At 52.0% G+C, this 114,821-nt stretch carries 113 protein-coding genes, 1 tRNA gene, 1 other RNA gene and 1 pseudogene (1 of these 116 running past the window's edge); 37 read left to right on the top strand and 79 right to left on the bottom strand.

Annotation, left to right across the window (positions count from 1 at the left end):
- Nucleotides 1–402, bottom strand: partial view of an LLM class flavin-dependent oxidoreductase gene (locus tag LX59_RS10540; protein WP_144571823.1) — the start only. It extends 693 nt beyond the left edge of the window; the window shows 402 of its 1,095 coding nt (coding positions 1–402); the start codon lies at nt 400–402; its stop codon lies beyond the left edge, outside the window.
- A gap of 251 nt (nt 403–653) precedes the next feature.
- Entirely contained in the window at nt 654–1,775 is a 1,122-nt protein-coding gene (locus LX59_RS10535; protein ID WP_144571822.1) for an RNA-guided endonuclease InsQ/TnpB family protein, read from the bottom strand.
- A 126-nt stretch (nt 1,776–1,901) separates the two neighbouring features.
- Here LX59_RS10535 and LX59_RS10530 point away from each other — a divergent pair, with 126 nt between their 5' ends.
- Nucleotides 1,902–2,603, top strand: coding sequence for a glutathione S-transferase N-terminal domain-containing protein (locus tag LX59_RS10530; RefSeq protein ID WP_144571902.1), 702 nt, complete (start codon nt 1,902–1,904; stop codon nt 2,601–2,603).
- A 2-nt stretch (nt 2,604–2,605) separates the two neighbouring features.
- Nucleotides 2,606–3,310, top strand: coding sequence for a glutathione S-transferase family protein (locus LX59_RS10525; protein WP_144571821.1), 705 nt, complete (start codon nt 2,606–2,608; stop codon nt 3,308–3,310).
- Nucleotides 3,311–3,374: 64 nt separating this feature from the next.
- Here the strand turns inward: LX59_RS10525 and LX59_RS10520 are convergent, their stop codons facing one another.
- From LX59_RS10520 to LX59_RS10510, 3 genes are all read right to left on the bottom strand, one after another.
- Nucleotides 3,375–4,583 carry an MFS transporter gene (locus tag LX59_RS10520; protein ID WP_144571820.1) on the bottom strand — a complete coding sequence of 403 codons (1,209 nt, stop codon included), beginning with the start codon at nt 4,581–4,583 and terminating at the stop codon, nt 3,375–3,377.
- Nucleotides 4,584–4,798: 215 nt separating this feature from the next.
- A complete protein-coding gene (locus LX59_RS10515) occupies nt 4,799–5,203 on the bottom strand; it encodes a cyclophilin-like fold protein (RefSeq protein ID WP_144571819.1) in 405 nt (134 codons plus the stop codon).
- A gap of 118 nt (nt 5,204–5,321) precedes the next feature.
- Complete coding sequence (locus LX59_RS10510) at nt 5,322–6,557, bottom strand: NAD(P)-dependent alcohol dehydrogenase (RefSeq protein ID WP_144571818.1); 1,236 nt, start codon at nt 6,555–6,557, stop codon at nt 5,322–5,324.
- Between the two features lie 167 nt (nt 6,558–6,724).
- Between LX59_RS10510 and LX59_RS10505 the strand changes: the two genes are divergently transcribed.
- Nucleotides 6,725–7,657, top strand: coding sequence for a LysR family transcriptional regulator (locus LX59_RS10505; RefSeq protein WP_144571817.1), 933 nt, complete (start codon nt 6,725–6,727; stop codon nt 7,655–7,657).
- On the opposite strand, the gene LX59_RS10500 is transcribed toward LX59_RS10505, so the two are convergent.
- Entirely contained in the window at nt 7,654–8,616 is a 963-nt protein-coding gene (locus LX59_RS10500; protein ID WP_211354842.1) for a LysR family transcriptional regulator, read from the bottom strand. The genes LX59_RS10505 and LX59_RS10500 overlap by 4 nt on opposite strands.
- Before the next feature lie 130 nt (nt 8,617–8,746).
- On the opposite strand from LX59_RS10500, the gene LX59_RS10495 reads away from it, so the two are divergent.
- The gene (locus LX59_RS10495; protein ID WP_211354841.1) at nt 8,747–9,895 is read left to right on the top strand and encodes an iron-containing alcohol dehydrogenase; all 1,149 of its coding nucleotides are present in this window, start codon (nt 8,747–8,749) and stop codon (nt 9,893–9,895) included.
- A gap of 72 nt (nt 9,896–9,967) precedes the next feature.
- Here LX59_RS10495 and LX59_RS10490 read toward each other — a convergent pair.
- The 17 genes and pseudogenes from LX59_RS10490 to LX59_RS10410 all read right to left on the bottom strand — a co-directional run.
- Nucleotides 9,968–10,164: pseudogene (locus LX59_RS10490) on the bottom strand (helix-turn-helix domain-containing protein); the annotation flags it as partial.
- A gap of 97 nt (nt 10,165–10,261) precedes the next feature.
- Nucleotides 10,262–10,337 (bottom strand) — tRNA-Lys (locus LX59_RS10485).
- Between the two features lie 60 nt (nt 10,338–10,397).
- A complete protein-coding gene (gene queC / locus LX59_RS10480) occupies nt 10,398–11,072 on the bottom strand; it encodes a 7-cyano-7-deazaguanine synthase QueC (RefSeq protein ID WP_144571815.1) in 675 nt (224 codons plus the stop codon).
- Between the two features lie 25 nt (nt 11,073–11,097).
- A complete protein-coding gene (gene queE / locus LX59_RS10475) occupies nt 11,098–11,745 on the bottom strand; it encodes a 7-carboxy-7-deazaguanine synthase QueE (protein WP_144571900.1) in 648 nt (215 codons plus the stop codon).
- Nucleotides 11,746–11,865: 120 nt separating this feature from the next.
- A complete protein-coding gene (ybgF, locus tag LX59_RS10470) occupies nt 11,866–12,639 on the bottom strand; it encodes a tol-pal system protein YbgF (RefSeq protein WP_144571814.1) in 774 nt (257 codons plus the stop codon).
- Between the two features lie 25 nt (nt 12,640–12,664).
- On the bottom strand, nt 12,665–13,216 hold the full coding sequence (gene pal, locus LX59_RS10465) for a peptidoglycan-associated lipoprotein Pal (RefSeq protein WP_144571813.1): 552 nt from the start codon (nt 13,214–13,216) through the stop codon (nt 12,665–12,667).
- Between the two features lie 53 nt (nt 13,217–13,269).
- The gene (gene tolB, locus LX59_RS10460; RefSeq protein ID WP_144571899.1) at nt 13,270–14,544 is read right to left on the bottom strand and encodes a Tol-Pal system beta propeller repeat protein TolB; all 1,275 of its coding nucleotides are present in this window, start codon (nt 14,542–14,544) and stop codon (nt 13,270–13,272) included.
- A gap of 23 nt (nt 14,545–14,567) precedes the next feature.
- Entirely contained in the window at nt 14,568–16,004 is a 1,437-nt protein-coding gene (gene tolA / locus LX59_RS10455) for a cell envelope integrity protein TolA (protein WP_144571812.1), read from the bottom strand.
- On the bottom strand, nt 16,004–16,456 hold the full coding sequence (gene tolR, locus LX59_RS10450) for a protein TolR (RefSeq protein WP_144571811.1): 453 nt from the start codon (nt 16,454–16,456) through the stop codon (nt 16,004–16,006). The genes tolA and tolR overlap by 1 nt, the downstream gene beginning before the upstream one ends.
- A gap of 11 nt (nt 16,457–16,467) precedes the next feature.
- The gene (gene tolQ / locus LX59_RS10445) at nt 16,468–17,160 is read right to left on the bottom strand and encodes a protein TolQ (protein ID WP_144571810.1); all 693 of its coding nucleotides are present in this window, start codon (nt 17,158–17,160) and stop codon (nt 16,468–16,470) included.
- Nucleotides 17,161–17,162: 2 nt separating this feature from the next.
- On the bottom strand, nt 17,163–17,609 hold the full coding sequence (gene ybgC / locus LX59_RS10440) for a tol-pal system-associated acyl-CoA thioesterase (protein ID WP_144571809.1): 447 nt from the start codon (nt 17,607–17,609) through the stop codon (nt 17,163–17,165).
- 80 nt (nt 17,610–17,689) lie between these two features.
- Entirely contained in the window at nt 17,690–18,709 is a 1,020-nt protein-coding gene (gene ruvB / locus LX59_RS10435) for a Holliday junction branch migration DNA helicase RuvB (protein WP_144571808.1), read from the bottom strand.
- On the bottom strand, nt 18,706–19,317 hold the full coding sequence (ruvA, locus tag LX59_RS10430) for a Holliday junction branch migration protein RuvA (protein WP_144571807.1): 612 nt from the start codon (nt 19,315–19,317) through the stop codon (nt 18,706–18,708). The genes ruvB and ruvA overlap by 4 nt, the downstream gene beginning before the upstream one ends.
- Before the next feature lie 18 nt (nt 19,318–19,335).
- Nucleotides 19,336–19,860 (bottom strand): crossover junction endodeoxyribonuclease RuvC, encoded by a 525-nt coding sequence (ruvC, locus tag LX59_RS10425; protein WP_144571806.1) that lies wholly within the window; start codon nt 19,858–19,860, stop codon nt 19,336–19,338.
- A 22-nt stretch (nt 19,861–19,882) separates the two neighbouring features.
- Nucleotides 19,883–20,626 (bottom strand): YebC/PmpR family DNA-binding transcriptional regulator, encoded by a 744-nt coding sequence (locus LX59_RS10420; RefSeq protein ID WP_144571805.1) that lies wholly within the window; start codon nt 20,624–20,626, stop codon nt 19,883–19,885.
- Between the two features lie 89 nt (nt 20,627–20,715).
- Nucleotides 20,716–22,491: an aspartate--tRNA ligase gene (gene aspS, locus LX59_RS10415; RefSeq protein ID WP_144571804.1), complete on the bottom strand. Its 1,776-nt coding sequence runs from the start codon at nt 22,489–22,491 to the stop codon at nt 20,716–20,718.
- A gap of 37 nt (nt 22,492–22,528) precedes the next feature.
- The gene (locus tag LX59_RS10410; protein ID WP_144571803.1) at nt 22,529–22,798 is read right to left on the bottom strand and encodes an FmdB family zinc ribbon protein; all 270 of its coding nucleotides are present in this window, start codon (nt 22,796–22,798) and stop codon (nt 22,529–22,531) included.
- A gap of 188 nt (nt 22,799–22,986) precedes the next feature.
- Here LX59_RS10410 and LX59_RS10405 point away from each other — a divergent pair, with 188 nt between their 5' ends.
- Entirely contained in the window at nt 22,987–23,457 is a 471-nt protein-coding gene (locus LX59_RS10405) for a Dps family protein (protein ID WP_144571802.1), read from the top strand.
- 49 nt (nt 23,458–23,506) lie between these two features.
- On the opposite strand, the gene LX59_RS10400 is transcribed toward LX59_RS10405, so the two are convergent.
- Both LX59_RS10400 and LX59_RS10395 read right to left on the bottom strand, forming a co-directional pair.
- Nucleotides 23,507–23,719 (bottom strand): SlyX family protein, encoded by a 213-nt coding sequence (locus LX59_RS10400; protein ID WP_144571801.1) that lies wholly within the window; start codon nt 23,717–23,719, stop codon nt 23,507–23,509.
- The gene (locus LX59_RS10395) at nt 23,716–24,141 is read right to left on the bottom strand and encodes an HIT family protein (RefSeq protein WP_144571800.1); all 426 of its coding nucleotides are present in this window, start codon (nt 24,139–24,141) and stop codon (nt 23,716–23,718) included. The genes LX59_RS10400 and LX59_RS10395 overlap by 4 nt, the downstream gene beginning before the upstream one ends.
- Before the next feature lie 163 nt (nt 24,142–24,304).
- On the opposite strand from LX59_RS10395, the gene LX59_RS10390 reads away from it, so the two are divergent.
- Nucleotides 24,305–26,023: a proline--tRNA ligase gene (locus LX59_RS10390; protein ID WP_144571799.1), complete on the top strand. Its 1,719-nt coding sequence runs from the start codon at nt 24,305–24,307 to the stop codon at nt 26,021–26,023.
- Between the two features lie 630 nt (nt 26,024–26,653).
- Nucleotides 26,654–27,235 (top strand): lytic transglycosylase domain-containing protein, encoded by a 582-nt coding sequence (locus LX59_RS10380; protein ID WP_144571797.1) that lies wholly within the window; start codon nt 26,654–26,656, stop codon nt 27,233–27,235.
- 4 nt (nt 27,236–27,239) lie between these two features.
- On the opposite strand, the gene hda is transcribed toward LX59_RS10380, so the two are convergent.
- From hda to LX59_RS10365, 3 genes are read right to left on the bottom strand one after another with little or no spacing between them, the layout of a single operon-like run.
- On the bottom strand, nt 27,240–27,944 hold the full coding sequence (gene hda, locus LX59_RS10375) for a DnaA regulatory inactivator Hda (RefSeq protein ID WP_144571796.1): 705 nt from the start codon (nt 27,942–27,944) through the stop codon (nt 27,240–27,242).
- A 13-nt stretch (nt 27,945–27,957) separates the two neighbouring features.
- On the bottom strand, nt 27,958–29,034 hold the full coding sequence (locus tag LX59_RS10370) for an AI-2E family transporter (protein ID WP_144571795.1): 1,077 nt from the start codon (nt 29,032–29,034) through the stop codon (nt 27,958–27,960).
- Between the two features lie 28 nt (nt 29,035–29,062).
- Nucleotides 29,063–30,067: a DUF2066 domain-containing protein gene (locus tag LX59_RS10365; RefSeq protein ID WP_144571794.1), complete on the bottom strand. Its 1,005-nt coding sequence runs from the start codon at nt 30,065–30,067 to the stop codon at nt 29,063–29,065.
- A 251-nt stretch (nt 30,068–30,318) separates the two neighbouring features.
- Here LX59_RS10365 and purM point away from each other — a divergent pair, with 251 nt between their 5' ends.
- Genes purM through LX59_RS10345 form a run of 4 tightly spaced genes read left to right on the top strand, consistent with a single transcriptional unit; the run spans nt 30,319 to nt 33,443 of the window.
- Nucleotides 30,319–31,371: a phosphoribosylformylglycinamidine cyclo-ligase gene (purM, locus tag LX59_RS10360; RefSeq protein WP_144571793.1), complete on the top strand. Its 1,053-nt coding sequence runs from the start codon at nt 30,319–30,321 to the stop codon at nt 31,369–31,371.
- Nucleotides 31,372–31,376: 5 nt separating this feature from the next.
- Entirely contained in the window at nt 31,377–32,024 is a 648-nt protein-coding gene (gene purN, locus LX59_RS10355; protein WP_144571792.1) for a phosphoribosylglycinamide formyltransferase, read from the top strand.
- Nucleotides 32,025–32,033: 9 nt separating this feature from the next.
- On the top strand, nt 32,034–32,744 hold the full coding sequence (locus tag LX59_RS10350) for a DUF3108 domain-containing protein (protein ID WP_144571791.1): 711 nt from the start codon (nt 32,034–32,036) through the stop codon (nt 32,742–32,744).
- A 3-nt stretch (nt 32,745–32,747) separates the two neighbouring features.
- Complete coding sequence (locus LX59_RS10345; RefSeq protein WP_144571790.1) at nt 32,748–33,443, top strand: hypothetical protein; 696 nt, start codon at nt 32,748–32,750, stop codon at nt 33,441–33,443.
- A gap of 40 nt (nt 33,444–33,483) precedes the next feature.
- Here LX59_RS10345 and LX59_RS10340 read toward each other — a convergent pair whose 3' ends face one another.
- From LX59_RS10340 to LX59_RS10310, 7 genes are all read right to left on the bottom strand, one after another.
- The gene (locus LX59_RS10340) at nt 33,484–33,816 is read right to left on the bottom strand and encodes a Na+/H+ antiporter subunit G (protein ID WP_144571789.1); all 333 of its coding nucleotides are present in this window, start codon (nt 33,814–33,816) and stop codon (nt 33,484–33,486) included.
- 12 nt (nt 33,817–33,828) lie between these two features.
- The gene (locus tag LX59_RS10335) at nt 33,829–34,098 is read right to left on the bottom strand and encodes a K+/H+ antiporter subunit F (protein ID WP_144571788.1); all 270 of its coding nucleotides are present in this window, start codon (nt 34,096–34,098) and stop codon (nt 33,829–33,831) included.
- A complete protein-coding gene (locus tag LX59_RS10330) occupies nt 34,083–34,580 on the bottom strand; it encodes a Na+/H+ antiporter subunit E (protein ID WP_144571787.1) in 498 nt (165 codons plus the stop codon). Before LX59_RS10330 ends, LX59_RS10335 begins: the two co-directional genes overlap by 16 nt.
- Nucleotides 34,580–36,085 (bottom strand): monovalent cation/H+ antiporter subunit D, encoded by a 1,506-nt coding sequence (locus LX59_RS10325; RefSeq protein WP_144571786.1) that lies wholly within the window; start codon nt 36,083–36,085, stop codon nt 34,580–34,582. The genes LX59_RS10330 and LX59_RS10325 overlap by 1 nt, the downstream gene beginning before the upstream one ends.
- Nucleotides 36,082–36,411, bottom strand: a complete 330-nt coding sequence (locus LX59_RS10320; protein ID WP_144571785.1) for a Na+/H+ antiporter subunit C — start codon at nt 36,409–36,411, stop codon at nt 36,082–36,084. Before LX59_RS10320 ends, LX59_RS10325 begins: the two co-directional genes overlap by 4 nt.
- Nucleotides 36,411–39,200: a monovalent cation/H+ antiporter subunit A gene (locus LX59_RS10315; protein WP_144571784.1), complete on the bottom strand. Its 2,790-nt coding sequence runs from the start codon at nt 39,198–39,200 to the stop codon at nt 36,411–36,413. The genes LX59_RS10320 and LX59_RS10315 overlap by 1 nt, the downstream gene beginning before the upstream one ends.
- Nucleotides 39,201–39,355: 155 nt before the next feature.
- On the bottom strand, nt 39,356–39,817 hold the full coding sequence (locus LX59_RS10310; protein WP_144571898.1) for an outer membrane lipoprotein: 462 nt from the start codon (nt 39,815–39,817) through the stop codon (nt 39,356–39,358).
- 77 nt (nt 39,818–39,894) lie between these two features.
- Between LX59_RS10310 and LX59_RS10305 the strand changes: the two genes are divergently transcribed.
- Nucleotides 39,895–40,152, top strand: a complete 258-nt coding sequence (locus LX59_RS10305; protein WP_144571783.1) for a hypothetical protein — start codon at nt 39,895–39,897, stop codon at nt 40,150–40,152.
- 1 nt (nt 40,153) lies between these two features.
- On the opposite strand, the gene pdxH is transcribed toward LX59_RS10305, so the two are convergent.
- The 8 genes from pdxH to ispF form a co-directional block, all read right to left on the bottom strand.
- Nucleotides 40,154–40,807, bottom strand: coding sequence for a pyridoxamine 5'-phosphate oxidase (gene pdxH, locus LX59_RS10300; RefSeq protein ID WP_144571782.1), 654 nt, complete (start codon nt 40,805–40,807; stop codon nt 40,154–40,156).
- A 117-nt stretch (nt 40,808–40,924) separates the two neighbouring features.
- A complete protein-coding gene (gene rpoS, locus LX59_RS10295) occupies nt 40,925–41,935 on the bottom strand; it encodes an RNA polymerase sigma factor RpoS (protein ID WP_144571781.1) in 1,011 nt (336 codons plus the stop codon).
- A gap of 102 nt (nt 41,936–42,037) precedes the next feature.
- Entirely contained in the window at nt 42,038–42,856 is an 819-nt protein-coding gene (locus tag LX59_RS10290; protein ID WP_144571780.1) for a peptidoglycan DD-metalloendopeptidase family protein, read from the bottom strand.
- A gap of 60 nt (nt 42,857–42,916) precedes the next feature.
- Nucleotides 42,917–43,834, bottom strand: a complete 918-nt coding sequence (locus LX59_RS10285; protein ID WP_144571779.1) for a polyprenyl-phosphate transporter — start codon at nt 43,832–43,834, stop codon at nt 42,917–42,919.
- A 14-nt stretch (nt 43,835–43,848) separates the two neighbouring features.
- Entirely contained in the window at nt 43,849–44,529 is a 681-nt protein-coding gene (locus tag LX59_RS10280) for a protein-L-isoaspartate(D-aspartate) O-methyltransferase (RefSeq protein ID WP_144571778.1), read from the bottom strand.
- Nucleotides 44,529–45,278 carry a 5'/3'-nucleotidase SurE gene (gene surE, locus LX59_RS10275; protein ID WP_144571777.1) on the bottom strand — a complete coding sequence of 250 codons (750 nt, stop codon included), beginning with the start codon at nt 45,276–45,278 and terminating at the stop codon, nt 44,529–44,531. Before surE ends, LX59_RS10280 begins: the two co-directional genes overlap by 1 nt.
- Nucleotides 45,266–46,321 (bottom strand): tRNA pseudouridine(13) synthase TruD, encoded by a 1,056-nt coding sequence (gene truD, locus LX59_RS10270; RefSeq protein WP_144571776.1) that lies wholly within the window; start codon nt 46,319–46,321, stop codon nt 45,266–45,268. The genes surE and truD overlap by 13 nt, the downstream gene beginning before the upstream one ends.
- Nucleotides 46,318–46,791, bottom strand: a complete 474-nt coding sequence (ispF, locus tag LX59_RS10265; protein WP_144571775.1) for a 2-C-methyl-D-erythritol 2,4-cyclodiphosphate synthase — start codon at nt 46,789–46,791, stop codon at nt 46,318–46,320. Before ispF ends, truD begins: the two co-directional genes overlap by 4 nt.
- Nucleotides 46,792–46,955: 164 nt before the next feature.
- Between ispF and LX59_RS10260 the strand changes: the two genes are divergently transcribed.
- A complete protein-coding gene (locus LX59_RS10260) occupies nt 46,956–48,008 on the top strand; it encodes an alkene reductase (RefSeq protein ID WP_144571774.1) in 1,053 nt (350 codons plus the stop codon).
- Here the strand turns inward: LX59_RS10260 and fghA are convergent.
- The 8 genes from fghA to tilS all read right to left on the bottom strand — a co-directional run bounded on the left by fghA (nt 48,005) and on the right by tilS (nt 56,448).
- The gene (gene fghA / locus LX59_RS10255) at nt 48,005–48,853 is read right to left on the bottom strand and encodes an S-formylglutathione hydrolase (protein WP_144571773.1); all 849 of its coding nucleotides are present in this window, start codon (nt 48,851–48,853) and stop codon (nt 48,005–48,007) included. The genes LX59_RS10260 and fghA overlap by 4 nt on opposite strands.
- 95 nt (nt 48,854–48,948) lie before the next feature.
- Nucleotides 48,949–50,064, bottom strand: coding sequence for an S-(hydroxymethyl)glutathione dehydrogenase/class III alcohol dehydrogenase (locus LX59_RS10250; RefSeq protein ID WP_144571772.1), 1,116 nt, complete (start codon nt 50,062–50,064; stop codon nt 48,949–48,951).
- Nucleotides 50,065–50,131: 67 nt separating this feature from the next.
- A complete protein-coding gene (gene ispD / locus LX59_RS10245; protein WP_211354846.1) occupies nt 50,132–50,845 on the bottom strand; it encodes a 2-C-methyl-D-erythritol 4-phosphate cytidylyltransferase in 714 nt (237 codons plus the stop codon).
- A 5-nt stretch (nt 50,846–50,850) separates the two neighbouring features.
- On the bottom strand, nt 50,851–51,129 hold the full coding sequence (locus LX59_RS10240; RefSeq protein WP_144571897.1) for a septum formation initiator family protein: 279 nt from the start codon (nt 51,127–51,129) through the stop codon (nt 50,851–50,853).
- An 82-nt stretch (nt 51,130–51,211) separates the two neighbouring features.
- Complete coding sequence (gene eno / locus LX59_RS10235) at nt 51,212–52,501, bottom strand: phosphopyruvate hydratase (RefSeq protein ID WP_144571770.1); 1,290 nt, start codon at nt 52,499–52,501, stop codon at nt 51,212–51,214.
- 38 nt (nt 52,502–52,539) lie between these two features.
- Nucleotides 52,540–53,385 (bottom strand): 3-deoxy-8-phosphooctulonate synthase, encoded by an 846-nt coding sequence (gene kdsA / locus LX59_RS10230; protein WP_144571769.1) that lies wholly within the window; start codon nt 53,383–53,385, stop codon nt 52,540–52,542.
- A complete protein-coding gene (locus tag LX59_RS10225) occupies nt 53,382–55,013 on the bottom strand; it encodes a CTP synthase (protein WP_144571768.1) in 1,632 nt (543 codons plus the stop codon). Before LX59_RS10225 ends, kdsA begins: the two co-directional genes overlap by 4 nt.
- 145 nt (nt 55,014–55,158) lie before the next feature.
- A complete protein-coding gene (gene tilS, locus LX59_RS10220; protein ID WP_144571767.1) occupies nt 55,159–56,448 on the bottom strand; it encodes a tRNA lysidine(34) synthetase TilS in 1,290 nt (429 codons plus the stop codon).
- Nucleotides 56,449–56,546: 98 nt separating this feature from the next.
- On the opposite strand from tilS, the gene ihfB reads away from it, so the two are divergent.
- Together ihfB and ffs are read left to right on the top strand one after the other, a co-directional pair.
- Entirely contained in the window at nt 56,547–56,825 is a 279-nt protein-coding gene (gene ihfB / locus LX59_RS10215) for an integration host factor subunit beta (protein ID WP_144571766.1), read from the top strand.
- Nucleotides 56,826–56,928: 103 nt separating this feature from the next.
- An RNA gene (ffs, locus tag LX59_RS10210) (signal recognition particle sRNA small type) lies at nt 56,929–57,025 on the top strand.
- 59 nt (nt 57,026–57,084) lie between these two features.
- On the opposite strand, the gene ppnP is transcribed toward ffs, so the two are convergent.
- Nucleotides 57,085–57,366 carry a pyrimidine/purine nucleoside phosphorylase gene (gene ppnP, locus LX59_RS10205; RefSeq protein WP_144571765.1) on the bottom strand — a complete coding sequence of 94 codons (282 nt, stop codon included), beginning with the start codon at nt 57,364–57,366 and terminating at the stop codon, nt 57,085–57,087.
- 133 nt (nt 57,367–57,499) lie between these two features.
- Between ppnP and LX59_RS10200 the strand changes: the two genes are divergently transcribed.
- Nucleotides 57,500–57,751, top strand: a complete 252-nt coding sequence (locus LX59_RS10200; RefSeq protein WP_144571764.1) for a YkgJ family cysteine cluster protein — start codon at nt 57,500–57,502, stop codon at nt 57,749–57,751.
- A gap of 20 nt (nt 57,752–57,771) precedes the next feature.
- Here LX59_RS10200 and LX59_RS10195 read toward each other — a convergent pair whose 3' ends face one another.
- The gene (locus LX59_RS10195; protein WP_144571763.1) at nt 57,772–58,086 is read right to left on the bottom strand and encodes an SCP2 sterol-binding domain-containing protein; all 315 of its coding nucleotides are present in this window, start codon (nt 58,084–58,086) and stop codon (nt 57,772–57,774) included.
- Nucleotides 58,087–58,204: 118 nt separating this feature from the next.
- Here LX59_RS10195 and dnaE point away from each other — a divergent pair, with 118 nt between their 5' ends.
- Both dnaE and LX59_RS10185 read left to right on the top strand, forming a co-directional pair.
- Nucleotides 58,205–61,726: a DNA polymerase III subunit alpha gene (gene dnaE / locus LX59_RS10190; protein WP_144571762.1), complete on the top strand. Its 3,522-nt coding sequence runs from the start codon at nt 58,205–58,207 to the stop codon at nt 61,724–61,726.
- Between the two features lie 82 nt (nt 61,727–61,808).
- A complete protein-coding gene (locus LX59_RS10185; RefSeq protein WP_144571761.1) occupies nt 61,809–62,759 on the top strand; it encodes an acetyl-CoA carboxylase carboxyltransferase subunit alpha in 951 nt (316 codons plus the stop codon).
- Nucleotides 62,760–62,814: 55 nt separating this feature from the next.
- On the opposite strand, the gene rnhB is transcribed toward LX59_RS10185, so the two are convergent.
- The 15 genes from rnhB to rpsB all read right to left on the bottom strand — a co-directional run bounded on the left by rnhB (nt 62,815) and on the right by rpsB (nt 77,419).
- Nucleotides 62,815–63,417, bottom strand: coding sequence for a ribonuclease HII (gene rnhB, locus LX59_RS10180; protein WP_144571760.1), 603 nt, complete (start codon nt 63,415–63,417; stop codon nt 62,815–62,817).
- Nucleotides 63,414–64,562 (bottom strand): lipid-A-disaccharide synthase, encoded by a 1,149-nt coding sequence (gene lpxB / locus LX59_RS10175; protein ID WP_246118734.1) that lies wholly within the window; start codon nt 64,560–64,562, stop codon nt 63,414–63,416. The genes rnhB and lpxB overlap by 4 nt, the downstream gene beginning before the upstream one ends.
- Nucleotides 64,546–65,322: an acyl-ACP--UDP-N-acetylglucosamine O-acyltransferase gene (lpxA, locus tag LX59_RS10170; RefSeq protein WP_144571758.1), complete on the bottom strand. Its 777-nt coding sequence runs from the start codon at nt 65,320–65,322 to the stop codon at nt 64,546–64,548. Before lpxA ends, lpxB begins: the two co-directional genes overlap by 17 nt.
- Entirely contained in the window at nt 65,319–65,759 is a 441-nt protein-coding gene (gene fabZ, locus LX59_RS10165) for a 3-hydroxyacyl-ACP dehydratase FabZ (RefSeq protein ID WP_144571757.1), read from the bottom strand. Before fabZ ends, lpxA begins: the two co-directional genes overlap by 4 nt.
- Before the next feature lie 97 nt (nt 65,760–65,856).
- Complete coding sequence (lpxD, locus tag LX59_RS10160; protein WP_144571756.1) at nt 65,857–66,915, bottom strand: UDP-3-O-(3-hydroxymyristoyl)glucosamine N-acyltransferase; 1,059 nt, start codon at nt 66,913–66,915, stop codon at nt 65,857–65,859.
- 1 nt (nt 66,916) lies between these two features.
- Entirely contained in the window at nt 66,917–67,420 is a 504-nt protein-coding gene (locus LX59_RS10155; protein ID WP_144571755.1) for an OmpH/Skp family outer membrane protein, read from the bottom strand.
- A gap of 52 nt (nt 67,421–67,472) precedes the next feature.
- Entirely contained in the window at nt 67,473–69,824 is a 2,352-nt protein-coding gene (gene bamA, locus LX59_RS10150; protein WP_144571754.1) for an outer membrane protein assembly factor BamA, read from the bottom strand.
- A 58-nt stretch (nt 69,825–69,882) separates the two neighbouring features.
- Complete coding sequence (gene rseP / locus LX59_RS10145) at nt 69,883–71,223, bottom strand: RIP metalloprotease RseP (RefSeq protein WP_144571753.1); 1,341 nt, start codon at nt 71,221–71,223, stop codon at nt 69,883–69,885.
- Nucleotides 71,224–71,247: 24 nt separating this feature from the next.
- Nucleotides 71,248–72,444: a 1-deoxy-D-xylulose-5-phosphate reductoisomerase gene (ispC, locus tag LX59_RS10140; protein WP_144571752.1), complete on the bottom strand. Its 1,197-nt coding sequence runs from the start codon at nt 72,442–72,444 to the stop codon at nt 71,248–71,250.
- On the bottom strand, nt 72,444–73,265 hold the full coding sequence (locus LX59_RS10135; protein ID WP_144571751.1) for a phosphatidate cytidylyltransferase: 822 nt from the start codon (nt 73,263–73,265) through the stop codon (nt 72,444–72,446). The genes ispC and LX59_RS10135 overlap by 1 nt, the downstream gene beginning before the upstream one ends.
- Nucleotides 73,259–74,014 carry a polyprenyl diphosphate synthase gene (gene uppS / locus LX59_RS10130; protein ID WP_144571750.1) on the bottom strand — a complete coding sequence of 252 codons (756 nt, stop codon included), beginning with the start codon at nt 74,012–74,014 and terminating at the stop codon, nt 73,259–73,261. The genes LX59_RS10135 and uppS overlap by 7 nt, the downstream gene beginning before the upstream one ends.
- A gap of 190 nt (nt 74,015–74,204) precedes the next feature.
- Nucleotides 74,205–74,762 (bottom strand): ribosome recycling factor, encoded by a 558-nt coding sequence (gene frr, locus LX59_RS10125; protein WP_144571749.1) that lies wholly within the window; start codon nt 74,760–74,762, stop codon nt 74,205–74,207.
- Complete coding sequence (pyrH, locus tag LX59_RS10120; RefSeq protein WP_144571748.1) at nt 74,762–75,502, bottom strand: UMP kinase; 741 nt, start codon at nt 75,500–75,502, stop codon at nt 74,762–74,764. Before pyrH ends, frr begins: the two co-directional genes overlap by 1 nt.
- Before the next feature lie 195 nt (nt 75,503–75,697).
- Nucleotides 75,698–76,561: a translation elongation factor Ts gene (gene tsf / locus LX59_RS10115; RefSeq protein ID WP_144571747.1), complete on the bottom strand. Its 864-nt coding sequence runs from the start codon at nt 76,559–76,561 to the stop codon at nt 75,698–75,700.
- 117 nt (nt 76,562–76,678) lie between these two features.
- Nucleotides 76,679–77,419 (bottom strand): 30S ribosomal protein S2, encoded by a 741-nt coding sequence (gene rpsB / locus LX59_RS10110; protein WP_144571746.1) that lies wholly within the window; start codon nt 77,417–77,419, stop codon nt 76,679–76,681.
- Nucleotides 77,420–77,684: 265 nt separating this feature from the next.
- Between rpsB and map the strand changes: the two genes are divergently transcribed.
- The 9 genes from map (at nt 77,685) to LX59_RS10070 (ending at nt 86,268) form a co-directional block, all read left to right on the top strand.
- Entirely contained in the window at nt 77,685–78,467 is a 783-nt protein-coding gene (map, locus tag LX59_RS10105; RefSeq protein ID WP_144571745.1) for a type I methionyl aminopeptidase, read from the top strand.
- A gap of 55 nt (nt 78,468–78,522) precedes the next feature.
- Complete coding sequence (locus LX59_RS10100) at nt 78,523–81,225, top strand: [protein-PII] uridylyltransferase (RefSeq protein ID WP_144571744.1); 2,703 nt, start codon at nt 78,523–78,525, stop codon at nt 81,223–81,225.
- A 27-nt stretch (nt 81,226–81,252) separates the two neighbouring features.
- A complete protein-coding gene (dapC, locus tag LX59_RS10095; protein ID WP_144571743.1) occupies nt 81,253–82,449 on the top strand; it encodes a succinyldiaminopimelate transaminase in 1,197 nt (398 codons plus the stop codon).
- A gap of 277 nt (nt 82,450–82,726) precedes the next feature.
- A complete protein-coding gene (locus LX59_RS16080; RefSeq protein ID WP_281284843.1) occupies nt 82,727–82,849 on the top strand; it encodes a hypothetical protein in 123 nt (40 codons plus the stop codon).
- 65 nt (nt 82,850–82,914) lie between these two features.
- On the top strand, nt 82,915–83,100 hold the full coding sequence (locus LX59_RS10090; RefSeq protein WP_144571742.1) for a hypothetical protein: 186 nt from the start codon (nt 82,915–82,917) through the stop codon (nt 83,098–83,100).
- A 55-nt stretch (nt 83,101–83,155) separates the two neighbouring features.
- A complete protein-coding gene (locus LX59_RS10085) occupies nt 83,156–83,521 on the top strand; it encodes an ArsC family reductase (protein WP_144571741.1) in 366 nt (121 codons plus the stop codon).
- Nucleotides 83,522–83,552: 31 nt separating this feature from the next.
- Complete coding sequence (gene dapD / locus LX59_RS10080; RefSeq protein ID WP_144571740.1) at nt 83,553–84,587, top strand: 2,3,4,5-tetrahydropyridine-2,6-dicarboxylate N-succinyltransferase; 1,035 nt, start codon at nt 83,553–83,555, stop codon at nt 84,585–84,587.
- A 56-nt stretch (nt 84,588–84,643) separates the two neighbouring features.
- Nucleotides 84,644–85,849, top strand: coding sequence for an aminotransferase class V-fold PLP-dependent enzyme (locus tag LX59_RS10075; protein WP_144571739.1), 1,206 nt, complete (start codon nt 84,644–84,646; stop codon nt 85,847–85,849).
- Nucleotides 85,846–86,268, top strand: coding sequence for a SufE family protein (locus tag LX59_RS10070; RefSeq protein ID WP_144571738.1), 423 nt, complete (start codon nt 85,846–85,848; stop codon nt 86,266–86,268). The genes LX59_RS10075 and LX59_RS10070 overlap by 4 nt, the downstream gene beginning before the upstream one ends.
- Nucleotides 86,269–86,287: 19 nt before the next feature.
- On the opposite strand, the gene LX59_RS10065 is transcribed toward LX59_RS10070, so the two are convergent.
- The gene (locus LX59_RS10065; protein WP_144571737.1) at nt 86,288–86,563 is read right to left on the bottom strand and encodes a DUF2790 domain-containing protein; all 276 of its coding nucleotides are present in this window, start codon (nt 86,561–86,563) and stop codon (nt 86,288–86,290) included.
- A 221-nt stretch (nt 86,564–86,784) separates the two neighbouring features.
- Between LX59_RS10065 and xseA the strand changes: the two genes are divergently transcribed.
- The 4 genes from xseA to LX59_RS10045 all read left to right on the top strand — a co-directional run bounded on the left by xseA (nt 86,785) and on the right by LX59_RS10045 (nt 93,409).
- Nucleotides 86,785–87,987, top strand: a complete 1,203-nt coding sequence (gene xseA, locus LX59_RS10060; protein ID WP_144571736.1) for an exodeoxyribonuclease VII large subunit — start codon at nt 86,785–86,787, stop codon at nt 87,985–87,987.
- 178 nt (nt 87,988–88,165) lie between these two features.
- Nucleotides 88,166–88,498: a YajD family HNH nuclease gene (locus tag LX59_RS10055; protein ID WP_144571735.1), complete on the top strand. Its 333-nt coding sequence runs from the start codon at nt 88,166–88,168 to the stop codon at nt 88,496–88,498.
- A 45-nt stretch (nt 88,499–88,543) separates the two neighbouring features.
- Nucleotides 88,544–92,236: a PAS domain S-box protein gene (locus tag LX59_RS10050; RefSeq protein ID WP_144571734.1), complete on the top strand. Its 3,693-nt coding sequence runs from the start codon at nt 88,544–88,546 to the stop codon at nt 92,234–92,236.
- A gap of 150 nt (nt 92,237–92,386) precedes the next feature.
- Complete coding sequence (locus LX59_RS10045; protein WP_144571733.1) at nt 92,387–93,409, top strand: response regulator; 1,023 nt, start codon at nt 92,387–92,389, stop codon at nt 93,407–93,409.
- Nucleotides 93,410–93,492: 83 nt separating this feature from the next.
- Here the strand turns inward: LX59_RS10045 and LX59_RS10040 are convergent, their stop codons facing one another.
- From LX59_RS10040 to LX59_RS09995, 10 genes are all read right to left on the bottom strand, one after another.
- Complete coding sequence (locus LX59_RS10040; RefSeq protein WP_144571732.1) at nt 93,493–94,218, bottom strand: SIMPL domain-containing protein; 726 nt, start codon at nt 94,216–94,218, stop codon at nt 93,493–93,495.
- 51 nt (nt 94,219–94,269) lie between these two features.
- Complete coding sequence (locus tag LX59_RS10035) at nt 94,270–94,731, bottom strand: MaoC family dehydratase (RefSeq protein ID WP_144571731.1); 462 nt, start codon at nt 94,729–94,731, stop codon at nt 94,270–94,272.
- Nucleotides 94,732–94,762: 31 nt separating this feature from the next.
- A complete protein-coding gene (locus LX59_RS10030) occupies nt 94,763–96,004 on the bottom strand; it encodes an OprD family porin (protein ID WP_144571730.1) in 1,242 nt (413 codons plus the stop codon).
- A 117-nt stretch (nt 96,005–96,121) separates the two neighbouring features.
- Nucleotides 96,122–97,615 carry a succinyl-CoA:acetate CoA-transferase ScpC gene (gene scpC, locus LX59_RS10025; protein WP_144571729.1) on the bottom strand — a complete coding sequence of 498 codons (1,494 nt, stop codon included), beginning with the start codon at nt 97,613–97,615 and terminating at the stop codon, nt 96,122–96,124.
- A gap of 108 nt (nt 97,616–97,723) precedes the next feature.
- Complete coding sequence (locus tag LX59_RS10020) at nt 97,724–99,376, bottom strand: electron transfer flavoprotein-ubiquinone oxidoreductase (protein WP_246118738.1); 1,653 nt, start codon at nt 99,374–99,376, stop codon at nt 97,724–97,726.
- 7 nt (nt 99,377–99,383) lie between these two features.
- The gene (locus tag LX59_RS10015) at nt 99,384–100,313 is read right to left on the bottom strand and encodes an electron transfer flavoprotein subunit alpha/FixB family protein (RefSeq protein WP_144571727.1); all 930 of its coding nucleotides are present in this window, start codon (nt 100,311–100,313) and stop codon (nt 99,384–99,386) included.
- Nucleotides 100,313–101,062: an electron transfer flavoprotein subunit beta/FixA family protein gene (locus tag LX59_RS10010; RefSeq protein WP_144571726.1), complete on the bottom strand. Its 750-nt coding sequence runs from the start codon at nt 101,060–101,062 to the stop codon at nt 100,313–100,315. Before LX59_RS10010 ends, LX59_RS10015 begins: the two co-directional genes overlap by 1 nt.
- A gap of 122 nt (nt 101,063–101,184) precedes the next feature.
- Nucleotides 101,185–102,945 (bottom strand): acyl-CoA dehydrogenase, encoded by a 1,761-nt coding sequence (locus tag LX59_RS10005; protein WP_144571725.1) that lies wholly within the window; start codon nt 102,943–102,945, stop codon nt 101,185–101,187.
- Between the two features lie 81 nt (nt 102,946–103,026).
- Nucleotides 103,027–105,168: a fatty acid oxidation complex subunit alpha FadB gene (fadB, locus tag LX59_RS10000; protein WP_144571724.1), complete on the bottom strand. Its 2,142-nt coding sequence runs from the start codon at nt 105,166–105,168 to the stop codon at nt 103,027–103,029.
- 136 nt (nt 105,169–105,304) lie between these two features.
- A complete protein-coding gene (locus LX59_RS09995) occupies nt 105,305–106,495 on the bottom strand; it encodes an acetyl-CoA C-acyltransferase family protein (RefSeq protein WP_211354844.1) in 1,191 nt (396 codons plus the stop codon).
- A 250-nt stretch (nt 106,496–106,745) separates the two neighbouring features.
- On the opposite strand from LX59_RS09995, the gene LX59_RS09990 reads away from it, so the two are divergent.
- The 6 genes from LX59_RS09990 (at nt 106,746) to LX59_RS09965 (ending at nt 114,803) form a co-directional block, all read left to right on the top strand.
- Nucleotides 106,746–107,819: an AraC family transcriptional regulator gene (locus LX59_RS09990; protein ID WP_144571722.1), complete on the top strand. Its 1,074-nt coding sequence runs from the start codon at nt 106,746–106,748 to the stop codon at nt 107,817–107,819.
- A 69-nt stretch (nt 107,820–107,888) separates the two neighbouring features.
- Complete coding sequence (locus tag LX59_RS09985) at nt 107,889–109,088, top strand: MFS transporter (protein WP_144571896.1); 1,200 nt, start codon at nt 107,889–107,891, stop codon at nt 109,086–109,088.
- A gap of 171 nt (nt 109,089–109,259) precedes the next feature.
- Complete coding sequence (locus LX59_RS09980) at nt 109,260–111,302, top strand: methyl-accepting chemotaxis protein (RefSeq protein WP_144571721.1); 2,043 nt, start codon at nt 109,260–109,262, stop codon at nt 111,300–111,302.
- 238 nt (nt 111,303–111,540) lie between these two features.
- Nucleotides 111,541–112,647, top strand: a complete 1,107-nt coding sequence (locus tag LX59_RS09975) for a peptidoglycan-binding domain-containing protein (protein WP_144571720.1) — start codon at nt 111,541–111,543, stop codon at nt 112,645–112,647.
- An 81-nt stretch (nt 112,648–112,728) separates the two neighbouring features.
- A complete protein-coding gene (locus LX59_RS09970) occupies nt 112,729–113,811 on the top strand; it encodes a pilus assembly protein N-terminal domain-containing protein (protein ID WP_144571719.1) in 1,083 nt (360 codons plus the stop codon).
- 242 nt (nt 113,812–114,053) lie between these two features.
- A complete protein-coding gene (locus LX59_RS09965) occupies nt 114,054–114,803 on the top strand; it encodes an IS5 family transposase (protein ID WP_144571718.1) in 750 nt (249 codons plus the stop codon).
- The last annotated feature ends 18 nt before the right edge of the window (nt 114,804–114,821 follow it).

Genomic DNA, 114,821 nt, shown 5'->3' with positions numbered 1-114,821 from the left:
CAAAAACTCGTCGGTGCGAGCGTAGCGCTCGTCGTGTTCGAGAAAGTCGCCGTCCTTGCGCTGTTCAACATTGCTACCACCACTGATGACGTTCAGCGCCAAACGGCCATCCAGCAGGCGATCCAAGGTGACCAGCTTACGAGCGGCCAGCGTGGGGGCTACAAATCCGGGGCGATGGGCCAGCAATAAACCGATGCGCTGAGTAGCCAAACCCGCCCAAGCGGTGACTAAAAAGCCGTCGGGCTGATCCGACCAGTACCCCACCAGAATACGATCAAATCCGGCGTCTTCGTGGGCCTGAGCAAAGTTGCGGATGTAATCTTTGTCGAAAATCGGGCCGATGGGGCTGATGGTTTCCGAGGACAGTCGGTGACCGATCATGCCGAGAATTTGAACGCTCATAAGGATTCCCCTGCCAGTCTATCAGGATACGCGAAAAGCCATTTGCTTATTCCAAAAAGGAGGTAAAAGGCTTGTTTCTATATAAAATAGATAGAATATTTCCGGGAGGGAAATTCATTTTTTGCATATCTTAATAGACAAATTGAGCGCTGAATTTTGAGCTATCCCCTCAGTCCCAAGCCCTATAGGTTGACTGCTCCCCATCCAGAAGGAAGGGGATTCCCAATTCACCAAGCACAGGACAGCGGTACTTAACCGATGCCACTTACATGCTCTCCAAGGGCTAACACCGCCAGCCCGGCGGCTTTAATGTTGAGCGCGGCATTTATATCGCGGTCGTGTTCGGCTCCGCATTCCGAGCAGTCCCATCTACGCACATCCAAAGGCAAGTGCTCAAGCGTATGCCCGCAGCAGGAGCAACGCTTCGAGCTAGGATACCAACGGTCGATCTGCACAACTTGCCGTCCAGCCCATTCGCCTTTGTACTGGATTTGGCGCACTAATTCGCCCCAGCCCGCATCGGCAATAGCCTTGCTCAGTTTCGGATTGCGGATCAGGTTCTTCACGGCAAGGGATTCGACACAGACCACTTGGTTCTCGTTAATCAGTCTGCGGGACAGCTTGTGCAAGCGATCCAATCGGCCATCGGAGATTTTTGCGTGAATACGCGCGACCTTCAGCCTAGCCTTAGCACGGTTGGCAGAACCCAGCTTTTTACGGCTGAGTCGGCGCTGCGCCTTGGCCAAGCGGCTGGCGTATTTAGCTGTATGGTGGGGATTACCGAAGCGTTCACCCTCGCTGGTGACGAACAGGTCTTTCAGGCCCAGATCAATACCGATCATGTTCGGCGTGACGGGCAGGGCCTCGGGTTCAAACGCACACAGACAGGACACGAAGTAACGTCCCGCCCTGTCCTTCGAAATCGTAACAGTAGAAGGCTCGCACGGAAGTGGGCGACTCCAGCGGATATTCAGAGCCACTTTGGATTTGGCCATATAGAGCTGACCGTCCCGATAACTAAACGCCGACCGGGTGAACTCAGCTGATTGCCGATGTTTCTTGCTTTTGAACACCGGGTACTTCGTGCGACCTGCAAAGAAGTTCTTGAAGGCCGCCTGCTGGTGGCGAAGACACTGCTGCAAGGGGACGCAGGAGACCTCATTCAGCCACGGAAACTCACCGGATCGCTTGATCCGGGTGAGTTCGGCATTGGCTTGCAGATACCCGACCTTCTCCCGCTGCTGGAAGAACGCATCGGTTCGCCAGCGCAGAACATGGTTATAAACGAAGCGCGTACAGCCGAACGTCTGGGCCAGTAATTGAGCCTGCTCAGGTGTTGGGTAGAAACGGTATTTGTACGCACGGTTAGCCATGTGTCACATTTTATCAAAACCGCTGTAAAGATAGCCAATCAACTGGAGGAAGCGAGAACAGGGGCCACTGGCGTGGCCATGCTATCCCTCCCCGCACTGAAGTACGGGGTCTCTCGCGCAAATACGATGATTGATCTGTATTACTGGACTACCCCCAACGGCCATAAAATCACGATTTTCCTAGAAGAAACCGGCCTTCCTTACCGCCTGCTGCCGGTCAATATCAGTGCCGGTGAGCAATTTAAGCCCGAGTTCTTGGCCATTGCGCCCAACAACCGTATTCCCGCCATCGTAGATACCGAACCAGCGGATGGCGGCGACCCGATCAGCTTGTTTGAGTCCGGGGCGATTCTGGAATATCTAGCGGATAAAACCGGCCAATTTTTACCGCAGGATGTGCGGGCCCGCACCGAGGTCATGCAGTGGCTGTTTTGGCAAATGGGCGGACTAGGGCCTATGGCGGGGCAAAATCATCATTTTGTGCAGTACGCCCCGGAGCAACTGCCCTACGCCATTGAGCGCTACGTTAAGGAAACCCACCGCCTGTACGGAGTTTTGAACAAACGCCTTACCGATCGGCCCTTTATTGCCGGGGAATACTCCATTGCCGACATGGCCTGTTATCCTTGGATCGTGCCTTACGAGCGCCAACGCCAGAATTTAGAGGAGTTTCCACACCTAAAACGCTGGTTTGAGCGTTTGCAGGCTCGACCCGCCATTGAACGGGCTTATGCCCTCGCGGGCCGCATTAACAGCACGCCTACGGTAAACGATCAGTCCCGTTCCGTGCTGTTTAATCAAACGGGTGCTCACCTACAGGAAAAATAATCATGTCCTCGACACGACAACTGTTTGAACTGGCCGGTGCGGATGATCGGGTGCGTTTTAGTCCTTATTGCTGGCGTATTCGTCTGGCACTGGCTCACAAAGGATTACCCGTAGAAACCCCACCTTGGCGCTTCACCGATAAAGAGGCCATTGCCGCCTCAGGTCAAGGCAAAGTCCCAGTACTGGTGGATGGCGAGCGCTGGATCTCTGACAGTTGGACTATTGCTGAGTATCTGGAGCAGCAGTATCCCGAAACACCCTCGCTGTTTGGTTCCGCCGAGGGACAGGCCCTCGCCCGCTTCATCAATCAATGGACTAATGATGTACTGCATCCGGCCATTGCTGGAGTGATCCTGCCGGAGATTTTTCAAATACTGCACGAAAAAGACCAAGACTACTTCCGCCATACCCGCGAAACGGCCTTTGGTGCCACCCTAGAAACCTTGGCCGAGCAACAGGAAACGGCCTTAATCAGCCTCTATCAGATTCTTAAGCCCTTGCATCACACGCTGGCTTTACAGCCCTATTTAGCCGGAGAGGCGCCAAACTTCGCCGACCACATCGTATTTGGGGCTTTTCAGTGGGCACGCTTGGTCAGTGACAGCATTAAGCTCCCCGCCGAAGAACCCATCGGGCTTTGGATTGAGCGCATGCTGGATGCCTACGACGGATTAGCGCGTAAAGCGCCTAAAGCCTACGAAGATTGATGGCGTTAAAGACAGAAAAGGCCAATCTGAGATTGGCCTTTTTCGTTCCTAGCTTCAGGAAAAATCAGTCCAGCACCAACTCCGGAGCGGGATGGCTAGAGGCCGCTTGAGTAGCGACACGGGCCGCCCACAGCGTCACCACTGATGCTGCAACCAGTAACAGCGCAGCGAGGCCAAAGGCGGCCTGATAGCCACTAACATCGAATAAAACCCCGCCCAAGGTGGCACCCAGCATAATCGCCAGTTGGATCACCGCTACCATCAAGCCGCCACCGGCTTCGGCCTCTTTAGGTAAGGTGCGGGCTAACCAAGTCCACCAACCGACCGGAGTAGCGGTGGCAATCAGCCCCCAAACTCCCAGCAGCACGACATTTAGGGCCATTGAATGCCCTACATACATCAGTAACAAGGCAATAACCGCCATCAATGCGGGAATAGCCGCTAAGGTTCCATACAGGCCCCGATTAATAAAAGCTCCAATCCAAAGGGTGCCAAAAAACCCGGCTACGCCCATTAGCAAAAGTATCAGGGAAAGCCCTGTCGCACTCAGGTGAGCCTCTTGCTCCAAGAACGGTCGCAAATAGGTAAACAAGGCAAACTCACCCATAAAAAACAGTGCCATGGCGGCCATTCCCAAAGCCACCGCTGGACGGGCCAGCAGTTTGAGCAAATTACGCGAGCCTGAGACTGGTGGCTCAGCTTTCAGTGTCGGCAGGCTGATCCACTTCCAAGCCAACGTGAGGGCGGCCACGGGAATCAGGCAAAAAAACGCCCAGCGCCAACCGACCAATCCGCCTAAAAAACTGCCTAAGGGGGCGGCTAACACCAAAGCCAGCGCATTACCCGCGTTTAAGATCGCCAAGGCTCGGGGGATATGTTCCTTGTCTACCAGCCGCATGGCTACCGATACCGACAGAGACCAAAAGCCGCCGACAGCCACGCCAATCAGAGCGCGCCCCAGCATAAATACCGTATAGTTCGGGGCAAAGGTCACAATTACGCTCGAAACCAACATCAAGAAGGTTAAGCACAAAATCACCCGTTTTCGATCCAAATTTCCCGCTAAATAGGGGATCAACAAGCTGGTGAGTACCGCAAAAGCCCCTGAAATGGACAGCGCCTGCCCCGCCTGACCCTCAGTGACCTGTAAATCGGTCGCAATGGGTGTGAGTAGGCTGACCGGCATAAACTCGGAAGACACTAAGGCAAAGGCAGCCAGTGACATCGCAAAGACGGCACCCCAAGCCTGAACAGGCGAAGCGCTGTGTGTCATCAATAATTCCTCGGTTGAACGACAGTAGATAGGTTTGCAAACAGGCAGAGGCTGCACCAGCTCATGAGCCAGTACATTACTTGGGTACAGTGACTGCGGCCCGCTTCTCGAATACGTCCTTAACCACAGGCAGCGCTGAAAAGATCTTAGGCCAACCGGCGTAGAACGCCAGTTACGTGAGCATCTCGGAAGCCTGCTCTTGGGTCAAGCCGTTACTAACAGCTATTGGATGCTGATGGTTTTATGTGCGGAGCACAGCGCTCTGCGGGCTCCGGTTCGCGCTCAATCAGCGCTTTCAGCGGCCCAGAACGGCGCAGCCAACTCAGATCACCTTCTATGCGTCCAAGCGAGATCAGCCCTTTGGAGTAGCTGAAATCCTTATAAAAAAGGGCCACATTGCCCCAAGGCGCGTAGTAGGTAATGTCGCCCACCGAAGGCATGATACCGGCTGGAGCTTCGGCGCTAGACAGCTTGCTCGACAACATCGCGATCTTTTCCGTGGCGTTGTAGTCCTCCAGCTCCAGCGTTAAAGGCAACAAGGCCAAAAAGTCGCGGCTGGTTGGGTTGTCCACCAAGGAAGCCGAATGCACTTGGCCCTCAATCGTCAAACGAATCTTCATCGACTGCTCCCGTAGTGGCTGATTACAGATTGGTTCAGTGGTTTCGGGCGCAGCCTGAGCCACTCCCATAGCCAAACAGCAGGCCAGCCACCATCGGCACCGGCCTATCGAATAGCGATTAAGCGGCATTATTCTTAGTGGAGGCGAAATCAATCACGAAGCGGTAACGCACGTCCTTGCCCACCACACGGTCGAAAGCGGCGTTGATTTGGTCGGGGCGAATCAGCTCAATATCGGGCCGAATGTTGCGGGCAAAGCAGTGGTCGATCACTTCTTGAGTTTCCGCGATGCCGCCGATCATTGAACCGGCCAAGCTCTTGCGGCCAAAAGCCATAGCCATGCTGCTGATGCCTTTAGCCTCGCCCAACCCCACATTGACGAAGGTGGAATCCAGCTTCAGTACCTCCATAAAGGGCTGTACTTCAAAGGCATAGGGCACGGTCGAGATCATCAGGTCAAAACGGTTGGCCAGCCGCTTAAAGGCCGCCGTGTCATTCCACAATACGGCTTCGCGCGCGCCCAAACGCTTGGCATCGGCGATTTTGCTCGGTGTGGTGGTAAATACCGTCACCTCTGCACGTTGGGCCACGGCCAGTTTCACCGCCATGTGACCTAACCCCCCCAAGCCCAGCACGGCCACCGATTGTCCCGGCGTGACCCGCCAGTGGCGGATGGGCGAAAAGGTGGTGATTCCAGCACAGAGAATCGGCGCGGTGGAGGCCAAATCCATGCCCGGTGGAATCCGAATCACGAATTTTTCGGTGACGACGATCTTGTCTGAATAACCGCCAAAGGTCGTGCCGCCCGAAACTTTATCCGGGGCGTTATAGGTGAAGGTGGTGCGATTGAGGCAAATTTGCTCACGGTCGGCTAAACAGTTTTCGCAGGTGCCGCAGGAATCCACCATGCAGCCCACACCGCCCACGTCACCCACTCTGAATTTGGTGACCGCCGAACCCACCGCAATCACTCGGCCCACAATTTCGTGGCCGGGCACACAGGGCAAGGCAGGCGCGCCCCAATCTCCGCGCACCGTATGTACATCGGAATGACAAATGCCGGCATAGAGCACATCCAACAAAACATCATTCGGCCCCAATGCTCGGCGTTGGATGTGCAGCGGCTCGATGCGCCCCCCTGTGCTCTTAGCGCCATAGGCTTGAACAGCAAAAGGACTTTGGCCCAGCGTGGAAGCCTCCGAGGTTTGCGCCTGCGCATTAGCCGGCAACCAAGCGCCTAACAAAGGGGCAGCAGCCAAAGTTGTACCCGCTACCTGTAATAGTTTGCGCCGTCCTAACTCTGGCGTAGCGGGGGCTTGGTGGAGGTTGTTGGCATCACCGCATTGATTGCACATATCGCACCTCGATAAATAGGAGTACTGGGAAAAGGGTTGAAATTTGAACGGGCATCCCGCCTGATTTGGGGTACTTGGTATTCTCGTGGGATTGAGTACTATTGATTAGCTAATGAATACTTAAAGGCTTTATAAGTTCAGCTAATGAATTAATCGAAGCTTAGGCCATGTCCCGCCCCACACTGAGATACAACCTCAACGACCTTCTGGCCTTTGTCACCGTGGCCCGCGAAGGCAGTTTTACCCGTGCCGCCGCTCGTTTAGGCGTGACCCAATCGGCGCTCAGCCAAGCTATTTCTGGCCTTGAGGCGCGACTCAAAATCCGCTTGCTGACGCGCACCACGCGCAGCCTATCCCCCACCCTAGCCGGTGAACGGCTGATGCAGGCCATCGGCTACCGCTTTGATGACATTCAGCAAGAGCTGGAAGCCCTCACCGAACTGCGCGATAAACCGGCCGGTACTGTGCGCATTACCTGTGGCGATAACATCATCCAAACCACGCTGTTACCCAAACTCATGCCGCTGCTGCATGAGTATCCAGACATCAAAGTTGAGTTCGACATTGATTACGGATTTCGAGACATCGTGGCTGATCGTTTCGACGCTGGCGTGCGTTTGGGCGAAAGCCTTGATAAAGACATGATCGCCATTCCCATTGGCCCGGAATTACGCATGGCCGCTGTGGCCACGCCGGATTATTTCGCCCAACATCCCCTACCGAAAACGCCCCGCGATTTGATGCACCACCGCTGCATCAATATTCGGCTGCCTACCTACGGCGGGCTGTATGTATGGGAGTTCGAGAAACAGGGCAAAAAACTCAACATCAACGTCGATGGCCCGCTGATTTTTAACACCTCACTGCACATCACCGCCGCCATGCTGGGTGGCTTAGGCATTGCCTATCTACCGGAGCCGGAGTTTTCGCCCTATCTGGAACAGGGTCGTTTGATCCGTGTCTTGGAAGACTGGTGTCCTTCTTTTGCGGGCTATCATCTGTATTACCCCAGCCGTCGGCAGCCCTCGCCCGCCTTCTCCTTGGTGCTGGAAGCATTGCGCCTTAAAAACTCCGGTTATGCGGAGTCTCAATCACCTTAGCCCAGCACCGATAGGCCTTTAGCCTGTGCTTGTGCTAACTCCTGAGTGCTGAGGACAAAATCCTTGTTATCCACCAAGCGCTCAATGGCTAAATCAATAAAATGCCGCACTCGCGTGGGTTGCGCGGCACGACTGCCGTAGTAGAGATAAAAGCTGTAAATACCGTTGACGTGCTCCAGCAGCAGCGGCACCAGCCGTCCGGCACGAATGTGCGGAGCCGCCATCGGGCCGGTGATTTGACCGATGATGGCCCCCGCCAACACGGTACGCAGCTCAAGGTCTTCGTCATTGGTAGAAAAAGTCGGCGTGACGTGCTGCTCCTGAACACTGTCGCCAATCCGCACATACCAAGGCACCAAGCGCCCGTCATTGGTACGGCGAAAGGCTCCACAGCGATGGGAGGCCAGATCATGCAGCCCACGCGGTATGCCGTGCCGACGCAAATACACCGGACTGGCACAGATGATCAGTTGCAGCGGAAATAAGCGCCGCGCAATCAAGCCCTCTTGCGGCGCATTGCCGAGGCGAAAGCCTACATCCACTCGATCAGCCACCCAATCAACCACGCGGTCGTCCAACTGAACGTCCGGCTGCACTTCAGGGTACAGGCGGCAATATTCATCCAGTACCGGGCCAATCACGGGCTGCAAAGCGGTGCGCGGGCCGACGATACGCAACGGGCCGGCAATGTCTTCGCGCGTTTGACGAGCCGCCTGTAACGCCTGCTGCAAGCCGATTAAGGAAGGCTGGGCTGCCTCCAGAAAACGCTGCCCTTCTTCGGTCAAAGATAGGCTGCGCGTGGTGCGATGAAACAGACGCACACCCAAGTGTGCCTCCAATTGCCCCAAGGCTTTGCTCGCCGCCTGGGGCGTAATTCCTTGGGCTTCTGCGGCTTTACTGAGGCTACCCAGCTCCGCAGTGCGGACAAAGGTGGTGATGGAACGCAGTTCGTTAATCATGCTCGACTTCCGAGTATTTACATTATTTAGTTGTAACTGATTCCACTATTTTACGTCTATTTTGATAGGTATCGGTTGTCTATAGTGCAGTCCATCGACGGCACACAGCCCCTTTATCAGGAAATCCAAGATGGATAACTTCAGCTTTTACAACCCCACCCAAATCGAGTTTGGCGCAGGCAAAGAACAAGGCATCGGCCAGATTTTGGCCCATCATGGCATCAAAAAAGTGCTACTGACCTACGGCAGCGAGCGCATAAAACGCGATGGCCTGTTCGCCACCGTCAGCAACAGTTTGCAACAACAGGGCATCGCCTTCGTAGAATGCGGCGGCATCGTCAGCAATCCGGTGTTATCCAAGGTGCGGGAAGGCATTGCGCTGGCCCGTGAGCATCAGGTTGAGGCGGTACTCAGTGTCGGCGGCGGCTCAGTTCTCGACAGCAGCAAAGCCATTGCAGCCGGTACGCCTTATGCGGGTGATGTGTGGGATTTATTCATCGGTACAGGGCAAATCGAAGCCGCGCTGCCCATTTTCGCCATCCTAACGCTGGCCGCCACCGGTAGCGAAATGAACAACGGCGCGGTGGTCACCAACGAGGAAACCCAGCAGAAGTTCGCCATCAATTCGGTGCATACCTTTCCTAAAGTATCCATCGTCAATCCGGCACTGATGCAGACGGTATCCCGCGATTACTTGGTGTATTCCGCCGCCGATATCATCGCCCACTCCATCGAAGGCTATTTCACCGCCAGCGTGCAGCCGAAGATTCAGTCGCGTTTGGTTGAATCCGTTATCAGCACCGTGATTGAAACCACCGAGGCACTGTTAGCTGACCCGACGAATTATGCCGCCCGCGCTGAGTTCGCTTGGGCCTCTACGCTGGCGCTGAATGGCATCACCTACGCGGGGACTTCTGGCTTTAGCTATCCCAACCATATGATTGAGCATTCGTTGTCCGCGCTGTTCAACGTGCCTCACGGGGCGGGCCTTTCGGTAGTGATGCCGGCTTGGATGAAATGGTATTGCGCGCGTAATCCAGCGCAGTTTGAGCGCTTTGCTCAGCAGGTGTTTGGCCTTAAAACTGCCGAGGAAGGCATTGCAGCACTGGAGCGTTGGTTCGATAAGATCGGCACACCCACCCGCTTGTCGCAACTGGGCATCACCGAAGCGCAACTGCCTAATACTATTGAAAATGTGCTCAGCCACGCGCATTGGTTTGGTCTGGCGGAGCTGTATACCCGCGATGCAGTAACCCGCATTCTAAGAAAGGCGCTTTAAGTACTTTCACTTACAGTTCTACAGGGCGGATCCTTGTAAACCCAACACAACTGCAATCTCTCAAGCCCCAGCTCATTTGGGGCTGGGCTTTAGCACGCCACTTTCGCGCCGCCGGAATTGCCCCGGAGGTAGTCTCCGTGGACTTGTCGAAAACGCCGCGAAAAATAAGCCTCATCAGAAAAACCACAGCGACTGACAATATCCCCTACTGAGCGATTGCTGTTTAACAATAGGGTTTTGGCTAAGTGTATACGCCGCGCTAAAACCAAATAAACGCCGTAACATGGCGAGGAAAGGGGCGCTCAGTATTGAGGAAACAGACGATTGCGGATGTGTTTGATACGCTGGAGCAAGTCCAAGAGATTATGGTGGGTCGTGTAGGATTCGAACCTACGACCAATTGGTTAAAAGCCAACTGCTCTACCGACTGAGCTAACGACCCGTTTTGTGGGTGCGCATGATACTGATTTGACTGAATAAATCAACCATGAAACCCAAAAAATTAAAAATATTCTGTAGGATCTAAAACTCCGGCGGCGGCAAAGCCCGCAGCGCGCAAACGGCAGCTATCGCATTTGCCACAAGCTCGCCCTAGAGCATCCGCCTGATAACAGGAAACCGTCAGGCGATAGTCCACCCCCAATTTAACGCCCTCTTGGATAATCTGCGCTTTAGTCCAATATTGCAGCGGTGTACGAATGTGAAAGCTCTGACCTTCTACACCGGCTTTAGTGGCTAAGTTTGCCAATTGTTCAAAGGCATTAATAAACTCAGGACGACAGTCAGGATAGCCCGAATAATCCACCGCATTCACACCGATGAAAATATCCTGCGCCCCGACAACCTCAGCCCAGCCCAAAGCTAAGGCTAAAAACACCGTATTGCGTGCCGGAACATAGGTAACCGGAATGCCCTGAGAAGGAGTTTCGGGTACAGCAATGCGCTCATCCGTTAACGCCGAGCCACCAATACTGCCCAAGTTCAAACCAATGATTTTATGTTCACGCATTCCCAAATGCCGGGCTACCCGCTCCGAGGCTTGCAGCTCGGCTCGATGGCGTTGCCCGTAATCAAAACTTAGGCTGTAGCAGTCATACTGCTCCGCACGCGCAATCGCTGCTACCGTGGCTGAATCCAACCCACCAGACAGTAAGATGATGGCTTTTTTTGTAGACATCGGAACACCTCTCTTTATGGATTAGTCAGCGGCCACGTGCGTCTTGCCACAGCAGTTTGTGCAGTTGTAGTTGGAAGCGAACCGGCAAGCGATCGGCCAGAATCCAATCAGCCAACAGGCTGGGCTCTATCAACCCGTAAGCTGGAGAAAACAGCAGCTCTCCCACAAGCTCTGACAAACGGTATTGATGGATACAACCTACCGCCCATTCGTAATCCGCTCGGGAACAAATCACAAACTTGATCTGATCCTGTAGGGTTAAATGACGGAGATTGTCATAACGGTTGCGTGTCATCTCACCTGAATCTGGGGTTTTTAGATCCAGTACACGACTGATCCGAGCATCAACAGCGGATACGTCTAAGGCACCGCTGGTTTCTAAGGAAACCTGATAGCCCGCATCGGCTAAATGGCGAAGTAAATGTAAGCAGTCTGGCTGGGCTAAGGGCTCTCCTCCGGTGACGCATACATGGGAAGCACCAAAGGAAGCAACTTCGGTCAGGATGTCTTCTAAAGTGCGCTGTACACCACCAGAAAAAGCATAGCTGGTATCGCAGTAATGGCAGCGCAATGGGCAACCCGTTAAGCGGATAAACACCGTGGGCAAACCACAGGTTCGAGACTCGCCCTGCAGCGAGTAAAAAATTTCGGTAATGCGTAATTTAGAGTGCATATCAGCCACGGGCGCGACAGCAAAACAGGCCATCCGCCTCCGGTGCAATAAAAAAACACAAGGACTCGTTACGAGTCCTTGTCACGAAAAAACACAAGCAACGCGGTGTGCGGCTAGTGCTTATAACTTTAACTGACGTTTTGCCAATTGAGCGGCTGAACTATCAGGATACTGGCTAATAATCTGACGCAAAATACCTTGGGCTTTATCGGTATTGCCTTGGCGCTGTTCGGAATCAGCCAGTTTATACAGAGAGTCTGGCACCTTAGAGTGCTTGGGATAGTTTTGCACCACACTACCAAAAGCCTGTGCAGCGCCTCTAAAATCTCCTTTAGCTAAGCTGATTTCGCCCAACCAATACTGCGCATTAGCGGCATATTGGCTGCTCGGATACTTACGCAAAAAGGCGTTAAACGCTTGGCTGGCGCGATCAAAATCCTTGGCTTTCACTAAATCAAAAGCGGCATCGTAATAAAGGCGCTCTTGCTCAGGATCAGCCGACTGTTGCGGCGTATGGGCTGCCGCAGCCGTATTATTAGTTGGAGCAACTGGCGCTACGGGAGCTTCGCTCGCTGAATGCTGAGACCCTGCTGAAACACTCTGGCTTGCGGCGGCGCTTATACGCTGATCTAAGTCTTGATAGCGGTCTAGCCCTTCCCGCTGCAAACGACGAATTTGCTCTTGCTGCTCTTCCACCATCCCCCGCAGTTGGGCCAATTCCGACTGTATCTGCTGCAATTGCATAAACAGCATACTTTCTGAGGAAGATGGAGTATTTACCCCCCCCCCTGCATAAGCTCCACCCACTACGCCCGGCGATGACGCACTCTGGGCCATACTAGCTTGAGAGAACCCCATCACCGACAGTAGCAAGACTAAGCGAAGCTTATGCATGGAATACTACCTATCTATTGACCGATTAGCGACGCAGCTCAACACGGCGGTTTTGAGCCCAAGACTGCTCATCATGCCCCATTACCGCAGGACGCTCTTCACCGTAGGACACCAACTCCAATTGGGCAGGAGATACGCCTTGCAACACTAAGTAATGCTGCACGGCTTTAGCACGACGCTCACCCAGAGCCATGTTGTATTCACGAGTACCACGCTCATCGGCGTGGCCTTCCAATACAACGCGCTGTCCGCTGGACTTAAGGTCGCGGGCATGTACATCCAAGGCACGCATGGCTTCAGGCTTTAAGTCTGAGCTGTCGTACTCAAAGTAGAAAGTGGTCATAGAACGCAGGGCCGCTTCATCATAGCCACCGGCACCACCGCTGCCAGAACCATAGCCACTGCCAGAGCCGTAGCCACTACCAGAGCCTGCACCGTATCCGGCATTAGGATCAACGCCTGATTCTGCACCCACAGCTCCCTCTCCAGCGGCATCTCCGCCTTTAGAGGAACAACCCGCTGCAACAGCCAGAGCCATAGCCAGCACAGCGACTTTACCGAATTTCAGCATTTCCATGATGTCAGTTCACCCCAGGGTGTCATCTTGATTAGTTAAGGTTATTAATTAAGTTAGTTCAGGTACGGGGACCAGGAGGGCTCCCGGATTTCACCTTGGGCTGTCGGTAAGGGAGTCTTAACGCGCCCATTTGTGGACACAAGCACCAGCACGCCCCGTCCTTGCTGATGGGTCGCGTAGATTAGCATGGTGCCATTGGGGGCAACAGAGGGCGACTCATCTAGGCTGGTACTGGAGAGCACACGCACCGTACCCCGTTGCAGATCTTGGGCAGCCACTTGGAATACCGTGTAGCCTTCTTGGCGGTGTACCATGACCAAAGTCTTCTCATCTGCTGATAGTTTAGGGCTGGCGTTGTAGTTACCTGCGAAGGTAACTCGCTGTGCCTCTCCCCCACTGATACTGGTTTTGTAGATTTGGGGTTTACCGGCACGATCTGAGGTGAAGTATAGCGTTTGTCCGTCTTTACCCCAGAATGGCTCAGTATCAATGGCCATATGGTTGGTGACACGACGTAATTGGCGGCTACCCAGATCCATTACATAGATTTCCGGGTTACCATCGCGGGACAGCACAAAGGCCAAGCGGCTTCCATCCGGTGACCAAGCAGGAGCCCCATTTAAACCTTCAAAGTTAGTGATCTGTTCCCGTCGCCCCGTATCAATGTGCTGTATAAAGATGCGCGGACGCTTCTGCTCAAAAGACACATAGGCAATACGCCGACCATCAGGAGCATAGTTGGGAGATAAAATAGGCTCCCGCGATTGCAGTAAAGTAACGGCTCGTGCGCCATCGTAATCAGAACGCTGCAAGGTATAGCGTGTATTACCCTGCCCTAAATGCTCGGCTGTAACGTATAAAAGCTTGGTAGAAAATGCACCCTTAATCCCAGTGAGTTTTTCAAATACCTGATCCGCTACATAGTGGGCCATATCTCGTAACTGAGAAGCCGTACCGCTAATGCTGCCACTGGCTACGACCTGCTCTGCCGCCACATTCAACAAAGCATATTGGACATTAAATTGGCTGCCGCTGGGAAGTAAACGACCTACAACAATGTATTGAGTCCCTAACGCCTGCCAATCCCGATACACCACTTCGGCAGGCTGCGTCGGCAGGCTGATCATGTTTTGACGCGGTACCGGATCAAACATACCGGAGTTACGCAAGTCATTTCCGATAATAGAAGCCATATCTTCTGGCAGTACATTACCGCCTTGCCAACCAAAGGGCACTACAGCAACAGGCGTAGAGCGATCTGTTCCCGAGGTGATAACCAGAGGGTCAGCCGCCCAACCGATACGGGCTACTAATATTAAAAATCCCATCAAAACAAGATGTCTTAACTTAGTCACTCTAAATCCTCCGGCTTGAATACGACTTGACGCTGTCGGTATAGCCGATCAAAGGTAGCACGATCTACTTTCTGCACTTCGGGGATACGTCCTACGTTACGCACCGCAGCCACCGCAGAATTATCAAAGGGCACATCACCACTAGAGCGCACCACGGAAGCCCCGATCAGAGTACCATCAGGAAGCATCTGAATCAGAACGGTAACGCTCATGCCATTACGCGCTGAAGGTGGCCTCCGCCATTGCTGGCTGACGAGTTGCCGAATCAGGCCATCAATTTCGCCAGTGACTTGGCTACCTCGATTATCCGCAGGAGCCTGTTGGCGCTGAACATCATCGGCCAGTAACTCAGCCAAAGCCTTGGCTTTTTTATCTTCTTGAGCTTTACGTGCTGCAGCTTCAGCGGCGGCTTTCTTCTTAGCATCCTCTGCGGCTTTTTTGGCGGCTTCTTCGGCGGCCGCTTTTTTCTTAGCGGCTTCCTCTACTGCCTTTTTGGTCGCTTCTTCTGCGGCAGCCTTCTTCTTAGCAGCTTCCTCAGCAGCTTTTTTGGCCGCCTCTTCGGCCGCAGCCTTCTTCTTCGCCGCTTCTTCAGCAGCTTTTTTAGCGGCCTCTTCGGCGGCGGCTTTCTTCTTAACAGCTTCCTCAGCAGCTTTTTTAGCCGCCTCTTCTGCGGCAGCCTTCTTCTTCGCCGCTTCTTCAGCAGCTTTTTTAGCCGTTTCTTCAGCAACGGCTTTCTTCTTAGCGGCTTCCTCGGCGGCTTTTTTAGCCGCCTCTTCGGCCGCTTTCTTTTTGGCGGCTGCATCAAGGGCGGCTTTTTGAGCAGCTTCTTCAGCAGCTTTCTTGGCCGTTTCTGCTGCTTTTTTAGCCGCATCCTCAGAGGCTTTCTTCTTGGCCTCTTCAGCCGCTTTTTTCGCTGCCTCGGCTTTTGCCGCTTCGGCTTTCGCTGCTTCTGCTTTTGCCGCCTCTGAAGCAGCCTTCGCTTGAGCTTCAGCCTTCTCTTTGGCTAAGGCTGCTTCCTTTTGTTTTTGGGCTTCCTGAGCAGCTTTCTTAGCCTGCTCCGCTTTTTTAGCCTCTTCCGCCTTTTTAGCTTCCTTGGCCTCTTCAGCTTTTTGAGCGGCCAATTTAGCCGCAGCAGCGGCCGCAGCCACGGCGGCTACTTGTTCTAAACGCTTTTGCTCTAATTGATCAGGCTCATGCTGGGGAGCAGCCGTTCGCTTTGCATCACTGGCAATCTTAGGTTTAGCAGGTTGCTCTGCTGGGCTTTGGGCTGGTAGCTGATACAAAGTGGCCTGAACCACAGGCTTAGGTTCCGGCAGCTCCGGTTTATTGGAAAGCCCCACAAAGAGCAAAGCAAAAATCAGCGCGTGCAGAATCAGCGCCAGAATCGTTGGCCAAAAATAGCTTTCCGAAGGGGAAGGCTCACGATACTGCATCAGGGTGCCTCAGTGATTAGGCCAACATTGCCCACAGCCGCTTGTTGCAGGCCTGCCATAACCGCCATAACCGTGCCGTAATCAACGGTTTTATCACCCCGCACAAAGACCTGAATCGGCTTATTTTGTGCCTGATTTTGGCTCACAATCTTACTCACAGCATCCACCAAAGCGTCTAAGCTAACAGCGGTATCTTGGGCCGTATCTACGTCTACTTCTTTACCCACATTCCAATAGTAGGTCTTATCGGCTTTGATGGAGATGGTCAGCACTTGGGCGTTGGTATCCTGCGGCAAGGGCTCACTGGCTACCTTGGGCAAATCCACCTTAACCCCTTGATTGAGCATCGGAGCCGTTACCATGAAGATGACCAGCAGCACCAACATCACGTCGATGTAAGGCACCACGTTCATCTCGGCAACGGGTTTACGTCTATTACGGATTCGGGCCATGAATAAGGGTCTCAGTCGTCCGCCGCATGTACTTTGCGATGCAGGATGGCTTGAAACTCATCGGCAAAGGTGTAGTAACGACCGAGCAGCATTTCGCTGCGTGCCGAGAAGCGGTTGTAAGCAATCACCGCTGGAATGGCCGCAAATAAACCGATGGCCGTAGCAATCAAAGCCTCAGCAATGCCCGGTGCTACGGTGGCTAAAGTTGCTTGTTGTACCTGAGCCAACCCCCGGAATGAGTTCATAATCCCCCATACCGTGCCAAATAATCCCACATAGGGGCTGGTAGAACCGACTGTCGCGAGGAAGGGTAAACTCTGCTCAAACTTTTCCTCTTCACGGGAAATGGCGACCCGCATCGCTCGGTTGACTCCATCCATCACTGCATCAGGATCAACGCTTGGCTGCTGGCGTAAACGAGAAAACTCTTTAAATCCAGCGCGAAAAATCTGCTCTAAACCGGAGTCTAAATCCGGCTGGGCACTGATCTGACGATAGAGTTTAGACAGATCAATCCCAGACCAAAAACGCTCCTCAAACGCATCCAATGAGCGACGTGCCGCCCGCAGCATACTGCTGCGCTGAAAAATCAAAATCCATGAGGTCAGGGAGGCAAGAACTAAAGACAGCATCACCAGCTGTACAACAAGACTGGCATTGCTGACCAGACTCCACATGGACATGTGATCAACATTGGCTTCCACACTTACTCTCCCACAATGGATAGACCCTGACGTGCAAAGGCTAACCTCATGCGTTCAGGAATGGCCTGAGGTCTTAAAATTTGGGCATTGACGCAGGTTATTTGCACTTGCCCCTCACACAACACCTGTCCGGTCGCCACACGGATCACCTGCTGCTTAAAATACAAACTGGCCCGCTTAAGCTGCACTACTTCAGCCGTTATCCGCAGTTCATCGTCCAAGCGGGCCGGGGCGTGATAACGTGCTTCAACGGCGCGCACTACAAACAATACGCCCTCTTCAGCAACCAATTGCGACTGAGCATAGCCCATATGGCGCAGAAACTCGGTGCGCGCACGCTCCATAAACTTCAAATAATTAACGTAAAAAACAATGCCTCCTGCATCGGTGTCTTCGTAATAGACCCGGCAGTGATAGGCAAAAACCTGATCTTCGTCAGATGCGCGCATACTCTAGTGCCCTACCCTTAGCTTGCCAATCGGCAACAAAAGATTTTTTTGTTTATCCTGATCTAAGCTCAGGCTCTACATCAGGGATTTACTTCCGGTGTATGGGGTTGCAGCCCAAAGTGTAGGTAAGCATGTCGGGTGGCAACCCGTCCTCGTGGCGTTCGCATCAAATAGCCTTGCTGGATGAGGTAGGGTTCTAAAACATCCTCAATAGTGTGGCGCTCCTCGCCAATGACTGCGGCTAGGTTGTCCAAACCCACGGGGCCGCCTTCAAATTTTTCAATTAGAGTCAGCAGCAAGCGACGGTCTTGATGATCGAAGCCTTGGACATCCACATCCAACATGGTTAAGGCTTGATCAGCAATCTCACTGCTAATCACGCCTTGCCCGCGTATTTCGGCAAAGTCGCGCACCCGCCGTAACAAACGGTTAGCAATACGCGGCGTACCCCGTGCTCGACGGGCGATTTCTAAAGCACCTTTGGGCTCCATAGATAAACCCAGAATACGCGCAGAACGACTCACGATACTGGCTAAATCCTCGGTGTTGTAAAACTCTAGGCGCTGCACAATACCAAAGCGATCCCGCAGCGGATTGGTCAGCATACCTGCGCGAGTAGTGGCTCCTACTAAGGTAAAGGGCGGTAAATCCAGTTTGATGGAGCGTGCTGCGGGCCCTTCTCCGATCATAATATCGAGCTGAAAATCCTCCATCGCCGGATAAAGCACCTCTTCCACTACCGGCGATAGGCGATGAATTTCGTCGATAAACAGCACATCCCCCGACTCCAGATTGGTCAGCAGCGCGGCTAAATCGCCCGGACGCTCTAACACAGGGCCCGAGGTGCTTTTGATGGATACCTGCATTTCTTGGGCGATGATATTGGCCAGTGTGGTCTTACCCAGTCCCGGTGGGCCAAAAATCAAGGTGTGATCCAAGGCTTCCCGACGGCCCCGCGCCGCTCGAATGAACAGATCCATTTGCTCGCACACATTGGGTTGGCCTACATAATCGGCTAGAGATAAGGGCCGAATAGCTCGGTCAACTTGATCTTCAGAGTCTCGGCTGACGGCAGCGACCAAACGATCGGCTTCTATCACAGGTGCATTCCTTTCAGGGCGCGACGGAGCAGTTCTTCAGCCGATAAACCCGGCTCCACAACAGCCGCTACAGCGCGGCTAGCCTCTTGGGGTTTAAAGCCCAAGCTTAACAAGGCGCTGATGGTATCGGTCTCGGCGCGGGATTCTGGCGTCATCGTTCGACGAGGCTCATCCAGCAAGGGTAACACCGGAGCCATGATGGGCTCCCAACCTTTGAGCCGGTCTTTAAGCTCCACCAACAGACGCTCAGCCGTTTTTTTGCCCACACCCGGAATACGCATCAGAGTACTGGTACTTTGCTGTTGCACACACTGCACCAGCTCGTCTAACTCTAACGCCATTAAGGCTAGGGCCAACTTAGGGCCAACTCCGTTGAGGCGAATCAGTTCGCGAAATAAATCACGCTCTCGTCGCTCACTGAAGGCATACAGCAATTGAGCGTCTTCGCGCACCACCAAATGGGTATAGAGGGTTATGGGTTCGCCTAAGGCCGGCAGACGGCCCAACGTGGGAAGCGGAACCTCTAATTCGTACCCAACCCCGGCCACATCCAGCATGATGTGGGGGGGCTGTTTATCTGCCAGTGTTCCTCGCAAGCGTCCAATCACGAACTCAGTCTCCCAGAACTAAAAACGCGAACGCCCAGCTCGTCGCTGCATACCTAATAGGCCATGCGGTTTGAGACTTTGGCGATGATGGGCATGACATAAAGCAATGGCCAAAGCATCCGAGGCATCCAATTGGGGCTTTTGCTGTAAACGCAGCAAGTGCATTACCATCAACTGTACTTGGTGCTTATCGGCCCCACCGCTACCGGCAATCGCTTGTTTCACTTGAGTGGCGGTATATTCGGCCAGCTCCAGCCCATGTTCTGCTAAAGCCACAATGGCGGCTCCACGAGCTTGTCCCAACTTCAAAGCCGAGTCAGCATTGCGCGCCATAAAAACCCGCTCCACCCCTACGGTGATGGGATTATAGGCCGTCACAATCTGGCTTATGCCTCGGTACACGGCTTGCAGACGTTCGTGTAACTCGCCGCTGCCAGTACGGATACAGCCCGAGGCCACATAATCACAGCCACGCCCTGTATCACGCACCAAGCCATAGCCTGTCACCCGCGATCCGGGATCAATGCCCAGAATCACGGTCATTGTGCAGACCTCAGCCTATCCATCACAGTTGTGCCATGACCTCATCCGAAATTTCAGCGTTGGAGTAGACGTTCTGCACGTCATCCAAGTCTTCCAGCATATCAATCAGCTTGAGGACTTTTTGCGCGGTCTCTAAATCCAGATCAGCAGTGGTGGAAGGAATCATGGTGACTTCCGCATTTTCCGGCTTAAAGCCTGCCTTAATTAAGGCCTCATTGACGGAGATGAAGTCGGCAAAACTGGTCAGCACTTCGATGGAGCCATCTTCATGGGTCACTACATCGTCAGCCCCTGCTTCTAAAGCAGCTTCCATCAAAGCGTCTTCGTTCACTCCAACAGCAAACTGCAACTGACCTTTGCGCTCAAACAAATAGGCTACAGAACCATCCGTCCCTAAATTACCGCCGCACTTGCTGAACACATGGCGCACTTCAGCCGCTGTACGGTTACGGTTATCGGTCATAGCCTCAACATAAACGGCCACACCGCTCGGGGCATAACCCTCATAGGTCAGCTCTTCCATGTTGTCGGTATCGGTGGAGCCGGCCCCACGCGCAATAGCACGATCAATGGTATCGCGGGTCATGTTAGCTGTAAGCGCTTTGTCCAAAGCCAAGCGCAGACGGGGGTTATCAGCGGGGTTGCCTCCGCCTTGTTTTGCTGCAACGGTCAGCTCACGAATGAGCTTGGTGAATATCTTGCCGCGCTTAGCGTCCTGACGCTCTTTGCGGTGTTTGATATTGGCCCATTTGGAATGACCCGCCATAACTGACTCCGTGGATTCTTAAACTGTTCAACACAATTGGGAAGACTGACTGAGCCGATGCCTCACGCAGGCATCGGCTGTTAAGGGCATTACTCGGTTTTGGCTTGCTCGCGCAGGCGAATGTGCAGCTCGCGCAGGGCTTTGGCATCCACCACACCCGGAGCTTGAGTCATGACGCAAGCCGCGCTCTGGGTTTTCGGGAAGGCAATCACTTCACGAATGGAGCTGGCACCGGTCATCAGCATTACCAAGCGATCCAGACCGAAGGCCAAACCACCGTGGGGCGGCGCACCGAATTTCAGCGCATCCAACAGGAAGCCGAACTTCTCTTGCTGCTCGTCTTCGCTGATGCCCAGCACACGGAATACTGCTTGCTGCATGGACTTGTCGTGGATACGGATGGAACCACCGCCCAGCTCAGTGCCGTTCAGCACCATATCGTAGGCACGGGACAGAGCGGCGGCAGGGTTGGCCTCCAGCTCTTCTGGAGTGCATTTCGGCGAGGTGAAGGGGTGATGCAAAGAAGTCAGGCTGCCGTCGTCGTTCTCTTCGAACATCGGGAAGTCGACTACCCACATCGGAGCCCATTCGCAGGTCAGCAGCTTGAGGTCATGACCGACCTTAATCCGCAGCGCACCCAAGGCATCACAAACCACTTTGAACTTGTCGGCACCGAAGAACACGATATCGCCATCCACTGCGCCGACGCGATCCAAAATCACGTTCAGGTTAGCTTCAGGGATGAATTTCACGATGGGCGATTGCAGACCTTCCACACCCTTAGCGCGCTCATTGACCTTAATGTAGGCCAAGCCTTTGGCACCGTAGTTACCGACGAACTTGGTATAGTCGTCGATCTGACTGCGCGGCATGCTCGCCGCACCGGGAACGCGCAGAGCAGCGACGCGGCCTTTAGGATCGTTGGCAGGGCCAGAGAATACTTTGAACTCTACGCCGCTCAGCTGATCGGCAACGTCTACCAGCTCCAGCGGAATACGCAGATCGGGTTTGTCGGAACCGTAGCGGCGCATGGCCTCTTCAAAGGTCATGTGTGGGAACTCACCGAACTCCAGATCCAGCACTTCCTTGAACAGGTTGCGGATCATGGTTTCGGTCAGACCGATGATGTCGTCTTCGTCGAGGAAGCTGGTTTCGATGTCGATCTGGGTGAATTCGGGCTGACGGTCAGCGCGCAGGTCTTCGTCACGGAAGCACTTAGCGATTTGATAGTAACGATCGAAGCCGGCCACCATCAGCAGTTGCTTGAACAGTTGGGGTGATTGCGGCAAGGCAAAGAAGCTACCGGCATGGGTACGGCTCGGCACCAGATAGTCACGCGCACCTTCCGGCGTAGCACGGGTCAGGATCGGAGTTTCCACATCCAAGAAGCCGTTGTCATCCAAATAACGACGGATGCTGCTGGTAATGCGCGAACGCAACTTCAGCTTGGCCGCCATTTCTGGGCGACGCAGGTCGATAAAGCGATAGCGCAGGCGGGTTTCTTCGCCCACATCGGAGTATTCGTCCAGCGGGAACGGTGGGGTTTCGGCTTGGTTCAGCACTTCCAGCTCATAGCCCAGCACTTCAATAGCACCCGAAGCCATGTTGGCGTTGCGCGCACCCTCAGGACGCAGGCGCACTTTGCCGGTGATTTTCACCACAAACTCGCTGCGTACACGATCGGCTTTAGCAAAGGTTTCAGCGCGATCCGGGTCAAAGACCACTTGGGCCAGACCTTCCCGGTCACGAATATCGAGGAAGATCACTCCACCGTGATCGCGGCGGCGGTGTACCCATCCGCACAGCGTGATTTCCTGACCTTCCAGGCCTTCGTTTAATTGGCCGCAATAGTGGCTACGCATCATGATGGTGATTCTTCTCTCGATTACTCAATCAGACAATTCAATCGGCAGCAGAGCAGGCGCTGGCTTTAGCACAGCCACCCGCACAGGCCGGAGCGTTATCACTGCTGGCCAGATTTTTCTTACTGCCGGTCTTAAAATCGGTCTCGTACCAGCCGCCACCTTTTAGGCGAAATCCGGGTACAGACAACAGTTTTTTCAATTCAGGCGCTGTGCAATTAGGACAATCCACCAAGGGCGCATCGCTGAACTTTTGAATGGCTTCCAGCTGATGGCCGCAAGCAGTGCATTGATACTCATAAATAGGCATGCGCTACTCCGCTGTATCGGAAACTTAGGGGGCTGGGATTATATATGCTTAATAGCCTAAGCGCACAGTCAGTCTATCTGGGCCATAGATAAAAGCTTCACGAAACTGCCTCAAGGCCGTGCTAATGTTTAACCGTGCAGTTGTAATAGTTCTCCACTCTCCAAAACGCGACAGCAAAGGAGCAGGTTATGGACATCAACATCGGCATCAGCCAAAACGACCGGGTCGCCATCGCTGAAGGCTTATCCCACCTCTTGGCGGACACCTACACCCTGTATCTAAAAACCCATAATTTCCACTGGAACGTGACAGGGCCCATGTTTAACACCCTGCACCTGATGTTTGAAGCTCAGTATAACGAACTGGCTCTGGCAGTTGATCTCATCGCCGAGCGTATTCGCGCCTTGGGGATGCCTGCGCCCGGTACCTATTCGGCCTATGCGCGCCTGTCTTCCATCAAAGAGGAAGAAGACGTACCCAAGGCTGAGATGATGATTCAACAACTGGTAGAGGGCCAAGAAGCCGTAGTACGCACCGCGCGCCACCTGTTTCCCTTAGTCGATAAAGTCGGCGATGAACCTACCGCTGATCTGCTCACGCAACGGATGCAGGTACACGAAAAAACCGCTTGGATGTTGCGCAGCCTACTCGCCTCTTGATTAATCCCGCCTGCTTTGGGAGAGTCTCACCACTCTCCCAGTAGCTAAATCAGTAATGCGGCGGTGGAGGCTCTGGTTGCTCCTGATCCAACTGCGTTTGCAAGGCTTCCTGACGGGCCGCTAGAAGGCCCAGTTGGTGCTGAAGCCGATCAATCTGCCGCTGTTGGTCAACCAATACATCATTTAGGGTTTGCAGGGTATCGTCCTGAAAGGCTTGCCGTGTTTCCAGCTCAATCAAGCGCTGCTCCAACTCGGTACTCATGCCTCACTCCATACAAAATGGCTGGGTAGCACCAAAGCCAGACGCTCCTTCAGGGCCGTAATTTGTTCTTCTGTGTAGGGCTTGGCGGGATGCTTTCCCCATACCGGCGCAGGCCAAGCGGCATCGGCTTTACGGCGAGCAATCACATGCACATGCAGTTGAGGCACCATATTTCCGAGGCTGGCGATGTTCATTTTATCCGCTGCAAAGGTGTCTTTCAGGATCTCAGCCAGCTCAGACGCCTCAGCCCACAACTGACGTTGATCTTCAGTGCTGAGCTGAAACACCTCAGATACTTCCTCACGGCGTGGCACCAAAATAAACCAAGGATACTGAGCATCCTTCATCAGCAATAAACGAGAGAGCGGAAAATCCCCCAGCACCTGAGTGTCCTGCTCCAGACGTGTATCCAGTATAAACATCTATAACTCCTGAGCGAGGTAAGCCATCAAAGACTACAGTCTGTCTTAAGGTTCCTACGGCCACAAGCATTCGGCGAGGATGCAAATGGCTATACGCCCCTTAAAAGGGCGCTTTACAATAGCTCGTACTTCCCCAACCTTTATAAACCGGACTCGCCTGCCCATGCGCACCAGCCAGTATCTGCTCTCGACCTTAAAAGAAACGCCCTCTGACGCGACCGTCATCAGCCACCAACTGATGTTCCGCGCTGGAATGATCCGCAAGTTAGCCTCAGGTCTTTACACCTGGCTGCCTATGGGCCTGCGTGTACTGAAAAAAGCCGAAACCATCGTCCGTGAGGAGATGAACAAAGCCGGAGCCTTAGAAGTGTTGATGCCTGCCATCCAACCGGCAGAACTATGGCAAGAGTCAGGACGCTGGGAGCAATACGGCCCCGAATTACTGCGGGTGCGCGACCGCCACGACCGTGAGTTCTGCGTTGGCCCCACCCACGAAGAAGTCATCACCGAACTGGCACGCAACGAGCTGAACAGCTATAAGCAGCTACCGATCAACTTCTACCAAATTCAAACCAAATTCCGCGACGAAATCCGCCCGCGCTTTGGTCTGATGCGCGGTCGCGAGTTCATTATGAAGGACGCCTACTCCTTCCATATGGATCAAGCCTCACTGCAAGAAACCTACGACCGCATGCACGCGGCCTACTGCGCGATCTTCACCCGTCTGGGCCTGAACTTCCGCCCCGTGCAGGCCGATACTGGCTCCATTGGTGGCACTGGCTCCCACGAGTTCCATGTGCTGGCAGACTCCGGTGAAGACGATATCGCCTTCAGCGACACTTCCGACTACGCGGCTAACGTGGAAAAAGCCGAAGCCATTCCGCGCGAAATCAGCCGTGGCCCTGCGACTCAAGCCATGCAGTTGGTGGACACGCCCAACGCTAAAACCATCGCCGAGTTGGTCGAGCAATTTGATCTGGCCATCGAAAAAACCGTCAAAACCCTCGTGGTACAGGGCGTGGAAGAAGGCCAGCTCATCGCTCTGATCGTGCGTGGTGACCACGAGCTAAACGAAATTAAAGCCGCCAACTTGGAGCAAGTGGCTAACCCACTGATATTTGCCTCGGAAGCGGAAATTCGTGCGGCTATTGGCGCTGGCCCCGGCTCCCTTGGCCCCGTCAATCTGTCGATTCCTTGCATCATCGACCGCTCCGTGGCCCTGATGAGTGACTTTGCCGCCGGAGCCAATCAAGACGACAAACACTACTTCGGCCTGAACTGGGAACGCGACCTGCCCTTACCTGCCGTTGCCGATCTGCGCAATGTGGTAGAAGGCGACCCTAGCCCAGACGGTCAAGGCACACTGGTGATTCGGCGCGGTATTGAAGTCGGGCATATCTTCCAACTTGGCACCAAGTACAGTGAAGCCATGAACTGCAAGGTGCTGGGCGAAAGTGGCAAACCTACCACACTGGTGATGGGTTGTTACGGCATCGGGGTTTCCCGCGTGGTCGCCGCCGCCATCGAGCAAAATTATGATGAGCGCGGCATCCTCTGGCCCGATGCTCTAGCGCCCTTCCAAATCGCCATCGTGCCCATGAAGTACGAAAACGAAGCCGTGCGCCAAGCCACCGACCAACTCTATGCCGAGCTAACCGCCGCCGGTTTTGAAGTGCTGTTGGACGACCGCGACAAGAAAACCAGCCCCGGCGTTAAGTTCGCGGATATGGAGCTGATCGGTATTCCGCACCGCATCGTGGTCAGTGAGCGCGGACTGGCTGAGGGTACTTTGGAATATAAACACCGCCGGAGCAGTGAAGTAGAAAGCTTGCCTTATGGTGAGGCTTTGAAGTTTTTTCAGGGTAAGTTGAATCTCAACTAAGGCTCATTGAGATTTTACATTAGGTAGCCATAGGAAATGGCTACCCTAGCTTTGCTTCAACTCACTAGAGAGCTGGCGTAGATAAGATAGTATCTTGCCTCATCTGCTAGACCCACTATAGCTGGAGTTAGATTGTTTGTTCTTCACTGTACCACCACCACACCATAGGGAGATAATAGTATGCGCACAGTGTATGAGATTGTCCGCAACGCCATTGCCAATAAAGAGATTATCATTGCTACTTACCAAAATCATGTACGGGAAATGTGCCCACATGTAATTGGTCGCAAGAATGGGCGGGAACAAGCCCTGTTTTATCAGTTCGGTGGTACAAGTAGTAGTGGGCCAATCGTCCCAGACTCTCCTGGCAATTGGCGCTGCATCCCCATCCAAGGGCTTTCTGATGTAAGCTCACGCGCTGGCACTTGGCATACGGGAACAAATCACTCTCGCCCACAAACGTGCGTAGACGAAATCGATCTAGAAGTTGACCTAGCCTAAAACTTATCAGCCGAGCCGCAAAGCGGCTCGGCCTAATTCAAACATCACCCAACAATACGTTAATGCATATACCCAGCATTATTATCGGCTCAGATTTAATACCAACATCAAAATAGGTAACTATCCGATATGAGCCCTCGGTATCTACCTTTAGTATTCTGCCTATTGGTTTTAGGCTTTACTCCCAAGGCATGGGCCAACCTACGCCAAGCGCCTGAGCCCGAACTACGCGAGCTGATGCAACAAACCATCGCCCAAGCCGATAGTTTTCAGGATCGTTTTGATGCTGAGGTATGGTTGTTGGATATGTCGACTCGACTGGGACGCTATCTGAAAGATGCCGAAGAACGGCTCAGCTTTTTGCGCCTTGTCCACAAAGAGGCCCAAAAAGCCCGTTTAAATCCTGAGCTGGTTTTAGCCCTGATTCATGTAGAAAGCCGCTTTGATCGCTTTGCTGTTTCCCGCGTTGGTGCTCAGGGCATGATGCAGGTGATGCCGTTTTGGAAAAAAGAACTGGGGCGGCCACAAGATAACTTGACAGATATTGCCACTAACCTACGTTATGGCTGCACAATCCTGAGCTACTACTTGAAAAAGGAACAGGGAAACTTAGAGCGTGCCCTAGGTCGCTACAATGGCAGTTTAGGTAAACCCCATTATCCGGCCAAAGTGATAAACCACTGGCAGAATATTTGGTACGTTGAACCCTAACCCCTTACCAATTCAGGGTTTCTTTTAGAAAGGGAATGGTCAGTTTGCGCTGAGCCTGCAACGAGGCCTGATCTAACTGCTCCAGCAAATCAAACAAGGCTGTCATGCTGCGCCCACCTCGACTGAGGATAAAACGTCCCACGTCGTCCGGCAGGTTGAAACCGCGCCGTGAGGCTCTTAGCTGAAGAGCTCTCAGCTTATCCTCGTCCGATAAAGGATGCAGTTGAAATACCAATGCCAAGGTTAAACGTGACCTTAAATCCGGCAGCTTTATGGGTAAGGCTCGGGGCGATAAACTGGCCGACAACAGCAAACGCCGTCCCGCATCACGCAAACGATTAAACAGGTGAAATAGAGCCAGCTCCCATTGAGGGTCACCGGCTACAGCGTCTAGGTTGTCCAAGCACACCAGATCCGCTTGCTCTAAGTTATCCAGCAGCGAGGGGCCATAATGGGCCAACTGCTCTAGGGGCAAATACAGTGTCAGATCGGCCCACTCATCCGCCTGCAAGCACGCAGCTTGCAATAAATGCGAGCGCCCAACACCAATACCTCCCCACAGATAAATCAGCTCATCCGTCCAACTTACTTGAGGTGAGGCCAGCCGCTCCACATAACCCAGTGCCACTGCATTAGCACCGGGGTAAAAATTAACCAAGGTGGCATCGTCCCGCAAACGCACACCCAAAGGAAGCTGAATAGGGTTCATACTGGAACCGGGGTCAGTGACCCGACTGATCGCTCGGATCGGCATAAAGATGAGATAGTTTATAAAATTCGTGTATGTGCCGTAATAGAACCATAATAACAGCCGCTACAGGCAATGCCAGCAATACACCGGTAAAACCAAAGAGTTGTCCGCCCGCCAGAATAGCAAAGATTACCGCGACAGGATGCAAACCAATCCGATCGCCGACCAGCCAAGGGGTCAATAAAACCCCTTCTAACGCCTGCCCCACTGCAAATACAGCCACTACACCCAGCAAAGGGTAGAGATCCAAGCCAAATTGAAACAGCGCGGCTAAGAGTGCGGCAGCAATACCCACCACAAAGCCCATATAGGGCACAATGCTGGCTAATCCGGACAATATGCCTATCAATAACCCTAAGTTGAGCCCAACTAAGTTCAATCCAATGGCATAAATAATGGCTAAAGCCAGCATCACCAACAACTGACCGCGCAGAAAAGCCCCCAAGACCTCGTGGCACTCACGAACAAGGTCGGTGATATAGGCCTCCCGCCGCCGAGGAAGCAGAGCCTGTAGTTTGAGCAGCATACTGTCCCAGTCGCGCATCAGGTAGAAACCTACTACGGGGACTAATAAGGCGTTCCCAAACCAAATCAAAATCGCTAACCCTGAAGCTGTTAAACGGGAAAGCAGCGTTCTCAGGGTATCTGTAGTGCTTCCCAAATGGGACATGAGGGTATCGCGTAGCTGATCCAAGCGCCAAAAGCCCTCTTCCAGCCCAAACTCACTTTGTAACCAAGGTAAGGCAACGGTCTGCAACCAATCAATTACTTTGGGGGTAAGCTGGTACAGCCCCATCAACTGTTTACCCAATAGAGGCACCAGCACCAACAAAATCAGTAAACAGCTTAGGAAAAACACGCTAAATACCAGCAACACCCCCAGCGTGCGCGGTAGTCCAACATGCTCTAAGCGGCTGACTAACGGCCCACCCATATAGGCTAACAAGGCCGCAATCAGAAACGGGGGAAGTATGGGTAAGAGCTGATGCAACAACCAACCCAGAGCGACCAGCCCAATCAGCCACCACCAACGGCCCAAACTCGACATAAAACGCCCCTTATAAGGCGAGCTCGGCTTACCAACGATAGCGCAACAAGGGTGTACGACCTGTTGCTAAGGGCGCTGGAGCCTGTTCGTTATTAGAGATGGCTTGGAGCTGTGCTTGCTGCAAGCGCGCTTGTAATTGTTCGACAGAAGCCTCAAGGCGATACAGTAAGCGATCCCCTTCCACTAAAACCAATCGACCATTGGCGGCTAATAACCGATCCAACTCGGCAAAGCGAGCTAGGTTTGCGCCCTGTACTTCCACTAAAACCGGCTCAGTAACAGTGGGTTTGGTCAAAAAGCTGGGGGCCAAAAACACCTGTACCGCACGCATCACCGCATCGGCCAGATCAGGCAAGCTATTAGCAGCCACCTGCCCTTGAGTTTGAGTAGTACCCAATCCGAGCTTCCAACTGGCTTGCCAGCTACCATTGGCATTCTGGGCATAGACGCTCAACAAACCATCCGCAGCATAGCGACTGGATACCGGCTGCAAGGCTTGCTGATCGCCTGTTTGTAATACACTGGCATTGACCGCCAGTTGCTCACTCAAGTCTCCCAAGGGTAACAGCAGTGGCAAGCCGCGATACTGAGCAGCGGAGCGCAATAAAGTGGCCGTTGGTTGGCCATCCCCTACCAGTTGGCTGGCTTCCGGAGCATCGTTTAACCACCAAACCAATAAGCTAGGACGCTCAGCGCCCCACTGGTTTAAACCCGCTTGACGCAAGCCCCGCTGCACACTGGTGGGATCAAAATCCACCACCAAACGGGATTGCTCGTAACCAAAGCGCGTTACCCATTGCTGAGGATTAGCCCTCACCGTAGCCAAAACTGGGTTTTGTGCAGCCTCTGTATTGCCTGTCAGACGTAAAATCAGCGTGTCAAAAGCGCGCCGTAATGCCTCATCACGCTCAGTCGGTTGCTGATTAAGCAAAGGCTCCTCGACCCGATATAAACCTTCTAAGGGTTTAGCTTGCGCGTACAGCACTACTAGAGACAAAAAACAGGCAGTCACATAACGGAGTATCACAGGCATGGCTGGCTCTCACAAAACGGATTCGGGACAGCAGGCCCCAAAGAAAGCTCCATACCTTAAACACCCCCCTAAAGTAGAGCAACCAAGATAAGAAAATTAGTTGATACATTTTCTCAACAAAGCAATGGGATGGCTGCTCCTTAGTAAGCCTGATAACATTTACACCTTATAGAGCCGCTATCTGTTTAGAGTCGGTTCCCTTCTGACGGACTCCATCGCTCTCGTTTTTCACCTTGACAGGCCCCCTTTCCATGAGCAAACAGCCCTCCTTAACCTATAAAGATGCTGGTGTCGATATTGATGCTGGTGAAGCCTTGGTTGAACGTATCAAGGGCGTAGCTCGGCGTACCGCTAGACCTGAGGTCATGGGAGGACTGGGTGGTTTTGGAGCCCTGTGCGAGATCCCCGCAGGATATCGCCAACCGGTGCTGGTTTCTGGCACCGATGGCGTGGGTACAAAATTGCGCCTCGCCATGAATTTGGGATTACACGACAGCATCGGCATTGATTTAGTTGCCATGTGCGTGAATGACTTGGTGGTCTGTGGGGCTGAGCCTCTGTTCTTCCTCGACTACTACGCCACCGGCAAGCTGAATGTCGATATCGCCGCTCAAGTGGTAACCGGCATTGGTGCTGGCTGTGAACTGGCCGGTTGCTCCCTAGTGGGCGGTGAAACCGCCGAAATGCCCGGCATGTACGAAGGTGAAGATTACGACTTAGCCGGATTTTGCGTCGGCGTGGTAGAAAAAAGCGAAATTATCGACGGATCTAAGGTACAAGCCGGAGATACGCTGATCGCCTTGCCCTCATCCGGCCCACACTCCAACGGTTACTCGCTGATTCGCAAAATTTTGGAAATCAGCCAGACCGATGCCGGCACCACGCAACTGGATGGCAAACCCCTAGCAGAACTGCTGATGGCTCCAACCCGTATTTACGTCAAGCCCCTACTGCAACTGATCAAAGATACCCAAGCGGTTAAGGCTATGGCCCACATTACTGGCGGTGGTCTGCTGGAAAATATTCCCCGCGTATTACCCGAAGGCACTCAGGCCATCATTGATGTTGCTAGCTGGACTCGTCCGGCCATTTTTGATTGGCTGCGCGAGCAAGGAAATGTTGAAGAAACCGAAATGCACCGGGTACTCAACTGTGGCGTAGGCATGGTGATCTGCGTCGCACCAGAACACCAAGAAGCGGCATTAAACAGCCTGCGCCAATCAGGAGAGCAACCTTGGGTGATTGGCCAAATTGCCTCCTGCGCTCCTGAGCAAGCCCGCGTCCAACTGAACCACTTGAAGTAAAACTGATGACCCAAACCTGCAATGTGGTGGTACTGATTTCAGGGAACGGCAGCAACTTACAGGCGCTATTGGATAGCCAAACTCCTGAGCACCCTTTGCGTATCAGCGCGGTCATCTCCAACCGCGCTGATGCCTATGGCTTGGAACGAGCAGCTCAAGCCAACGTCCCTACGCAGGTGCTCAACCACAAAGACTTCTCCAGCCGTGAAGACTTTGATGCGGCCCTGATACAGCTCATCGACCAATACCAACCCCATTTAGTCGTACTGGCAGGCTTTATGCGGATTCTCAGTGCAGGTTTTGTTGAGCATTATCAGGGACGTTTACTCAACATTCATCCTTCACTATTGCCTAAATATAAAGGACTGGAAACCCACCGGCGTGCTTTAGAGGCTGGGGAACCTGAGCATGGTTGCAGTGTCCACTTTGTCAGTGCTGAACTAGACGGCGGCCCGGTCATTGCTCAGGCACGTCTTCGGGTTTGGCCCAATGAGTCTGTAGATACACTCGCTCACCGAGTACATGAGTTAGAACACCAGATTTACCCTATGGTAACTCGGTGGTTTGCAGAAGGCCGCTTGCGCTTAGCCACTCAAGGCGCAATGCTGGACGGGAAATTACTTCCGACCAACGGCTATGTACTCAATACCTAGGAGATGCCCATGCGACGCGCTTTACTACTGAGCCTTGCTCTGCTGGCTTTGCCCACACAGGCTACTGAGCTTAAAAGCTTTTCTGCAAGCTACACCGCAGATTGGAGTGCAGCACCTGTCAGTGGCACAGCGAAACGCACCTTAGAACGCCAAGCAGACGGTTCTTGGAAGTTAAACTTTGACGCCTCCATGCTGGTCACCAGCTTCAACGAATACAGCATTTTCCGCGTTGAAGGGGAGCAATTACTGCCCACCCAGTACCGCTTAAAACGCTCAGGCCTCGGACGAGGTAAAGCTGTTGAACACAACTTTGACTGGGCGAACAAGCAAGTCACTGGCAAAGATGAAGGTGATCCAGTTAAGTTGCCACTTAATCCGGGCCTTTTGGATAAATCAACCTACCAAGTGGCTCTACAACAGGACGTAGCAGCGGGCAAACGCAGCATGAGCTATCAGGTCGTGGATGATGACGAGATCGAAACCTATGACTTCCGAGTCTTAGGTACTGAGCAAGTCACTACCCGCGCAGGCCAAGTGGATGCCATTAAAGTAGAGCGCGTGCGTGATCCCACACAAAGTAAACGCCAAACTGAGATGTGGTTTGCCAAAGAGTGGAACTATCTACTGGTAAAACTGCGTCAAGTCGAAAAAGACGGTAAAGAGCATCAAATCGTCCTCGAACAAGGCTCTATAAACGGACAACCCGTTAAAGGACGTTAATCCTTGATCATAAAAAGACTGATCAGCCTGTCGTTTCTTCTGCTGCTGGCAGGCTGCCAGTCTTTTTGGAGTAACACTAAAGAGCCCAGTAACGGAGAAACACGTTGGCAAGGGGAACTACTGCTGATTCAAAACCAACTCTGGTTACGTCCCTGTCAGGAGCAAAGGCGATTCCTGTTACAAACAGACCCCGCCTTTACCCAAGATGCCTACGATCTTTTCGTCGATGCGGGCGAGCCTCGCTTATTTGCTGATATTCAAGGTTATATCACCGCCCCAGCAGCTAACTCACCTGCGGGAGAGGGGGGAGACGGCCAGCTTAGGGTGACTCGTTTCTATAAACTTCAGCCCGTTCATGCCCAAAGCTGCCTCAATGCTAAAGATCAATCTTTGATGTTGCAGGCCTCGGGAAATCTGCCCGCTTGGTCGATGACTATTACCAGCCAAGGTTTACTGTTGAAGCAGGAAGGTCAGCCAGCTCAGGCACTACCTTATTTAGAAGAACAACTTCCGGGTGATCAACTGAGTTTTAGCAGTGCCGCAAATGGCCTAGAGATTGAGCTTTGGATAAGCCCCCAACGCTGCCTCAACCCACAGCAAAAAACACTCACCCACCTTAGTGCCAGTTTGCAAATTAACGGTCAAGTACACCAAGGCTGCGCCTACTTTGGCGAGGCCAAAACACGGCAACAGCCTTAAATAAACCGCTTCAGCCTACTACAAACAACGACAAGCCGCCTTACTCTTCCCAAGGCCGCCCTTGAGTACGGGCACTTAAACGAACTTTAAGTTGCATTGCCGCCCGAGCCATCATATGGGCACTAACTGGAGCGGTAATAAACAAGAAAAACGTAATTAATAACTCATGCCCACTAAACTCTTGGCGATGATAGGTAAAAAAGATCATGGCCGCCAGAATAATACCACCTACCCCTAAAGTAGTTGCCTTAGTTGGGCCATGCAGACGCATGAAAAAATCAGGTAAACGATATAAGCCAACCGCACCAATAAGGGCAAATACACTACCTACGATTAATAAAAAACTGATCAGAAGCTCTAACCAAAACGGCATCATTATTACTCCCTAATCAATAATATCGCCGTGCAGCAGATGCTTGCTGAAGGCTACCGTACTGATAAACCCAAGTACCGCAATTAATAACGCGGCCTCAAAATACAAAGTTGACTGCTGTTGAATTCCAAGCAAGATAATTAAAGCCAGTGCATTAATATAAAGCGTATCTAAGGCCAGAATACGATCGGGCACATCTGGCCCCATAAAAAGACGCAGCATATTTAAAATGACCGCCACCCCTAATAGTGCGGCACAAAATACCATCACGTAGCCGAGCATCGAAATATCTCCATTAAAGGGGCCTCATAACGCACTTTGATATCGCTAATCAAAGTTTCCGGCTGAGAAGCATCTAGGGCATGAATCAGCAGTTTGGTATGGTCTGCGCTCAGCCCCGCAGAGACTGTGCCGGGCGTTAAAGAAACAACACAGGCCAAAGTAGCTAATAAAAACTCATCCTTAATGCACATAGGTACTTCTATAAAGCCGGGATGCAAGTTCTTCTCTGGCCCAAGAACTAAGCGGGCCACATGTAAGTTAGCCAGTACAACGTCAAAAAAAACTCTAATCACAAACACACATAAACCAAAGGGCTTCTTTAATGGAGGAAGATCCACTAAAAAGTTTCGACATAATATGCAGATGACTGTGCTCAGTATTAGCCCTAATAATATATGCCCCAAGCTCAAAGTGTTGTTAAGTAATAACCACATGAGTGTCAGTAAAAATACTGGAAAGGGTTTAGGCCAGTTAATCGACATCAGGCATCTCCCCGCTTGATTAAATCCAGATAAGGAGCCACATCCAATAGCTGCTCAGCGGTGGCCTGTAAGTAGTGCAATAGAGGATTGGCTAATACCACCAATAAGACACTGGTTAACAACAAGGTTAAACAAGCAATAAACTGTACTTTATCGGCTTTAGGTACTAACACCAGCTCTACTGGATCTTTACTGCGCCAAAAAACTAAACTGCCAGCCCGGCTTAAAACCACCAGTGCTACAAATCCACCGATTAAGAGTATTGGCCATAACATAAAGCGCTGATAGCCTTCTGCTGCTTGCAATAGCATCAACTTACCTAAAAACCCAGAAAACGGCGGTAAACCCACAACAGCAATAGCGGCCATAAAGAATAATGAGCCCAATAATAGGGGCTGGCGTACTGCAGAGGTTGTGATTAAAGCTCCTGCCGCAGAGCCTCGTTGCCTCGCGACCAAGTCAACCAACAGGAACAATCCTCCCATCACCCAAGTGCTGTGCAATAGATAGTAGAGCATGCCCGATAGGCTATGGACGGTTCCTAGTGAGAAGCCCGCTAACAGCGTTCCCACAGACACTATGACTAAATAGGACAACACATGCTGCAGCGAACGAGCAGCCAACAAACCTAGGCTTCCCATGATGATCGTTAAGCCTGCCAATCCCCATAGCCAAGCCTGTGCAAAGTTTGCAATAGGCCCCGCCGAATCACCGAAAATCAAGCTAAATACTCGTAAGATGGCGTATAGGCCCACTTTAGTCATAATGGCGAATAAAGCCGCGACTGGGCCAACAGCCGCTGCATAGGTAGCTGGCAGCCAAAAGTGCAAAGGCAACATCGCAGCTTTGAGGCCAAACACAATCAACAATAAAAAGCCGGCAGCAGCCAATAAAGGGGTCACAGACTCCTCAGCACTGGCCACTCGCCCAGCCAGATCGGCCATATTCAGCGTTCCAGTTACACCGTACAGCAGGCTAATACCGATCAGGAAAATGGCTGAACCCACTAAATTCAGCAGCACATAATGCATTCCGGCTTTTAACTGTGCTCGGCTGTTATCCCAAACCAGCAGAGCATAAGAGGCTATCAGTAAAATTTCGAAGAATACAAAGAGGTTAAACAAATCTCCGGTTAAAAATGCACCATTAATGCCCAGCAGCTGGAACTGAAACAGTGCATGAAAGTTAGGCCCGCTCTCATCCACCCCACGAATGGCATACAGCAAAACCAAGAGTGCTAACACTGCATTAGCCAATAACATTACTGCGGCCAAACGATCTAGCATCAACACAATGCCAAAGGGCGGCTGCCAACCGCCTAAAACGTACAGGCGTATTTGTCCATCTCCCGCTAAATGCAGTAACGCAACGGCAAAGAACAACAGCAGGATGCAGCTAAATACGGACAGGTAACGCTTAGCATTGATCTTCAGGCGATGCCCTAAGACTAAGAAACTACCCACCAACAAAGGCAATACAATGGGCAAAATCAGTAGATGATTCATGGAGTGGGCTCCTGACTATCTACATGATCGGTATTAGATAGCTTAAGGTTGCGCAAAGCTAAGACCAAAACAAAAGCGGTCATTGCAAAACCAATCACAATAGCAGTGAGCACCAAAGCCTGTGGCAAAGGATCTGCATGCTCCGCAACACTGCCAATGACGGCAGGGGCTCCTGAGGTTAGGCGGCCCATAGAAAAAATAAATAGGTTGACGGCATAGGACAGTAACGTCAGCCCCAAAACCACAGAGAAAATCCGCGCCCGCAACACCAAGTACACGCCGCAAGCGGTCATAATCCCTAGAGTAATTGCAAATAAAATCTCCATTATTGGATCTCCTTAGCCAACTCGTCTTGGCCAACGTGGCTGAGGTTAGACAGGCTCAGCAAGGTAGAACCTACCACCACCAAGTACACTCCCAGATCAAACAAAATAGCTGTGGCTAACTCGAACTCTCCAACCCAAGGCCAATGGAAATGTCCAAAGGCCGTTGTCAAAAATGGCTGCCCAAACAACCAGCTTCCCAAGCCGGTTAAGGTCGCCAACAACAGCCCAAAACCGGTTATGGCATGGTAGCTAATGGACTGACGTTTCTGCGTCCAATCCACACCGTGGGCAATAAATTGCAGGATTAATGCAGCGGCAGTAATCAATCCAGCGATAAAGCCGCCACCTGGCAGATTATGGCCACGCACAAAGACGAAGGCCGAGATCAGCAAGGCCAACGGCATTAACATGCGCGAGACCACATCCAAAATCATCGGGTGACTGTCTGAAGACCAAGAACGTCCGCCATAGTCTTTGGTTGGAGGTGCGAGGTGTAATCCATACAGCAGGCCGTAAATACCCAGCCCTGCAATGGCCAATACCGTGATTTCACCCAAGGTATCAAAGCCCCGGAAATCCACCAAAATCACATTCACAACGTTGGTTCCGCCGCCTCCGACTAGGCTATTTTCCAAGAAAAACGGAGCGATACTGTCGTAAGGGCGCGTCAATACGGCATAGACCAACAAGCTCATCATTACACCGCTGCCTATGGCCACTACCCAGTCTCGTAGCCGGCGCAAGCTCGTAGATTCAGCAGGTACCTCATAGGGCATAAAAAATATGGCCAAGATAATGAGAATGATGGTAACCACCTCAACCACCAATTGGGTTAAGGCTAAATCAGGGGCAGAAAAGTAGAGGAAGGTTAAAGAAACCGTCAGCCCTGTTACCCCCAACACAGACAGAGCAACTAAGCGTCGACGATGCAGTACCGCGGCCCCTAAAGAAGTAGCTATCAAAATCAGCATACCTAATATCATGGGTGCATCAGGCGTTGTATGGGGTATAGAACCCACCCAAGACTTTAAAGGAGCCGTGGCAACGATCACCACAACTAACATACTGACCAACACAATACTCAGATAACGCTGTAAGGAACCATTCTCTAAACGCTGATTAACCCAAGTTGCTGTTTCCACTACTGACTTTATGCATTGCTCAAAAATCTGAGTGGTTTCTAAACGAGGCAACCCATAAAACCAAGTGAACAAAACATTTCTTAAGAAGTAAATAACTAAGCCACCCAACAGAGCTAAAAGACTCATCAATAAAGGCAGATTAAAGCCGTGCCAAATAGCCAAACTGTATTCAGGGATTACCGTATTCAAGCTCGCTTGGGCGGCTGTCGCTAATAAAGGAGCTACGGTATAAGCCGGTAATATCCCTACCAACAAACACAGCAACGCCAAAACCTCGACCGGAATTCGCATGTAGCGGGGTGGTTCGTGGGGCGGATATTTAGGCAGATCAATGGTGCGGCCGTTAAAAAATACGTCATGGACAAAGCGTAAAGAGTAGGCCACTGAAAAAGCACCCGCCATAGTAGCCAACACCGGAATTACCCAGAAAAAGCTACCGAGTAAATCTTGAGTCAATGTCTCTGCAAAGAACATCTCTTTACTTAAGAAACCGTTTAGCAACGGAACCCCAGCCATCGCCAGCGAAGCCACCATAGCCAAGGCGGCTGTATGGGGCATATAACGCCAAAGCCCCCTGAGTTGGCGCATATCCCGTGTGCCCGTTTCATGATCAATAATACCGGCCGCCATAAACAGAGAAGCTTTAAAGGTGGCATGGTTGATAATATGAAACAGAGCGGCCACATTCCCCATAGAGGAATCTAAACCGAACAACAGGGTAATTAATCCCAAGTGGCTGATGGTGGAATAAGCCAATAAACCCTTCAGATCATGCTGAAAGAAGGCAAGCAAAGCACCAATCAACAAAGTTATAAGCCCTGTCAAAGACACTAAGTAAAACCAAATTTCAGATTGAGCCAACGCGGGATATAACCGAGCCAGTAAAAAAACACCCGCTTTTACCATAGTAGCCGAGTGCAAAAAGGCAGAGACTGGCGTTGGAGCAGCCATAGCCCGAGGTAGCCAGAAGTGAAACGGAAACTGGGCCGACTTGGTAAAAACCCCGAGCAAAACAAAGATCAGAGCCAAGGGGTAGAGACTGTGTGCCCGAATAAGATCCCCAGATTGCAGCACTACCGACAGCTCAAAACTGCCAACGATATGGCCAATCAGCAAGATTCCAGCAAGGAGCGCTAATCCCCCCCCACCGGTCACTGCTAAGGCCATCCGAGCCCCTCGCCGGGCCTCTTGATTGTGGCTCCAAAACCCAATTAATAGGAAAGAAGATAGGCTAGTCAGCTCCCAAAACATCAGCATTAAAAGAAGATTTTCAGAAAGCACGACCCCCAGCATAGCGCCCATAAACATCAAGAAAAACGCGAAAAAGCGCTCAATCGACTCATGCTCAGACAGGTAATAGCGGGCGTAGAGTATTACCAACAAACCTATCCCTAAAATGAGCAGTCCAAACAACAGACTTAAACCATCTAAACGCAGAGCTAGATTCAATCCTAACTGAGGCAACCAAGGGAGATGGGTTACGTAGGTTTGCTCCTCAAAACTCCCCCACTGCCCTAATAGAACACACAAAGCTACGGCAGGAGCACAGGCGGCCCCCAACGCACAAGCAGATCGCCCCCGCCGTCCCCACCATCGGGAGAGACCAATCCCAAGGAAGGGCAATAAGATAATGAGTAACAACGCCATGAAAAACTCCCTAAATCGCCCCAGCACCCAAAAGCTTGAAGAACAAGCAAAAATGGGGCCGCTTATTGGGTAAGTCAAATCAGTGGCGTATTAATTAACACATACGTCAAGGGGGTTACTATCGATAAAGAATTTTAAAATATGAGCAAGAACGATCAGTAAGGGATCACGCGACTGGTTCCTTGCACCGTCAAAATACGAACGCGCTGGGAAACCCGAAACACTTGGTCAGGCTCTACCTGCTGAACATAGGCTCTGGTAACCCCATCATCCTCTAACACCATAATTTCAACGCCTTGCGTACGAGTAACCCCTTCTTCCGCAGCAGCTCCTAACAGCCCCCCCGTAACAGCTCCCACCACGGAGGCAACTGTACTGCCCCGCCCCTGCCCCACATTACTGGCAGCCACACCACCGATTACAGCTCCTGCTCCAGAACCGACAATCGACTTAGTTCCCTCAATCTGAACAGGCCGCAACGAAACAATAGAACCCAATCGCACTGTTTGCACCGACCTAGCCTCAGAGCGGCTGTAGGTCTCCCCGGTCAAATCAGAAGTGCATCCAACTGATGCAAGCAAAAAAATAATGCACAACAACCGCTCTAAAACACGCATCAGGCTACTCACATCAAATAATTCGTCAGCAATTTTTGTCATCCTACAGCCCTCATAACGGGAGTAAGTGTTTCCACATGGACTACATCATCATTACCCTCACGCTCCTCATCGGCTTGCTATTTCATACTTGGTTATTTGTTCGCTTCAAACGGTGGATGGATCGAGATCAAGCGCTTATTTTAGCCAACGGTGATCCCAAAAAGCGCGCTTGGGTACTTAAGCAACTGCAAGAAGCTAAGCGGCAAAAGATCCAATACCGTGACATCCCTCGCTGGCTTGAGGAGCGCAAAAAGCAGCCTAGTTTAGGTTCTGCAGAAACTAAACTCAGCTAAATTAAGGGGCTAGGCGCTCTCGCACCCAAAGTGTTTCTCCCTCGGGGCGACGGTAATTAAGGCGATCGTGCAAACGGTTAGATCTGCCTTGCCAAAATTCTAAGCGATCTGGCAACAAGCGATACCCACCCCAATGTGGTGGGCAATGTGGAGGCTCTGCTAAAAAGCGCTGCTCCGTTTGCAAGACTAAGTGTTCTAACTCTGCCCGATCACGCAGCACACGACTTTGTGGGGATGCCCAGGCACCTAGGCGGCTCCCTAAGGGTCTCACTTGATAGTAAGCTTCAGAGTCTTCGGGGCTGACGCGCTCTACTCGTCCTTCAATACGTACTTGGCGCTCTAAAGTCGGCCAGAAGAAGGTCATGGCAGCATAAGGGGTATGCTCCAGTTGTTGCCCTTTGTCGCTTTCGTAATTCGAAAAAAACGTAAATCCCCTAGAATCCAAAGCCTTCAACAGCAAGACTCGACAATGGGGCCGACCTAAAGCATCTACGGTTGCAAAGGTCATCGCATTGGCTTCAACGGGCTCTTGCTCTGTTGCCATAGCCTCAGCAAACCATTGCTCAAACAGGCTAAAAGGCTCATTCGGAGCCTGTGCCTCAATCAAACCATCACGCGTATAATCACGACGCATATCCGCCAAAGAGCGCTTCATAAATAACCCCTTATCAGTAAAACTGATAACAGCTTATCGAGTTACAGAGCGTTCTGCTTGATTCAGCACAGCAAAGTGCTCCAACTATTAGCGCCCTTGGCGAGCTTTAGCACAATCTTATTGAAATAGGGCCTCACTAGACAGCCCATTGCGCTCCAAAATGCCTCGTAAGCGTTTTAATGCTTCCACTTGAATCTGCCGCACGCGCTCCCGAGTGAGGCCAATATCTTGGCCAACTTCTTCCAAAGTTGCACTCTCATGACCACGCAGCCCAAAGCGCCGAATCACTACCTCACGTTGCTTTTCAGACAGCTCTGATAACCACTGGTCAATGCTGGCCGAAAGATCATCATCCTGTAGCTGTTCGCAGGGATCAGAGGAATGCTCGTCTGTTAGGGTATCTAGCAGTGTTTTATCCGAATCTGGGCCAAAGACGGCATCAACGGATGTAATGCGCTCATGCAGTCCTAACATGCGCTTGACCTCGCTGACGGGTTTTTCCATCAACTGAGCAATCTCTTCAGGCCTTGGCTCATGGTCTAACTTTTGAGTCAATTCCCGAGCAGCACGCAGGTAAACATTGAGCTCTTTAACCACATGGATGGGCAGACGAATGGTGCGCGTCTGATTCATGATTGCCCGCTCGATGGTCTGACGAATCCACCAAGTGGCATAGGTAGAAAAGCGGAAACCGCGCTCCGGGTCAAATTTCTCAACCGCCCGAATCAGCCCTAAGTTACCCTCCTCAATCAAGTCGAGTAGGGTTAGGCCGCGATTTAAGTAGCGCCGAGCAATTTTCACCACAAGGCGCAAATTACTCTCGATCATCCGCTTACGCCCCAGCGGATCACCTTTTTGAGCAAGGCGGGCGTAATGAACTTCTTCAGCGGCACTTAGGAGGGGCGAAAAACCAATCTCGCTAAGATACAACTGTGTGGCATCCAAAGACCGGCTGTTATCAATAGCGGGCCTTGGTGTCCGAACTCCATCCTGTCGCTCGACAGGCTCATGCGTACTTCCAAACGGGTGGCCTGTTTGGCAATCCGGCACGTCCAAAAAGTCATCAGACTCCATGAACAATACCGCATCGTCCAGGTCAAACTCCGGCGCTTCTTTCTCGAGTGCCATTATTCTTATCCCCTGCTGAGTTCGACATAAGCTCGGGGTAAAAACCCTATCCCTAGGGCACGATCCGAGCTTATTTATAGAGCTGGAGCGTAAACAACGTGATCAACGGCTAGGCAAATACTCTAACGGATCTACAGGCTTTCCTTGACGGCGAATCTCAAAATGTAGCTTTACTCGGTCAGTGCCTGTGGATCCCATTTCGGCAATAGTCTGTCCTGTTTTGACCTGCTGTCCTTCCCGCACCAGCAACCTCTGATTATGACCATAAGCGCTTACAAAGGTATCGTTGTGCTTGATGATGATCAGCTCACCATAACCTCTAAGCCCACTACCAGCATATACAACCGTACCATCACCAGCAGCTAGGACAGGCTGACCTAATTGCCCAGCAATATCAATCCCTTTATTCAAACTTCCGTTTGAAGAGAAACGACTGATTAAGGCACCCGTGGCAGGCCAAGCCCAACCGGAAGCTGAGGCTTTACCTGCTACCGGGGTTGTAGTCACTACAGGCACCACCGGAGCGACTGGAGCTACAGAGGTAGGTGCTACATTAGGCCGCACTGTAGTAGGGGAAGCAGAAGCTGCAACTGTAGGTTGCGGCGCTATAGTACCTGAGCCCCCATCAAATCGAAGCTGCTGTCCCGGATAGATCACATAGGGAGGCTTTAAATTATTGGCCTGTGCAAGATCTTTCCAATCCCAACCATAACGAAAAGCAATACTCCACAACGTATCGCCTTGCCTAACGGTGTGTGCTCCAGTGGTTACCCGCTCCTTTTGCTCAGTAACGGTTGAAACACTTTCAGAAGGAGTGCTAGAGCAGCCCGCTAGCGTTAAGGTCAAAGCACAAAGGGCTAGCAATGGCTTAGAGAAAAGGCTCCGACAAAATCGATGTCTGATTATAACTGTGAGGTTCAACGCTCACTCCTAACTAAGTCGATAAGCAATTATTATGTTTTAGACTCTGTTGTTTGCAGCCTATGCTTTTCTGCTGGCAAGGTAGTCTAAAACCAAAACCAAGGCTGCCCCTATCAAAGCCAACATAATAGCCCAGATGAGCAGAGCATCCTGCCCTGTTAATGCCGTGTAATGATCCGGCCATAGATTTTGCTGTAGCAGGGGCACTTTTTCTCCTGAAATTTCTTGCCAGCTTAGGGTTTCTTTCCAAGGCCAGATCTTGTTAAGCGAACCTAACATCAATCCTGTCAGAAACATCAAAACAGCGTCGTGCCAACGATTAAGCATCCAAATAAGAATGCGGGAAAAACTCATTAATCCCAGCACACAGCCTGAGATAAAAACCAGCAAAATGCCAACTTCTAGGTTTTTAATGGCTGACAGCACCACTGGATAGAGGCCCAGTAAAACCAGTACAAAGCTTCCAGAAATTCCCGGCAACAGCATGGCACAGATAGCGATATAGCCGGCAAAAAATAAGCTCAAATACCCCTGATCTACAGCTATAGGAGGAGCTTGCGTCACCCAATAGGCTAAGATGCTGCCCAGTGCAAAAAGAAAAATACTGGATACCTTTATTTTTTCTCGAACTTCACGAGCAATGAGATAGACCGAAATCAACACCAGCCCAAAAAAGAACGACCAAATAAAAATAGGATAAGTATCTAATAAATAACTAATCAGTTTGGCAAAAGAAAACACACTGGTTAGGACACCTGCAAAAAGTACGACTAGAAAATTTGCCTGCGCACTCTGCCAAGCCATTTTCAACTGTCCTTGCAACAATAGCCGCAAAGCCCGAGGTATAGCGGCTAAGGCTTGTAACAACTGATCGTAGATACCACTAATAAAGGCGATGGTTCCTCCAGAAACACCGGGAACAACATCTGCCATACCCATGGCTATACCCTTGGTATAGAGCAGGAAGTGCCGTTTCACACAAACCTCATTGCCTAAAGAATAACTGAACCGTTCAACAGGGGCACAAAACGCACGCCTCCCAAACACTGCTGTGAAAACCCAGAGGACTCGCGTGTGATAAGCATGAGTTGCTGCAAAGAGCCTATACCTACGGGAATCACCATTCGCCCACCCAAGGCTAATTGATCCAACAAAGCGGCCGGAACTTCAGCCGCCGCTGCCGTTACCAAAATCCCATTATAGGATGCTAAAGCGGGCCAACCTTCCCAGCCATCTCCCCAACGAAACACAGCATTGCGTATCCCCAATAGCTGTAGACGCTTTTTAGCTCGATCTTGCAAGCTCTGTATGCGCTCTACAGAAAACACCCGCTCCACCAACTGAGCTAATACAGCTGTTTGATATCCAGAGCCTGTGCCTATTTCCAATACTTTATCCAAAGGCCCAGCAGCCAACAGAGTTTCCGTCATGCGGGCCACGATATAAGGCTGGGAAATACTTTGATTATGCCCTATGGGTAAGGCGGTATCGTCATAGGCTCGATTAGCCAGAGCCTCGTCAATAAACATATGACGCGGGGTATGGCGCATCACCTCCAGCACTTGAGAATTTTGTATTCCCTCATCCATTAAGCGCTGAATCAAGCGATCTCGTGTACGCTGGGAAGTCATCCCAGCGCCACGCAACAGTGCATGGTGGTGATGCCGATCCATTACAGCAAATCCTTCAGTGGCTGCTTCAGCCCTTCAAATGCCTCCTGAAAGCTTCGATCCAGTCGTAGCGGAGTAACGGACACATAACCTTGCATAATGGCGTGAAAATCTGTTCCCGGCCCACCATCTTCCACATCACCAGCCACAGAAATCCAGTAGCCTTTTTTACCACGGGGACTGGTTTCACAGACGGGTGGGGGCGTGCGCTGGCGATGCCCTAAACGGGTAAGACACACGCCCCGAATACGTTCTAAAGGCAGGTTAGGCACATTGATATTTAATACGGTACGGGCTGGCAAATCGGCGTTGGCCAAGCGATCAACCAATAAACGAGCCATATGGGCAGCCGCTGAAAGGTTATCGGTTTGCCGCGAAACCAACGAAAAGGCGAACGCAGGTTTTCCACTAAAGCGTCCTTCCAAAGCCGCGGCTACAGTACCTGAATACAGAACATCATCCCCTAGATTGGCACCTAGATTAATCCCAGATACCACTAAATCGGGCGGAAACTCCAACAACCCATTGGAGCCTAAATACACGCAATCGGTAGGCGTTCCATTCAAGCCAATAAAACCGTTGGGCATTTCGACAGGGTACAGTGGACTGTCCAAAGTCACAGCGCTGCTCACACCGCTCATATCCTGAATCGGCGCGACCACGGAGCACTCAGCATAATCTGCTAACGCATCGTACAGTGCTGCCAGCCCGGGAGCGTAAACCCCATCATCATTAGAGATTAGAATGCGCATGTCATATCCATTGGTTCTACCAAATTGACCAACTCCCGCACCACCACAGTGGCAAAGCATCCGGCGGGTAGAACGAAGTTCAGTTGCAAGAGATCAGGCTGGGGATAATGCCATGACAGCTTACGAATGGGGAGGCGCAAGATTCGGCGCTCCTGAGTCAGTCCGGCTTCTGCTAACCATTGGATCAAACCAGAATGAGCATCAAGACCATGATCTAGCTCTTGCTGTAAGGTGTCCTCTAAGCTACTGGGTAAATCCTTACCCCACAAGGGGCCGGTAGGATGTAGCTCCAAAGCAGCCAAGCGAGGGTCTTGGCAATCAGCCTGTGTAGCGGCGAAAAAACTGTGGCTATCGGTGAACGACAATAAATCACCCGGCCGTACCTGATTCCAACTCCCCTCAGCCACTCGCTGGGCCAGCAGTCGATTAAACAAATAGCTGCGCGCCGCAGATAACACTCGTGAACGCCGACTCCGCTGTTCTGGGAAACTACCTTGCTCAGCCCAATGCAGAGCCTCCAGCAGGTTGTTACCCTCGAAACCAAAACGCTGCATACCAAAGTAGTTGGGAACGCCCTGTTGTTGCAGCAGCGTGCAACGTGCGTCCATCCAACCGGCTGGAGCGCTGCATTGGGTCAAACGCAGGCTAAATCCGTTGGCGGAATGGGCTCCTCGTTGCAGCTTACGACTGTGGCGCACGGCGTTTAGAATACGCAGGCTATCATCCTCAGCGCCACACAAATCAGGATCAGCTTTTCCGGGTAGATGCAGGCTAAACCATTGCCGCGTTAGGGCTTGACGATCTTTAAGCCCTGCAAAACTCACAGCCTTAGCCGATATACCCGCAGCACGTGCTAACCGACGGGCGGCTTCCTCCGTATTTAGCTGACGTTTTTCTACCCACAACCACAGGTGCTCACCCATGCCCGATAAGGGTATATCCAGCACTTCATCCACCTGAAAGTCTTCAGGGGTTGCCTTGAGTACTGCCTGACCGCAAGGCTTGGCATAAGCCAGTGGCCCTAATAATTCGAGTTCAGTCATTGAGCTAACAACAAAGCAACAGCATGTACCGCAATGCCCTCTTTACGTCCAGTAAAGCCTAGCTGTTCGGTGGTTGTGGCTTTCACATTCACCTGTTGCAGACTGATCTGCAAATCTTCTGCAATGCGTTGGCGCATTAGTTCAATATGTGGGGCCATTTTGGGGGCTTGGGCCACGATGGTGGCATCTACATTGCCCACAACCCAACCTTGCTGCTGTACTAAGGCTAATACATGGCGCAGTAAAGCCCGGCTATCCGCACCTTTATAGGTCGGATCGGTATCGGGAAAATGGCGACCGATATCCCCCAAGGCGGCTGCTCCTAACAAGGCATCGCTCAGGGCATGTAACAGCACATCACCGTCAGAATGGGCGATCAATCCCGCCGTATGCGGAATCTGTACGCCGCCCAAGGTAATAAAGCTGCCATCGCCGAAGCGATGAACGTCGTAGCCGTGGCCGATACGCATGGTGAGAAGTGCCCAGAAAGCCGAATTGACGCGCGCATTCTACCCCAGTCCGAGCGAATCGACCTTATCAATGGCTATCATCAGATGAATCAATGCCGAAGATTCTGTGCGGCCTTTATAGTGCATACACCTGTGGTTACCGATACCCCTTTTAGGAGTTTGCCATGCCAACACTCTTTGACCCCATCACGCTGGGCGAGCTGCAACTGGCCAACCGCATCATCATGGCCCCCCTAACCCGCTGCCGAGCGGAAGGCCGGACTCCCAACGATAATATGGCCAAATACTACGCTTTACGGGCTGAGGCTGGCTTGATTATCAGCGAGGCTACAGCCGTCACCCCTATGGGCGTGGGCTATCCAGATACGCCCGGTATTTGGTCAGCCGATCAAATTGAGGGCTGGAAGAAAGTTACAGAAGCGGTACAGGCCAAGGGTGGCAAAATCGTGCTGCAACTCTGGCATGTAGGGCGTATCTCCGACCCTATATACCTGAACGGTGAATTACCAGTAGCACCCAGCGCTATTGCAGCCGGAGGCCATGTCAATCTGGTGCGTCCGCAAAAGTCCTTTGTCACCCCACGTGCGCTGGAAACTACCGAAATCGCGGGTATTGTCGAAGCCTATCGTCAGGGTGCAGAGAATGCTAAGAAAGCCGGTTTTGATGGGGTAGAAATTCATGGGGCCAACGGCTACCTGCTGGATCAGTTCCTACAGGACTCCACCAACCAACGCACTGACCTCTATGGGGGCTCCATCGAGAACCGTGCCCGTTTAATGCTAGAGGTCACTGATGCCGCCATTTCAGTTTGGGGCGCTGGGCGTGTAGGCGTACATCTGTCACCCCGTGCTGATTTGCACAGCATGGGCGACTCCACCCGCGCAGAAACCTTCAGTCATCTGGCCCGTGAATTGGGTAAGCGCAAAATCGCTTTTATCTGCACCCGCGAAAGACCGGATACAGACAGCCTCAGCCCACTACTGAAAGAAGCCTTTGGCGGCCCCTACATCGCTAACGAGCGCTTTACCCAGGGGCAAGCCGAAGAATGGGTCGAAACCGGCAAAGCCGAAGCCGTGGCTTTTGGGGTGCCTTTTATCGCCAATCCTGATCTGGTAGAACGCTTCCGCCGTAAATCAGCACTGAATGAAGCCCGCCCCGAAAAGTTTTACACCCCCGGAGCAGCAGGCTATCTGGATTACCCGCTACTGCCTGTTTAAGGCTGTTGTTGCTGGAGCGCCTGTGCATGGTATCGCAAGTGCTCCTCAATAAAGCTGGCCACAAAGTAGTAACTGTGGTCATAGCCGGGTTGTAAACGCAGGGTCAGCGGATAATCAATGGCCTTAGCCGCTGCTTCCAAAACCTCCGGTTTCAACTGATCCTGCATAAAGCCATCCTGCTCACCCTGATCGACCAAAATCGGCAGCCGCTCCGAGGCTTTAGCCAGCAGCAGACTGGCATCCCAATCATTCCAACAGGCTCGATCCTCACCTAAATAGCGGGAAAACGCCTTTTCCCCCCAAGGGCAATCACTGGGATGGCTAATGGGAGAAAACGCTGACACCGACTGATAGCGCCCCGGATTGCGCAAAGCACACACCAAAGCACCATGCCCTCCCATAGAGTGGCCGGAAATACCGCGCTGATCCGTTACGGGAACCTTAGCCTCAATGAGAGCCGGTAGCTCATGCACCACATAGTCGTGCATTTGGTAGTGCTTAGCCCAAGGCTGTTGGGTAGCATTAAGGTAAAAGCCTGCGCCCAAACCAAAATCCCAAGCGCCCTCAGGATCGCTTGGTACACCGGGGCCGCGAGGGCTGGTATCGGGGGCGACTAAAATCAGCCCTAACTCTGCCGCCCAGCGTTGGGCTCCCGCCTTCTGCATAAAATTTTCGTCAGTACAGGTCAGGCCAGACAACCAATACAGTACCGGCAGCCTTTGCCCTTGCTCCACCTGGGGCGGCAGGTAAACAGCGAATACCATTTCGCAATTTAACACCGCTGAGTGGTGTTTATAGCGCTGATGCCAACCCCCAAAACTCTTATTACTGGACAGTAACTCCATTAAAGCCCCCATGAGCGTAAAAAGAGGCCAGAAAGCTGAAGGCTGGACGAAAAAGCCCCCTCGTTCAGCCTCAAGCCTTCCGCGCTGTTAATTCCTTAGAAATGAATAACGGTGCGAATACTTTTGCCTTCGTGCATCAAATCAAAAGCCTTGTTGATGTCCTCCAAGCCCATGGTGTGGGTGATAAAGGTGTCCAGCGGGATTTCACCCTTTTGGGCTTTCTCCACATAGGAGGGCAACTCGGTACGACCGCGCACTCCACCGAAGGCACTGCCACGCCATACACGGCCCGTCACCAACTGGAACGGACGGGTGCTAATTTCCTGCCCTGCACCGGCCACACCGATGATGGTAGATTCACCCCAGCCCTTATGGCAGCACTCCAGCGCCGCCCGCATCAATTGTACGTTGCCCACGCACTCGAAGGAGTAATCCACGCCGCCATCGGTCAGCTCGACAATCACTTCTTGGATTGGCTTATCGTAATCCTTGGGATTGATGAAATCCGTAGCACCCAGCTCTTTAGCCACCTCGAACTTAGCGGGATTAATATCAATAGCAATAATCCGGGAAGCCTTAGCCATCTTCGCCCCAATAATGGCCGCCAAACCAATGCCACCCAAACCAAAAATGGCCACGGTAGCGCCTTCCGTTACCTTAGCAGTATTCAGGACTGCGCCGATGCCGGTGGTCACACCACAACCCAGCAGGCAGACTTTTTCTAGGGGGGCATCTTGGGGGATTTTGGCCAGAGAAATTTCCGGCAATACGGTGTATTCGGAGAAGGTAGAGCAGCCCATATAGTGATAAATCGGCTGCCCTTGATAGGAAAAGCGCGTGGTGCCGTCGGGCATCAGACCCTTACCCTGAGTGGCGCGCACCGCCTGACACAGGTTGGTTTTGCCGGATTTACAGAACTTGCACTCACGGCATTCAGCGGTATACAGCGGAATCACATGATCGCCCACCGCCAAAGAGGTCACACCCTCACCCACCGCCTCCACAATACCGCCGCCTTCATGACCGAGGATGCAGGGGAATACGCCCTCGGAGTCTTGACCGGACAGGGTATAAGCATCGGTATGGCACACGCCGGTGGCGATGATGCGTACCAGTACTTCACCTTTTTTCGGCGGCTCGACATCGACTTCAACGACTTGCAAAGGTTGGTTAGGGCCAAAGGCCACTGCCGCGCGGGATTTAATGCTCATAAACTAGGACTCAATGCAAAAACAAGAGTCTAATCTACCGCCTTTCATAATCGCCAACGCCTAAGCTTCAATCAGCAGCCTGTGAACAGGATTGCAGATGGCTCAACCAGAGTAAATCCTCGGGGCGAGTGACCTTTAAATTATCTGCTCGGCCTTCAATCAAACGTGGGGCAAAGCCCGCCCACTCCATCGCTGAAGCCTCATCCGTAACCAAATATCCTACAGCCAAAGCCTGCTGTAAGGCTTGGCGCAGAACTTTGAGACGAAACATCTGCGGCGTATAAGCCTGCCAAATCACTGAGCGGTCTAAGGTTGCCTCCACTCGCCCATCGGCTCCGGCCTGCTTTAGGGTATCGCGGGCCGGAACGGCTAATAGTCCACCGACAGGATCATCCGCCAGTACCGACAGCAAGCGATCCAAATCCACTCTAGCTAGATTAGGACGGGCCGCATCATGCACCAACACCCAATCCTCTGCGGCGGCTCCAGAATACTCCAAAACCAACAAAGCATTGAGTACCGAATGTGCGCGCTCTAAACCACCGGGAGCCCGGCGAATACGTCTATCATGGCTACAGGCCAGATGCGGCCAATAAGGATCTGTTTCTGACAGGCTGACCACCACCCCAAGCAGCTTGGGATGATCTAAAAAGCAGTCTAAGCTGTGCTCAAGGATGGTCTTTTCGCCTACGCGCAGGTATTGCTTAGGCCGATCGGCCTGCATACGACTGCCCACACCGGCGGCGGGAATCACACACCAAAAGGAAGGGATTTGAGACAAGCTACTCACTCGGTCATCTGATACAGAGTCTCGCCCTGCTTGACCATGCCCAACTCGTGGCGAGCGCGCTCTTCCACGGTTTCCATCCCCTGCTTAAGCTCCATCACCTCAGCTTCTAGCAAGCGATTACGCTCCAGCAAGCGCTCGTTTTCGTCCTGCTGCTCAGAAATTTGTTGGGTCAAGTCTACCACCTGCGCCAAACTACCCTCGCCTACCCATAAGCGAAACTGTAAACCGACCAGCAATAGAATCAGTGCGGGAAACAGCCAGAAGTGGGATTTCAGCATTCAGGGCACCCATCAAGCACAGAAGTTTGCCAGAGCTGCCCCAAAACCAGAGCAGCTCAGCGCCAAACACGTTAGTCAATCAACCACGGAACTCGGCACGGCCCTTATAAGGCGCTTTACTGCCCAGTTGCTCTTCAATACGCAGCAGTTGGTTGTACTTAGACACGCGATCGGAGCGGCACAGGGAACCGGTTTTGATCTGACCCGCCGCAGTACCGACTGCCAAATCAGCAATGGTGCTGTCTTCGGTTTCGCCGGAGCGGTGGGAAATCACAGCAGTGTAACCGGCCGCCTTAGCCATTTGGATGGCCTCCAGGGTTTCGGTCAGAGAGCCAATCTGGTTGAACTTGATCAGAATGGAGTTGGCAATGGATTCATCAATGCCGCGCTTCAGAATCTTGGTGTTGGTCACAAACAGATCGTCGCCGACCAACTGGACTTTCTCACCGATCTTGTCGGTCAGCGCTTTCCAGCCCGCCCAATCAGACTCATCCATACCGTCTTCGATGGAGATGATCGGGTAACGCTGAGTCAAGCCAGCCAGATAGTCGGCAAAACCCTCGGCATCAAACACCTTACCTTCGCCTTCCAGATCGTACTTGCCGTCTGTGAAGAATTCGGAAGAAGCGCAGTCCAGAGCCAGAGTCACGTCTTCGCCCAACTTGTAACCGGCATTAGCAACGGCTTCAGCGATGGCAGCCAGTGCGTCTTCGTTGGAAGCCAAGTTGGGCGCAAAGCCACCCTCGTCACCCACAGCGGTATTCAAGCCGCGTTTTTTCAGTACGGCTTTCAGGTGGTGGAAAATTTCCGCACCCATACGCAGGGCTTCAGCGAAGTTTTTCGCGCCAACGGGCTGTACCATGAATTCTTGGATGTCGACGTTGTTATCCGCATGCTCGCCACCGTTGATGATGTTCATCATGGGAACGGGCATGGAGTAAACGCCGGGCGTACCGTTCAGGTCTGCAATGTGGGCATACAGCGGTACACCTTTAGCCTGAGCCGCTGCTTTAGCGGCGGCCAGCGATACGGCGAGAATGGCATTCGCACCCAGCTTGGCTTTATTTTCAGTGCCGTCCAGCGCGATCATGGCCTGATCCAGCGCTTTTTGATCCACAGGGTCTTTACCCAGCAGCAGCTCGCGAATGGGGCCATTAACGTTGGCGACGGCGGTCAATACGCCCTTGCCCAAGTAGCGGCTCTTGTCGCCATCACGCAGCTCCAGTGCTTCACGGGAGCCGGTGGAAGCACCGGAAGGCGCACAGGCGCTGCCGATGATGCCGCTATCGAGAATTACATCGGCTTCTACAGTGGGATTACCACGGGAGTCGAGAACCTCACGGCCCTTGATGTCGACGATTTTTGCCATGCTTTTATTCGCTCCAACACAGTGTTGCACAGGGATTATCAGGCCGTTTCAATCGGCGAAAAACTTTTAACCAGATCGTCCAGTTGCTTGAGCTGGGTGAGGAAAGGCTCCAGCTTATCCAAACGCAGGGCACAGGGGCCATCACACTTGGCGTTATCTGGATCGGGATGAGCCTCAAGGAATAGGCCCGCCAGCCCTTGGCTCAGTCCGGCTTTGGCCAAATCCGTGACCTGTGCCCGACGACCGCCGGCAGAATCTGCACGGCCACCCGGCATTTGTAAAGCGTGGGTGACATCAAAAAACACCGGATAACGGGACTGCTTCATAATGCCAAAGCCCAGCATATCCACCACCAAGTTGTTATAACCGAAGGAGGTGCCGCGCTCGCACAGAATCAGGCGATCATTACCCGCTTCTTCGCATTTATGCAGAATGTGCTGCATTTCCTGCGGGGCTAAAAACTGGGCCTTTTTGATGTTGATAACAGCGTCAGTTTTAGCCATCGCCACCACCAGATCCGTCTGCCGCGATAAAAAGGCCGGCAACTGAATCACATCACAGACTTCTGCCACTGGTGCGGCTTGATAAGGCTCGTGCACATCAGTCAGGACAGCGACACCAAAGGCCGCTTTTACATCCTCGAAAATCCGCAAGCCTTCTTCCATGCCCGGCCCCCGAAAGGAATGCATGGAAGAACGGTTGGCTTTGTCGAAGCTGGCCTTAAATACGTAAGGAATACCGAGTTTCTGCGTCACCCGCACGTATTCTTCGCAGGCGCGCAGGGCTAAATCCCGTGATTCCAGTACATTAATGCCGCCAAAGAGCACAAAGGGCCGGTCGTTGGCGATATCAATATGACCCACACGAACGTTTTTTTGGTTCATAGCATACGTGCCTTTTGCGCCAATGCGGCCTGCACAAAACCACTGAACAGCGGATGGCCATCGCGGGGCGTGGAGGTAAATTCGGGGTGGAATTGGCAGGCCACAAACCAAGGGTGATCCGGCGCTTCCACCATTTCCACCAAAGCGCCATCCAATGAGCGGCCCGTTACCTTCAAGCCAGCGGCCTCAAGCTGTGGCAACAGGTTATTGTTGACCTCGTAACGGTGGCGATGGCGCTCCACAATCACCGGCTTGTCGTAACAGGCCAAGGCATGGGAGCCCGGCTCCAAACGACACTCTTGAGCACCTAAACGCATGGTTCCGCCTAAATCCGATGCTTCGGTACGCACTTCGGTATTACCAGAGGCATCGGCCCATTCGGTAATCAAACCCACGATGGGGTAAGTGGTGTTTTTGTCGAATTCGGTGGAGTTAGCGTTGCTCCAACCCAGCACATTACGGGCGTATTCAATCACCGCCACCTGCATACCCAAACAAATGCCGAGGTAAGGGATTTTGTTTTCACGGGCATAACGCACGGTAGCAATCTTACCTTCCACGCCGCGCAGACCAAAACCACCGGGCACCAGAATGGCATCCACACCAGCCAGCAGCTCAACCCCTTGGTTTTCGATGTCTTCGGAGTCGATGTAACGCAGATTCACCTTGGTACGGCTCTGAATACCGGCATGGCTCAGGGCTTCGATGAGCGACTTGTAGGCATCCAGCAAGTCCATGTATTTGCCAACCATAGCAATGGTGACTTCTTTCTCCGGGTTCAGCTTGGCATCTACCACCCGCTCCCACTCAGAGAGATCTGCCGAACCACAGTTGAGGTTAAAGCGCTCCACCACGATGTCGTCCAAACCTTGGGCATGCAGCACCGAAGGAATGCGGTAGATAGTATCCACATCTTCTAGGCCGATTACCGCCCGCTCTTCCACATTAGTGAACAGAGCAATTTTGCGCCGTGAAGACAAATCAATCGGATGGTCAGAGCGGCAAATCAGTACATCCGGCTGCAAACCAATGGAGCGCAGCTCTTTCACCGAGTGCTGTGTGGGCTTGGTTTTAGTTTCGCCAGCGGTAGCAATATAGGGCACCAGCGTCAGGTGCATCAGCATGGCGCGCTTGGAGCCGACCTCAACCCGCAACTGGCGAATGGCTTCCAAGAACGGCTGGGATTCAATGTCGCCTACCGTGCCTCCTACTTCCACCAAGGCCACATCGGCATTACCCGCGCCCTTGATCACCCGACGCTTAATTTCGTCGGTGATGTGCGGGATCACCTGAATGGTCGCGCCCAGATAATCCCCCCGGCGCTCTTTGCGCAGTACATGCTCGTACACGCGGCCGGTGGTGAAGTTGTTATCTTGGGTCATGGTGGTGCGGATAAAACGCTCGTAGTGACCCAGATCAAGGTCAGTTTCAGCGCCGTCTTGGGTGACGAACACTTCACCGTGCTGGAAAGGGCTCATGGTGCCCGGATCAACGTTGATGTAGGGATCCAGCTTGAGCATGGTGACCTTGAGGCCACGCGCCTCCAAAATGGCCGCCAGAGAAGCCGAAGCGATCCCTTTCCCCAGTGAAGAAACAACACCGCCCGTGACGAAGATGTAGCGCGTCATGAAAAACCCTAGAAGTCTACGTTAAGCGGCTGATACCGCTGGGGAAATAATGGAGCTATGGTACAAAAGTATAGATGCAGGAACGCTATTTGCTAAACAACAGATCCTGCCTAAGACGGGCACCTAGTGTACCGGAAAGGCTCTTTTAGCTCAAACCCGGAGGCTGCCATCTTAAGTTACATCCTGCCGGAGCCCACAGATTAGCTACTGCTACCACCTCCTCCCCCTGAAACATCAAGGGTAGACGCGGGCGCACAAAGGCTGGAATACCCGATTGATTTAATAAACGCTTCAGCTCAAAACTGCCCTGAACGGAATATTTCAAACGCTCACCGCCTTGTCGATAACCGATGCGCACATTCGTGTCACCTGCAAAACCCTGCACTTGGAGCACTCCATTGTCCAGAAGTTGCACCTCTGTCAAATCCTTAATACTTGATAAACCCGCCGCCGAAAATTTTTTCCAAGCGTGTGGCAACCACCAGATATGCCCTTCAGCACGCAATACATCGCCCTGGGCTAAACGCCAAAAAGGTTGACGGTCTGAAGCTGCATCACGCACGCCAATCCAACCCGCCCAGTGAGCGGCATCAGGCAAAGTAGTCCAAGGAGCCAGCCAATAGCGCAGCAGGTTACGCTGCCGAGCCTCGGATAAATCAGCCAAAGGCTTGAGCGCCAAACTAGGCAAAGGCAGCCAAGCCAGTGCTTCAGGTTTTGAACGCACACCCGCCAAATCCTGAAGGGCTAACTCATCCAAAAGCCCCTGAGCTTCAGCCATATGCTCAGCAGTACGCGCCAAACTAAGTTGCACTTTTGGCCAGCGCCGCTGTAATTCAGGCAACACAAAATGGCGCAGATAGTTGCGAGAAAAATCCAGTCGCTGATTGGTGGGGTCTTCAACCCAAGTCAGCCCTTCTTTAAGGGCATAGGCCTCAAGCTGTGCACGCTCAATGGAAATTAAAGGCCGTACCAAACGCCCTTGACCCAAAGGACGCACCCTAGGCATAGCCGCCAATCCACGCACACCAGCCCCGCGTAACAAACGGAACAACAGGGTTTCAGCCTGATCTCCTTGATGCTGAGCCGTCAGCAAAACATCCTCTGGCCCCAAAAACTGCTCGAATACCTCATAACGAGCCCGGCGCGCCGCTTCCTCAAGATTGGACTGCTGATTAATGCGCACTGAACGCAGCCGCAAAGGCACCTGCAAAGCCGCACAAAACTGGGTGCAGTGGGCAGGCCAATCATCAGCGACTTTTTGTAAGCCATGATGTACATGGATGGCTGTCAGCGGAGGCAATGGTTCTGCTTTGCGCAACTGCGCCAAGATGTGTAGCAGGACGCTAGAATCCAATCCACCGGACAAAGCAAGATACCAAGCTTTAGCCTGCCGATAAGGTTGTAGGGCTAACTGCACAGACTGCAGTAAAGACATGGAATTAATCCTAGTTTGGACTGTTCAAAATCTACACAGCATGTTAAAAGCCCTACTACCTAAAAAGTTACCTAGCCGTTTGAAAAGCAAGGAAAATCATGACCAAGTCGGAATTGATCGAGCGGATTGTTAATCATCAGGAACAGCTCTCGGCAAAAGAGGTGGAGCTGGCCATCAAAACCATGCTGGAGCAAATGACTCAATCACTGGCTTCAGGTGAGCGTATTGAAATCCGGGGCTTTGGCAGTTTCTCTCTGCACTACCGCGCTCCGCGTATAGGCCGCAATCCTAAAACAGGCCAGTCTGTAGAGCTAGAGGGTCGTTATGTGCCCCATTTTAAGCCCGGTAAAGAGCTGCGCGATCGCGTCAACGAATAACACAATTTATTTACTGGCTAAGGTTGTAAGTTACGCATAAGCCAGTACAATGCGCAGCCTTGCATCTGGGTTTTACCGGGTGCCTGCCTGTTATGGTGGGCTCCGCCGGTCCCCTCGCAACGATCAACCGTGAACCCGGTCAGGTCCGGAAGGAAGCAGCCGTAGCGGTGACATTGTGTGCCGGGGTGTGGCTGGTGGAGTTCGCCTCCATCTGCAAAGGAATCGTCTTCCTCGACGATCCCCTCATTAGACTCGCTAATCAGTGATACTCACACAAATAAGCAGTGTCTACAGCCACCTTGAGCTGGAACTTGGCATGGGCCGGAACTTCAAACTGACTGCCTGCTTCAAAGTTTTGCCAAACCTCACTGCCCGGCAATTTGACCACTAAAGCACCAGCAATAATATGCATGATTTCTTTTTTACTGGTCCCAAACTCATACTCGCCGGGTGCCATAACCCCGATGGTAGCTGGGCTGGCTTTTAAGTCAAAGCCAATCGACTTAACCTTACCGTCAAAGTATTCATTCACATTAAACATGGGATTTGCTCCAAAGGGACGTGCAAAAGAGGCGCGCAGTATGCCCAAGCACTTAGGGTTCGCAAAGGCTTTTCCCGCGATCCGGCTGCATCCATAATACGCCGCTTTTTCAGAACCAAAGAGTCAAAGCATTATGGATTGTCGTCCCGGCTGCGCTGCCTGCTGCATTGCTCCCTCCATTAGCTCTCCTATTCCAGAGATGCCGCTGGGGAAGCCAGCCAATCAACGCTGCATCCAGTTGGATGAGCACAACCTTTGCCTTTTGTTTGGAAAGCCCGAACGCCCCGCAGTATGCCTAGCGTTCCAAGCTGATGAAACGCTCTGCCAAGCGAGCTCAGAGCAAGCGTTAAAACTACTCAGTTGGTTAGAAGAAGCCACCGCCTGACCCCTGAGTAGCCTGCATCACTACTTAGGAAACAGCTCGTTGAGCTTTAAAGCCAACATCATATTGCCTTCGGTGCGCACACGCCCAGACATAAAGGCCTGCATGCCGCTAATCTCACCAGAGAGTAGCCCTTTAATGGTTTCTTTATCCATAATCAAGGCAACGTCACAGCGTTCGGCCTCACCCGCTTGCAGATCACAAGTACCCTCTTTAACCACCAGATAGTAGTTTTCGGCATCCGTGATTTTGAATTGAAACACCAGATCCAAGCCCGCGGCTGCTTTAGGATTAAAGCGGGACTGCATGGATTGAAGGATTTCAGCAACATTGGCCATAAGATCATTCCTTTCTAAAGATTGCCGCAGGTTATGAGTAGAGCGGCTAAGCTGTCAACGGCATATCCCTAAGCGAATCCGTTAGAATTCCCCCTCTTCTGAGCAACCGAGATTCACCATGACCACCCGTTTCGTTCATCTACGCCTGCATACCGAGTTTTCACTGGTTGATGGACTGGTACGGGTCAAACCCTTGATGAAAGCTGTGGCCAGCGCCGGTATGCCCGCCATAGCCATGACAGATCAAAGTAACCTCTGCGCTTTAGTTAAATTTTACAAAGCAGCCCTGAGCGCGGGCATTAAGCCTATTTGTGGTGCTGATCTTTGGTTGGCGGGTATTGGCCCGGACAGCCCTTTATCACGCATCACCCTGCTGGCCATGAATCCCCAAGGCTATCGTCACCTGACGGAACTGATTTCCCGAGGTTGGATTGAAGGGCAGCAAAATGAGCGCGTGGTCATTGAGCGTTCTTGGGTTAAAGAGGCGGCTGAGGGGCTAATTGCCCTATCCGGTGCACGTGAAGGCGAAATTGGCCAAGCTTTATTGGCCGAGGATCAGGATAAGGCTGCTACCTTGCTGAATGAGTGGCTAGCCGTATTTGGCGATCGCTTTTACTTGGAAGTACAGCGTACTCAGCGCCCGCAAGAAGAGGAGTACCTCCATGCCGCTGTAGCCTTAGCTACCAAGCATCAGGTGCCTTTGGTGGCTACCAATGACGTGCGTTTTCTCAAACAGTCTGATTTTGAGGCCCACGAAACCCGTGTGTGTATCGGTGAGGGCCGCACTTTGGGCGATCCGCGTCGCCCGCGTTTGTACTCCGATCAGCAATACCTCAAAACGCCGGAGGAAATGGCTGCGCTGTTTGCTGATTTGCCAGAGGCGCTGGAAAACACCGTAGAGATCGCCAAGCGCTGCAATATCGTGGTGCAGTTGGGGAAAAACTTCCTGCCTAATTTCCCTATTCCCGAAGGCATGACCATTGATGAATATTTTCGTCAGGTGTCCTTTGAGGGCTTGGAAGAGCGGCTTTTGGTGCTGCTGTCCAAAGATTCGCCCGATTATGAAACAAAGCGTCAAATCTATATTGATCGCTTGGAGTTTGAGCTAAATACCATCATCCAGATGGGGTTCCCCGGCTACTTCCTGATCGTGATGGACTTTATCCAGTGGGCCAAGAATAACGACGTTCCTGTAGGGCCGGGGCGGGGCTCGGGTGCGGGCTCCTTAGTAGCCTACTCGCTGAAAATCACCGACCTTGATCCGCTGGCCTATGATCTGCTGTTCGAGCGCTTCCTCAATCCTGAGCGGGTGTCCATGCCGGACTTTGACGTGGACTTTTGCATGGATGGCCGCGATCGGGTGATTGAGTACGTGGCCGACAAGTACGGACGCAATGCGGTCAGCCAGATCATCACCTTTGGCTCTATGGCTGCTAAAGCGGTGGTGCGCGATGTGGCGCGGGTACAGGGTAAATCCTACGGTTTGGCCGATCGGTTGTCGAAGATGATCCCCTTTGAAGTAGGGATGACACTGGAGAAAGCCTTCGAGCAGGAAGAACCGCTGCGGGAGTTCCTCAAAAATGATGAGGAAGCCCAAGAAATTTGGGATATGGCCCTGCAACTGGAAGGCATCACCCGTGGCACTGGCAAGCATGCCGGTGGTGTGGTCATTGCTCCGACCAAGCTTACGGACTTTTCCCCCGTCGCCTGCGATGAAGAGGGCGGCGGACTGGTCACTCAGTTTGATAAAGATGATGTTGAAGCTGCGGGATTGGTGAAGTTTGACTTCCTCGGCTTGCGTACCCTGACCATCATTAAATGGGCACTGGAAACCATCAACCGCGAGCGGGCTAAGAAAGACCTTGATCCGGTCAATATTGATTTCATTCCGCTGGACGACAAGCTGACCTACGAGCTGCTGCAACGGGCGGAAACCACGGCCGTGTTCCAGCTTGAATCGCGGGGCATGAAAGAGCTGATTAAAAAGCTCAAACCCGACTGTTTGGAAGATTTGATCGCTTTGGTGGCCCTGTTCCGGCCCGGCCCGCTGCAATCGGGCATGGTGGATGACTTTATCAACCGTAAACACGGCCGTGCGGAGCTGTCCTACCCGCATCCCGACTATCAATACGCCGGTCTAGAGCCGGTGCTTAAGCCCACCTACGGCATCATCCTCTACCAAGAACAGGTGATGCAGATCGCGCAGGTGATGGCCGGTTATACCCTCGGCGGTGCGGACATGCTGCGTCGAGCCATGGGTAAGAAAAAGCCCGAGGAAATGGCCAAGCAGCGCGGTGGCTTTATTGAGGGCTGTGCCAATAACAACATTGATGCCGATCTCGCGGGTAATATCTTCGATTTGGTGGAGAAGTTCGCAGGTTACGGCTTTAACAAGTCGCACTCGGCGGCCTATGGTCTGGTGTCTTACCAAACGGCTTGGCTGAAAACCCATTACCCCGCGCCCTTTATGGCGGCGGTGTTGTCAGCGGATATGCACAACACCGACAAGGTCGTCACTCTGATCGAAGAATGCCGCACCATGAAGTTGCGGCTGGTGGCTCCGGACGTCAATAACTCGGTGTTCAGCTTCACTGTGGACGACGAAGGACGCATTGTTTACGGCTTAGGCGCGATCAAGGGTGTGGGCGAAGGCCCGGTAGAGGCCATCGTGGAGTGCCGTCAGGCGGCTGGCCCTTTCACAGACTTATTTGATTTTTGCAGTCGTGTGGATCTGAAAAAGATCAACAAGCGCACCCTTGAGGCCTTAATCCGCAGTGGTGCTCTGGATCGCCTTGGGCCGCATTACTCGGATGATCCCAAGGTCTATCAAGCCGGCATCAACCAAAACCGTGCCCTGTTGTTAGCGGCTGTAGAGGAGGCTGTGCAGGCCGCTGAGCAAAATGCGCGCACCCAAAACAGCGGTCATATGGACTTGTTTGGGGGTGTCTTTAACGAAGCAGCGGCTGATGTCTATGCCAATCACCATCACACGCGTCCCTTATCCATTAAAGAACGGCTAAAAGGCGAAAAAGATACCCTCGGTCTCTATCTAACCGGTCATCCCATTGATGAATACGAGGGTGAAGTCCGCCGCTTTGCTCGACAACGCATCGTAGATTTACGCCCGGCTCGGGATACTCAGACCGTAGCCGGCTTAATCATTGATCTGCGGGTGATGAAAAACAAACGGGGCGAGAAAATGGGTTTTATTACGCTGGACGATCGCTCTGGGCGTATTGAGGCCTCCTTATTCGCCGAGGCTTTTACCAATTCTCATACCTTGTTACAAACTGACACCCTAGTTGTTTTAGAGGGCGAAGTAAGCCATGACGACTTCTCAGGCGCTTTGCGCGTGCGCACTAAGCGGGTATTAAGTCTGGGAGAGGCCAGAACAGCTTTAGCTGAAAGCCTGCAAATTCGTGTCACGCAGACCCAACTACAAGGAGAAATCCTAAATTGGCTGGCCCAAATCTGCCAAAAGTACTCAGGCTCTTGCCCTATTACCCTCGACTACACCGGACAAGAGGCTCAAGCCACTCTACAATTAGGTCAAGATTGGAACATCGAACCTCAAGATGCCTTGTTGCAAGCATTACGTGACCAGTTCGGGCCCAGCAACGTCTCTTTGCAATACCGCTAACCTTACAAGGCCTATCTCTTGGGATAGGCTGAACCCTCAAAAACACTCGGCCATTTGGCTAGATCAAGACAAATAGAAGCCTATGAACCCCAACTTTCTGGATTTCGAACAGCCCATTGCTGAACTTCAGGCCAAAATCGAAGAGCTGCGCTTGGTGGGTAACGATAATGCCCTAAACATCAGCGATGAAATCGCCTTACTTCAGGAAAAAAGTCGTCTGCTCACGGAAAACATTTTCAGCAACCTGAGCAGTTGGCAAATTGCTCAACTGGCGCGCCACCCCAAACGCCCTTACACACCGGACTATATCCGCCATCTGTTTACTGAGTTTGAAGAGTTACACGGTGATCGGCACTTTGCGGATGATGCCGCCATTGTGGGTGGAGTGGCCCGTCTAAACGACAAACCTATTGTGGTCATTGGCCATCAAAAAGGTCGGGATGTACGCGAGAAAGTACGCTGTAACTTCGGCATGCCCCGCCCCGAAGGTTATCGTAAAGCCTGCCGCCTGATGGAGTTGGCCGAGCGCTTCCGCATGCCTATCCTCACCTTTATTGATACCCCCGGTGCTTACCCTGGCATTGATGCCGAAGAGCGCAACCAAAGCGAAGCCATCGCTTGGAACCTGCGGGTTATGTCACGTCTTAAAACTCCAATCATCGCTACCGTAGTGGGTGAAGGCGGTTCTGGGGGTGCCTTGGCTATTGGTGTGGGCGATCGTTTGAACATGCTGGAGTACTCCACCTACGCCGTGATTTCCCCTGAAGGCTGCGCCTCCATTTTGTGGCGGACAGCCGAAAAAGCCCCCGATGCCGCAGAAGCTATGGGTATTACAGCCTATCGCCTTCAGGAGCTAGGCATCGTAGATACCGTTATTCGGGAACCTTTGGGTGGCGCGCACCGTAACCCTGCCTTAATGGCAGAAGCTATCCGTGAAGAGCTGCTGGTTCAGCTAGAAACTTTGCAGTCTTTAAGTACCGAAGACTTGTTAGCACAACGCTACGAGCGCTTAATGGGCTTTGGTATCGTCTAATAGCAATGAGACCTGCATCCTTTGCATTCCAAGGCAAAGGATGTAGCCTTTTCCATCAATCCTGTCTTAAAGCTCGCTGCACAGGAGCAAAAGAGCGGCGATAAATGGGAGTTGGCCCTAAGCGCTGCAAAGCCTCTAAGTGTTTAGGTGTTGGGTAGCCTTTGTGTTGCGCCAACCCATATCCTGGATACTGTGTATCTAAAAGCTGCATTTCCCGATCCCGACTCACCTTTGCCAGAATAGAAGCTGCTGCAATGGCAGGCTCTAAAGCATCACCACCAATAACGGGGCGGCTAGACATAGGTAAAACTGGACAACGATTGCCGTCCACGAGAACCAGCATTGGCCGAATACTTAACCCCTGCACAGCGCGCTGCATAGCAAGCATTGTGGCGTGCAGGATATTCAGCCGGTCAATTTCCTCTACTTCGGCCCGAGCGATGCACCATGCTAGAGCTTTGGCACAGATTTCATCGTACAAAAGCTCCCGTCGCGCTTCACTGAGTTTTTTAGAGTCGTTCAAGCCCACAATAGGTTGTTGAGGATCGAGAATAACCGCTGCAGTAACCACCGGGCCGCACAGAGGGCCGCGTCCCACCTCATCCACTCCAGCAACGGAGCCCTCAACGGTAGAAAAATCCAATCCCATTTGCCTCATTGAGCAACCAACTCCAACACAGCTTCCGCTGCTTGATGGGAGGCATTAAGCCGCAATTTTTGGTGCAACTTGGCAAAAGTGGCGACCTGCTCCTGAGGATGATCCAAGGCTTGAATCAAGGCCGGAACCATTGCATTGGGCTGAGCCGCATCTTGAATAAACTCAGGCACTAACAAACGACCAGCCAATAAATTGGGTAGAGCAAAGAAAGGGGTTTTTACCAAGCGCTTAGCAATGCGGTAGGTCATGTTCGACACTCGGTAGGCCACGACCATAGGACGACGATGCAATAAGGCCTCTAAGGTTGCTGTCCCTGAAGCAATCAAGACTGCATTACAGGCTGTTAACGCCTCATGGGATTGCCCATCTAATAGCCTCACGGAAAGCTCAGGATAATCCAACAACAACTGCTCCAGTTGGTGCCGACGCTCTGGAGTCGCACAAGGCAATATAAAACGAATGTTCGGGCGCTGAATCTGTAGCAAACGCGCGGTTTCTAAAAACAGACTACCCAAACGGGATACTTCACCACCTCGACTGCCAGGCATCAGAGCAATAACAGAATCCTCTGCACTCAAGCCCAGTCGCTTACGGGCGGCTCCAGAGTCCACAGACATCTCAATTTGATCCGCCAGAGGATGCCCAATAAAGTGCACGGGAACCTGATGCTCTTCATAGAAGCGGGCCTCAAAAGGCAACAGAGTCAACATCAGGTCACAGGCTTTACGAATCTTTAGTACCCGCTTTTGCCGCCAAGCCCATACGGAGGGGCTAACGTAATGCACAGTACGAATACCAGCGTGACGTAACTTCAGCTCTAGTCCTAAGTTAAAATCCGGCGCATCAATGCCAATAAACACATCAGGCTGCTGTTGTATCAGATAGCGCACCAATGCGTAACGCCGCCACAACAACTCGGGTAAACGCCCCAAGACCTCAACCAAGCCCATGACAGCTAAGCGCTCTTGCGGGAAAAAGCTGTCTAATCCTTCAGCCTGCATCCGGCTTCCACCCACACCAATAAAACGAATATGGGGAGTGCGGGCTTTTAACGCCTGCATTAAGCCAGCCCCTAGAATATCTCCAGAGGCTTCGCCTGCCACTAGGGCGATGGTTAAGGGCTTAATATCAGCGGGTAATGCCACGTGTGGAGTCTCTAATGCTGTCCCTAAATAGAGCCACTTCTGGGAAGCGAGCGGCATCCTCTTCCAAGTGGACTAAGGCTTCTTCAGTCGTTAAATTCTGCCGATAAACGACTTTATAGGCCCGACGCAAAGCGGTAATGACCTCAGGAGTAAAGCCCCGCCGCCGCATGCCTTCAAAGTTCATGCTACGCGCTTCGGCAGGATTACCTAAGACGGTGACAAACGCTGGTACGTCTTTAACCACCCCTGAGCCCATACCACAGAAACTATGGGGCCCCACATGGCAGTGCTGATGAATCAGTACATAACCTGAAATAATCGCCCAATCACCCACATGCACATGGCCAGCTAGCCCGGCATTGTTCACGATAATGCAGTGGTCGCCCACCACGCTGTCATGACCAACGTGGGCATAGGCCATGATCAGGTTATGGCTACCGATGGTGGTTTCTGAGCGATCCTGCACTGTACCTCGGTGAATCGTTACACCTTCCCGAATGATGTTGTGATCGCCCATCACCAGTCGGGTAGGCTCACCTTTGTATTTCATATCGGGGGTATCTTCACCCACCGAAGAAAACTGGAAAATCCGATTGTATTTACCAATGCGAGTTGGGCCTTTCACAATCACATGAGGGCCAATGACGGTACCCTCACCAATTTCTACATCGGGCCCGATAATGGACCACGGACCGACCTCTACCCCATCAGCCAAACGTGCTGATGGGTCGATGATGGCTCGCGAGTCAATCAATGTCATAGTTTGCGTTCCGCACAAATGATCTCTGCCGAGCAGACTGTTTTATCATCTACAATCGCTTGACAATCAAATTTCCAGATCGCGCGTTTGGCGCTGATAAATTTTGCCTCTAATACCAATTGATCACCGGCAATCACCGGCTGACGAAAACGCAATTTATCGGATCCCACAAAGTAATACAGGGTACCGTCGGCTGGCTTAACACCCAGCATTTTAAAACCTAGGATTCCCGCAGCCTGAGCCATAGCTTCGACAATAAGCACACCGGGCATGATGGGATGATGAGGAAAATGGCCGTTAAAAAACGGCTCATTGATGGTGACGTTTTTATAGGCTCGAATGCACTGAGCTTCTGTATCAAGAGCTACTACCCGGTCAACCAGCAAAAAAGGGTAACGGTGGGGTAGGTATTCGCGAATTTCGTTAATATCCATCATGTCAGGAAAAGAGCCTGTAATTAAAGAAAATACCAGGTCACTTGCACTCAGCTGCAGGCAATTAAATACCTTTAACGCGACAAATCAAGTGACCGGTTTAGGCATCAGAAGCAGCATCTTCTTTGCTCGTCACGGCCGCTAATTGCTTTTCCAGATGCGACAAGCGACGGGCCATTTCGTCAAGCTGACGAATACGGGCCGCGCTCTTTTTCCATTCTGCTGCTGTTTGCATGGCCGTTCCGGATGAATATGCACCCGGCTCTGTAATAGAGCGCGTCACCATGGTCATACCGGTAACGAACACCCCATCACAAATATTAATATGTCCTACCATTCCTACACCGCCTGCAATCATGCAGTGGCGGCCAATATGGGTACTACCAGAAATCCCCACACAGGCTGCCATGGCTGTGTGATCCCCTACCTCCACATTGTGGGCAATTTGGATTTGGTTATCGAGCTTCACCCCTTTACCAATGCACGTATCCGATAAAGCCCCGCGATCAATAGTAGTATTGGCTCCTACTTCTGCATCATCACCAATACAGACTGAACCTACCTGAGCGATTTTGCGCCATACACCCTGTTCATTGGCAAATCCAAAGCCTTCACTACCAATAACCGCTCCGGGCTGGATCACTACACGCTTTCCTAGTTGCACATCGTGGCACAGGGTTACACGCGGCCCAAGTCGAGTATCCTCCCCCACCCGAACCCGGGCTCCAACATAGGTATGGGCGCTGATCTCCACTCGGGGGCCAACCCAAGCTCCAGCCTCTACCACAACGTAAGCACCGATGCAGGCTGAAGGATCAATCCAAGCATCAGATGCCACTACTGCTGTTGGGTGAATGCCTGCAACAGGCATAGGGCGTGTTTCAAATAAATGAGAAAGACGCGCATAAGCTAGATAAGGATCTTTTACTAACAGAGCTACGCCTGCAAACCCTTCGGCATCCTCTGGGCGCAACAAAACCGCAGCCGCTTGGCAGCTTGCCAAGTATTTACGGTACTGTGCATTAGCCAAAAAACTAATGTGTTGTGCCTTAGCCTCCTGTAGGGTCGCTATACCCTGAATTTGGGTGCTGGTTTGACCGCCTTGGAGTCTAGCTCCCAAATATTCGGCTAACTGGCCTAGGGTATGCGTCAAAGTCATATCAACGTATCTGATTCATGCGCTCAATCACTTGGCGCGTAATATCAAATTGTGGCTTAACGTTGACAACTGCAGAGGCTTCTACCACCAAGTCGTAATCCCCACGTTTGATAGTCTCTTCAACTGCTTTGTCCAGTTTGGGTTTTAGTTGCTGGAGCATGTCTCGATCAGCCTTGGATTTAGCATCATTCAGGTCTTTAGACTGAACCTGAAAATCCCGCGCTTTTTGCTTTAACTCAAGCTCTAAACGCTCTTGCTCGGACTGCTGCATCTTATCGCCGTTTTTAACCAAACGCTCTTGGATACGCTTGGCATCTTCCTCAAGCTTTTTCAGCTTATCAAGTTGGGGGCCAAACTTTCGTTCACTGTCCGTAATGTAGCGTTTGGCCGCATCCGACTCCTGAAGCGCCATCTGGATATTCAGTACTGCAATTTTCGTATCAGCACTGGCAGGGCCAGCTACCAGAATAGTGCTGGCAAGGAATAACGGAATGAGCTTGCGCACAATCAATACCACTCTATTTCAGTCAAGACCTGCATGCAGTGCAGCAGGATGGTTAAAAGGTTTGTCCCATTGAAAACTGGAATATCTCGGTTTCTGAATCGCTTGGTTTTTTAATCGGCAAGGCCAAACTGAAACTCAACGGACCAAAGCCACTCACCCAAGTCCCACCAATACCAATAGAACTGGCCATATCTGTCAAACTAAACTTGGAGCAATTTTTGGAACCTGAGCGGCATTTAGTATCAAATACGTTGCCCACATCCCAAAATACCGAGGTTCTAAACGCCCGCTGATCCTTTACAAAGGGCATAGGGAACATCACTTCTACACCACCAGTAACCAACAGGTTTCCGCCAAAAGGCTCTTCGTCATCATCCTCATCCACCAGAGTGCCTTCGTTTGATCCATCACTCGGCGTACTACGAGGCCCCAAAGTATTGTCTTTAAAGCCACGAACGGAGCTAAAACCACCGGCGTAGTAGTTCTCATAGAATGGCAATTTTGAAGTCGTGCCAAAACTATCACCGTATCCGAGCTTACCGTGCAAACGCAAAGTATAAGTCCGATTTAAAGGCGTAAACATTTGCCCATTATAATCAATTTTATAAAAGCTCAGGTCACTACCTGGTAGGGTCGTTTCTGCAGAAAGACTTTGTGAATAGCCCCGATTAGGCATAACGCCACGGTTTAAGGTGGACTCTGACCAACCTGCGTTGGCTTTAAAGTTAAGGTAGTTATCCCCTTCTTCATCTAAAAACTCAAAAATTTCGTTAACCGTATAAGTCCCGGTATCAATCGTGTCCTGCTGCAAAGAGAGACCAAATGATACACGCGAGGTTTCACTGATCGGATAACCAAAGCTAAAGCCAGCACCAAAACTATCTATCGAATAACTGGAAACATCGTATTCTGTATCATCATAATCGGTGATGCTATAGAACGCATTATAGCCCAAACTAATACCATCATCATTCCAGTAAGGATCCGTAAAGCCAAAGTTATAGCTGGTTTTATACTCACTGCGGTTTAAGCCAACGCTCACCCGGTTTCCGGTACCCATAAAGTTATCTTGACTGATGGAGGCACCTAAAATAATCCCCGAGTTTTGCGCAAAACCCGCGCTAGCACTCACCGATCCAGAAGCCTGCTCTTCAACAGCAAAGTTCACGTCAATCTGATCGTCAACTCCAGGAATTTGCGTTGTTTCTACACTGACTTCTTTGAAGTATCCTAAGCGCTCTAAACGGGTCTTAGACTGATCAATCAAGTAGGTTGAAGCCCAACCTCCTTCCATTTGTCGCATTTCACGCCGTAATACTTCATCAGCCGTTTTGGTATTGCCTCTAAAGTTAATGCGATTAACGTAGGCTCGCCGACCGGGATCAACGACAAAGGTTAGGGAAACCGTATTGTCATCATCATGGGGCTCTGGGATACCGTTCACATTAGCAAATGTATAGCCTTCGTTACCCAAACGACGGGTAATTAACTCAGAGGTTTTAGTCATGATATTGCGTGAAAATACTTGGCCTTGCTTAACCAATAAAAGCGCCTCTACTTCTTCCTGAGGAACTTTTAAATCACCACTGAGTTTAACTTCACGTACGGTATAACGCTCACCTTCTGCAATATTGATCGTAATATAAACACTCTTCTTATCTGGAGTAATAGATACTTGGGTTGAGGTTATATCCATATTAATATAACCACGATCCAGATAATAAGAGCGCAAACGCTCTAAATCACCGGCTAATTTTTCACGTGCGTATTTATCATCGTTGTAAAAAAACGATAATAAGTTTGTTGTCTTTAACTGAAAATCAGTGGTTAAATCTTCGTCAGAAAACAGGGTATTGCCAACGATATTAATATGTTTAATCGCCGCAACCGTACCTTCATTAATTTTAATTTTGAGCGATACTCTATTTCGCGGTTGCGGAACAATAGAGGTTTCGATGCTGGCGGAATATCGACCTTGAGCTACGTATTGACGCTGTAATTCATTACGCACGCCGTCCAAGGTTGCCTGTTGAAAAATCTCACCTTCGGCCAAGCCAGCTTGTTGTAGACCTTTGAGTAAATCTTCCGACTTAATCGCTTTGTTGCCCTCTAACTCAATTTTAGAGATAGAAGGCCGCTCTACCAAATTGACGATTAATACGTTGCCTTCGCGGCTCAGTTGAATATCTTGGAAGAACCCCGTCCTAAACAGAGCACGGGTAGCCTCAACCAAACGCCGCTCATCTAAAGTATCACCGACATTTAGAGGTAAGGCGCTAAAGACGCTACCCGCAGACACCCGTTGCAGGCCATTAATGCGGATATCAGAAATAGTAAAGGAGTCGGCATGAACCTGAGCAATAACCAATGCAAACAGAAGCGCCGAAAGCAGCAAGCGTTTCATGAAGTCCTTTTTAGAAAGAAAACGTGAAAATGAGCCGCATTAGCATGAATCCTTTGCATTAAAGGCGTCCTATGTCGTTGAACAGCGCCAACAACATCAGTCCAAACATTAAGCCAATACCAATTTGCATCCCCCACCCCTGCACCCGATCCGACAATGGCCGCCCACGCACACCTTCAATGGCATAAAACAGCAGGTGCCCCCCATCAAGAACAGGAATAGGCAACAGGTTAAGCACGCCTAAACTAATGCTTAGGTAAGCCAAGAAATTTAAAAAGCTACCCAAACCCGACTGGGCAGAAGCGCCCGCCACTTTAGCAATGGTTATCGGGCCGCTCAAGTTTTTTACCGATAACTCACCTAACAACATTTTTTTCAACGAATCCAGCGTCAAAACGCTCATAGACCAAGTACGGCGTACAGCCTCAGCAACCGCCTCCAAAGGCCCAAAGTTCAGCTCACGCAGCATATCCTGCGGCCAGTCCACAGGCTGAGCACCAGCGCCCAGATAACCACGCCCGTCATCACGTTTATCTAAGGTCAGGGGGATGGTTAGCTGTTGTCCGGCTCGATCCAAATGCAGCTCAATTCTGCGTCCAGGCAAGGACTGAACCTGCTGCACCAGTTGGTACCATCCTTCAATGGGTTGATCATTTAGGCGCAATACTCGATCACCTAATTGCACTCCAGCTTGCTGGGCTGGCCCTTGAGCATCTAACTCTGCAATCACTGGTTCTACCGCAGGCCGCCAAGGAATTAATCCCAACTGTTCTAAGGGATCTGGCTCTTCTACGTTCCTTAACCACGCATTGAGTTTTATTTGGTAGTCCCACTCCCGAGCATTTGAATCCAAAACCTTAATGACTAAGGTTCCGGTTTCACCCAATCGCTCAACCAACCTTAAATTAACAGCGCCCCAACTGGTGACAGCTTTCCCATCAACCGCGATAAGCTCTTGTCCGATTTGAAGCCCTGCTTGCTCCGCCAAACTACCGGCAGCAAGACCACCAATAATGGGCTTAACCTGTTGCGAGCCCATTAAGGCCAGCACCCAAAATAAGACAACCGCTAGAGCAAAATTCACCAAGGGGCCGGCTGCTACAATGGAGAAACGCTGGGCCACTGACTTACGATTAAAAGCCTGATTAAGTAACTCCGGTTGTACGGGTGCTTCTCGCTCATCCAACATGCGGACGTAGCCCCCCAAAGGAATCGCCGCAATAACAAACTCTGTTCCCTGCCGGTCATACCAACGCACGAGGGGAGTACCAAAGCCTACCGAGAACCTCAACACCCGGACACCACAACGCCGAGCCACCCAAAAGTGCCCCCACTCATGGACGGTCACTAAGAGGCCTAAAGCAATTAGGGTCGCAAACAGGGTATACAGCATATCCATTTCAATCTCCCGAACTGGCTCAAGTCAGAGGTTGCGCTGCTGCAACCAACGCTCTGCATGCTGACGAGCCACACGGTCGGCCAGTAATACATCATCTAAGGAAGTTGCTGCTGTTATAGCCTCAGATTCCAGAACTTGGGCAATCAAGATTGGTATTTGCGTAAAACGAATACGCTGGTCTAAAAAAGCGGCTACAGCAACTTCATTAGCGGCATTTAGCATAGCGGGGGCTATTCCTCCCGCTTCAGCGGCTTGCCGAGCTAAAGCCAGACAAGGGAAACGCACCTCATCCGGAGTTTCAAACTCCAAATGCCCAATACGTATTAAATCCAAAGGAGATACCCCTGAATCAACGCGCTCAGGCCAAGCCAGTGCATGGGCAATGGGGGTACGCATATCCGGATTACCAAGCTGAGCTAATACCGAGCCATCCACATAATCCACCATAGAGTGGATGACACTTTGCGGATGAATCACCACCTCAACCTGATCAGGTCGTGCATTAAATAACCAACAGGCTTCAATCAGCTCTAAGCCTTTGTTCATCATACTGGCTGAATCCACTGAAATCTTACGCCCCATAGACCAGTTGGGGTGTGCGCAAGCCTGTTCGGGCGAAGCCTGAGCCAGAGCCTCTAATGGCCAAGTTCTAAACGGGCCTCCCGAGGCTGTCAGTAGAATACGCCGCACGCCCAGAGCTCTCAGATCATTGCCCTGTTGTGTAGGCAGGCATTGAAAAATAGCGTTGTGCTCACTATCAATCGGTAATAACAGTGCCTGATTTTCCTTAACCGCCTGCATAAATAAAGCACCGGACATCACCAAAGCTTCTTTATTTGCCAAAAGTACCCGTTTACCGGCTTGCACCGCCGCTAAGGTGGGTTTTAGGCCAACCGCCCCCACAATAGCGGCCATTACCACATCAACATCCGTGTGAGAAGCGACCTGACACAGCGCGTCAGCTCCAACTAATACCTCAGTAACGGCATTCAAACCCGCTTCAGATAATGTGTCACGCAATAGAGCGGCGTTAGTCTCATCAGGTACTACGGCATAGCGCGGACGATGTACAAGACAGAGTTTGGCCAACTCGGCCATGCGAGAAAACCCAGTCAAGGCAAAGGCTTGATAACGCTCGGGATGACGACCGATGACATCTAAGGTACTTAGGCCAATAGAGCCCGTTGCTCCTAATACCGTAACCCGCAACGGATGCCCCATTACCAACTCCCCCAACTCGATAGCAAGAGCAAAGCCGCAAATACGGGAACTGCGGCCGTTAGGCTATCAATACGATCTAAAATCCCACCATGACCCGGTAACAGTTGGCTGCTGTCTTTAAGCCCTGCGCTGCGCTTGAACATGCTTTCCGTCAAATCACCGATGATGGAACAGGCCACCACCAACACAATACCCGGAATTGCCAACAACCAGTGTAGCCAGCCCCAGTGCTGATATAAACCAACTCCAAAACTCAGTAACAGACAGGCTGCCAAACCACCGATGGCGCCTTCCCAAGTTTTCCCAGGACTCACCGCTAGGGCTAATTTGCGCACTCCAAAGCGGCGACCCGCAAAATAAGCCCCAATATCCGCAGTCCAAACTAAAACCATCACCATCAAAATCAAAGTATTACCCTGACCCTGAGGCCAAGTTTTAAGTATTTGCAACCCTTGCCAAGCAGGCAGCAGTAATGGGAGGCCTATTAATAAAGCGATGCCCGGCTTGGCCCAAAACACCGCACTACTGGGATAGCGCACCACTAAAAACACCGCCCAACACCACCAAGCTACGCCTAATAGCAATACGGGTTTAGCCAGTGCAGGGACTTGATACAAACACAGCAACAGCAATCCCACAGCCGCCGCATAGCCAATACGGACGAACTGTTGCTGATAACCCGCTAATCGAGCCCACTCCCAAGCAGCTAATACAATCACACTACCAATGAAGCTAGCGAAGGCGGCACCATTTAAAGCAAAAAAGCCCAATAGCGCGATAGGAAATAAAATCAGGGCGGTGATGATGCGTTGTTTTAGCATGATGAAGAAGAGACCTCAGCCTGAACTTGCTCATCGGTTTTTCCAAAACGCCGCTGCCGCTTAGCGAAGCTATCCAGCGCCGCTTGCATGGCATCTTGTTTAAAATCAGGCCAAAACGCCTCGGTAAAATACAGCTCTGCGTAGGCCATCTGCCACAGCAGGAAATTACTGATGCGTTGCTCACCGCCAGTACGGATGCACAAATCAACCGGAGGTGCATCCCTTGTAGAAAGGTGCTGCTGGAACAACTCTGGAGTAAAGGCATCCGGTGTCAATGTGCCCACCTGAACTTGCTGAGCTAACTGCTGTGCTGCCTGCACAATATCCCATTGCCCACCGTAGTTCGCAGCCACCTGCAAGGTAAAACGTTGCCCATCGGCTGTAGCCGCCTCAGCATCCTGTATGGCTTTTTGCAGCTCAGGGTGAAAACGCGAGCAATCACCTAAAATTTTCAAACGAATGGAATTTTCCTTTAGCTTACGCACTTCCCGGCGTAAAGCTGCTAAAAACAGCTCCATCAAGGCACTGACCTCCCCTGCTGGGCGTTGCCAATTTTCACTAGAAAAGGCAAACAGGGTCAGCACCTCCACGCCTGCGTTAGCGCAGGTATCAATCACAGCCCGCACTGCATCTACCCCTGCCTTGTGTCCCGCGATTCCCGGTAATAAGCGCTTTTTAGCCCAGCGATTATTTCCATCCATAATGATGGCCACATGGCGGGGAATGTTTTGCATGACAAGCTTTTCCATACAGCAACTCTGGGTGCAGTGCCAGCACTACTCAGATACTTAACTCAAGATCAGAATGCTGGTGATTCTTTTTATCAGGTAGTCCTAAAAAGGAACCACACCTGATGTCGATTGGGCGCTGAGCGCACAGCCGTAAACCTCTTAGCAATGCACCCTAAGAGGCCTGTTCGACCGCCTAATTCATAGCTGATTAAACAGCCATTAAATCGGCTTCTTTCTTTTCCAGCAGCTTATCGGCTTCAGCCACAAAGCGATCGGTGATTTTTTGCACATCATCCTGTGCCCGACGCTCGTCGTCTTCGCTGATTTCCTTCTCTTTCAGCAAGTCTTTTAACTGCGCTAGGGCATCACGGCGGATATTACGTATTGCTACACGGGCGTGCTCGGCTTCGGCTCTAGCTTGCTTGGTATAGCCTTTGCGGGTTTCCTCGGTTAAAGGTGGCATGGGAACCCGAATAGTTGTGCCCGCAGTCGCTGGATTTAAGCCTAAATCCGACGTCATGATGGCCTTTTCTACCGCTTGGATCATGCTCTTATCGAAGACACTGAGGGCCAAGGTGCGTGAGTCTTCTGCAATCACGTTGGCCACCTGACGCAAAGGAGTATCTGCACCGTAATAAGAAACCATCACGCCATCGAGAATGCTGGGATGAGCCCGACCGGTACGGATCTTGGCAAAAACAGTACTCAGATTTTCCAGGGTTTTTTGCATACGCTCCTGGGTATCCTGTTTGATCTCGTTGATCATTACTTCGACTCCTCGATCAGAGTTCCTTCGGACTCGCCCAATACAATATTCAACAGAGCACCGGGCTTATTCATATTAAACACTCGCAAGGGCATGTTGTGATCACGGCATAGGCAAATCGCAGTTAAATCCATCACCCCTAGTTTTTCTGCCAATACTTGGTCATAGCTCAAGCGGTCGTATTTTTCAGCCTGAGCATTCTTCATGGGATCGGCGGTATAAACGCCATCGACTTTAGTGGCTTTGAGCACTATATCAGCCTGTACCTCAATAGCACGTAAACAGGCTGCCGAATCGGTGGTAAAAAAAGGATTACCTGTTCCAGCTGAAAACAGCACAACCTCTCCAGCACTGAGATGGCGCACCGCTTTACGTCGATCGTAGTGGTCTGTCACACCCACCATAGAAATGGCAGACATCACCAAGGCAGGAATATTAGAGCGCTCCAAGGCATCGCGCATGGCTAAGGCATTCATGACCGTAGCTAACATGCCCATGTGATCCCCGGTGACGCGATCCATTCCAGCCGCTGACAAAGCAGCACCTCGGAATAAATTGCCACCGCCAATCACTAAACCAACTTGGACACCGATACCGATCAGTTGGCCAATTTCCAAGGCCATACGATCCAGTACCTTAGGATCAATCCCTGAATCCTCAGTTCCCATGAGGGCCTCACCGCTCAACTTAAGCAGAATGCGTTTGTAGCGAGGCTTTTGCCCGCTCATAGCTTGAGCCATTGGTGTATCCCCCTGGAGCTTTGCGTAAAGACAACTATCTGACTGAGCGATCAGCTATGACTTGACCATGACCTCTGGTATCAAGTTCCCTTGCACTAGCACTAAGCACGCTGATACTGCAAAAATTGCTAGGCCATGTGGCAAAAAGGCCACCCATAGGGGTAGCCTCTCTATAGCCTTTAAGGCGGCCCGACCTTATTGCTTGCTGGCAGCAACCTGAGCAGCTACTTCAGCAGCGAAGTCTACTTCAGCTTTCTCGATGCCTTCACCCACTTCGTAACGTACGAAGGACAGGATCTCAGCACCGGCTTTTTTAGCCAAATCACCGACTTTAACCTCTGGATCCATGATGAAAGCTTGCTCTACCAAGCTGGCTTCGGCCTTGAACTTAGCGATACGGCCTTTAACCATGTTTTCAACGATGTTTTCAGGCTTACCGGCCATCTTATCCGCGTTCAATTGACGGAAGATTTCTTCTTCCTTGGCAATAAGTTCAGCGGAGATATCTGCAGGGCTCAAAACGGCTGGGTTAGAAGCAGCGACATGCATAGCAATTTGCTTAGCCAGCTCTTCGTTACCGCCGTTTAGAACCACCAACACACCAATACGATGACCGTGCAGGTAAGTACCGATCACATCACCTTCAACACGAGTCAGACGACGAATGTTGACGTTTTCACCGCACTTAGCCACCAAAGCTTCACGAGCGGACTCCCGAGCCGATACCAGAGGAGCAACCTCAGTCAGCTTTTCAGCAACGGCATGGTTCAGGCTCTCAGCAACGAAGGCTTTGAAGTCTTCTTGCAGGGCCAAGAAGTCAGTTTGAGAGTTGACTTCGATGATAGTAGCGGCATTGCCTTCTGCTTTGATGGCGATAGAGCCTTCAGCAGCGATGTTACCCGCTTTTTTAGCCGCTTTAATGGCTCCAGAAGCACGCATATCGTCGATGGCTTTTTCGATGTCACCAGCGGCTGCTACTAGGGCTTTTTTGCATTCCATCATGCCTTGGCCAGTGCGCTCGCGCAGTTCTTTAACCAAAGCGGCTGTAATCTCTGCCATGCTTAAAATCCTCTATTTAAGGGTATTAATGGATGGACTACTCGGCTTACAGCCGATCGTCAGTCAAGTGTAGGCTCAGCCAGCGACTGAGCCTACAGACGGGGAGTACCGAACCCCTTAGCCTTCAACTACTTCAGTGACTTGCTCTTCAACGTATTCGTCGATAGCAGCACCGGAACGCTGACGGCCAGACAGGATGGCATCACCCATAGCCCCTAAATAGAGTTGCACAGCACGGATGGCATCATCGTTACCGGGGATGATGTAATCCACGCCCTCAGGGCTGCTGTTGGTATCCACTACGCCAATCACTGGGATGCCCAGTTTGTTGGCTTCAGTGATGGCGATACGCTCGTGCTCAACGTCGATGACAAACATCGCGTCTGGCAGGCCACCCATATCTTTGATACCGCCCAAGCTGCGCTCCAGTTTTTCCAGATCGCGGCTACGCATCAGAGCTTCTTTTTTGGTCAACTTGTCAAAAGTACCGTCTTGAGACTGGGTTTCCAGCTCACGCAAGCGCTTGATAGAGGCACGGATGGTTTTGTAGTTGGTCAGCATGCCGCCGAGCCAACGGTGATCAACATAAGGTTGGCCACAACGGGCGGCTTCTTCGCGTACCAGTTTGCTGGCAGAGCGCTTGGTGCCCACAAATAGGATTTTGTTTTTACCGGCAGCCAGTTTCTCAACAAAGCTCAGGGCTTCGTTGAACATAGGCAGAGTTTTTTCGAGGTTGATGATGTGAATCTTGTTGCGCGCACCAAAAATGTACTTGCCCATTTTTGGGTTCCAGTAACGGGTTTGGTGACCGAAATGCACACCGGCCTTCAGCATATCGCGCATATTAACTTGAGACATGGACTATTCCTCAATCTTGGGTTAGGCCTCCACGCATCCCGCCATCCAACCCTTAAGGGCACCCTAGATGGTGTGTCGATACGTGTGTGGAATTAAGCTACAACAGCCTGTCTGTTGAGCGGTGCGCTTTATAGCACAAAGACTTCTGTTAGACCAGATCAAAGGCCCTGAGCTACATACAGAGCACGCTGCTGCTTGTTCGGCTTTAGTTTATTATCTAGCCTCTTATGTGTCTTAACTTACGCGATTGAGCCTAGAGGTTTGCATGCCCGTCCTTATTAAAACTCCTGAAGAAATCGAAAAAATGCGCGTGGCCGGGCGACTAGCGGCAGAAGTGCTGGAGATGATTGCCGAGCATGTCAAACCGGGCGTTACCACCAATACGCTGGATCAGATTTGCCACGACTATATTGTGAATGTGCAGCAAGCCATTCCCGCCCCCTTAAACTATAAGGGCTACCCCAAATCCATCTGTACCTCCATCAATCAGGTGGTGTGTCACGGTATTCCCAACGACAAACCATTAAAAAATGGTGACATCATTAACGTGGATATCACGGTAATCAAAGATGGCTACCACGGCGACACCAGCAAAATGTTCCTCGTAGGCAAAGTACCTGACTGGGCCGAGCGCTTAAGCCGCGTTACCCAAGAGTGCCTCTACTTAGGTATCGAACAAGTACGCCCCGGTTGCCATTTAGGAGATATCGGCGCAGTCATTCAAAAACACGCCGAACGCCAAGGTTTCTCTGTTGTGCGCGAATACTGTGGGCACGGCATTGGCCGACTCTTCCACGAAGAACCTCAAGTCCTGCACTACGGTAGCGCAGGTACCGGCATTGAACTCAAAGAAGGCATGATTTTCACCATTGAACCTATGATCAACCAAGGCGTGGCCGATACCCGCTTAATGGGCGATGGTTGGACGGCGATTACTAAAGACCGCAAACTGTCGGCTCAATGGGAACATACACTGCTGGTCACAGCTACAGGATACGAGATTCTGACCCTGCGCTCTGAAGAAACCATCCGCCGGATCGGGCCTTAATAACCGCCTCACTGCCAAGCCTCTAAGTTCAAAACACTGAAGGAAAACCCATATCATGTTTCAGGCGGATCCAGAGCTGTTCGACACTCAGCAGATTCAAGCAGAACTGGCCCAAGGCACTCCTCCCATCACCTTATTCAAACAAGCCCTACGTAAAGCACGCCAAGTATTGGACGAGCGCTTTACCTCAGGCCATGACATTCGTGTCTTAGTGACTGAGCGGGCTTGGCTGATCGACCAACTGCTGTACCAAATATGGCAACAGTTCAACTGGGAAGCCCAGCCCAACATCGCTCTGCTGGCTGTGGGTGGCTATGGCCGAGGAGAGCTGCACCCCTACTCAGATATTGATCTGTTGATTCTGCTGGAAGAAGGAGGACACGAAGCCCACCGCGACTCCATTGAGCGCTTTTTGACCCTACTCTGGGATATTGGCTTAGAAGTTGGTCAAAGCGTGCGCTCCGTACAAGAATGCGCCGATGAAGCGCGGGGCGATCTCACCATCATCACCAACCTGATGGAAAGCCGCACCATCGCTGGCCCTGAACGCTTACGCCAACAGATGCAAGAGGTAACAGCCCCTGAACATATGTGGCCTAGCAAGGCATTTTTCCTAGCCAAGCGCCAAGAAGTGCTGACCCGCCACGAAAAATACAACGATACCGAATACAACCTAGAGCCCAATGTTAAAGGCTCTCCAGGTGGGTTGCGGGATATCCAAACCATCTTGTGGATCGCCCGCCGTCAATTTGGCACCCTAAACTTACCGGCGATGGTGCGTAAGGGATTTATCCTTGAAAGCGAATACGCTTCCCTCACCTCCTGCCAAGAATTTTTATGGCGCGTGCGTTATGCCCTACATCTATTAGCAGGCCGCGCCGAAGACCGTTTGCTGTTTGACTACCAACGTAAAATCGCCGGTATGCTGGGCTTTGAAGCCGACAACGCCAAATTGGCCGTTGAACGCTTCATGCAAAAATACTATCGCGTGGTGATGGTGGTTGCAGAGCTGAACGACCTCATCAAGCAGTATTTCGAAGAGGTCATCCTCACGCCCCACAGTAATGAAGCGCCCATCACGCTTAATGAGCACTTTCAAATTCGGGATGGCTACCTTGAAGTCAGTGGCGATAAAGTCTTTGAGCGCAGCCCCTCAGCCCTATTGGAAGTCTTTGTCATTTTAGCTCAGCATCCCGAAATTCTAGGGGTGCGTTCGGATACTATTCGCCAATTGCGTGACCATCGCCATTTGATTGACGAACACTTCCGCAACAATCCCGAAAACACGCGATTATTTATAGAGATCTTGCGCTGCAAAGAAGGTGTTTACCGTAATCTACGCCGCATGCACCGCTACGCCATTTTAGGACGTTATTTGCCCGAATTTGGCTACATTGTCGGCCAAATGCAGCATGATTTGTTCCACAGCTATACCGTAGATGCGCATACCCTGAACCTGATTAAAAATCTACGCAAGCTGCGTCATTCAGCTCAAGCAGAAAAATACCCACTGGCCAGTCGGCTGTTTGAAAAACTCCCCAAACAAGAGCTTTTATACATCGCCGGTCTGTACCACGACATTGGCAAAGGACACGGCGGCGACCACTCCGAATTGGGTGCAGTCTATGCCCAAGCATTTTGCGAGCAACATCAGCTCCCCCGCTGGGATACGGAACTCATTGTGTGGCTTGTACGCAGCCATTTAGTGATGTCCACTACCGCGCAGCGTAAAGACCTATCTGATCCTCAAGTCATTAATGATTTTGCTCAATTTGTCGGCGACGAAATTCATCTGGATTACCTCTATATCCTGACGGTTGCCGACATTAACGCCACCAATGCTACCCTGTGGAACTCTTGGCGAGCCAGCTTACTGCGCCAGCTCTACACCGAAACCAAACGCGCCCTAAAACGCGGACTGGAAAACCCGCTCGGACGCGAAGAGCAAATTCAGCAGACCCAACAAGCCGCTTTGGATTTACTGGTGCGAGGCGGTACCGACCCAGACGATGTCGAACACCTGTGGAAGCAACTGGGCGACGATTATTTTCTACGCCATACCGCCAATGACGTGGCTTGGCACACTGATGCCATTATCGAGCACGCCAGCACCACTGAGCCCTTAATTTTGATTAAGGAAACCTCGCCCCGTGAGTTTGAAGGTGGCACACAAATTTTCATCTATGCCCCTGACCAGCACGATTTTTTCGCGGCGACGGTGGCAGTGATGGATCAGCTCAACCTGAACATTCACGATGCACGTATCTTGACTTCTATCAGCCAGTTCACACTAGATACCTATGTGGTATTGGAGGCGGACGGCAGCTCCATCGGCCATAACTCCGAGCGTATAGAAGCCATTCGTCAGGCGCTGATTGAGGCGCTGCGTAACCCCGGAAACTATCAAACCATCATCCAGCGGCGTGTTCCTCGGCAGCTCAAACACTTTGCCTTTGCGCCCAAAATTACCCTATACAACGATAGACAGCGTGTATTTACGGTGATTGAAATCGTAGCTCCTGATCGTCCCGGCTTATTGGCCCGAGTGGGACAACTGTTCCGAGACTTTGAACTCTCGGTGCAGAACGCCAAAATCGCTACCTTGGGCGAGCGCGTGGAGGACGTTTTCTTTGTCACCGATGCTCAAAATCAATCCTTATCAGACCCTAGCCTCTGTGCGCGTCTGCAACAGGCATTAATTGAACAACTCACAGAAGTGCCCCCAGGCTCCACCACTCAACCTCAGGTCATGCCCTAAGCCTTCACCGCCTTTTTGGAACAATCCATGAACCCTGCCTTAACACGCCTCCAACCCTACCCCTTTGAAAAGCTGCGGGCCTTATTAGCAGGCATCCAGCCACCCGCAGATAAATCACCTATTGCGCTGTCGATTGGCGAGCCCAAACACCCTGCTCCTGAGTTTGTGGCGCAGGCGCTGATACAGCATCTGGATCAACTGTCGGTGTACCCCACCACCCTAGGATTACCCGCCCTGCGCGATAGCATGGCCCGTTGGTGTGAACGTCGCTTTTTTCTGGGGCACGAAGCCTTAGACAGCAGCCGAAATATTCTGCCCGTTAATGGCACCCGAGAAGCCTTGTTCTCGTTCACCCAAGCTATTATTGACCCCACCCCTGATGCTTTGGTGATCAGTCCCAACCCCTTCTACCAAATTTACGAAGGGGCTGCGGTTTTAGCCGGTGCAACGCCCCACTATTTACCCTGCTTAGAAGAGCACGGCTTTAACCCCGACTTTGAAGCCGTTCCCGCTGAAGTTTGGCAGCAGTGTCAAATTCTGTTTATCTGCTCTCCCGGTAACCCCACAGGTGCTTTGATCCCATTACCGACGTTAAAGCGCCTGATCGAATTATCCGATCAGTACCAATTTGTAATTGCCGCTGATGAGTGCTACAGCGAACTCTACTTTGACGAGGACAACCCTCCGCCCGGTCTACTCACCGCTTGCATCGAACTGGGGCGCACGGATTTCCGTAACTGCGTAATCTTTCACAGTCTATCCAAACGCTCCAATCTACCCGGCCTGCGCTCTGGATTTGTGGCCGGAGATGCAAAGCTGCTTAAAAACTACCTGCTGTACCGCACTTACCACGGATGCGCCATGCCGGTGCAAACCCAATTAGCCAGTGTTGCGGCTTGGAGCGACGAAGCCCATGTGCGCGCCAATCGGGAGCAATACCGTGAAAAGTTCGCAGCCGTTATGCAGATCCTAGCCCCTGTTCTTCCGGTACAAAAACCCGATGGAGGATTCTACCTTTGGCTAAAAACCCCCATTGAGGATACTCATTTTGCGCGCGATCTTTTTGCGCAAGAACACATTACGGTAGTCCCCGGCTCTTACTTATCACGAGAGGTTGCAGGGCTAAATCCAGGCCGTAATCGAGTACGACTCGCATTAGTCGCTCCTTTGGCTGAATGCATAGAAGCGGCAAAACGCATCCGAGCCTTCGCTGAACAGCTTTAAAATCCCCCATAATCAATGGGTTGATGAGTGTTATCAGCCCATTAGATAGTTTTTAAAAACGCTCTATCTGCCAGATTAGGTATTGCAATTTAGTCTCACTAACCCTGTGACAATCCATCGCAACTTAAGTCATAACATCCCTTCCGTGCTGGCCTCTACTCAAGTACCTGCCAACCCCCTACCAATAGCGCATTAAAAAAATGGCCTTTATCTTGCTTAATAAACTCCAAAGTCTTTAGCTAGACCTGTATCGGTAATAAGAGAAGGAAACCAAGTCATGATGATCATCTGCCCTAGCTGGAACGAACTGATCGACATCCTGAAAAATGAAGGTCTATCCTTTGCCAGCCTGCGCCGCTCCCCAATACGTATTGCTGGACGCTGGGTGGCTGTTGCTTAATCTGCAAAACCCACGGATATTTAGTACAGATGTTCTGATCCGAGTGAAGCTGTGAGGAGTCCCTTATGACTCAGTCCCAACGTGCTAGACGACATGCCTACTGGAGTGGCTTTGGAGCCGCGTTGCTGACCTTCGGGGTCTGGATTGGCTTTGTTAGCCTCAGTGATGCCCCGGCTGACTGGGTACAGGTGGAAACTCTGCCTCAGAGCGAGTCACTTCTAAGCGCACTCCCTACGCATACCACCTCTTAGTAGCCTCTGAACATGGCATAATAAGAGCGTTTAGAGTTCAGATACGCTCAATACTATGGCTTACAGGCTTTACGGCATCAAAAATTGCGATAGCGTCAAAAAAGCTCGACGCTGGTTGGATGCGCAAGCAATTCCCTACCAATTTCACGACTATAGCATCGAAGGAATTGAGGCGGCACAGCTTGAGCGCTGGTGTGCTGAACAAGGCTGGAATATTCTGCTCAACAAGATGAGCACCAGCTTTCGTGCCCTAGATCTCGCTCAACGGGAACACCTCGACCAAGAGCGTGCCATCGCTCTGATGCTGCATCAGCCTAAACTCATCAAACGTCCCATACTGGATCTAGGCCATAAAACGCTGGTTGGCTTTAAGCTCGAAGACTATGCCGCTGCCTTCAAAGCCCTTACACCGAGCCTCTGATCCTCTCTTATGCACTACAAGGAATAATTTTATGTCTCACAGCCTATTCAGCTTGGCATTTGGTATTGGAACCCAAAACCGGGCTGGCCAGTGGTTAGAGGTTTTTTATGCCCAACCGCTGCTGCACCCCGCCGGTGAATTGACTGAGGCGGTCGCTAACATAATTGGCTACTCCGGTGGAAACCAAGCCATCACCATCACCAATGCTCAAGCAGCCGTATTAGCCGCTGCCTGCAAGCCTCTAAACGCAGAACAAAGCGCCTTGCTCACTCGCCTTGCCGAAAGTCATCGCCCTTTGGTCGTCACCCTGCTAGAAACCGATACAGCCCTGTGCTCAACCCCTGAGGCTTATCTTAAGCTGCACTTGCTCTCCCACCGCTTGGTCAAGCCCCACGCCCTAAATCTCAGCGGTATTTTTCCTTTGCTGCCTAATGTGGCTTGGACGAGCCAAGGAGCTATTGACCTTAGCGAATTACCCGAGCGCCAATTAGAAGCTCGTCTAAAGGGCGAACTGCTGGAAGTCTTTTCGGTGGATAAATTCCCAAAAATGACGGATTACGTGGTTCCTACCGGCGTGCGTTTAGCTGACAGTGCGCGCATCCGCTTAGGGGCCTATGTGGGTGAAGGCACTACGGTGATGCACGAAGGCTTTATCAACTTCAATGCCGGTACTGAAGGCCCGAATATGATCGAAGGCCGCGTTTCTGCGGGTGTGTTTGTAGGCAAAGGTTCGGATCTAGGCGGTGGTTGCTCAACTATGGGCACGCTATCGGGCGGGGGCAATATTGTGATTTCCGTCGGTCAAGGTTGCCTGATCGGTGCCAACGCAGGGATTGGTATTCCCCTAGGAGATCGCAATACCGTCGAAGCCGGTCTGTATGTCACCGCAGGCACTAAGGTTAATCTGCTGGATGAGCGTAACCAACTGGTTCAGGTCGTCAAAGCCCGCGAATTGGCTAATCAACCCGATTTATTGTTCCGACGTAATTCTCAAACTGGTGCCGTGGAATGCAAAACCCATAAAACCGCCATCGAGCTGAACGCAGCTTTACACAGCCATAACTAATCCTGTGGCCTAAGGTTGGACAGCGCCAAGCCGTCCAACCGTAGCGAGCCTTAACTATGATGCTCTCTTCTCCTTGGCGGGCGGATTTTCCAGCCCTAGCCAACCTCGCTCATCAGGGGTTGGTGTATCTGGACAGCGCCGCCACCGCCCAAAAGCCTCAGCCTTTACTGGATGCCCTTCAGCATTACTATGCCCAAGGGGTCGCCAACGTACACCGCGCCCAACACCGCTTGGGTAATCGCACCACCCAAGCCTTTGAGCAGGTACGAGAGCAAGTCGCCCATTGGCTCCAAGCGCCGGTTGATTCTGAAATCATCTTTACCCGTGGCACGACTGAGGCCATTAATCTGCTGGCCTACGGGCTGGAGGCACAGATTCAACCGGGGGATGAGCTGGTCATTTCAGCCCTTGAGCACCACGCTAACCTATTACCTTGGCAGCAATTAGCCCTACGCCGTGGGGCTCGGTTGGTGGTGTTACCACTGGATGCATCGGGACAGTTAGACTTAGTAGCCGCTCAATCCTTGATTGGGCCACGCACCCGCACTCTAGCCATCAGTCAGTTGTCTAACGTATTAGGGAACTGGTTGCCCCTAAAACCCCTGATACAACAAGCGCAGGCTCAGGGCGCTTGGGTGGTGGTGGATGGTGCTCAAGGCATCGTGCATCAGCCCCCTAACCTCAAGCAATTAGGCTGCGATTTCTATGTATTCTCCAGCCACAAAGTCTACGGGCCGGATGGATTGGGGGTTTTGTACGGCCGTCGCGCTGCGTTAGCCCAGCTACAGCCTTGGCAGTTTGGTGGAGAAATGCTGGATCACACAGATTATTACCGTGCCCAGTTTCGCCCAGCCCCCTTGGGGTTTGAAGCGGGAACGCCACCCATTGCCAGCGTGTTAGGCTTTGCAGCCACGCTGAACTACCTCTACCAAATAGATCAGGCAGCTTGGATAGCCCATGAGCAACGGCTACACAGCAACCTGCTTACCGGCTTGCAGCAACGCTCAGGTATTCGCATTCTGGGTCAACCGCAGGCGGCACTGGTCAGCTTTACTCACGAAAGCGTACACCCCAGTGATTTAGCTCAGCTCATCAGTGAACAGGGGGTGGCCATTCGTACGGGCAGTCACTGTGCACAGCCTTTAATGCAGCACCTAGGAATTAATGGAGCGCTACGAGTTTCCCTAGGTCTGTACAATGATCAGCAGGATCTTGAGCGTTTTTTTCAAGCACTGGATCAAGCCTTGGAGCTATTGGTGTGACGAGCGTTTCCTTACCCGCACAGGCCCAACAGGCACTCAGCGAATTTCAGCAGTATAAAAGCTGGGAGCAACGCTCACGATTGCTACTACGCTGGGCCGAACACTTAGAGCCCTTTCCCTCAGAAGCACAGTGCGAAACCAACCGGGTACTAGGCTGTGAAACCAAAGTTTGGCTAACGGCTCACCAGTGCAAGGGAGTCTGGCACTTTCAAGCCAGCAGCGAAGCCCGCCTATTACGCGGCTTATTGGCTTTGCTCTTAGTACGCATCAATGGCATCAGTGCGACTGAATTGGCACAGTTAGATGTTCAGGATTGGTTTCAACAACTGGGGCTAGCCCATCAAATCTCTTCATCCCGAAATAATGGCTTGAATGCTGTGATTCAGCGCATCCAAAAACTCATGCAAGCCCCGGTTTAGTCATCAGTCAGCAAGGTATTTAACCGTTGCTACAACCACTGCCCATAACGGTGTACTTAAGGTCGTGCCGCTCGCCTTTAGAATCTTCATAAATCATATGGATCGGTACTAGACCGCAGGCGTTATAGTCCCCTTCGGTGGAAATTACCTTGTGTACATCCGGATGCATCTTGTAGTTATAAACCTCTACGGGCAGCTCCTGTTCCCGCTCAGAAGAAACGGATTCTGCTTCTTCTGCAAAGGAAACACTGGGTAAACAAGCCATTGATAATACTGCTACAACACGCGCTTTCATCATAAACTCCATCGAAATAAGGCTTAAAAACCGTGAATATTCTCGGTTCTGCTCAGCGTGGGTTATTTTATGACTGAAGCGCTGTTTGAATAAGCGGCACAAACTACAGTCTGTTTTCACTAAAACGTCATAATGACCTTCAAACCCGTGCTAACAAATCTTAAGGACTGACTCAGCTAATCCAGTCATCAGTTCGAGCACCCCCTATTAGGAACTGACTTATGCGCCCTGCTCACCCAGAAATCCTCAGCGTCAGCCAGCTCAATAGCCGTGCTCGTTTGCTATTAGAAGATATTTTTGAGTACGTCTGCGTTCAGGGTGAGTTATCTAACTTGGCAAAACCCGCTTCTGGACATATCTACTTCAGCCTTAAGGATGCCCAAGCCCAAGTCCGCTGTGCCCTGTTTAAGCCCTTAGCCCTTGCTTATCGGTCTCTGTGCGATGGCCAAGCTGTTTTAGCCTATGGCCGCCTGTCTCTGTTTGAGGGCCGCGGCGATTACCAATTGATTATCGAGCGACTAGAGCAAGCGGGAGAGGGGCGGCTGAGACAAGCCTTCGAAGCTTTAAAAGAGCGCTTGAATCAAGCCGGGTTGTTTGATCAAAGTCGCAAGAAACCGCTGCCTGCGTACCCACAACGAGTAGGCATCATCAGCTCACCAACTGGGGCCGTCATCCGCGATATCATGAGCGTGTTCCAGAGACGAGCCCCTCACATCAGGCTCTCGCTGATTCCCACCCTAGTCCAAGGCAAAGAGGCCACGGCTCAAATCGTACAGGCGATTCAGCAGGCCGATCGCCAAAGCTTTGATGCCTTAATCCTCGCACGCGGTGGTGGCTCTTTAGAGGATCTGTGGTGTTTTAATGAGGAGGCTGTAGCTTGGGCCATTGCCGCCTGCACTACCCCCATTATCAGCGCCATTGGCCACGAAACCGATGTCTCTATCAGTGATTTTGTAGCCGATGTTCGCGCGCCTACCCCCTCCGCAGCGGCTGAGCTGTTAGCCCCGCACCAGCAAGAGTTACAGCGGCAGCTATCCGATCTCAAGCTACGCCTGCATCAAGCTCTACGCCAGCAGTTACAGGGGCAACAGCAGCGGCTGGAATACCTCCGTCAGCGTTTGAATGCGCCCTATTCGATCCTCAATCAGAACGACCACAACCTCCGTCTGCGAGAACAACGTTTGCATCAAGCCATGCATCAGGCTATTAAGGAGCGCCAACGCCATCTAACGGGCTTAGGGCATACACTGCACGCCATCAGTCCACTGGCTACCCTTAATCGCGGCTACAGTATTTTGCTGGACGAGCAAGGACAGGCCATCCGAAGGGCTGCACAAGTACAGCCGGGACAACAGTTAAACGCCCGGCTGGTGGAAGGTAATCTTCAACTTCAGGTGATCAGCCGTACCAACCGCTCAGACTAAAAGCCACTATATAGCCACTACTTTGTATACGCTTTGAGATAATATCTCTCATAATACCTAACGCTATACTTATGCTGGAGTAGTTTGGCAATTTCGCCCAAACTTCAACGTAGAAATCCTTGATTTAGAGGGGCTCCGGTTGTGCCCCATCACTCCATCCAACTAGGTAGATTGCATTATGAGCAGCAGCAAAATCCCCTATAGCCAGCGTGAACAGGGATACCGCGAAAAGGCTCTTAAAATGTACCCTTGGGTATGCGGACGTTGTGGCCGTGAGTTTTCTGGCAAACGTATCAGTGAGCTCACCGTACATCATAAAGACCACAACCACGACAATAATCCAGAAGATGGCTCTAACTGGGAGCTATTGTGTCTTTATTGTCACGATAACGAGCACTCACGCTATACCGATAACCAGTATTTTGCTGAAAGCCGTCCGGGTAGCGATCGTGCACCTAAAACCACCTTTAAAGGTCTGGCCGGATTAGCTGATTTACTGAAAAAGCCTTAAATCAGCCCTCTATTAAAGGCTCGCAGGAGCACTCTGCTGACCAATATGATAAATACCCTACTCTCGTACTTCTTAGTACGCGATAACCAACCCACACTGCTACTGGTAGGGTATTACGACCCTTGGTTGGTTGTACTTTCTATATTGGTTGCTATTTTTTCATCCAGCATTGCATTACAGCTAGCGGGCACTGTGCGAAATGGCCGCCACCTTATCCGTAAACTGACCCTCCTTGGAGGGTCAGCCGCTCTGGGTGCTGGGGTTTGGTCCATGCACTTTATCGGTATGTTGGCCTTCGAGCTTTGCACTCCGGTTAGCTTTAGTGTCTCTCTGACGGGTTTATCTGTTCTTCCAAGTCTATTCGCTTCTTGGGCTGCCTTCAGTTTATTGGCCCGCCCCAGAGCCAACCTCTGGCAGTTATTGAGCAGTAGCTTACTGGTGGGACTGGGAATTACCGCTATGCACTACACGGGCATGGCTGCGATGAATTTGAATGCGTTAATTCGCTACGATCCTGTGTGGTTTATCGCCTCTGTTGGCGTAGGACTTGTATTGTCCTTTATCGCCCTTTGGATTCGGTTTAACCTTGGCAAAGGTGGCCAAATTCGCCCCCTGTACGCCAGTTTACTGGGCGGCACCCTCATGGGGTTGGCTATTTCAGGCATGCACTACACAGCTATGGCCGCTACCCGCTTTGTCGGCACTCCAGAGCCTAATTACAACTCCATTAGCGACAACAGCTACATCATGGCTTTGGCCATCGCCTTAGCAGCCACCAGCCTCAGCCTACTGGTCATCACCAGCAGCACGGTACAAAGACTCCGTCATCAAAACCATCTACGCCAGCGCAGCGAATCACGCTTACAAGCCATTGTGGATACCGCGACCGAAGCGATCATCACCACAGATACTGAGGGTTATCTGCTAAGCATCAGCCGCTCAGCAGAACGGATGTTTGGCTGGACGAACGAAGAAGCTCAGGGGCGACACATTAACCTGTTACTTCCAGAGGCTCAGTATCTACAACAATATTTATACCAACAGCAATCAAACAAACACACGAACCATCTGCTTGGGCAGCGTAAAGATAAAACAACCTTCAGCACCCAACTGGTGATGGGACAGGCCCGCATGCCTGGTGAAGTATTGTTCGTGGGTTTTATCAGTGACCTTACGGCTCAAAAGGCAATGGAGCGTGCCCTACGCGCCAGTGAGCAGCAATACCGTACCCTAATCAGTAATATTCCCGGTGTGACCTTCCGTTGCCATGCACAGCAAGGGAACTTACTGTTTATCAGTGATGCCATTGAGCGCATCACAGGTTGGTCTGCTCAAGCATTTCTAACGCAAACCAAAAGCTTTATGGAGCTGGTACATCCAGACGACCAGAAACGACTGATTCAGCATAGGCAGTACTCCGACCAACCAGCCTATACCGTGGAATACCGTTTATTCAGCCGTGAAGGACAAGAACGCTGGATTTCAGAGCGTGCTTGTAGCGTACTGGATGCAGACACACAACAGGCTTGGATTGATGGTGTGCTCATTGACATCACTGACTCTAAAAAACGTAACGCCGAATTTGAAGGTATCGTCAATGCCATTAGCCGGGCTATGGCTGTGGTTGAGTTTGATCTTAACGGCACCATTCTTGCGGTTAACGACAACTACCTGCAACTCACAGGCTACAGTCGCGAAGAGTTGCAACACCAAAACCACACTTTTTTGTGTTTCCCTGAAGATACTCGTACACAAAGCTACCAAAAACACTGGCAAGCCTTACGCCAAGGCACGTATTTCTCTGGAGAGTACCGACGCAGAACTAAAAACCACCAAGAACTCTGGATCCAAGCAACCTATAACCCGATTTTCGATGCGGATGGCCTACCCTGCAAAATTATTAAATTAGCCACCGATCTCTCTGAACGGCGAGCGATGGAAATCGACTTACGTTCAGCTAAGGATCAAGCGGAACATGCAGCGCTGGTTAAAAGTACCTTCTTGGCCAACATGAGCCACGAAATTCGTACCCCCATGAACTCTATTATCGGTTTTAGTGAGTTACTCCTAGATAGCCTATTGGAAGCCACCCAGCGCCAGCACCTCACCACGATTAACCAAGCCGCTCGCTCGCTGCTAAATCTGCTCAATGCCATCTTAGACACCGCCAAGCTAGAACGCGGCATCATGGAGTTGGAGTGCGCGGATTTTTCCCTACGCGAACTTTGCCAACAAACCCTAGCCTCCATCCGCTTAGATGCAGAGCGCAAAGGCTTAGACCTTAACCTAGACTACCCAACAGATCTGCCAGAGTATTTCCACAGTGATGCTCTGCGTATCAAACAGCTACTGCTGAATCTATTGGGAAATGCCGTTAAATTTACCGAACAAGGCCAAGTTAAGCTGCGGATTAGTCAAACCGCTCAGGATGCGATCCTGCTGGAAGTCATTGATACAGGCATAGGCATTCCAGCCGATCGCTTAAAAAGTATCTTTGCCCCCTTTGCCCAAGCAGATGCCTCTATCACTCGGCGTTTTGGAGGTACCGGACTGGGCACTACCATCACCCGCCAAATTACAGAACTACTGGGTGGGGAAATCGGTGTAGAAAGCACTGAAGGGGTGGGCAGCCGCTTTTGGGTATCCTTACCTCTAGCCATAGGCCAAGCTCCAACTCAAGCGCCGTATACTCCCTTAGAATTACCGCCGTTACGCATCTTAGTGGCTGATGACGTACCACAAAACCTAGAGCTCTTGCAGTTATTGTTCAATAAAAGCGGCCATCAGATCACAACAGCCCACAATGGACAGGAAGCTTTAGATCAGTATCAAGCACATCGCTTTGATTTAATCCTGATGGATGTGCAAATGCCGTGTATGGACGGTTTAGAGGCTACCTGCCGTATCCGTGCCTTGGAACAACAAAATCCTGAACACCCTCATATTCCCATCATTGCCTTATCTGCCAGCGTGCTGGAGGCCGATAGACGCGCAGCTCTGGCAGCAGGTATGGATGATTTCGCCTTTAAACCGGTAGACCTTCCAAAGCTACAGCAGCAAATAGCACAGTTGTTAGGCATAGCCTTACCCAAAATGCCTGTAGATACCCCCCCAGAACACTCCCAAGCTGACACTCCCTTACTGATTGATTGGAAACAAGGCCTGAGTTTATGGGGTGACGCTCTTACGCTACAGACTCGTATTTTGAGCTTACTTAAAGCTCCCACAGCCGATATGGATCGCTTGACCGAGCTATTGCACCAAGACCCTGTCCAAGCTTTAGCCCAACTACATCGTTTACGGGGCAGTGCAGGCAACCTTGCCTTAGGAGCCATTCAAGCCCAGGCAGGCCGCTTGGAACACATGCTTAAAGCAGGGCAAACCGAATCTGCGCTAAAAGCAGTACATCATTTGCAAAAAGCTTTGCAGGCAACCCAACAAGCGATTCATGACACCACCGTGCAAGACCTCAATCAGCCTAAACCAGAGCCCTTATCTAGCGCCCCTCACCCTCAGCATATCCAAACTTGGCTTACGGAAATTGGACAGGCACTTCAGCATGGTGAACTTTCAGAACAGACGCTCCAAAAATTGATCCAAGTATTACCTGAGGATTTAGAGCCCCTAAAAGCGCTCTGTACAGCGTTAGACAACTTTGATTTTGAGGGAGCCCAAAAGGCTCTACAACAGCTCCGCGAGCAACTAGAGCCCAAAATGGGCGAACAGTCCAGCCATTAAAATGGCTATCATTTACTCCATATGGCGAGGATCAGCCATCCTTTACAGATAGCTACCTTTTGAGGAAGCGAGAGCAGGGGCAAAACGAGTTGCCGTGCTATCCCAACCCACTGCCCGGACAACTGGGTAAGGTTTCTCGCGCAACATCCTATGATCTATCCAGATGAAATACGCCCTACTCTACTGCTGGTAGACGACGAACCAACCAATTTGCACGTCTTACGCCACATTTTGCAGCAAGACTACCGCCTTATTTATGCCCGCGACGGCGAAAAAGCCTTGCACCTGTGCCAACAAGAGCAGCCAAATCTAATTTTGATGGACGTTATGATGCCCGGTATGTCCGGTTATGAGGTCTGCCGTCAACTTAAAAGACATCCGGCCACCGCCAACATTCCAGTGATTTTTATCACAGCGATGACTGATACCCGCGACGAAGCTGAAGGGTTTCAAGCAGGGGCCGTAGACTACATGACTAAGCCAGTCAGTCCTGCCATTGTACGAGCACGGGTACGCACCCACCTATCACTGGTCAAAATGGATGAATTAATCCAGACGCGGCTTGAGATTATCCAGCGCCTGAGCCGCGCCGCTGAATACAAAGATAATGAAACCGGCCTGCACGTTATCCGCATGAGCCATTACGCCCATGTATTGGCTAAAGCCATCGGCTATTCACCCTCGGCGGCCGAGAACTTAATGCACGCAGCCCCCATGCACGATGTAGGCAAAATCGGCATCCCCGACGCAATCTTGCAAAAACCGGGTAAGTTAGACGGTGCCGAATGGGAGATCATGCGTACCCATACCACTATTGGGGCCGAAATTATCGGTGAGCACAGTTCACCCTTGCTAAAAACCGCCCATACCGTTGCACTGTACCATCATGAAAAATGGAACGGCACAGGCTACCCTCATGGGCTTAAAGCAGAAAATATTCCTATGGAGGCTCGGATCATCGCCATTGCTGATGTATTTGATGCCCTAACCAGTGTGCGCCCCTATAAACCAGCATGGCCGCTGGATAAAACCCTAGCCCTACTCAACAGTGAAAGCGGGCAGCATTTTGATCCTGAGCTAGTAAAAGCCTTCACCCAGGAGTTACCCGCCATCTTAAACATCAAAGACCGTTGGGCTGAGCCTGAACCTTATAGGATATGCCAAGCGACTTAGCCCATACGCAATAGCCTATAGCACAGGCATACAACCCCTGATGTACAGGCATGCATCAGGCTACTCCAAGCAAGCTTTGCTCTTTAGTCCAAAGCAAACTCAAAGGTACTCACCACCCGCAGGCGTTTACCTACAGTTTTGGAAGTGTCCATACCGCTGCCATCATCATCCAATACGGTAATCACGCCTTGGTTAGCATTTTTAAGCGTACCTAGGCGGGCTTTCGCATCGGTAGCAAAGCGGGTGGCTTGTTCACGAGCATTCAGGGTTGCAGCCTCCAAAAGTTTAGGCTTGATGTCGTTGAAACCACGCAGTTGATAGCGCGGGCCGGCTTGGCCGTTAGGGTCTGCGTCCAACTGCACCCCGGCTTGAATCAGAGGATCTACTGCATTGGCGGCTTTAACCACAGCGTCTACCCGTTCTGTTTTAACTACCACCTGACCTACGCCAGTAAAGCGCAGAGCCACATTACCAGAACCCCATTCACGGGCCAGCAAGTCTTGAAGTTGCAGCGGACGAGTCTCCAGCTCGGTTTCAGCAAACCCTTGTTGCTTTAAAAACTCCATAACCTGAGCGCGATCCTGAGTTAGAGCCTGCTGTACCTCCGCAAACTCATTGCCCGCCCGCCGGAAGGCGATCACCCAAGTGGCAAAATCACTCTTTACGTCCAGTTCGGCCAAGCCTTTAACGGTGACGGAGCGATCCGCCATACGGAAACGCTCCACACCCTGCCCCACCGACCAGCCCGCAAAGGCTAGGGCTGCACTCATCAATACCGCAGGAATAATATGGATAGTCACATTGGGCATTGGGGACTCCTGTCGACTCAATCATGGATTGAGTCAGCATAGACCATCCACCTAGTCGTTAGGGCGCTTGAACACCAAAATACGCGATACCAAACGCTGCACCAGCTCATTTTTGTGGTTAAAGGTCAAACTTTCTAACCGAATCCAACCACGATCCGGCTTAGAGTTTGAGGGAGCCACCTCCAAGATCCTGCTTTCTAAGCGCAACCGATCATCAGGGCGGGTAGGCTGTGGCCAACTGACCTCAACACCCGCCCCGATCATGCCGCCTGCAATGGGGACGCTTTGCACCATCAAGCGCATGGTGATGGCAGCGGTATGCCAACCGCTGGCCGCCAAGCCACCAAACAGCGTGGGTAATGCGGCCTCATGGTCCAAATGAAAGGGTTGCGGATCAAACTCACGGGCGAAGTCTTTCAGGCGCACTTCATCCAGCACATAGTCGTCACTGTAAAACACCTGCCCGGCCACTAAATCATCTAAATACAAACGAGCAATTGCTTGATTGGACATTTCCAATACCCCCTATCATGGCTTTAGCTGATCACAGTAACGGCAAGTTATAGGTAATGATGAAGCGGTTTTCATCCAGATCATTACCCTTTCCGTCGTTACGCAACATTGCATTGCGCCATTGCAGCACGAGATTTTTCAGCGGCCCAGACTGGAAGGCATAGTCGATATACAGATCGCGCTCCCACTCTTCACCTTTAGAGCCGTCGGTACGCCGAATATCCGTACCACTGATATAACGAGTCATCAAGGTCAGTCCCGGAATACCTACGGCCGCAAAATCGTAGGTGTAACGCGCCTGCCAAGACTTTTCGCCAGGGTTGGCAAAGTCATTCACCTGGGCAAAGTTGGTTAAATAAGGATCGCTGCCCGTAAGATAAGCAAAACCCGTATCACCAATCATTTTTTGATAAGCCAAGGCAAAACTATGAGTTTTGTATTTATAAATCAGCATGCCGTTAATGGCTTTGTTATCCACATTAGAGTCACCATCATCGGAAGAGCGCGCATAACGTAAATCTGAAACTAAGGTATGCCCTTCCGCCAGCGGCAAGCTGTGATTCAACGTAAAGTAATGCTGATGGTAGTTGTTATCTAAGTTGGCATAGTCATAACCTAAACTTAATCCTTTACTCCATTGATATTTAAAACCCGCATAATCGAATTGATCGGTAGGAGTTCCGCCTTTCATGCCTTTATTAGTCATGGTAATTTCTTTAGCGGCCGTCGAATTACGCTGAATATTGTCGGTTAAACGTCCTGCATTAATAGTTAGGTTTTCAATATCTTGGGAAACCGCGCTATAACCTTTAAAGTATTGAGGAAAGAGGCGTGTTTGATTCGGGGTTAAGGTCGGCATCATGGGAAATAAGGTGCCATACCGCAATGTTGTTTTAGCAAAACGCAGTTTGCCAGTTAATCCTGCTTTACCATACTCATTCGGGACATCGCCGTTATTATGCACCGGCAACAAGCCAGTTCCCGCACGTCCGGGGCTGGAGTCCAAGCGAATACCCCACATAGCCGTGGCATCTAGACCAAAGCCGACGGGGCCTTCAGTAAAACCGGATTCGTACTTGAGCCAAAAACCCTGTGCCCATTCATCGGCATGGGATTGGGCAGCATTGTCTTGACGAAAATCGCGGTTGTAATAGTAGTTACGGATCATCAAAGTTGCTTTGCTGTCACTGATAAAATCCGCGTGACTGTTTTGAATAACCAATAAACCACTGAGTGCAGATAATAAAACACCACGAGCAAGCTTATTACTCATATACATCGACTTATATCCTTATTATTTTTATTAACTTATAAAAGCCAAAATAGGGCGTAACAATCCAACAGATTGCACATTAATTCGTGCAATCTGTTTTAATTACTACATAATTAGTTAGTAGGACAACATATGGCCGCGTTGTTCTAAGTTAGTGTACCAATCAAAAGCCTGCTCTAATAAATGAGGCGTTTGACCACCACGGGCACAGGCCTCCTCAAAGTAGGCATTCAGTGCCGGGCGATAATCCGGATGCACGCAGTTGTCGATGATCACCCGTGCGCGCTCACGCGGCGCTAGGCCACGCAGATCGGCTAAGCCTTGCTCGGTAACCAGAATCTGCACATCGTGCTCGGTGTGATCCACATGGCTGACCATAGGCACTACGCTGGAGATGGCTCCGGCTTTGGCGATGGACTTGGTGACAAAGACCGTCAAACGCGCATTACGGGCAAAGTCCCCCGAACCGCCGATGCCGTTCATCATCTTGGTGCCGCAGACATGGGTGGAGTTGACGTTGCCGTAAATGTCGAACTCCAACGCGGTGTTGATCGCCACCACGCCCAAACGCCGGGCGATTTCCGGATGGTTGGAGATCTCCTGCGGACGCAGCACCAGCCGATCCTTGTAATCCGCCAAGGAAGGGAACACGCGCTTGCCGCAGTCGGCAGACAGGGTAATGGAGCAACCGGAAGCGAACTTCAGTTTGCCGGCATCCATCAGCTCAAAGGTGGAGTCCTGCAACACCTCGGAATACTGCTCCAGATCGGTGAAGGGTGCGTTCAGCAAACCCGACATCACTGCGTTGGCAATGGTGCCCACACCCACTTGCAGCGGGCCTAGGTTGGCGGGCAAACGGCCTTGCGCTACCTCTTGCTCGAAGAAATGAATCAGGTGGTTGGCGATGACTTGGGTTTCGTCATCCGGCGGCAAAATAGTAGCGGCGGACTCTGGGCTTTCGCACAGCACAATGGCCGCAATGCGCTCAGGATCAACGGCAATGGCGGGAGCGCCGATGCGATCGCTGGGGTTAATCAGTGGAATAGGCTGACGCTGAGGGCGGGCAGCCGGCAGATAAATATCGTGCAAACCTTCCAGATGCGGGCTGCTAGAGAGGTTCAGCTCTACGATGACTTGCTTGGCCATCTGCACCAGCGAGGCTGAGTTCCCAACCGAGGCGGTGGGCACAATATGGCCTTGTTCGGTAATGGCTGCGGCTTCAATCACCGCCACATCGGGTGCAGGCAATGAGCCTTGGCGCAGCAATTCGGCCACATGGGACAGGTGCTGATCGATAAAGATCACCTTGCCCTCGTTGATGGCTTTACGCAGCACCGGATCGCCTTGGAAGGGCATACGCCGTGCCAGTAAACCGGCCTCGCTCATAATGCCGTCCAGCCCGCTGCCCAAACTGGCACCCGTAATTAGAGTGATCTTTAAGGCTTCCTGACGGGCGCGCTCAGCCATGGCACGCGGGATGACCTTGGCATCCCCACCGCCACCAAAGCCGCTCATGCCCACGACCATGCCATCCTTAACCAAGGCAGCCGCTTGTTCAGCGGTGACGATTTTGCTACGCAGAGAATCCAGACGAATACGATCAGAACACATAGAACTACCTCTCAGTACTTATATTTATAGGCTAGAGGAACATCAAAATAGCCTTGGATAAATCCGCGTAACCCCATGTTTCAAGCGGCTCTCCCAAGGCTGGGTCAGCTACATATTGGGGTAATTCGGCCCACCGCCACCTTCCGGACAGGTCCAAGTAATGTTCTGCGCTGGGTCTTTAATGTCGCAGGTTTTGCAGTGCACACAGTTTTGGCTGTTGATCTGCAACCGCAGTGGCGTGTTGTCTTCAGCGCGGATCACCTCATACACGCCCGCCGGACAATAACGCTGGGCCGGCTCGTCGTAGAGGGGCAGATTTTCCTGCAAGGGCAAATCCGGATCGGCCAACTTCAGGTGACAGGGCTGATTGTCCTCGTGGTTGGTGTTGGACAAAAACACCGAACTCAAACGATCAAAACTCAGCACGCCATCCGGCTTGGGATAGCGGATGGGCGCAGATTCTTGCAGGGTCTGCAATTGCAGGTGATCAGCTTGGCGATCATGCAGGGTCAGCGGCCATTTTCCGGCTACTAAGCGCTGCTCCAGCAGGTTGAAGGCACCACCCAGGGTCGAGCCGAGCTTATGCAGCGCAGGGCCGAAGTTACGCGCCTGATACAGCTCCTGATACAGCCACGAGGCTTGGAAACGAGCGCTAAAATCTGCCTGCAAATCGGTTCCGGATGCCTCCTGAGTCAAGGCGGCAAACACTGTTTCGGCGGCCAGTATTCCCGACTTCATCGCCGTATGGCTGCCTTTGATCTTGGCGAAGTTGAGGGTTCCCGACTCACAGCCGATCAGCAAGCCACCGGGGAATCCGGCTTTACCCAAGGAGTTAAAGCCGCCCTTGGCAATGGCCCGTGCGCCATAGCACAAGCGCTTGCCGCCGCTTAAATAAGCACTCAATACCGGATGCTGTTTGAGCTGCTGGAAGGCTTCAAAGGGTGACAGATGGGGATTGTGGTAATTCAGATCCACAATCAGCCCCACCACCACTTGATGGTTATCCCCGTGGTAGAGAAAAAAGCCACCGCTCTCCCCCTGCAACGGCCAGCCAGAACCGTGAACCACCAAACCGGGTTGATGCAACGCCGGATCAATGTCCCACAGTTCTTTAATACCGAGACCGTAATGCTGGGCATCAGCGCCGGCATTGAGGTCGAATTGCTGAATCAGCTGTTTGCCCAAACTGCCGCGACAGCCTTCGGCAAACAGGGTGTAACGGGCATGCAGCTCAATACCGGGGGTAAAGCCGTGTTTGTGGCTGCCGTCAGCGGCCACACCCATATCGCCGGTGGCCACGCCCTTCACGCGGCCATCCTCGTGGTACAGCACCTCGGTGGCGGCAAAGCCGGGGAAAATCTGTACCCCCAAAGCTTCGGCCTGCTCGCCCAGCCAGCGCACCAGATTGCCCAAGCTGATCACATGATTGCCGGGGTTGTGCAAGCTGGGCGGCACCAGCGCATCGGGAATGCGCAGGGCCTGTTGTTCATCGCGCAGCAAGTACAGCCGGTCTTCAGTGACCGCCGTATTCAGCGGTGCGCCACGCTCCTGCCAATCGGGAAAAAGTTCCTCTAGGGCGCGGCGTTCAAAGACCGCGCCCGAGAGGATATGTGCGCCAACTTCTGACCCCTTTTCCACGACGCAAACTTCCAGCGACTGCCCTGCTTCGGCAGCCTGCTGCATCAGGCGACAGGCAGCGGAAAGGCCCGCAGGCCCCGCGCCGACAATCACCACATCAAATTCCATGGATTCGCGCATCAGCCAATCCTCAGAGTTGGCGCATCAGTTCGGGCACGGCCTCGAACAAATCCGCCACCAAGCCGTAGTCGGCCACCTGAAAAATCGGTGCTTCCGGATCTTTGTTGATAGCGACGATGATCTTGGATTCCTTCATCCCCGCCAGATGTTGAATGGCCCCGGAAATACCCACCGCCAGATACAGCTCCGGTGCAACGATGGTGCCGGTCTGTCCTACTTGGCGATCGTTGGCGGTAAAGCCTGCATCCACAGCGGCACGGGAAGCACCCACCGCTGCGCCCAGCTTGTCCGCCAGCTGCTCGATCAGGGCAAAGTTTTCCGCGCTGCCCAGACCGCGACCACCGGAGACCACCACCTTAGCGCTGCCCAAGTTAGGGCGATCAGAGACAGCCAGAGCTTCGCTGACAAAACGGCTGCGCTCGGGAACAGCTGAGGCGGTCACGGCCTCCACTGCGGCGGCACCACCGCTGGCAGCTACGGCTTCAAAAGCGGTGCTACGGACGGTCAGTACCTTAATGGCATCTAAGGACTGCACCGTGGCCACGGCGTTACCGGCATAAATAGGCCGCTGGAACGTATCGCTACTCAGGACGGCGGTAATGTCGGAGATTTGTGCCACGTCCAGCAGAGCCGCGACCCGTGGCATCAGGTTTTTGCCACTGGTGCTGGCCGGAGCCAACACATGGCTGTAATCCTTACCCAGGGTGGCGATCAGTTTGGACAGCGGCTCCGCCAAGCGATGCTCATAGGCAGGGCTATCGGCCAACAGCACTTTGCTCACACCCGCTACCGCAGCGGCTTGTTCAGCTACGGCTTGGCAGTGATGCCCCGCAACCAAGACTTGAATCTCGCCGCCAATGGCTTTAGCCGCTTGCAGGGCGTTCAGGGTGACGCTGTTTAAGGCGCGGTTGTCGTGTTCGGCAATGACCAGAATGCTCATCAAATCACCCTCGCTTGGTTACGCAGCTTGTCCACCAGCGCCTCGACGCTGTCTACCTTGATCCCCGCTTGGCGCTCTGCCGGTGCTTCGACCTTAATCAGCCGTGTATGGGCTTTGAGGCTGACACCCAGCTCAGCTGGAGTTTTGACTTCCAGCGGCTTTTTCTTGGCCTTCATGATGTTGGGCAGAGAGGCGTAGCGCGGCTCGTTCAGGCGCAAATCCGTAGTCACCAAGGCCGGTAGGGACAGGGATAGGGTTTGCAAGCCGCCGTCGACTTCGCGGGTCACTTCCAGTTGCTCGCCACTCAGACTGATGGCCGAAGCAAAGGTGGCTTGCGGCCAATCCAACAGCGCAGCCAGCATTTGCCCGGTCTGGTTGTTGTCGGTGTCGATGGCCTGCTTGCCGGTAATCACGAGGCTTGGCTGTTCGGCCTGGATCAGCGCGGCCAGCAGCTTGGCCACTTCGAGGGATTCGGGGTTGTCCGGAGTGTCGATCTGGATCGCCCGATCCGCACCCAGCGCCAAGGCGGTACGCAGTTGCTCCTGACAGCTGGCTGAACCCACGGAGACGGCTACTACCTCTGTGGCAATTCCGGCTTCTTTCAAACGGATGGCGGCCTCTACCGCAATCTCACAGAAGGGGTTCATGGCCATTTTCACGTTGGCCAGATCCACATCGCTGTGATCCGCTTTCACCCGAACTTTGACGTTGTAGTCAATCACACGCTTGACCGTTACCAAGACTTTCATAGGGCACATCCACTCTGGGGCGGGCTGTGTTTAAACCACAACCGGCCAGATTCAGGGCGCAGTTGCCCACACCCAGCGCATAAAGCGCTCGGTGGGCAGGCAACCGCCAAACTAAAGGGGTGTTAGAACTGATCTTCCGGCAGGGCCAGAATGCTCGCGCTACCGGCCTGAATCACCGCCAGCAAGGAGCCGGTACGGGTCAGCAGATGCTCGGCGTAGAAGCGGCTGGTGGTGAGCTTGGCGTTCAGGAACGCCGGATCACCGGAGTTAGCCTCCAGCAGCGCTTGAGCTTTGAGGGCTGCTTGGCTCATCAGCCAACCGCCACACAGGTAGCCGAACAGCATCATATAGTTGACGCTGATGCTACCGGCCAGCGCGGCATCCTCAGCAGACTTGTCCAGCAGCAGTTGACGCGCTGCTTGGCCGTCGGCCAGTGAGGCGCGCAGAGCCTTGGCCTGTACCGGGAACTGACCCGAAGCCTCCAAAGCCGACAGGGTTTGGCCGATTTCTTCCAGCAGGCTGGCCAGATGCTCGCCCTTGTTGACCAGCGTTTTACGGCCGACCAAATCCAGCGCTTGAATGCCAGTGGTGCCTTCGTAGATGGTCAGGATACGCGCATCGCGGTAATGCTGGGCGCTGCCGGTTTCCTCGATAAAGCCCATGCCACCGTGAATCTGGGTGCCCAGATAGGTGATTTCCTGCGCCAGCTCGGTCAGCCAGCCCTTAACGATGGGGGTCAGCAGTTCGACACGGTTTTGATGGGTTTGCGCGGCCTCACCTTCACTGCCGTGGGCACGATCAATCTCGGCGGCAGACACCAGTGCCAAGGCACGCATGGCCTCGGTGGCGGACTTCATCACCATCAGCATGCGGCGAATGTCGGGGAACTTGATGATGGGGTAACGGCTGCCGTCTTTGTTGGTGCCTTGCAGACGATCCTTAGCGTATTGCAGCGCTTGCTGATAAGAACGCTCAGCAATGGACAGGCCCTGCAAACCCACGCCCTGACGCGCATGGTTCATCATGGTGAACATATAGGCCAAGCCTTTGTGCGCCTCACCGACCAGATAGCCAATGGCACCGCCTTTATCACCGAAGCTCATCACGCAAGTCGGGCTGCCGTGGATGCCGAGCTTATGCTCCAGCGACACACACTGCGCGTCGTTGCGGCTGCCATCAGGCAGGAACTTGGGCACGATGAACAGGGAAATCCCCTTCACGCCAAAGGGCGCATCGGGCAGGCGGGCCAACACCAAATGAATGATGTTGTCCGTCATCTGGTGGTCGCCCCAGGTGATGAAGATTTTCTGGCCGGTGATCAGATAATGGTCACCATTAGGCACGGCACGGGTTTTCACCGCTGCCAAATCCGAACCAGCATCCGGCTCGGTCAGGTTCATGGTGCCGGTCCATTCGCCGCTGACCAAACGTGACAGATAGGCCTCTTTCAGCGCGTCTGAACCATGGTGCAGGATGGACTCAATCGCACCTTGAGTCAGCATGGGGCACAGGGCGAAAGACAGGTTGGCCGAATGCCAAATTTCGTTGACCGCTGTACCCACCACGTTAGGCAGATTTTGCCCACCAAAGGCTTCCGGTGCGGTCAAGGACGGCCAGCCGCTCTCTTGGAACTGATGGTAGGCTTCGGCAAAACCCGCAGTTTCCTGCACGCCCTTCTCCGTCAGGCTCACACCTTGGGTATCGCCCACACGGTTGAGCGGCGCTAACACTTCCGAGCCCAGCTTACCGGCCTCGTCAAAAATCGCTGACACCAGCTCCAGATTGGCATCCGCAAAGCCGTGCTCAGCACAGAGCTTGTCAAAGTCCACCAGCTCGTTGAGGACAAAGAGGGCATCGCGGTAGGGGTGTTTGTAGTCGCTCATTATTATTTTCCTCGTAATTCAGATACTCGGTGCAAGGCATACCCTGCATTCAAAACAGGCTATGCCCTAAAGACCGATCACTCAAAAATAAGTCTGGCCGTTTTGCAGACGGGCGTTAAAGCCGGGAGTCAATTGATAGAGTCCGCCGTGGGCCGAATGTGTGACGGCTTTTTGCGCAAACACCGCCAAGCCTAGGTGGTCGATGTAGCGCAGGGCACCGCCCCTAAAGCGGGGGAAGCCCAAGCCCAGAATCAAGCCCATGTCCACTTCTTCGGCGCTGTCGACGATGCCCTCTTCCAAGCAGCGCACCGACTCCAAGCACATGGGGATCATCAGCCGGTCGATAATGTCTTCATCAGACACTTCTGGTTTAGCCTGTACCCGCTCAGCAATCAAAGCATGAGCCGCCGCTGAAGGGGTTTTCGTGCGCTTGCCTTGGGCATCGACGCCGTACTCATAAAAGCCCTTACCGTTTTTCTGCCCTAAGGCTCCAGCGGCTAACAGGGCTTCCATAATCGGCTCGCCCTCGTGGCCCATACGGTCGGGGAAGCCCACTTGCAGCACTTGGTCGGCATGCACCATGGTGTCAATGCCCACTACATCTGCCAGATAAGCTGGGCCCATAGGCCAACCGAAAGCTTCCATCACCCGATCAATGCGCTCGAAGTCCACGCCATCCTTCAGCAGCCGGTTAAAGCCGTTGAAGTAGGGAAACAACACACGGTTAACCAAAAATCCGGGGCAATCCTTCACCACGATGGGGGTTTTACCCATGGCGACGGCATAGGCCAGCGTAGTGGCCAGGGTTTTTTCGCTGCTTTGACTGCCACGAATCACCTCTACCAGCGGCATTAAAGGCACCGGATTGAAGAAATGCATGCCGCAGAACAACTCTGGGCGCTTTAGGCTTTTGGCCAGCAGATCAATGGAAATGGTTGAAGTGTTAGTAGTCAGGATGGCATCGGGGCGCATCAAGCCTTCCACTTCCGACAGCACCGCCGCCTTGATCTTTGGGTTCTCGACCACGGCTTCGACCACCAAATCCACGCGCTCGAAGTCTTGGTATTCCAATTCAGGGTGAATGCGCGCCAGTACTTGCTGCTTACCGGCTTCGTCCAAACGGCCCTTTTCAATCAGCTTATCCAAGGCTTTGCTGGCCGTTTTGCTGCCTAGCGCCAAAGCCTCGTCGCGGATGTCCTTCATGATGATGGGCACGCCGCTCAGCGCTGACTGATAAGCCACGCCACCGCCCATAATGCCTGCGCCCAGTACTGCGCCTTGCTGCACCTTATCAGCCTTGGCGATCCAGCCCTTGGCTTTACGCTTTAAGGATTGGTCGCTGAGGAACAAACCGATTAAGGACTGAGAGGCTGTCGTCTTCGCCAACTGAGCGAAGGTTTGCGCCTCCATTTCCAAGGCGGTGCCAAAGGATTGGGTCGCATGTTGGCTCACCAAGGCCACAATGGCTCCCGCAGCGGGATAGCGCGCATCCAGCGTTTTGGTGTAGCTGGCGCTCAAGCCTTCCAACTGCGCTTGCAAGGCGGGTGTATTGGCCAAGGCTTGCTGTTTGCGCTGACGGTTGGCACGGCTGGCCGCTGGGTCATTAACAAGGGCACGCAGCAAAGCTAAAGCTGCATCCTGCAATTCGGTAGCGGGCACCACTTGATCGGCTACACCCAGCTTCAGGGCTTTAGCAGCAGCCTGAGGTTTACCGCTGGTCATCCACTCCAGAGCAGCGGACAGGTCAGCCAAGCGGCTCAGACGCACCGTGCCGCCAAAACCGGGGCAGATGCCGAGGGTAACTTCCGGTAGGCCGACTTTAGCGTCCTCCGCCAGTACGCGGCAGTCCGCAGCAAGGGCCAGCTCCAAACCGCCGCCCAAGGCAAAACCATTGACGGCGGCTACCGTCGGGAAGGGCAGATTCTCAAGGCGGCTGAAGTGTTCGTGCACGCCACTCATCCAGTGCAACAGCTCCGCTTCAGGGCGCTTAAAGAGCGTCGTGAATTCGGTAATATCGGCACCCACAACAAAAGCGGGCTTAGCACTGCGGATCAGCAGACCCTGTACCGAGGCCCCGGCTTCGGTCAGCTGTTGCAGTGCTTCGCCCAACTCATTCAAGGTCAACTGGTCGAGTTTGTTGACCGAAGAGCCTTGAAGATCCAGCACCAGCTCGACCAATCCTGAATCCAATGCCTGAAGGCTGATGGCTTTTCCGCTGTACATCGCCAGTTCCTTATTATTTTGGGCTGTACGAGGCCGCTGCCTGTATTCAGACAGTCCAGCACCGACAACCGGAAAAAGAGGGGATCGGCTCTCCGCAGCCCACCGCAGGGAGAGGCCGATCAACTGATCAGAAAACTTAGGCCACGCGCTCCAGCAGCGCAGCAATACCCTGCCCGCCACCAATGCACAGGCTCACTACGGCATAACGGCCTTGGATACGCTCCAGCTCATAAATGGCTTTTACCGTCAGAACTGCGCCGGTCGCACCGATAGGATGACCCAAGGAAATACCGCTGCCATTGGGGTTGACCTTAGCGCGCGGCAAATCCAGCTGCTGCACTACGGCCAAGGCTTGCGCGGCAAAGGCTTCGTTCAGCTCGTAAAAGTCGATGTCATTCACGCCCAGCTTGTTGCGCTCTAACAGGGTACGCACCGCCGGTACAGGGCCAATACCCATAATGCTAGGGTCAACACCCGATACTTGGTAGTCCACCAAGCGCGCCATAATCTTCAGGCCTTGAGCCTCGGCTTTGCCGCGCTCCATCAAGACTACAGCCGCTGCCGCATCGTTAATGCCGGAAGAGTTACCAGCAGTTACCGTACCGCCGTCGCGTTTAAAGGCGGGCTTGAGTACAGCCACGTCTTCCAGTTTACAGCCAGCGCGCACATGCTCGTCGGTATCGAACAGGGTCACGCCTTTACGGCTTTTCAGTTCGATGGGCAAAATCTGGGATTTAAAATAGCCTTGGGCAATGGCCTTTTCCGAGCGGCTGTGGCTTTCCACCGCTAACAGATCCTGCTGTTCACGGGTGATGCCGTATTTTTCCGCCAGATTTTCGGCGGTAACGCCCATATGGTAATGGTTGATAGGACAGGTCAGCGCACCCACCATAGGGTCAATGATGACTCCATCGCCCATGCGTTGACCAAAACGGGCCGTGGGTAGGTGATAAGGAGCCAAGCTCATGGATTCTGCACCACCGGCTACCGCCGTATCACAGAGGCCTAATTGAATTTGCTGAGCCGCTGTCACTACCGCTTGCAAACCGCTACCGCACAGACGGTTGACATTGAGTGCCGGTGTTTCTGGCGGTAGACCACCCTTAATAGCGGCCACACGGCTTAGATACATATCTAAGGGTTCTGAATGCACCACATTACCGAAGACACAATGGCCTACTTGCTGTGGATCAATGGCCGCCCGTTTCACAGCTTCTGCCACGACTAAGGCCGCCATACTGGAGGGATGGTAGTTTTTCAAGCTACCACCGTAATCACCGATGGCTGTACGCACTCCGCTTACAATGACCACTTCTCGTGCTTGCATGGACATGAATGTATTCCACCGTTATGGGATATGGGACTGAACAGGTCAGCTCTAACAAAAAAGACTATCTGTACAAAATCGGACAGTCATTTTCCTGTGTCTCCAGTGGGGCTCTAGCTTTGCCTGTAACCAGAAATCCGGCAATAACAAATCCAGCCTTATGTTTGACATATTCGGACAGCCATCCTTTGCACTTGCTCTACTGAATCCGCCATACTGATAGCCCGACTCCCACCACTAAACACAAAAAATGGGCATCGAACGCTACTCTATCTCCGTACATTTTGCGCGGGCGGCCATCCAGTCAGCTCGGCAATACCAGCTGAACGAAACAGCAATCCTACATGAGGCGGGTATTAGCCCCCGATTATTGGACAACCTCCACCTGCGTATTACGCCTGACCAGTTTAGCCGATTGATGCGCGCTGTCTGGCGCGAAGCCGACGATGAATTTATGGGCTTTACCCATCAACGATGTCGGAATGGTGTCTTTGTTATAGCAGCCAAACAAGCAGTGCGCTGCCGTACCTTAGGCTCGGTGTATCGAACACTCAGCCGTTTTTACAATCTGATCAACGATTCTGTGCAATTGATACTGGAGGTTCAGGGTCAAGAAGCCTCGTTTCACCTGCGACTGAGCGACCCAGACAGAGACAGCCATTTTTTATTACGGGATTTTTTTTTACTGCTCTGGCACCGCTTCCCCAGTTGGCTGATTGGGCGACGCATTCCCCTGCATCAGGTGGAGTTTGAATTCTCAGCACCTTGGCATCAGGCCGAATATCGCTTGATGTTTCCCTGCCCCGCTCAATTTGAGTCGCCTTATAACCGTCTGGTGTTTGATGCCGCACTCTTGGATGCTCCCGTAGTACAAACCCCAGAAACCCTACACGCTCATTTAAAACGCGCACCTTTAGATTGGTTTACCCGACAGGCGTACTATCAGGTGTATACCCGGCGCGTGATGGATTATCTGGAGAAACAACCCGCCTTTTTAGCCAATGCAGACATCACTTCCGCCGCCAAAGCCCTGCACCTGACCGAGCGCACCCTACGCCGCAAACTGCTGACTGAGGGAACGCGCTTTCAAAGTCTTAAAGAAGGTATGCGCCGTGATCTCGCCTTGCATTACCTCAATCAACCCATGCTGCCCATTGCTCAGATCGCCCAACAGCTAGGATTTTCCGAAGCCTCAGCCTTTACCCGAGCCTTTAAACATTGGACCGGAACCTCGCCTAAAACCTACCGTGAAGCGCTACTGAATAGACATCAGTCTTCTGATAAAGCGATTAAAACAGCCTCAAACTTCCATACTAGAGCCTGATAAAGCTTCAACTCTGAGCTCATTGGGGGAATAATGCACCCCTCAATAAGCCCCATGAGCGACATGAGTATGGCACTACCTAAAACCTCAGACGTTACTGGTGTTTCCGCTCGAAGCCTTATCCTGATCGAGCTGGCCTTAACGCTGGGCAGCTTTGCAATCGGCTTGGGCGAGTTCTCCATTATGGGATTGATGCCAGAGGTTGCCGCAGATTTACAGGTTACTGAGCCTCAAGTAGGACATCTGATCAGCATCTATGCCCTAGGTGTAGTGGTCGGAGCCCCCATCTTGGCCATCCTAGGGTCTCGGCTGTACCGCCGTACCCTGTTGATGCTGTTAATGGGCTTTTTTGCCCTTGGCAACCTCGCTACCGCCTGGGCTTCTGGATACGACAGTCTGCTGCTGTATCGCTTTATTTCAGGCTTGCCCCACGGGGCCTATTTTGGCGTGGCTTCCCTAATTGCCGCCTCGATGGTTCCTGCCGACCAACGGGCCAAAGCCGTCAGCCGCGTGATGCTGGGCTTAACGATTGCAATGCTGGCCGGAAATCCTCTAGCCACTTGGTTGGGCCAGCAATTTAGTTGGCGCTGGGCCTTTGCTTTGGTGGGCATCATCGGTGCCCTTACCGTCCTGCTGGTGTTTCTGTATTTACCCTTGAACCGTCAGGAAGCTCAAAGTAATCCCCTAACTGAGTTGAAAGCCTTCAACCAAAAGGCAGTATGGCTGGCCTTGGGCATTGGTTCTGTGGGCTTTGCGGGTATGTTCTGCGTCTTCAGCTATTTGGCCCCAACCGTCCTCCAAGTAACCCAAATGGGCGAAGGCTGGATTCCTATAACCTTGGCAGCCTTTGGTTTAGGCGGCATTGTGGGCAATATGGCCGGTGGTTGGCTATTTGACCGCTTACAGTTTCGCGCGGTGCTGTGGATTTTGCTGTGGAGCGCTTTAGTGCTGTTCCTATTCCCATGGGCCGCCCATTCGATTTGGACTCTGCTGCCTGCTGTGTTTGCTGTGGGAACTATGGTGGCCTTGTCTCCTCCGCTGCAAACCCATCTGATGGATGTTGCCGCTGAAGCTCAAACCCTAGCGGCTGCCTCTAACCACGCGGCCTTTAATGTCGCCAATGCTCTCGGCCCTTGGCTAGGTGGCTTAGCTATTTCTGCCGGAATGGGTTGGACAGTGACCGGCTATGTGGGCACCCTCACCGCTTTAGTGGGGCTGGTTGTGTTTTACCTAACTTGGAAACAGCAAAACCCAAAACCTACAGCCTGATCCTGTAAAGAGACCGGCGCGTACCAAAGACATGACGAGCGTCAGGATGGGGCTTGTGCTACCTTGGCATTATGCCCTCATCTGGCCATTGTCTGCCTAGACCACCTCTAGGCATCTGTCACCTTGCCAGCACAACACCTCTCCTACGACTGTGGTGCAAGGAATCCTGCGGTGCGTCTTACAAAAAACTGGTCTGTTGCGCAAAAACTAAATACGGCACAGGCAATTCTGATGACAGGATTGCTGTTAATCGCTACTACCCTAACCACCTATTGGTTGAGTGGAATTTTAGAACACAAAAGCATCACCAACATGCAGCGAGCTAATCAGCAAGCCATTGATCTGATTGATGCCTACGACGCTGCGTTAAAACATTCGGTTGAAAAGCTAAGTCAGGCTTTGCACGCTCAGCTCTCCGCTACACCTTTGTTGCAGACAATCACCTCAGGCCCCCAACCAAGCCTAAACAGTCCGCCGCAGATTGCCCTGCAACAAATACTGGATCGCTTCAATGGTACTACGGGGAGTGCGGCAACCGTTTTTATCCGCCAAGGCGATGACTTTATCCGTATTGCCACCTCACTACGCACTCAGCAGGGCAGCCTAGCTACCGGAACCCTACTCGGTCAAAGTCATCCGGCTTTAAGTCATTTATTAAGTGGTCAGAGTTTTAGCGGTAAAGTACAGGTACTGGGACGAGACTACATGACTCGTTATGTACCACAGCTTGATCCATCTGGCCGCGTTTTGGCTGTGCTCTTTGTGGGGCTGGATTTCACTGACGAGCTGACCGTCCTCAAAGAAAAAATTAAAAGTGTTACCTTTGGGCAGTCTGGCTACATCTTTGCCGTAGATGCCGGTCAAGCAGCGGGAACTATGACCATTCACCCAACCCATGAAGGTACAAGCCTACTCAGCGCCAAAGATCCCCAAGGCATTGCCTACATCCAAGAGATGATTCAAGCCAAAAACGGCCAAATAGAGTACCAGTTCGCCAACCCTGATGCTCCCGGCACAAGCCCTCAGTCCAAACTAGCAGTTTTTAACTACTACCCAGAATGGAACTGGGTTATCGCCTCCAGTTGCTATACGGACGAGCTTTCTACAGAGGCTTGGGCCGTCCACATCCGACTTTTTTTGGCAGGTCTTGCCTTATCCGCCATTATGGCCGTAGTCACATCGCGCACCTTGCATAAATGGGTGACGCGCCCCTTAGGTAAAGCGGTGCTCTCTATTCAGGAAATCGCACGGGGTAATCTGGCGGTGCATATTCCACGTCATAATAATAAAGATGAGGTAGGCCAACTCCTGCACGCAACCCGACAAATGACCGATAGCATGGCCGAAGCCATAGCCGGTATCCAAGGCGCGGTGACTCGTTTAAGCGACAGTGCTCGTAAACTGTCTCAGGCTTCAAAACAGGTGGCCACTCAATCAGAACAACAAAGCGAAGCGGCCTCAAAAATGGCCGCAGGTATCGAAGAAATGGAAGCGAGTATTCGCCAAATGCGCGATAACGCTACCGATGCCAGTAGCCTAGCTCAGCAGGCTGGACATACTTCCGCTGAAGGGGCACAGGTTATTGAACAGGCTGTTAGCAGTATTGCCAAAATCGCGGCTACCGTTCGTGAGGCTTCAGGTTCTGTCTCTCGTTTGGGCCAAGAATCAGCCGCCATTGCTAAAATCGTTGGCACCATTCGGGGTATTGCAGAGCAAACCAACCTATTGGCTCTGAACGCAGCCATTGAGGCGGCTCGGGCGGGTGAAGCTGGACGGGGTTTTGCGGTAGTGGCCGACGAGGTGAAAAAACTGGCCCAAAGTACCGCTGCCTCCACCCAAGAAATTGAAGGCATGATCCACACTATTTTGTCCGGTACACAAAGCGCCGTTAACAGCATTGAAACCGGTGTGATGCAAGTAGAACAAGGGGTGAGCTTAGCGGCTCAAGCGGGCAACAGTATTGCCAGCATTAAAGACAGTTCGGAACAAGTCTCTAAAGCAGTGTCCTGCATCTCTTTATCCCTATCGGAACAATCAGCCGCCTCAGGCGAACTATCGAAAAACGTGGTCAATATCGCAGGTACTGCCGATAAAAATGCGAGCATGGCCCAGATTTCGGCTCAACAAGCACATACTTTAGAGGAGCTTGCAGGCTGCCTTAACCGACAAGTCTCTCGTTTTGACTTAGGAGAGCGCATTATTCTAAGTGTCTGATACATTTAACAGTTTGCCAATAAGTGCTGATGTACTAATCTTCTTGCCCCAAATACTCAGCGGGCACTGTGCTAACCGATTAATAGTCATTGATCAGTGGGAAGCTGGGAGAACAACACTCTAAAGGACATTAGTGCCCCTCACCTTAGACTAGCAGCGACATTCAGTCCTCATTGTCGATTCATACTACTGCTTCTAAGATACTGGGTTCGGGGCTATTTTGTAGGGCGGATATCAAGTGCGTTACCATTCGTTAATAGGATTAAGCTTATTTGTTGCTGTAGGATCAGGCTGCTCCACGCTAAGCTCTGACCCTCAGCCCACGACTAAAGAAGAACCGGGACTAGTACAGGAAAACGCCATCCCCTCTTCTCCAAGTCATCCCAGCAGCTATTCTGACTACTCAAAAACCAGTGGCAACTGGGCACCACCAGCCAGCAACTACAGTCCGCCGACCTCCAGTGCTTCTATGGGGTCTGACTCCTCCCCAACCATCCGCCCGGGACAATGTTGGGTACACTCACAAATTAAACCGCGCAAGGTAGAAAGCGCCGTCGAAATCACCATTAAAGATTCCACCGCCAAAATTTCCGTAACACCGGCCGAAATCCGTCAAGGGTATCGCCAAGTAGTTACTCGCGAAGGTACTAAAACCTATCGTATTGAACCCGCTACTTATAAGAGTGTTTCTGAGCGCGTACAGGTTCGCCCAGAAATGACCCGCTTTGTGGTAGTACCCGCGGTTTATGAGACCCAACAAAAAACCGTTGTGGTAGAAGAAGCTAAAACCGTCTTAGAAGCCTGCCAAACAGCCGGAACGCGTTACGCAAAAAATACCGGAGCCTCTGGATACTGTGCCCGCGAAATTCCCGCCAAAGAAAAAACCGTCAATGTTCAAGCGCTGGTACAACCCGAAACAACTCGGGTCGATTTCGAGCCTGCACTCTATAAAGAAGTAACCCGCTGGGTGGTTGATCAACCAGCCCGAGCGGTAGAAGTATCCTTAGCGCCCAGTGTGGCTGATGTTCCGGTACAAGAAGTCGTACGCCCTGAGCAAACGCGCCAAACCTTACTGCCTGCCATTACTCAAGAGCTGAACGTCACACGCTTTGAGGGTTCCTCGCAAATGGTCTCACGTCAGGCCGTATGTAATGCTGATATCACCCCTGAACTTATTCACAGAGTACAACAAAGTTTAATAGAGCACGGCTATCAACCAGGCCGCCCCGATGGTTTACTGGGGGAACGTACTGTTTCAGCCTTGGCGGATTATCAAACCGAAAATGGTCTGGCTGTTGGTGCGCTCACCTTTGAAACCTTAGATCATCTGGGGATTCGGTATTAACACGGACATTACCGGCTGGTGTTCGATACATAGGCTGCGTTAAGCCTCGCTCCACGGCCGCGTCGAAGGAATATAAAAGCCATGCACATCCACATCGCGGAATCGATTCGCTCACAAACCCTCGCTTGGATGCTGACAGGGGTATTAATTCTGCATCCCAAGATCAGTCTTGCGGATACCTCTTCCTCCTCCGTGAGCCTTGCACCTGCAGGTCAATACATTATGTTTTTCCAACGTAGTGTACAGGCTGTTAACGTCGTGGATGGGCAGATTGCAACCGCAAAGCCAGAGGGTAACCGGCTGGTGGTCAACGGTGGAGCCCCGGGAAATACTCTGATTGAAGTCATATTGGATGGGGAAAACTTCATCCGTAATGTTGAGGTAACTGTCACACGAGCGGGGGCTAATCTACCCCCAGCAGCTACGGCAAGCACCTCAGCGATTCCCCCCATTACTCGGTTGCCGGATTTAGTCCCATCAGTGCCCAGTGCTCCTGCAACCCCGGCGGCTGCGGCCAGACCCGCTATTGCGGCGGCGGCTCCACGGGTTGAACCTGCCCCCTCAGTATTACCTAAGGTGACTCGCTTAGCGCCCGCTGCTCCAGCAGAACCTGTGATCAAAATTTTACCCTTGCCTGAAGAACAACCTGCTCCTGTGGCACCGCCGCCCAAGGTATTACCGAGTGCCCCTGCTGTAGCTTCTGTACCTGCACCGAGCGTGGCCAAAAAACCAGAACCGGCTATCTCCTCACCACCACCGAAACCTGAAGTTAAACCCAGTGTGGCTGCCTATACCCCTCCTACACCACCTAAGCCTGAGCCTAAGGTTGAGCGACAGGTAACGCCAACTACTTCTGTCCCCGCATCCACCTATGTGGTTACTACTTCTCAAGCTCCAGTAAACCAAACTCCAGAGCCAAGCCAGCACTCACAACTCCCCTCCATCAGCTTGAATGTAAATACGCAACAAATCATGAATTTCCCCCGGGCCATTCAAAGCATTAGCCTAACCAATGAACAAGTCGCTCAAGCCAAAGTGCAGGGATCACGACTGATTATTGAGGCTATGCAACCCGGTAACACTAGCTTGGATATCCAACTCTCTGGAGACAGCACAACGCGATCTATGGAAATACAAGTTAGCCACAGTCGTTTACGCCCCTAGTAGCACTGTATCTATAGGGAGCTCACAGCTCCCTCCACACTAAAGGCTAAACTCTGTCAGCACTAAGTACAGATAATCCAAAATTTTTATTTTTTGCCTTTAGTCTATTTAGTGATACCGAACCAAGATCAGAAGAGCATTAAAATACTAGGGCCTGTTGACGTTTCGTCATGAAGGTATTGAGAAACAAAAGCAAACCCGCAGAATTGAGGTTCCTACACCCATAACCCTGCGGATTTGCAATGCCCCGATTACTGCTCAGCGACGAGCTTTGGTCGAAGCTGGAAAAAATTCTGCTTCAGCACGCCATTTACCACAAGCCCAATCTCCGAATGACCGTCGAAGGCATGCTTTACCGGATGCGTGTCGGCTGCCCTTGGCGAGATTTGCCTGACCTCTTTGGAGACTGGAACTCGATCTACAAGCGCTTCAACGCTTGGTCAGCTACGGGTAAGTGGTTCAAAGTCTTTCAAGCCTTGCTTGAGGAACCTGACTTTGAGTGGTTGTTTATCGACGGCAGTTATGTAAAAGCCCATCAACACAGTACCGGAGCGGCCAGTGGTCATACTGAGGGGCTGGGTAAAAGTCGCGCTGGGCTGACAAGCAAGATTCATTTGGCTGTTGACGCACAAGGCCTGCCAGTGGCCTTTGAAGTGACAGGAGGCGATGTTCACGACAGCTGCGTCGCTTCCAAACTGATCATGCAGCTGCCCTGTGCTGAAGTGATTGTCGCGGATAAAGGTTATGACAGTGAATGCATTCGAGATCAGATCAGGCAGCAGGGAGGACGTCCTGTTATTCCCCGAAAGCGCAACTCAATTAAGGGTAATGCGGATCTGGACAGAGGTTTATACCGCTACCGGCATTTGGTTGAGAATGCCTTTGCACGGCTTAAACACTACCGAGCGGTGGCTTTTCGATACGACAAACTGAAATGCAATTATGAGGCAGTGGTTGCCATGGCCTGTGCCGTTCAATGGCTACCCATGTAAAACGTCAACAGGCCCTAG

The organism is Azomonas agilis, from assembly GCF_007830255.1.
Lineage (GTDB): Bacteria > Pseudomonadota > Gammaproteobacteria > Pseudomonadales > Pseudomonadaceae > Azomonas > Azomonas agilis.
The sequence above is the reverse complement of the archived record's forward strand: the minus strand, read 5'-3'. Positions and strand labels throughout refer to the sequence as shown.

Excerpts from the sequence above, each read along its gene's own strand:
- LX59_RS10505 (WP_144571817.1), top strand. The coding sequence starts at position 6,725 with ATGTCCCGCCCCACACTGAGATACAACCTCAACGACCTTCTGGCCTTT.
- tolB (WP_144571899.1), bottom strand. The coding sequence starts at position 14,544 with ATGGGATTTTTAATATTAGTAGCCCGTATCGGTTGGGCGGCTGACCCT.
- LX59_RS10495 (WP_211354841.1), top strand. The coding sequence starts at position 8,747 with ATGGATAACTTCAGCTTTTACAACCCCACCCAAATCGAGTTTGGCGCA.
- LX59_RS10510 (WP_144571818.1), bottom strand. The coding sequence starts at position 6,557 with ATGTGCAATCAATGCGGTGATGCCAACAACCTCCACCAAGCCCCCGCT.
- tolA (WP_144571812.1), bottom strand. The coding sequence starts at position 16,004 with ATGCAGTATCGTGAGCCTTCCCCTTCGGAAAGCTATTTTTGGCCAACG.
- ihfB (WP_144571766.1), top strand. The coding sequence starts at position 56,547 with ATGACCAAGTCGGAATTGATCGAGCGGATTGTTAATCATCAGGAACAG.
- rpoS (WP_144571781.1), bottom strand. The coding sequence starts at position 41,935 with ATGGCACTCGAGAAAGAAGCGCCGGAGTTTGACCTGGACGATGCGGTA.
- queE (WP_144571900.1), bottom strand. The coding sequence starts at position 11,745 with ATGCACTCTAAATTACGCATTACCGAAATTTTTTACTCGCTGCAGGGC.
- xseA (WP_144571736.1), top strand. The coding sequence starts at position 86,785 with ATGCGCCCTGCTCACCCAGAAATCCTCAGCGTCAGCCAGCTCAATAGC.
- LX59_RS10520 (WP_144571820.1), bottom strand. The coding sequence starts at position 4,583 with ATGACACACAGCGCTTCGCCTGTTCAGGCTTGGGGTGCCGTCTTTGCG.
- LX59_RS10335 (WP_144571788.1), bottom strand. The coding sequence starts at position 34,098 with ATGCTCGGCTACGTGATGGTATTTTGTGCCGCACTATTAGGGGTGGCG.
- LX59_RS10045 (WP_144571733.1), top strand. The coding sequence starts at position 92,387 with ATGATCTATCCAGATGAAATACGCCCTACTCTACTGCTGGTAGACGAC.
- LX59_RS09990 (WP_144571722.1), top strand. The coding sequence starts at position 106,746 with ATGGGCATCGAACGCTACTCTATCTCCGTACATTTTGCGCGGGCGGCC.
- LX59_RS10200 (WP_144571764.1), top strand. The coding sequence starts at position 57,500 with ATGGATTGTCGTCCCGGCTGCGCTGCCTGCTGCATTGCTCCCTCCATT.
- truD (WP_144571776.1), bottom strand. The coding sequence starts at position 46,321 with ATGACTGAACTCGAATTATTAGGGCCACTGGCTTATGCCAAGCCTTGC.
- dapC (WP_144571743.1), top strand. The coding sequence starts at position 81,253 with ATGAACCCTGCCTTAACACGCCTCCAACCCTACCCCTTTGAAAAGCTG.
- hda (WP_144571796.1), bottom strand. The coding sequence starts at position 27,944 with ATGAACCCTATTCAGCTTCCTTTGGGTGTGCGTTTGCGGGACGATGCC.
- LX59_RS10260 (WP_144571774.1), top strand. The coding sequence starts at position 46,956 with ATGCCAACACTCTTTGACCCCATCACGCTGGGCGAGCTGCAACTGGCC.
- LX59_RS10380 (WP_144571797.1), top strand. The coding sequence starts at position 26,654 with ATGAGCCCTCGGTATCTACCTTTAGTATTCTGCCTATTGGTTTTAGGC.
- LX59_RS10185 (WP_144571761.1), top strand. The coding sequence starts at position 61,809 with ATGAACCCCAACTTTCTGGATTTCGAACAGCCCATTGCTGAACTTCAG.
- frr (WP_144571749.1), bottom strand. The coding sequence starts at position 74,762 with ATGATCAACGAGATCAAACAGGATACCCAGGAGCGTATGCAAAAAACC.
- LX59_RS10420 (WP_144571805.1), bottom strand. The coding sequence starts at position 20,626 with ATGGCGGGTCATTCCAAATGGGCCAATATCAAACACCGCAAAGAGCGT.
- pal (WP_144571813.1), bottom strand. The coding sequence starts at position 13,216 with ATGGAAATGCTGAAATTCGGTAAAGTCGCTGTGCTGGCTATGGCTCTG.
- LX59_RS10135 (WP_144571751.1), bottom strand. The coding sequence starts at position 73,265 with ATGCTAAAACAACGCATCATCACCGCCCTGATTTTATTTCCTATCGCG.
- ppnP (WP_144571765.1), bottom strand. The coding sequence starts at position 57,366 with ATGTTTAATGTGAATGAATACTTTGACGGTAAGGTTAAGTCGATTGGC.
- dnaE (WP_144571762.1), top strand. The coding sequence starts at position 58,205 with ATGACCACCCGTTTCGTTCATCTACGCCTGCATACCGAGTTTTCACTG.
- LX59_RS10225 (WP_144571768.1), bottom strand. The coding sequence starts at position 55,013 with ATGACGCGCTACATCTTCGTCACGGGCGGTGTTGTTTCTTCACTGGGG.
- fghA (WP_144571773.1), bottom strand. The coding sequence starts at position 48,853 with ATGGAGTTACTGTCCAGTAATAAGAGTTTTGGGGGTTGGCATCAGCGC.
- purM (WP_144571793.1), top strand. The coding sequence starts at position 30,319 with ATGAGCAAACAGCCCTCCTTAACCTATAAAGATGCTGGTGTCGATATT.
- rnhB (WP_144571760.1), bottom strand. The coding sequence starts at position 63,417 with ATGAGGCAAATGGGATTGGATTTTTCTACCGTTGAGGGCTCCGTTGCT.
- LX59_RS10535 (WP_144571822.1), bottom strand. The coding sequence starts at position 1,775 with ATGGCTAACCGTGCGTACAAATACCGTTTCTACCCAACACCTGAGCAG.
- LX59_RS10405 (WP_144571802.1), top strand. The coding sequence starts at position 22,987 with ATGGACATCAACATCGGCATCAGCCAAAACGACCGGGTCGCCATCGCT.
- LX59_RS16080 (WP_281284843.1), top strand. The coding sequence starts at position 82,727 with ATGATGATCATCTGCCCTAGCTGGAACGAACTGATCGACATCCTGAAA.
- aspS (WP_144571804.1), bottom strand. The coding sequence starts at position 22,491 with ATGATGCGTAGCCACTATTGCGGCCAATTAAACGAAGGCCTGGAAGGT.
- lpxA (WP_144571758.1), bottom strand. The coding sequence starts at position 65,322 with ATGACATTGATTGACTCGCGAGCCATCATCGACCCATCAGCACGTTTG.
- LX59_RS10055 (WP_144571735.1), top strand. The coding sequence starts at position 88,166 with ATGAGCAGCAGCAAAATCCCCTATAGCCAGCGTGAACAGGGATACCGC.
- LX59_RS09970 (WP_144571719.1), top strand. The coding sequence starts at position 112,729 with ATGCACATCCACATCGCGGAATCGATTCGCTCACAAACCCTCGCTTGG.
- dapD (WP_144571740.1), top strand. The coding sequence starts at position 83,553 with ATGTCTCACAGCCTATTCAGCTTGGCATTTGGTATTGGAACCCAAAAC.
- LX59_RS10525 (WP_144571821.1), top strand. The coding sequence starts at position 2,606 with ATGTCCTCGACACGACAACTGTTTGAACTGGCCGGTGCGGATGATCGG.
- LX59_RS10050 (WP_144571734.1), top strand. The coding sequence starts at position 88,544 with ATGATAAATACCCTACTCTCGTACTTCTTAGTACGCGATAACCAACCC.
- LX59_RS10500 (WP_211354842.1), bottom strand. The coding sequence starts at position 8,616 with ATGATTAACGAACTGCGTTCCATCACCACCTTTGTCCGCACTGCGGAG.
- rpsB (WP_144571746.1), bottom strand. The coding sequence starts at position 77,419 with ATGTCTCAAGTTAATATGCGCGATATGCTGAAGGCCGGTGTGCATTTC.
- LX59_RS10365 (WP_144571794.1), bottom strand. The coding sequence starts at position 30,067 with ATGCCTGTGATACTCCGTTATGTGACTGCCTGTTTTTTGTCTCTAGTA.
- LX59_RS10370 (WP_144571795.1), bottom strand. The coding sequence starts at position 29,034 with ATGTCGAGTTTGGGCCGTTGGTGGTGGCTGATTGGGCTGGTCGCTCTG.
- fabZ (WP_144571757.1), bottom strand. The coding sequence starts at position 65,759 with ATGATGGATATTAACGAAATTCGCGAATACCTACCCCACCGTTACCCT.
- surE (WP_144571777.1), bottom strand. The coding sequence starts at position 45,278 with ATGCGCATTCTAATCTCTAATGATGATGGGGTTTACGCTCCCGGGCTG.
- ispF (WP_144571775.1), bottom strand. The coding sequence starts at position 46,791 with ATGCGTATCGGCCACGGCTACGACGTTCATCGCTTCGGCGATGGCAGC.
- LX59_RS10010 (WP_144571726.1), bottom strand. The coding sequence starts at position 101,062 with ATGAAAGTCTTGGTAACGGTCAAGCGTGTGATTGACTACAACGTCAAA.
- tsf (WP_144571747.1), bottom strand. The coding sequence starts at position 76,561 with ATGGCAGAGATTACAGCCGCTTTGGTTAAAGAACTGCGCGAGCGCACT.
- LX59_RS10075 (WP_144571739.1), top strand. The coding sequence starts at position 84,644 with ATGATGCTCTCTTCTCCTTGGCGGGCGGATTTTCCAGCCCTAGCCAAC.
- LX59_RS09995 (WP_211354844.1), bottom strand. The coding sequence starts at position 106,495 with ATGCAAGCACGAGAAGTGGTCATTGTAAGCGGAGTGCGTACAGCCATC.
- uppS (WP_144571750.1), bottom strand. The coding sequence starts at position 74,014 with ATGGAAAAGCTTGTCATGCAAAACATTCCCCGCCATGTGGCCATCATT.
- LX59_RS10065 (WP_144571737.1), bottom strand. The coding sequence starts at position 86,563 with ATGAAAGCGCGTGTTGTAGCAGTATTATCAATGGCTTGTTTACCCAGT.
- tilS (WP_144571767.1), bottom strand. The coding sequence starts at position 56,448 with ATGTCTTTACTGCAGTCTGTGCAGTTAGCCCTACAACCTTATCGGCAG.
- LX59_RS10310 (WP_144571898.1), bottom strand. The coding sequence starts at position 39,817 with ATGCGTGTTTTAGAGCGGTTGTTGTGCATTATTTTTTTGCTTGCATCA.
- purN (WP_144571792.1), top strand. The coding sequence starts at position 31,377 with ATGACCCAAACCTGCAATGTGGTGGTACTGATTTCAGGGAACGGCAGC.
- LX59_RS10410 (WP_144571803.1), bottom strand. The coding sequence starts at position 22,798 with ATGCCTATTTATGAGTATCAATGCACTGCTTGCGGCCATCAGCTGGAA.
- LX59_RS10515 (WP_144571819.1), bottom strand. The coding sequence starts at position 5,203 with ATGAAGATTCGTTTGACGATTGAGGGCCAAGTGCATTCGGCTTCCTTG.
- LX59_RS10035 (WP_144571731.1), bottom strand. The coding sequence starts at position 94,731 with ATGTCCAATCAAGCAATTGCTCGTTTGTATTTAGATGATTTAGTGGCC.
- LX59_RS10305 (WP_144571783.1), top strand. The coding sequence starts at position 39,895 with ATGGACTACATCATCATTACCCTCACGCTCCTCATCGGCTTGCTATTT.
- rseP (WP_144571753.1), bottom strand. The coding sequence starts at position 71,223 with ATGGATATGCTGTATACCCTGTTTGCGACCCTAATTGCTTTAGGCCTC.
- LX59_RS10005 (WP_144571725.1), bottom strand. The coding sequence starts at position 102,945 with ATGAGCGACTACAAACACCCCTACCGCGATGCCCTCTTTGTCCTCAAC.
- pyrH (WP_144571748.1), bottom strand. The coding sequence starts at position 75,502 with ATGGCTCAAGCTATGAGCGGGCAAAAGCCTCGCTACAAACGCATTCTG.
- ispC (WP_144571752.1), bottom strand. The coding sequence starts at position 72,444 with ATGGGGCATCCGTTGCGGGTTACGGTATTAGGAGCAACGGGCTCTATT.
- LX59_RS10330 (WP_144571787.1), bottom strand. The coding sequence starts at position 34,580 with ATGTCGATTAACTGGCCTAAACCCTTTCCAGTATTTTTACTGACACTC.
- LX59_RS10030 (WP_144571730.1), bottom strand. The coding sequence starts at position 96,004 with ATGAGTAATAAGCTTGCTCGTGGTGTTTTATTATCTGCACTCAGTGGT.
- queC (WP_144571815.1), bottom strand. The coding sequence starts at position 11,072 with ATGTCTACAAAAAAAGCCATCATCTTACTGTCTGGTGGGTTGGATTCA.
- LX59_RS10040 (WP_144571732.1), bottom strand. The coding sequence starts at position 94,218 with ATGCCCAATGTGACTATCCATATTATTCCTGCGGTATTGATGAGTGCA.
- fadB (WP_144571724.1), bottom strand. The coding sequence starts at position 105,168 with ATGTACAGCGGAAAAGCCATCAGCCTTCAGGCATTGGATTCAGGATTG.
- LX59_RS10315 (WP_144571784.1), bottom strand. The coding sequence starts at position 39,200 with ATGGCGTTGTTACTCATTATCTTATTGCCCTTCCTTGGGATTGGTCTC.
- LX59_RS10395 (WP_144571800.1), bottom strand. The coding sequence starts at position 24,141 with ATGTTTATACTGGATACACGTCTGGAGCAGGACACTCAGGTGCTGGGG.
- LX59_RS10195 (WP_144571763.1), bottom strand. The coding sequence starts at position 58,086 with ATGGCCAATGTTGCTGAAATCCTTCAATCCATGCAGTCCCGCTTTAAT.
- LX59_RS10350 (WP_144571791.1), top strand. The coding sequence starts at position 32,034 with ATGCGACGCGCTTTACTACTGAGCCTTGCTCTGCTGGCTTTGCCCACA.
- LX59_RS09965 (WP_144571718.1), top strand. The coding sequence starts at position 114,054 with ATGCCCCGATTACTGCTCAGCGACGAGCTTTGGTCGAAGCTGGAAAAA.
- LX59_RS10390 (WP_144571799.1), top strand. The coding sequence starts at position 24,305 with ATGCGCACCAGCCAGTATCTGCTCTCGACCTTAAAAGAAACGCCCTCT.
- pdxH (WP_144571782.1), bottom strand. The coding sequence starts at position 40,807 with ATGAAGCGCTCTTTGGCGGATATGCGTCGTGATTATACGCGTGATGGT.
- kdsA (WP_144571769.1), bottom strand. The coding sequence starts at position 53,385 with ATGAACCAAAAAAACGTTCGTGTGGGTCATATTGATATCGCCAACGAC.
- LX59_RS10400 (WP_144571801.1), bottom strand. The coding sequence starts at position 23,719 with ATGAGTACCGAGTTGGAGCAGCGCTTGATTGAGCTGGAAACACGGCAA.
- map (WP_144571745.1), top strand. The coding sequence starts at position 77,685 with ATGCCCGTCCTTATTAAAACTCCTGAAGAAATCGAAAAAATGCGCGTG.
- lpxD (WP_144571756.1), bottom strand. The coding sequence starts at position 66,915 with ATGACTTTGACGCATACCCTAGGCCAGTTAGCCGAATATTTGGGAGCT.
- LX59_RS10325 (WP_144571786.1), bottom strand. The coding sequence starts at position 36,085 with ATGAATCATCTACTGATTTTGCCCATTGTATTGCCTTTGTTGGTGGGT.
- LX59_RS10015 (WP_144571727.1), bottom strand. The coding sequence starts at position 100,313 with ATGAGCATTCTGGTCATTGCCGAACACGACAACCGCGCCTTAAACAGC.
- ybgF (WP_144571814.1), bottom strand. The coding sequence starts at position 12,639 with ATGCATAAGCTTCGCTTAGTCTTGCTACTGTCGGTGATGGGGTTCTCT.
- LX59_RS10320 (WP_144571785.1), bottom strand. The coding sequence starts at position 36,411 with ATGGAGATTTTATTTGCAATTACTCTAGGGATTATGACCGCTTGCGGC.
- LX59_RS09985 (WP_144571896.1), top strand. The coding sequence starts at position 107,889 with ATGGCACTACCTAAAACCTCAGACGTTACTGGTGTTTCCGCTCGAAGC.
- LX59_RS10100 (WP_144571744.1), top strand. The coding sequence starts at position 78,523 with ATGTTTCAGGCGGATCCAGAGCTGTTCGACACTCAGCAGATTCAAGCA.
- LX59_RS10085 (WP_144571741.1), top strand. The coding sequence starts at position 83,156 with ATGGCTTACAGGCTTTACGGCATCAAAAATTGCGATAGCGTCAAAAAA.
- bamA (WP_144571754.1), bottom strand. The coding sequence starts at position 69,824 with ATGAAACGCTTGCTGCTTTCGGCGCTTCTGTTTGCATTGGTTATTGCT.
- ybgC (WP_144571809.1), bottom strand. The coding sequence starts at position 17,609 with ATGCGCGCATCTGACGAAGATCAGGTTTTTGCCTATCACTGCCGGGTC.
- LX59_RS10340 (WP_144571789.1), bottom strand. The coding sequence starts at position 33,816 with ATGCCGTTTTGGTTAGAGCTTCTGATCAGTTTTTTATTAATCGTAGGT.
- eno (WP_144571770.1), bottom strand. The coding sequence starts at position 52,501 with ATGGCAAAAATCGTCGACATCAAGGGCCGTGAGGTTCTCGACTCCCGT.
- ruvC (WP_144571806.1), bottom strand. The coding sequence starts at position 19,860 with ATGACCGTGATTCTGGGCATTGATCCCGGATCGCGGGTGACAGGCTAT.
- LX59_RS10250 (WP_144571772.1), bottom strand. The coding sequence starts at position 50,064 with ATGAGCATTAAATCCCGCGCGGCAGTGGCCTTTGGCCCTAACCAACCT.
- LX59_RS10530 (WP_144571902.1), top strand. The coding sequence starts at position 1,902 with ATGATTGATCTGTATTACTGGACTACCCCCAACGGCCATAAAATCACG.
- scpC (WP_144571729.1), bottom strand. The coding sequence starts at position 97,615 with ATGTGTTCTGATCGTATTCGTCTGGATTCTCTGCGTAGCAAAATCGTC.
- LX59_RS10280 (WP_144571778.1), bottom strand. The coding sequence starts at position 44,529 with ATGGATCGGCATCACCACCATGCACTGTTGCGTGGCGCTGGGATGACT.
- tolR (WP_144571811.1), bottom strand. The coding sequence starts at position 16,456 with ATGGCCCGAATCCGTAATAGACGTAAACCCGTTGCCGAGATGAACGTG.
- LX59_RS10090 (WP_144571742.1), top strand. The coding sequence starts at position 82,915 with ATGACTCAGTCCCAACGTGCTAGACGACATGCCTACTGGAGTGGCTTT.